This window comes from Nesterenkonia suensis (genome assembly GCF_054782935.1).
On sequence record NZ_BAAGRN010000001.1, the window covers coordinates 113,922 to 225,336 of the forward strand.

Here is a 111,415-nt window from a genome sequence, read left to right on the forward strand (position 1 = left end):
TGCGTTCGCGAGCCGCGGTGACTTCCAACAGCTGCTGGCTGCTCTCCCGCAGCTCGCGGCGCAGACGCATGCTCACCCCCAGGGCGATGGCAGCGGTCATCAGTGCCACATGCCCGGCGAGCTCATAGCCGACCACACGGCTGGGGTCCTGCCCGGCGATCACCAGCCGGTAGAAATAGCTGCCGCCCAGCAGCATCGCTGCGGCCGAGACAGCCCAGCCCGCGCGGCGGAACTCCGCGGCGGAGTACAGCGCACCGGCAGTCGGTACGCTCAGCCCGATCGCCGGGTAGCCGATCATGTAGTAGGCCCAGAACGCCACGAACGTCAGCCCCAGCACCCCCAACGGGAAGCGGCGACGGACCAGCATGAGCGCACCCAGTCCGAACGCCCAGAGATAAGCCAGCGAGTCGGGGGCGCGCTCGCCGGCGACGTCGGCGGTGATCGTCCCCGCGATCGCGCCGAAGACTGCCACTCCGAGCACCGCGTCCACCAGCCAGCGTTGGACCTTCGTGGACGGGTCGGACGGGTCGGAGGCGGAGGAGGCGGCGGGCTCGGGGGCGGGCATGGGCCCAGTGTAGGAAACGCTCCGGCCCCCGGCAGTCGCCTCCTGGCGACAGGACCATGCGCCGCGAGGCGACTCTGGCGGCGACTCCGCGCGGATGTGGGGCCGGCGAGAGCTCCGTAGCGTCGAGAGCATGAACACCACCGAGGAACCATACGTCCGCAGAGTCCCCGGCGCAGACTCCACCGCGAGAGTGTCGTGGCGGCTCATCCTTCTGCTCGGCGCGGTCGCGCTGATCCGACCCCTGATGCACATCACCGGTGTCACCGGTGAGGAGGGTGGCCTGATGAAAGGCCTCCTCGCGATCGGCGCCACCGTCGTCATCTCCGCGGTCTGGATCGCCGTCGTCGTGATCGCCCGCGCACCTCGCCCCTTCCTCACGCTCGTGCTTGCCGGGCTGACCTACGCTGTGCTGAGCATGGGCCTCTCCGCGGTGCTCTCACCGATCCTCACCGGGGAGCTGCAAGGCCCCTTCGCCCACCCGATCGCGATCCCGACGGTCCTGCTCGTCAACGCGCTCTGGGGCGCGGTCACCGGTGGCATCGCCCTGGGGGTCCGCGCGATGCTCGCCACGCGGCACCAGTGACCTGTCGGCGAGGATCCTGGATCGTCCTGAGGCGCCGCGAAGGAAAGCTGACGAGGCCCTGACGAGGCCCTGACGTGGCCCTGGCGCAGCCCGGACGCAGGCTCATCGTGCCCGTGCGTCCACGGCATCCAGCTGCCCCAGCGCTGGCAGCGCGGGGACCGTCCGGCCGCTGAGCCGCAGGCCCTCCCAGACGGTGACCTGGTTCGCCGTCAGCACCGGCTTGTCCAGGGCGTCCTCCAGGTGTCGGATCCAGCCCAGCGAGTGCATCGCGGTGTCCGGGATCAGCATCGCCTCAGCCTGCGGAACATCCACGGCGCGGGCCATCGCGACGACGTCCTCGCGGCCCATCAGCCCCACCTCCGCGGCGGTGAAGATCCCGTGGGCCGCGAAGGTGACGACGTCGACCCCGGACCGGGCGAGCAGCGCCTCGAAGTGTGCGGCCAGATCCGACGGGTACGAGGCGGCCACCGCCACCTGACCGACGCCGAGGGCCTGGAGCGCATGCAGGAAGGCCAGTGAGGTGGAGGACGCCGGCACGTCGGCGACCTCCTGCAGCGCGCGGGCCTGTGCGAGGGCGCCGTCGTACCCATAGACGAAGCTGCCGGAGGTGCAGGCCCACATCACGGAGTCCACCGGATGCTCGGCGATCAGGCGCCGGGCTCCGTCAGCGAGTCTCCGGGCAGATCCGGTCTCCAGCAGAGACTCCGGGGTGTGCTCGTCGACGCCGATGGTGGTGTGCACCAGCGGCAGGTGCACCGCGCCGTCGGCGGTCTCCTCGAAGGTTGGGTAGTCGTCCTCGGCGGCGTGGCCTGGGTAGAGGATGCCCACGGCGGGGGTCGCCCGTGCAGGGTGCTGTGCAGGGAGAGTCATGGATGCTCCTTCGTCAGGCGTCAGGCGTCAGGCGTCAGGCGGTCGCGCGGGAGGGGGCGAGCTGGGCCAGAGCCTGCCCGGGGCCGTGGTAGGGGAGTCCGAAGTGTTGCAGGACTGCCCAGACCGAGGCCTGGTTGGCGGAGATCACCGGTTTGCCGAGGTCCTGCTCCAGCTGGGTGAGCACCTCGTAGGTGGGCAGGTTCGTGCAGGAGACCACTACGACCTCGGCGCGGTCGGAGTCGGCCTCGCGCACCAGGTCGTAGGTGCGCTGGGGCGGGACCTCCCAGATGCGGCCGGCCAGCCCGAGGTTCGAATTGCTCATCAGGTGGATGCCGGCCTCGGCGAAGAAGGCCGCGAATTGGGCGGTGATGGCGTCGTCGTAGGGTGTCGCCGTCGCGATCGTCTGAGCACCCAGGGCCTGGACGGTGGCGAGCAGAGCTCCTGAGGTGGTGAAGCAGGGCGCTCCGCCGGCGCCGGCCATCGCCCGCAGCAGGTTCTGCTCGCCGGTGATCCCCCGCACGAAGCTGCCGGAGGTGCAGGCGTACACGTAGCCGGAGGGGGTGACTGCTGAGACGGAGCGGACGCATTCGCCGACCGCCTTCGGTCGGGAGATCGCCCGCGCCTGCTTGACCGTCACGGCCAGGGGCTCGTGCCGGGTCCGGGTGAACAGTAGGTCCAGCTGGTCGAGCCCGGAGTCGTCGCGGGTGAAGGCGCGCAGCTCTCGGTCCAGCGCCATGTCATAGGGGACGACGACGCCGACCGCCGGCACCTGGCGACGGTGCGTGGGGAAGGGGGTGAGGGCCATGGGCCGCTCCAATCAGAGGCGGTGCGATCAGCTCCTGCAAGATTGTTGACAATCTTCGTGAGGTCTTCATAGCATAGCGGCACGGTCCCGGCCTCGGAAAGACCTTCCGGGGAGGGGAAACCGCGGTCTCCGGGAGACATCGCTCACCGGGTTCATCCGGCGCACCAGGGATCCAGTCCCTCCCGGTCGGCCGCGACGACCCTGCACCGTGCTCAGCACGCCCCACTTCTGGAAGCGAGGTGACGGATGGCGGACTCCCTGCCGGTCATCACCGTCCTGTGCCCCGACGACGACGGACCCTACGCCGAGCCTCCCGGCCTGGACGAGCTCGAGGACCGGGCCGAGATCCGCTGCACCGCCGCCGACGGCCTCGCCGACGCGTTGCAGGGCGCCGACGCGCTGTTCCTCTGGGACTTCTTCTCCAGCGCCGTCTCCGACGCCTGGCACGCCGCCGACAGCCTCGACTGGATCCACGTCGCCGCCGCAGGGGTGGACAAGCTCCTCTTCGACGAGCTCGCCGACTCCGACGTCCTGGTCACCAACGCCCAGGGCATCTTCGACCGACCCATCGCCGAGTACGTGCTCGGCGCGGTGCTGGCCCGCGCCAAGGACATGCCCGGCAGCCTGCGCCGTCAGCAGACGCGCACCTGGGAGCACCGCGAGACCCAGCGGGTGGAGGGCACCACGGCCCTGGTCATCGGCACCGGTGCCATCGGACGGGAGATCGCCGCCCTGCTGCGTGCCGTCGACGTCGAGGTCTTCGCCGCCGGACGCACCGCCCGGCAGGAGGACCCCGACTTCGGCACCGTGATCGCCAGCGGTGACCTCGTCGGCCACATCGGCACCGCCGACGTCATCATCAACGCCGCCCCGCTGACCCCGCAGACCACCGGGCTGCTCGGCGCCGAGGCGCTCACCGCCGTCGCCGAGGGAGCGCACCTGATCAACATCGGCCGTGGCGAGACGGTGGACGAGGCCGCCCTGGTGGACGCCCTGGAGGAGGGTCCGTTGGGCTTCGCCACGCTCGACGTCTTCGACCAGGAGCCGCTCCCGCAGGACTCCCCGCTCTGGGAGCGCGAGGATGTGCTGATCTCCGCCCACATGTCCGGCGACGTCATCGGCTGGCGCGACGCGCTCGCCGAGCAGTTCCTGGGCAATGCCCGGCGCTGGCTCGCCGGAGAGACCCTGCACAACGTCGTCGACAAACAGAAGGGCTACGTGCCCCGCCAGCAGCCCTGACTCCGCCCGAGACCACACCGGGGCACGGAGTCGCCCCATCACCGGCACACAGGAGGTCACCCATGGACCGTCGGACCACCAGCAGCCTCGCGGAGCTGACCGCGACCGAGCTCATCGCGGGCTACCGGGCCGGGGAGTTCACCCCGGTGGACGCCACCGACGCTGTGCTGGACCAGATATCCCGGCATGACGGGGCGCTGAACGCCTTCGTGCTGGTGGACCCCGAGTCCGCCCGGGCCTCTGCCGAGGCCTCCGCCCGCCGCTGGCAGTCCGGTGAGACCCTCGGCCCCGGTGACGGGGTGCCGACCTCCATCAAAGACATGTTCCTCACCAAGGGCTGGCCCACGTACAAAGGGTCCACCCTCATCGGTGAGGAGGGCCCCTGGGACGTCGACGCCCCCTGCGTGGCGCGGCTGAAGGAGACCGGGGCGGTGCTGGTCGGGAAGACCTCCACCCCGGAGTTCGCCTGGAAGGGCACGACGGACAGCATCCGGTGCGGCGCGACCGGAAACCCCTGGGACCCGGCCACGACCGCCGGCGGCTCCTCCGGAGGGGCCTCGGCCGCCGTCGGCGCCGGTATGGCCCCCTGGGCCGTGGGCACCGATGCCGGCGGCTCGGTGCGGATCCCTGCCTCCTTCACCGGCACTGTCGCGCTGAAAGGCACCTACGGGCAGGTGCCGATGTTCCCCGCCTCGCCCTTCGGGACCCTCGCCCACGCCGGACCGATGACGCGCACCGTCACCGACGCGGCCCTGCTGATGGACATCATCACCGGCTTCGACTCCCGCGACTGGGCCGCCCTGCCGACGCCTTCGGCCTCCTACCTGGACGGCCTTGAGGGTGGCGTGGACGGGCTGCGCATCGCCTACTCACGGACTCTCGGCTTCGTCGAGAACGATCCGGAGGTGGAGCGTCTCGTGACCGAGGCGGTCGCGGTGCTGGAGCGCGCCGGAGCGGTGGTGGAAGAGGTGGACCCCGGTTTCGAAGACCCGGTGGAGGCCTTCCATGTGCTGTGGTTCACCGGCGCGGCGAAAGTGCTGGAGGCGTTCGGGCCGGGCGCGGTGGAGCACGTCGATCCCGGACTGCGCGCCGGCATCGAGCAGTACGGAGACGCCACCGCGCTGGACTACCTGGGCGCGACGGCGACTCGGATGGACCTCGGCGTGCGCATGGGTGCCTTCCACGAGCGTTACGACCTGTTGGTCACTCCGACCATGCCGATCACCGCCTTCGACAAGACCCGCCAGGCCCCTGAGGGTTGGCACTCGGACCTGTGGACCTCCTGGACCCCCTTCACCTACCCGTTCAACATGACCCAGCAGCCGGCCGCCTCCGTGCCCTGCGGAGTCGCCTCCGATGGGCTTCCGGTGGGGCTGCAGATCGTCGGGGCCCGCACTCAGGACCGCCTGGTCCTGCGCGCGGCCCGGGCCTTCGAACAGGCCTCCGGGGAGAGGTTCGTCCGTCCGGTGGAGCCCGCCGCGCGCACGTCGGCCATCTGAGGCTGTGCACTGAGGCTGTGCACTGAGGCTGTGCACTGAGGCCCGGACCGCTCGAGGAGGACCATGGCCCGCTACATCAGCATCACCCTGGCCCGGCGCGGGGTCAGCTGCACCGCACGGCTGCTCGACGATCTCGCGCCACGGACCTGCACGGCCGTCTGGGACGCGCTCCCGCAGGCGGGGCAGGTCTACCACGGAAAGTACGCTCGCAATGAGATCTACAACCTGCTGCCGGGCTTCGCCGCGTACGATCCCGGCAAGGAGAACACCACCGTCACCCCGATCCCTGGGGACGTGTGCTGGTTCCGCTTCGATCCGGACGACCTCGGCAACCCCGGCTACGGGTACGAGGAGGCCGCAGGGGTGCGGGAGCGGCCGGAGATCATTGATCTGGCGCTGTTCTACGGCCGGAACAATCTGCTGATCAACGGCGACCAGGGGTGGATCCCGGGCAATGTGTTCGCCACAGTGGTGGACGGGTTGGAGGGCATGGCAGAAGCCTGCCAGTCGATCTGGATGGACGGCGCCCGGGGTGAGACCCTGGCCTTCGACCGCGCCGGAGAGGACTGAGCTGCCGCCCGCCCCTCAGACACGTTGAGAGGGTGAGATTCCGCCCCAATGGACCGTCAGATCGCCGAGTTCAGGCTGGAACTCACCATCTCAGCCCTGTGGGTGGGGCTGACCGTCCGGTAAGTTCGGACTCACTCGGTGAAAGGAGACGACGACGTGACCTCGACCGTTCCCCCCGCCACCGGTGAGCGCTCCGCCCAGGAGGCCGGACGGGAGATCGCTCAGCAGCTGCGCCGTGCCCGCGTCTCCCGGGTGGACGACTCCGCCCTGGCCCGCGGCATGTACTCCTCCGACGCCAGCCTCTACCGGGTGGTCCCTCAGGTGGTCGCCCGTCCCCAGCATGTCGATGAGCTCCACGCGGTCCATGAGGTCTCCCGCTCCACCGGGGTGCCGGTCACCCTGCGTGGGGCAGGGACCTCCATCGCCGGCAACGCGGTGGGCGCGGGGATCGTCGTCGACACCCGAGACCTCGACCGCATCCTGGAGATCGACCCGGAGGCCCGCACTGCCCGGGTGGAGCCCGGGGTCGTCCACGCGGTGCTGCAGCGGGCCGCTGCCGGCCACGGGCTGCGCTTCGGCCCCGACCCCTCCACGCACACGCGCTGCACGATCGGCGGCATGATGGGCAACAACGCCTGCGGGTCCCGCGCCCTCGGGTATGGACGTACCGCGGACAACGTGGAGGCGGCCACTGTGCTGTTCGGCAACGGGGAGGTCGGCAGCTTCGGCGCCGGGCCTGCCTCGGGGTCCACCGCTGAGCGGCTGCTCGGCCTGGCTGAGACGAACCTGGGCCATGTGCGCACCCACTTCGGTCGTTTCGACCGGCAGGTCAGCGGCTACTCCCTGGAGCACCTGCTGCCCGAGAACAGGGGACGGGTCGACCGGTTCCTGGTGGGCACCGAGGGGACCTTGGGCCTGGTGCTGGAGGCCACGGTCAACCTGGTGGCCGACCACCCTCGCCGACTGCTGACAGTGCTGGGCTATCACTCGGTGGCCGAGGCCGCCGATGCCGTGCCGCAGCTGCTGGCCGCGGCTCCGGGCCGACTCATCGCCTGTGAGGGCATGGACTCCCGGCTGGTGGCGCTCGTCCGCGGCGCCGGCAAGCAGGTGCCGCCGCTGCCGGACGGGGAGAGCTGGCTGTTCGTGGAGGCCGCCGGGGACGACGCCGACGACGTCATCGCCACCGTGCGGGCCGCCTCGGGCTGCGTGGACTCCCGACTGGTGGATGACGCCGCGCAGGCGGCCGCGCTGTGGCGCATCCGCGAGGACGGAGCCGGTCTGGCCGGCATCAGTCTGGACACCCCGGCCCATTCCGGCTGGGAGGACGCCGCCGTCCCGCCCGAGCATCTGGGCGTCTGGATGCGTGAGTTCGAGGAGCTCATGGTCGACTTCGGGCTGCAGGGCTACCCCTACGGGCACTTCGGGGACGGGTGCATCCACTGCCGCATCGACTTCCCCTTCACCCACGGCGACCCCGGCAGCACCGGGGTCTTCGCCGAGTTCATGCGCACCTGCGCGGAGCGGCTGGCCGTCTACGGGGGATCGCTCTCCGGCGAGCACGGAGACGGCCGGGTGCGCTCCGAGCTGCTGCCGTTCATGTATGACCAGACCTCCCTGGACCTCTTCGCCCGGGCCAAGCGGATCTGCGACCCGGAGAACCTGCTCAACCCGGGCATCATCACCGACCCGGCCCCGCACACCGCGGACCTGCGCCCCACCCAGCCCACCCGCGGACTTCCCTGGCCGGGGATGCGGCACACCCACGACGGCGGCGACTTCGGCGCGGCCGTGCATCGCTGCTCCGGGGTGGGGAAGTGTGTTGCCCCGTCGACGCCGTCGGTGATGTGTCCCTCCTACTTGGCCACCAAGGAGGAGAAGGACTCCACCCGGGGCCGGGGGCGGATCCTGCAGGAGGCCATGGACGGGACGCTGGTGAAGGGGCTGAGCGATCCGGCCGTCCACGAGGCGCTGGACCTGTGTCTCTCCTGCAAGGGCTGCGCCTCGGACTGCCCCGCCGGAGTGGACATGGCCGCCTACAAGTCCGAGGCGCTCTATCAGACCTACGACGTCGGCGAGGCCGCCCAGGAGGGCGGCACTCGAGGGCTGCGCCGTCGTCGTCGACTGCGACCGCGGTCCCATTACCTGCTGGGCCGGATGCCGTTCTGGGCGCGGCTCGCTGCGCCGATGGCGCCCCTGGTGAACACGATGATGCGGGTGCCTCCGCTGGCGGCGGCCGCGAAGTGGACGGCCGGGATCGATCCGCGACGCTCCGTGCCGGCCTTCGCCCGGCAGACTCTGCGGCGGGCAGTCCGTCGGCAGGACCGCGCCGAGCGTGGAGCCCTGCGAGGGGCCGCAGACGGCAGTCGGGTCGAGCTCGGGTCGTCCCCCGGGCGGTCGGTCGAGGCCGGGTGCCAGCCAGATGTCTGGGTGTGGGCCGATTCCTTCACGGATCATTTCTTCCCCCAGTCCGGGCTGGCGGCGATCGAGTTTCTCCGCGGACAGGGCCTGGAGGTCCGGCTGCTGCAGCGCAGGGCCTGCTGCGCGCTGCCCTGGATCACCACCGGCCAGCTGGACCAGGCCCGGCGGCTGCTCGACGGTGCCGTGGATGCGCTGCGCGGGCCGGTGGAGTCGGGAGTGCCGGTGATCGGACTGGAGCCCTCCTGCACAGCCACGCTCCGCAGCGACCTGGTGCAGCTCTCGGACCGACCCGAGGCACAGAGCGTCGCGGACGGCGTGCTGACCTTCGCTGAGCTGGTGCACCGGCTGGTGGATGAAGGACGGGTCGAGCTGCCCGATCTGAGCGGGCTGCAGGTGCTCGCACAGCCGCACTGCCACCAGCGCTCGATCATCGGGTGGCGGGCCGACCAGGCCCTGCTGGAGCAGGCCGGCGCCGAGGTCACCGTGGTGCCCGGGTGCTGCGGACTGGCCGGGAACTTCGGTGTGGAGGCCGGCCATTATGAGGTCAGTGTCGCAGTGGCGGAGACGCACCTGCTGCCGGCCGTGCGGAAGGCTGCGGTGGCCTCGGCCGGGGCGGGCTCCGCCGGTGGGACGGCGGCTTCCGGCGGGACCGTGATCCTGGCCGACGGCATGTCCTGCCGCATCCAGCTCGACGACCTCGCCGACGTCGACGCCCTCCATCTGGCGGAGCTGCTGGCGGAGCGCGGCTGAGGCACGCGGCTCCCCTGAGATCTGCGGTTCCCTGAGATTCAGGCTTCCCTGAGGTCTGCGGCTCAATGATGCCGCACGCTGCGGCTCTCGGCCGGGTCCGGGACCTTGAAGAGTGTGCGCAGCTCAGCGCGGCTGGAGACGGTGAGCTTGCGGAACGCCGCGTTCAGCTGATTGGTGACCGTGTGCGGTGAGACGTCCAGCCGGTCGGCGATCTCGCGGGTCGAGAGCCGGTGCGCCGCCAGGCGGGCGACCTCGAGTTCGCGGCCGCTGAGCAGAGGCGAGGCCGGGCGCGGAGGAGACCAGCAGGCGCCTCCGGCGGGAAGGTGCGCGCGGAGCAGGTCGGCCCGCCGGCTCCAGCGGCGGCGGCAGAGCTCGTCGACATCACCGGGACCGCCCCGTTCGGCGAGGGCGGAGAATGTGTCGGCCGCTGATCCCAGCATGCCCAGCTCAGCCATGTCCTCGGCCGTCTGCGCCAGGGCCTCGGCATCACCGTGATGCGCCGCATCAGCGTGGTCGTTCAGCAGCTGGAGCAGCCCGCCGCCGGCCAGCTCGGTGCAGGAGCGCAGAATCTCCCGGGCCTCCGGGATCCGGTGGCCAGCCCGCACGGCACAGTGGGCCAGGGCCCCGGCCAGGTAGGTGTGGCGGCTCTCCAACAGGCGGCCGGCTGTGTCGATCAGCCTCCCGGCGGCCTGCTCCTGGCGTCGCTCACAGGCCATCTGCCAGGCACAGGCCCAGTCGAGGAAGAGCTGCACCTTCGGATCGCGCAGGGCCGGAGGCGGAATCCTCTCCCGGCTCTCCTGGGCGCTGAGGCTGTCTCCGGTGACCAGGGCGGCGGCGGACTGCAGAGCCAGGGCCGCCGGCAGCAGGCCGACCGGGTCCCTCCAGCGCAGATGGCGCACTGCTGAGCCGGACTGGTCCCGGGCTGCGACGGGGTCCCCGCTGAGCAGCTCAGTGACGGCGCCAGCATATTCGAGGGCGCCCAGTGCCTCCGGGCTGCGGTGGCGCAGGGCGGAGATCTCCTGCTGGACCAGGGAGCGAGTGGCCAGCACATCCCCGGTGTAGGAGCAGGCCATCACCCGGGCGAGCTCCAACAGGCCCTGCGTCTCCGGAGTGGAGGAGGCGGAGGCCTGCTGGAGTCGGCGCAGCCGGGGCAGCAGCGTCTCTGTCAGTGTCAGGGGACCGGTGACCACCCCGGACATCGCCATCAGCAGCATGTCGGTGGTGTCGACGGGCTCTTGGGGTGCGGCGTCCGCGGAACGCACTGCGGAGGACATGCCCGCCGCCGTGCCCCAGCGGACCAGCTCCCACTGCAACGATCTGTGCACATCAGGGTCCTGGACCCTGGTCAGGGCCTCCTGGAGCGCGTGGCAGGCCTGGGCCGCGTCATGGTCCCCCAGCCCCGCCCGACGCGCCCGGCTGCGGGCCACCAGCAGCAGGTCGGCATCACCCTGGGCGGAGTTCGCGGCGGCCTCCAGGTGCGGCTGAGCCTGCTCCGGATCCCCGCGCAGGGTGTGCGCATCGGCCAGCAGGCAGCGTGAGGCGACGTCGTCCGGGTCCTCGGAGACGGCGGCGGCCGCTGCGGCCACCGCCAGGTCGTCCTGTCCGGCGGCCAGCGCCCGTCGGGCGGCGGCGCGGGCTGAGGAGGCCGGCACAGGGTCTCCCAGCCGCAGCAGCAGAGTGGTGGCTCGATGGCTGGTCGCCGTGGTGTCGCCGTCGGGATCTGCGCCCTGGCTGAGCAGCAGGTGCGCCGTCCGGCGCATCAGGCTGCGACGATGGCCGTCGCTGAGCATCGCCATGACGCATTCCGCGTGCAGCGGGTGGTGCATCCGCAGCTGGTCCTCGGCCGTGAGGTCGACGATGCCCTCCCGCAGGAGGTCGTCCCGCCGGGCGGACGGAACCAGCGAGGCGGGCAGCTCCCCGGCGAGCGCCACGGTCGCCACCGTGTCCATCGTCTCCTCGTCGAAGGGGGCGAATCGGGCACGGATGGTCTCGACGAGTCGGTCGGTGGGGGTGGGATCGGTCGGGAGGTCTGCTGACTCTCCGTACAGCTGCAGCTGGCCGGCCCTGCGGGATCCGACGAGCAGCTCCCGCAGGTACAGGGGGTTTCCCCCGGCCCGGTCGATGATGCGTATCTCTGCCCGGGGAGTGAGCTCCAGATCGGACATCGCGCGCAGAGCCTGGCGCGCCTGCGCCCCGCTGAGCGCCGTCAGCTGCAGTGGGAGCACGGCGCCGGCGTCGTAGAGGGACTGCACCGTCGGTGGAGCCGAGGACACCTGGCGCAGCGTCAGCGCCGTCGGGACTCCGGTGGTGGTGATGAGCTGATGGATGACGAACAGCGAGGTCTCGTCGAGGTGTTCGACGTCGTCGACCAGCAGCACCGTGCTGGAGCGTCGGGTGGCGAACCGGCTGAGGATCTCGGCGACGGGGCCGGTCGAGGCGGTGAGGGAGCCCGGGGGCATCGGAGGGGTCAGGTGGCCGGCGAAGACACCCAGCGGTATGCCCTGCCCCAGCGGGTCGGCGGTGAGCCGGATGCAGTGGGGGCGGAGGGGCCGCAGGGCCGTCTCGGCCTGACCGAGCAGGTGAGTCTTCCCGATTCCGGCGGGTCCGGTGAGCAGCACAGACTGCCCGGAGGTGAGGGATTCCACCACGGAGTCCGTGTGGAAGGACGTCACTGCCGTGCCGCTCACGTGAGGGGGAAGACTCATAGGGCCTCTCCGTTGGTGGGCTTCGTCGCCGTCAGTTTCTGCGTCGATGGCAGATCTCTTGCTATTGCTCTCCTGGTCTCAGGGATATTGCATGGATAAGTCAACCACATGGGCGGCTGAATCAGATCGAGCTGGAGAGGATAACCTGGAATGAATTCGTTTCATAATGAACAATCTTCCGGTGCGCAGGGCGGTCATCAGGGTGGGGGCGCTGCGTCGGGGCTGGCCCCCGAGGTCGGTGGTCTCCTGGCGTACGTGACCTGGATCGGCGGGCTCATCATGTTCCTGACCCAGCGGCATCCCGAGGTTCGCTTTCATGCGGCCCAGTCGATCCTCTATAACATCGCCCTCGTCATCGTGTACATCGTGCTCACGGTGGCTGAGCTCATCCTGACCTCGATCCTGGGGATCCTCGGTCTCATCACCACGATGCTGTTCGTCATCGTGGGCATCGGCTCGGTGGTGCTGTGGGTGATCCTGGCGGTCAAGGGGTACCGGCTTGAACACTTCCGCCTGCCGATCATCGGAGGCATCGCCGAGGGATGGGTCCGGTGAGGGTCCCGGCGGGCGCCACCGGTGGCCTGTGCGGGCCTGCTCGGTAGGGCACGCGACCAGGGCGGACGACGCGGAGAACACCATCGACCGATCGGCGACGGCGCCGATCGCTGAGGAGGAGGCATGGAGAGCATGAGCGGGACACCATCACCGGCCCTTCACCGTTGGCCCGGCCGACGACGGGCCGTCGGACCCGGCCTCGGCGCGGCGCTGCTGCTGATGCTCAGCAGCTGCGGAGTCCTTGGCGAGGCCCAGGACGCGGCCGATGAGGCGGAGGAGGCGCTCGGCGAACTGGAGGAGGCCCTCGAAGACCAGACGGATCAGGGCGGCGGCGCCGACTCTGAGGACGATGCGGCAGGGCAGGAGACTGCCGACGATCCGGACGAAGAGCCGGACGAGACTCCGGGAGAGCCTGGGGCGATCCCCATCGACGAGCAGGACCTTGAGGAGACGGTCTTCCACAGCGGACTGGAGTATTCCCTGCAGGCACTCACCGTGGAGGACCTCGATGAGGATCCTGCTGACCGCGTCCTCGGAGTGGAGGTCGTCGTCGACGTCGAAGCTTTCAACCCGGGTCAGGAGACGGCGGCGGCCAACCCGCCCACTGGGCTGCGCTGGCACGAGGGCGGCGCCGAGACGGTGGTGGAGATCGGCGGCTCCAGCGAGTTCCGACAGGTCCCGGGCGGCGCGTCGGCCTCCGGGGAGCTGCGCTTCCGGATCTCACCGACGGATCTGGAGACCTACGACGCCGACTCCGCGGTCATCCTGCTGGGCACCGGCGGTCAGAGCGCGGCTCAGGTGCCACTGGGGTCCCAGGAGGAGCTGATCGACCGGATGCCGGTGCCACAGACCGATCTGGTGGGAGAAGTGTTCGACCACGGAGAGGTGGAGATCACCGTCAGGGAGGCCGACCTCCGCTACGACTACGGAAGCTCCCATGTCAGCGACGGCCAGGTGCTGCTCGAGATCCAGGTGGAGACGGCCAACGAGACCGGTGGCCAGGTGTGCTGGAGCCGGGGCACCGGCAACAACTTCTCCGTCGTCACCGCCTCCGGGGCGGGATACGTGGATGAGGGCATGAGTGATCGAGGCTGCGTCTCCAGCGGCGGTTCCGACCTGTCCTGGACCGGGTTCCTCCTCGATGAGGACGAGCTCGACGAGGGCGAGCTGACGGTGACCAACACGTTCTCCTCCCTCGATTCGGACCAGGACATCAGCTTCCAGCCGGAGCTCGGTCCTGGAGTGCCGCCCTCGGAGCGGGACGCGGACTGACCCACCGGAGAGTCCGCCAGCCTTCGCCCGCAGGTGCTGGTGGCATGCGCGCCTGCTGGTTCGCCGCGGCGGGCTCTGGCAGGGTGGAGATCCCGGCGGAGGTGCCACCGCGGAGGTGCCACCGCGCTGTGGACAGACCCTGGAAGGATTCGATGAACGGCACCAACGGCACCAGCGGCCCCCCGGATTCCGGCGCGATCGTCCTCACCGACGAATTCTCCGAGGCCCTGGCCCGCCTGGAGGCTGGGGAGTCGCTGTTCCTCACCGGCAAGGCGGGCACCGGAAAGTCCACGCTGATCCGGGAGTTCCTGCGTCGCTGCGCCGACAGCGCCAGCTGGGACGTCCCGTCAGACGGCGCCGACCCCGACTGGGATCGTGCTGCGGAGCCGGGTCGCACCGTCGTCGTGGCCGCCCCCACCGGCATCGCCGCGCTGAACGTGGACGGCTACACGATCCACCGGCTCTTCGGCCTTCACCCGCAGATCACCCTGGAGGAGATCCGCCACGGCCGCTACTACCCGGGGCGGTTCGCCGGGACGTTGAAGGCCCTGGACACGCTGATCATCGACGAAGCATCCATGGTCCGCGCGGACCTGTTCGACCAGCTCGTCGCCGCCCTGGAGCGGTTCGGGCCGCAGCCGGGCCGACGTCTCGGCGGGGTGCAGCTGGTGCTGGTGGGCGACCTGTTGCAGCTGCCCCCGGTGGTCACCGAGGCCGAGCGGCGGCACTTCGAGACCCGCTACGAGACTCCGTACTTCTTCTCCGCGGACAGCTATCGGGCTGATGACTTCCCCACCGTCTCGCTGACGACGGTGTTCCGGCAGCTCGGCGACGATCGGCTCACCGCTGTGCTGAACTCCATCCGCGAAGGCGCGCTGCTCGGTTCCGCCCGCGAAGATCTCAACCGCCACGTGGACCCGGACTTCGAGCCGCCCGAGGGTGAGTTCTGGCTGACCCTGGCCACCACCAACCGGATCGCCGCCGCGCGCAACCGCCGACGCCTGGAACGACTGCCCGGGGAGGAGCACGTCTGCCGTGCGATCACCCGCGGGGAGCAGGACGGCTTCGACCGGCCGGTGGAGGAGCGGCTGGCCTTCAAGGTCGGGGCGCAGATCATGTTCCTCACCAATAACCCGTCCGGCCGCTGGGTCAACGGCACCCTGGGGCATGTGCTCGGCGTTCAGGTCGACGACGACGGCGAACCCCGGGTCAGCGTCGTGCTGCGCGGCGGCGAGGTGGTCGACGTCGGCCCCCACACCTGGGACATCACCCGCCCCGAGGTCCACGACGGCACAGTGGCCCACCTGGTGGTGGGCACCTACCGTCAGCTGCCGTTCAAACTGGCCTGGGCGATCACGGTGCACAAGAGCCAGGGGCAGACGGCCGAGCGGCTCATCGTGGACCTCTCGGGCGGCACGTTCTCCTTCGGCCAGCTCTATGTGGCGCTGAGCCGCGTCACGTCCCTGTCCGGGCTGGTGCTCACCCGTCCGGTGCTCCCGAAGGACATGAAGACCGACCGGCGGATCCTGCGCTTCCTGCGCGACGCCTCCGGGGAGGCCGCTGCCCGACGGCACTGTGCGCTGGCGATCCTCACCGTGGGCGACGAGGGGCGGATGTCCCGGCCGCGGCCGGTGGAGATCGCCGTGGCCTTTGAGGACGGCACCGGGCTGAGCACGCTGGTGAACCCGCAGCGGGATCTCGCCGACGCCAGGACCGTCTACGGGATCAGCGCCGAGGACATCCTCATCGCTCCTACGCTGGCCGAGGCCTGGGCGGTGCTCTCCCCGGTGATCGCCGGGCACGTTCCGGTGGCCGAGGAGGCCGACCGCACCCTGGGGCTGATCGACTTCGAGCTCAAGCGGCTCGGGCAGGTGGAGCTGATGCCCTTCGGCATCGATGGTCGCTGGATCGGGCCGACCCCGCGGCGCGCGATGGACGCCGCCCGCCAGGTCATGCGTACTGTGCTCACCGCGCCGGCGGAGGACCCCGAGGGGCCGCTCGGCTCTGCGACGTCACGATCCGCGACTGCGTTCGAACCCTCCGAGGAGACGGTCCAGGCCACCGGACATCTGCTCACCCGAGACCCGGAGACGCCGTCACCGACCTTCGAGGAGATGCCCGGCCTGGCCGCACTGCTGGAGGTCGGCCGGGAGGTCGGGGCGATCCTGCTCGACGGCGGGGAGGCGGTGCCCGGCCGGGCAGGCGCGATGGCGGGGGAACCGGGGGACTCCTGGCGTGCCGCGGCCCGGCAGACGGTCGGGGAGCAGGTCGCCCGAGCCGCGGCGCGGGTGTCGCTGACCCCGCAGCTGGGCGAACGACTCGTCGCCGTCGGCGGGCTGCTCGGCCGTGAGGTCGTCACTGAGGAACAGCTGCAGGCTGGTGCCGGTGAGGAGCTGCACGGGCTGCTGGCCCCCGGGGCACGGATCTGCTTCACCGGTGAGGCGGTCTCCGCCGACGGCCGGAGCTGGGATCGGGACCAGATGACACAGCTGGCCGCCTCCTGTGGGCTCACGCCGGTGAAGACGGTGACCAAGACCCGCTGCGATGTACTGGTGGTCGCCGAGCTGGGCACGCAGTCCGGCAAGGCCCGCAAGGCTCAGGAGTACGGGAAGCCGGTGCTGCCCGCGGAGCATTTCTTCGCCTGGGCCGGAGTGGACTGAGCCGGCACCGGACGGCGCGGCCCGGCGGGGCGGTCTTGTCCCAGGGGCCGACGGTGCGTATCCCGAGGGTGGAGCTCAGTGGCGCCCGACCTGAGTGATCCCGACGCCGGCCAGGCACAGTGCGCCGCCGATGAGGGCCAGCGGGGTGGGCACTTCGCTCAGGGCCATCGCAGAGATCACCACCGCCACAGCGGGCACCGCCAGCGAGCAGGCGGCCAGCCGGCCGGTGGGCATCCGCGTCTGGGCGTAGGCCCACAGCCAGAAGCCCAGGGCCGTGGCACCTACGCCCATGAACACGGCGCCGGCGATGGCCGCCGCCGGTGCGTTCTGCAGCTCCTCCCAGGCCTGGCCGGCCCAGGGGAGCGCAGCCAGAGTGCCGGCGGCGCAGCCGAGCCACACCACGATCAGTGGGTCCATGCCGGGCAGCACGGCGCGCTGCAGCAGCATGGCGATGGAGTAGGTGACGGCGGCGGCGATCGCCAACAGCACCCCCACCATGGAGATCTGTCCGCCACCGGCGGCGAGGGTGATCAGCCCGATGCCGGCCAGGGCCACCGCCATCCCGGCGAACAGGGAGCGCGGCCACCCTTCGCGGAACAGCAGTCCGGCGGAGGCGGCCACCAGGATCGGGGAGAGGTTGACGACCATCGCGGTGGTGCCGGCGTCGAGATGGTGCCCGGTGTGGTTCAGGATCACCGTGTAGGCGGCGAACCACAGCACTCCGTAGACGACGATGATCAGCAGGACGCGGAGTCGGGGCAGCCGTGGCATGTGGCGTCGGAGCAGGAGCACCATCAGGGTCAGCATCGCCACCCCGGCCAGCAGTCGGATCAGCGCCAGCGGCCCCGGGGAGAAGACCGGGGCGGCCCAGCGCACGATCACGAAGGAGGAGGCCCACAGCACCACTGTCGTCGCGACGGCGGCAGGCGCGGCCAGGTGCGCCCAGCGGTGGGGAGGTCGGGGGACGGCAGTGACGGCAGTGTTGGCGGGTGCCGTGGTGCCGGTGGGGTGGGAGGCGGGGAGGGAGCTCATGGTGATGATCCTCCTGCCCAAGAATAGACAGCACAAGCGAACATCTATGGATTATCGTTCAGTAAAGATTTATGATGCGACCATGATCGATCTGACCAGGTTGCGGACCTTTCGTGCGGTGCTGGCCACCGGCTCCGTCCATGCGGCGGCCGGCGCCCTGGGCTACACCCCCTCGGCGGTGAGTCAGCAGCTTCAGGCGCTTCAGCGGGACACCGGGCTCGAGCTCTTCGTCCGTAGCGGTCGGGGCCTGGTGCCCACCGGCATCGGTCGACGGTTCGCCGAGGAGGCCGATCGGCTGCTCGGCCAGGCCGCACGCCTGGAGGCACTGGCCAGGGATCTGCGGGAGGGTCGGACCGGTTCTCTGGTGATCTCGCATATCGCCTCGGTCGGGGTGACCTGGATGCCCGCCGTCGTCGCCGCCGTCTCCTCCGAGTTCCGGGACCTCCGCCTGGATCTGCGCCTCTGGGAGGCCGCGCAGGGGCGAGACGATGACGTCGACGTCGAGATCTGTGTGGCTCACCGGGACCTGCCGGGCCGACCGGGCTTCGATGTGGAGCCGCTGCTCAGCGAGCCGTACGTCGCCGTGGTTCCCGCCGCCCATCCGCTCGCAGGGCGGCAGGACGTCTCTCTGGAGGAGCTGCGGGGTGAGCGCTGGGTGGACAACGACCTCACGCGCGGCACCTGTCGGCAGATCCTGCTGGAGGCCTGCGCCGCAGCAGGCTTCACGCCTGGCTTCCAGTATGAGACGCAGGACTACGGCTCCGCGGTGGCGTTGGTCGCTGCCGGAGTCGGAGTCAGCGTGATGCCGCGGCTGAGCTTCTCCTCCGTGCGCGCCGACCCGTCCCAGGTCGCCGCGGTGGAGGTGACCCAGCCGGTGCTGGGTCGCACCATCGTGGTGCGGTCCCGAGGCAGCCTCGGGGCGTCCCCGGCAGTGAGCCGGGTGTGCCATCTGCTGCGCGAACTGGCGGGAGCCGTCGGCCCGGCGTAGCGTGCGGATCGGGTCGAGAACAGGGGTGATCTCAGCAGTCTGCGATGTTACTCTTGAGTCACAATCGTTTGAGAGGGAGATCACATCATGGCTGAAGCCGTCATCGTATCCGTGGCCCGGTCGCCGATCGGAAGGGCGCGCAAGGGGTCCCTGGTGGACCTGCGTGCCGACGACATGACCACCCAGATGGTCCAGGCCGCGCTGGAGCAGGTGCCGCAGCTGGACCCCCGCGAGATCGACGACCTCATGCTCGGGTGCGGCCTGCCCGGCGGCGAGCAGGGATTTAACATGGCCCGCATCGTCGCGGTCCTCGCCGGGATGGACCACCTGCCCGGCACCACTGTGAACCGGTACTGCTCCTCCTCCCTGCAGACCACCCGGATGGCGTTCCACGCCATCAAGGCCGGCGAAGGCGATGTATTCCTCTCCGCCGGCGTGGAGGCGGTCAGCCGGTACGCCAAGGGGACCTCGGACTGGATCCCCGGCGCCGAGCTGGAGAATCCGCGCTTCGCCGAGGCGATGGCCCGCACGGCGACGAGTGCCGAAGGAGGGGCGTCCTGGCATGACCCGCGTGAGGACGACGAGCTGCCTGACGTCTACATCACCATGGGGCAGACCGCCGAGAACGTCACCCAGTACTCCGGTGTGACCCGCGCCGAGCAGGACGAATTCGCCCAGCTCAGTCAGAATCGCGCGGAGAAGGCCGTCGCCGACGGATTCTTCGCCCGTGAGATCACCCCGCTGCGCCTGCCCGACGGCTCCATCGTCGACGCCGATGACAGCCCCCGCCCCGGGGTGACCGCCGAGGCTCTGGCCGGGCTGGACCCGGTCTTCCGCCCCGACGGCACCGTCACCGCCGGCAACGCCTGCCCGCTCAACGACGGAGCGGCCGCGCTGGTCATCATGAGCGACGCCAAGGCGCGCGAGCTGGGGCTCAAGCCGTTGGCGCGGATCGTCTCCACCGGTGTCACCGGCCTGTCTCCGGAGATCATGGGGCTGGGTCCGGTGGGCGCCAGCCGGCAGGCCCTGCAGCGTGCGGGTCTGACCATCGACGACGTCGACCTGGTGGAGATCAACGAGGCCTTCGCGGCGCAGGTCATCCCCTCCGCCAAGGAGCTCGGCGTGCCGTGGGAGAAGCTCAACGTCCACGGCGGCGCGATCGCCCTCGGCCATCCCTTCGGCATGACCGGGGCCCGAATCACCGCGACCCTGCTCAACGGTCTGCGCGCCACTGGCGGCCGCTACGGTCTGGAGACCATGTGCGTCGGCGGCGGTCAGGGCATGGCGATGGTCGTCGAGCGCCTGAGCTGAGGTCTGCTGGGAACGGAGCGTCAGGGGCGGGTCGTCGTCGACGGCGGCCCCTGGCGCTCCGCTTTGCCGTTCGCGCGCTGTCGGGCTAGTATTGACAGTCGCAAGCCGTGCTGTGCTGTGCCTGAAGCATGCCCGGTGGGTGAGGAATCTGAGATGCTCCGATCTTCGTCCGCAGGGGAGGCGGAGGTTCGGCGCCGGAAAGCAGCCCGGTGAATTGTGAAGCCTGGATTCCAGCGCACCACAAGTCAAGCACCACCGTCTTTCGTCCACGATGAGAAGGCACTTCGGTTGGATCTCACCCAGCCTGGTCCGTCCTCGTAAGTAACGGTGTCACAACTGGTGGCGGGACTCGGCTCAACGACTGCATGGCCCCTGGGTCTGACCTGGGGATCCGTGTGTTCGCGGGCACCGCCCGGAGATATATTCGTACTTATGTTGGAGGAGTGATCATGGCAGCACGTTGCCAGGTAACCGGAGTGGGGCCGCAGTTCGGCCACAGCATCTCCCACTCGCACCGCCGCACCAAGCGTCGGTTCGACCCGAACATCCAGAAGAAGCGTTACTGGGTGCCCTCGCTGGGGCGTCACGTCACGCTGACCCTGTCCGTGAAGGGCATCAAGACCATCGATGTCCGCGGCATCGACAACGTCGTCGCCGAGCTGATTGAGAAGGGTGAGAAGCTCTAATGGCCAAGGACAAGGACGTACGTCCCATCATCAAGCTGAAGTCGACGGCCGGCACCGGGTTCACCTACGTGACCCGCAAGAACCGCCGCAACAACCCCGACCGCATCGTGCTGAAGAAGTACGACCCGGTCGTCCGCAAGCACGTCGACTTCCGAGAGGAGCGCTGATCATGGCCAAGAAGTCCAAGATCGCAAAGAACGAGCAGCGCAAGGTCATCGTCGAGCGCTACGCTGAGAAGCGCGCTCAGCTGAAGAAGACGCTGGTCGACCCGAACGCCTCCGACGAGGAGCGCGAGGCCGCTCGCGTGGGTCTGCAGAAGCTGCCCCGCGACGCCAGCCCGATCCGTGTCCGCAACCGCGACTCCATCGACGGTCGTCCGCGTGGCACCTTCCAGAAATTCGGCATCTCGCGCATCCGTTTCCGCAACATGGCGCACAACGGCGAGCTGCCCGGCATCATCAAGTCGTCCTGGTGACGATGTGTCGGTGATCAGCTCCGGCTGACCCAGACCGCTGACAGGGGCGGGACCACCCGAAGGTGCTCCCGCCCCTGTCGCGTCTCGGGGCGGGGTGAGCGCCTCAGGCCGTCCCGAGTTCGGTGAGCACCACCTGCAGGCGAGTGTCGAACTCCGGGGCGACGTCGGCCGGCAGGTGATCCACCGGCCACCAGCGGACGTCCTCGCTCTCCTCGCTGACTACGATCGGCGCCTCCTGGTGGGCGATCGCCGCGTAGCCGATGTCCCAGTGCGCCGTGCAGTGGGAGAAGCCGGAGCTCAACGGGTGCACATTGAGGTCTACCGGGGTTCGGCGCAGGGGTCGCAGGGCCGTCAGCCCGCTCTCCTCGGCGGCCTCCCGGAAGGCGGCCTCCGGCACGGAGTCGTCACCGTCCTCGATGTGGCCGCCCAGCTGCACCCAGAATCTGCCCTTGCCGTGGAAGCACAGCAGCACCCGGGTGAGCGTCTCGTCGAAGATGAAGCAGCTGGCAGTGAAGTGCTCAGGCCGGGGCCGACGGCGGAAGGGCTCGTCGCCCTGCGCCGCCAGGTCCTCGAAGTCCTGCTGGAGACGGCGCTGTGCGGGCGCGACCGGTGTCCAGCCGCGCAGGTCCTCCAGGAACCCCGCGGCGATGGGGGAGAGGCAGCGGGCGGACGTCGGGGTGGGACTGACTCCGGTCAGCATACCTGCCAGAGTATCCTCACGCCTCGGCATCGGACCAGACGACCTCGAAACGCTCCAGGAGCACCTCCATCTCGGGGGTGAAGCTGTGTCCGGCGGACGTGCAGACACGCTCCCAGAAGCGTCGGTGTTCGGTGCGCCAGTGCGCCAGGCTGCGGTCGCCCTCTCCTTCGGCCCACGCGTGGTCGGCGTCGACGCCATCGAATCGGGCCAGCGCCAGGCCGGTGGTCCGCACGATCACCCGAGGGGCGCCGCCGCCGTCGCAGAACACGGTGTGCGACCCGATCCCGGGTGTCCCCTCGCCCTCCCAGACGTACTCGGCCAGCAGGCTGGCGGTGGCGGTCTTGCGCCCGGCGAGCACCAGGCCCAGCAGCTCGTCGGCCAATCCGGCGTGGTCGCCGAACTGATCCACCAAGAACGCTGGGCTCGCGGAAACGGCCGCGGGGTGGGCCTGTGCGTACTGCTCCCAGAGAGCGTGAGCGGCCTCGTGGTCAGGCGGAGCCAGGGTACGGCGATTCTGAGCTGGGGGCATGGGTGCCATTCAACACCATCGCCTGGGGGATTCCTCGAGGTCGGCCGTCGGGATCCGACCGGTGACCTCGAGGAATCCCCCACTCGATGCGAAGGGTCGCCCTCAGGCGGGCTCGACCACTACCAACAGGTCGCCGCCGTCGACCTGCTGGACCCCGTTGAGCACGGTCCGGGCCACGGTCCCGCCCACCGGGGTGGTGATCGCGGCCTCCATCTTCATCGCCTCGATGGTGGCGATGTTCGCCCCCGGCTCCACGATCTGACCTTCTTCGACCAGCAGGGAGACGGCGCCGGCGAAGGGCGCGGCCACCTGGCCGGGGACGGCGGCGTCGGCCTTCTCCGCGGCGCGGACTGTGGCCTCCACGGACTCGTCGCGCACCACCAGGGGCCGAGGCTGTCCGTTGAGCGTGCACACCACGGTGCGCATGCCCTTCTCGTCCGGTTCGGAGATGGACTTCAGGGTCACCAGCAGCCGCACTCCCTTGCCCAGGGAGATGGTGTGCTCATGATCCTTGCGCAGCCCGTAGAGGAAGTCCCGGGTGTGCAGCACCATCACGTCACCGTAGGCGTCACGCGCAGCCTCGTAATCCCGCGTGGGCCCGGGGAACAGCAGCCGGTTCAGCGTGGCCTGCCGGGTGGCAGAGTCTGCGGCCAGCCCGGCGCGGTCCTCCTCGGTGAGGTCCTCGTCCAGCGGGCGGACGGTCCGGCCCTCCAGCGCCTTGGTGCGGAACGGCTCCGGCCAGCCGCCGGGCGGGTCGCCGAGCTGTCCGGCCAGGAACTGGATCACCGAGTCCGGCAGGTCGAAGTTCTGCGGCTCGGCCTCGAACTCGGCCGGGTCCACGCCCATGCCCACCAGCTGCAGGGCCAGGTCGCCGACCACCTTCGACGACGGCGTGACCTTCACCAGGCGGCCGAGCATCTGATCGGCCGCGTGGTACATGTCCTCGATGTCTTCGAACCTCTCACCCAGGCCCAGCGCGATCGCCTGCTGCCGCAGATTGGAGAGCTGACCGCCGGGGATCTCGTGCCGGTACACCCGCCCGGTCGGGCTGGGCAGTCCGGACTCGAAGGGCCGGTAGATCCCACGCACGGCCTCCCAGTACGGCTCCAGAGAGGCGACGGCCTCCAGGCCCAGCCCGGTGTCACGCTCGGTGTGCTCCAACGCGGCAACCAGTGCGGAGGCCGGCGGCTGGGAGGTCGTGGCGGCCACTGAGGCAGTGGCGACGTCGACGGCGTCGACCCCGGCCTCGGAGGCGGCCAGCAGGGTGGCCAGCTGCCCGCCTGCGGTGTCATGGGTGTGCAGGTGCACCGGCAGGTCGAAGCGCTCACGCAGGGCGGTGACGAGGGTGCGGGCGGCGGCGGGGCGCAGCAGTCCGGCCATGTCCTTGATCGCCAGGATGTGGGCGCCGGCATCGACCATCTGCTGGGCCAGGCCCAGGTAGTAGTCCAGCGTGTAGAGGTCCTCGTCCGGGTCGGAGAGATCGCCGGTGTAGCACAGGGCCGCCTCCGCCACTGCGGTGCCGGTCTTGCGCACTGCCGCGATGGCCGGGGTGATCTGGTCGACGTCGTTGAGCGCGTCGAAGATACGGAAGATGTCGACCCCGGTCTCGGCGGCCTCGGCGACGAACGCGTCGGTCACCTCCAACGGGTAGGGGGTGTACCCGACTGTGTTGCGTCCCCGCAGCAGCATCTGGATGGGAATGTTCGGCATCTCCGCCCGCAGCAGCGCCAACCGCCTCCAGGGGTCCTCGGAGAGGAAGCGCAGGGCGACGTCGTAGGTCGCTCCGCCCCAGGCCTCCACCGAGAACAGTCCGGGCACCACATGGGCCAGTGCGGGCGCGGCGGCCAGCAGGTCTCGGGTGCGCACCCGAGTGGCCAGCAGCGACTGGTGGGCGTCACGGAAGGTGGTGTCGGTGACCGCCAGAGCGGTCTGCTCGCGCAGCGCCTGGGCGAATCCCTCCGGGCCCTTCTGCTGCAGCACGTCCCGCCAGCCGGTGGGCTTCGGGTGCGACGACGGCCCGTCGAAGGGACTGCGGTCGGGTTCGTCCTGCTTGTCCCCAGGGAAGCGGGGGAGCTTGTCCCGCGGGTCGATGCCCTCCACCCGCCGCCCGTGGGGCTGGTTGACGGTGGTGTCGGCCAGGTACTGCAGCACCTTGGTGCCACGGTCCTTGGACCTGTTGACCTTGGCCAGCTCGGGACGCTTATCGATGAAGTCGGTGGCCAGATCCCCGGAGAGGAACTGCTCGTCGTCAAGGACGTTCATCAGGAAGGGGATGTTGGTCGCCACCCCGCGGATGCGGAACTCGGCCAGGGCGCGCCGGGCACGGCGGATGGCGGTGATCCGGTCTCGGCCGCGGCTGGTCAGCTTGACCAGCATGGAGTCGAAGTGCGGGCTGATCTCCGCCCCGGTGTACACGGTGCCGCCGTCGAGTCGGATCCCCGAACCTCCTGCGGAGCGGTAGACGGTCACGGTGCCGACGTCGGGGCGGAAGTCCGCGGCCGGGTCCTCGGTGGTGATGCGGCACTGCATCGCCGAGCCGCGCACCCGCAGCTCCTCCTGGCGGATCCCCAGGTCCTCCAGGGTTTCTCCGGAGGCGATGCGCAGCTGGGCGGTGACCAGGTCGACGTCGGTGATCTCCTCGGTCACGGTGTGTTCCACCTGGATGCGCGGGTTCATCTCGATGAACACGTGCTGGCCGGCGCGCTCGCCGGCGGTGTCCACCAGGAACTCCACGGTGCCGGCGTTGCGGTAGCCCATGGTCTTCGCGAAGGCGACGGCGTCACGGAACAGCGCCTGGCGGATCTCGTCGTCGAGCTGCGGTGCGGGGGCGATCTCCACCACCTTCTGGTGGCGGCGCTGGATGGAGCAGTCCCGTTCGAAGAGGTGGACCACATTGCCCTCACCGTCGGCGAGGATCTGGACCTCCACGTGGCGGGGGCGGACCACGGCCTGCTCGAGGAACACCGTCGCGTTGCCGAAGGCCGTCTCGGCCTCGCGCATGGCGGCCCGCAGGGCATCGGGGAGCTGCTCGCGGGTCTCCACCCGGCGCATGCCGCGACCGCCGCCGCCGGCGACGGCTTTGACGAAGATGGGGAAGCCGATCTCCTCGGCCTCGGCGATCAGCTTCTCCGGGTCGTCGGAGGGGTCTGAGCTCTCCAGCACGGGGACGCCGGCCTCGCGGGCGGCCCGCAGGGCGCGGATCTTGTCTCCGGTGGACTCCAACACGTCGGCCGGCGGGCCGACGAAGGTGATGCCGGCCTCCTCAGCGGTGCGGGCGAGGTGGGGGTTCTCGGAGAGGAACCCGTAGCCCGGGTAGATGGCGTCGGTGCCGGACTCACGGGCCACCCGGACGATCTCGTCGACGTCGAGGTAGGCGCGGACGGGGTGTCCCTCCTCGCCGATGCGGTAGGCCTCGTCGGCTTTCTGTCGATGGAAGGAGTTGCGGTCCTCATGGGGGTAGACGGCGACTGTGCTCGCGCCGAGCTCATTGGCGGCGCGCAGTGCGCGGATGGCGATCTCACCGCGGTTGGCCACCAGAATCTTGGAGAACATCCGTTGTCGCTTTCCTCTCGGGGACGGCCGCACGTCGTCGTGCGGTCGGGCAGGAGCTTCTGCGCACGGTGCTGCCGCGGGGCGTCTCCTGGTGCCATGCGGCGGGCGCCATTGCCCGTGGCAGGTCGTCAGCACCTGGTTCAGCCCCCGGCAGTCCGGGCATTGTGCACAGAATACCGGCCATGGTGGCGCACGCCATGTGTCCTGCGTCACACGGCGGCATGATCCTGAGCATGATGCGGGGCATGATCGTCGACCAGCACATGCGGCGCCGAGGGGCGTGTTGGGGGCGTGCGGGGGTGCGAAAGGGCCCCCTGGTGGTCCCGAGGTGCTGCAGAGGGGCTCCACGGACAGGCCTCCCGACTGGAAAATCCCTGTGAATCGCCCGGAATCATGCGGTTCTGGGCGTGACGCCGTGGTAGGTTGCCGTTCTGAAAGCCCCGGATACGGGGACTGATGCCGAACCAGTCCAGGAGGACACACTATGGCTATGAACCGCAGCGAGCTCGTCGCCGCCGTCGCAGAGAAGTCGGGCAACTCCCAGGCCGCCGTGAACGGCGTGCTGGACGCCGTCTTCGAGGTCTTCACCTCCCAGGTCTCCGAGGGCGAGAAGGTCACCATCCCGGGCTGGTTGGCCGTGGAGCGCACCAAGCGTGCCGCTCGCACCGGTCGTAACCCGCAGACCGGCGAGACCATCGAGATCCCCGAGGGCTTCTCGGTGAAGCTGACCGCCGGTTCCAAGCTGAAGGCCGCAGCATCCGGCAAGTGATCGGCTTCAGCCGTTCCGGCTTCTGACGTCGGCCCCTGACCCCGCATCCGGTGGTCAGGGGCCGACGTCGTCTCCAGCAGATCGCGACGACGGCGGGGCGGACTGCTGCGTGCCTCGCGCTGCGGCGTGCCTCGCGGGACGGCGCGGAGTCACACCCTCGCCACTGAATTCTACGAGGCGTAGAATCGCAGGCGGGGTCCGGACAGCACCGGCGGATCTGTGAGCAGGGAGGTGGACCATGGCGACAGCTGCGCATGTCAGCGGCGCCCAGCGTCTGACCCGTGGCTGTCTCGCCTCCTCCGCCGCGGTCGGCTCCGCCGTCGCGGCCCATGCCGCCGCCGGTCACCACGCCCCCCATCTGCTGGTGGTCGTCCTCGCCCTGGTGATCAGTCTCCCGCTGTGCACCGCGCTGGCAGCCCTGCGGTTCAGCCGACTCCGGCTGGCCGGCTCCGTGCTGAGCTCCCAGGCGGTGCTCCACGGGCTCTTCTCGTTCCTTCCCGCCTCCGCCGCGGCACCGATCCCCGGCGCTGCGGCGCCAGACACCCACGCCGGGCATGCGGCCGGGCAGACCGCTGGGCAGACGGCGGCTCCGCTCAGCACCGCAGTGCCTGGAGGCCCGGCGGAGACGGTCGCAGGCGCACCGGAGTCCGCTGTGCTGGGGATCTCTGTGTTCGGCGGTGTCTTCGACCTCGGCATGACACTGTCCCATCTGGCGGCGGCAGCGCTCACCGTGGTGGTGCTGCGCCGCGGCGAGCTGCTCCTGCAGGCGGTGGCCGACCTGCTCTCGCTGCGGCCGGCGCGCCTGCTGCTGGCTCCGCGGGAGGCGCTGTTCGGCGCCCGCGCCGCTCGTCCGGTCGCTGCCCGGTTCGTCCCGGTGGTGGACGATCTCTGGGTCGGGCACGGTCCCCGCACGGTGCGGGGGCCGCCGGTGTTCGCCTGACGCCGCTGCGGCGTCCCCGCGCGGCCGCAGGATCCTGCGGCCTGACTGCACCCGAAGCGTGCACAGGGTTCGGCATGAGGCCGACCGCACGTCTTCCCGCGAACCACTGAAGGACATCATGAACACTGCCACCATCACTGCAGACCCCTCCGCCACCGGCGGAGTCACCACAGACCCGCGTCGTCGATTCGTCCGGCTCGCCGCGGCGGCCGGAGGTGCCGCCCTCGGGCTCACCGCGCTGACCCCGGCCCCGGCCTGGGCGCACGACGAGCTGCTCTCCGCCACGCCGGAGGCGGGGGAGGTGCTCACCGAGAGTCCGGAGGAGATCACCCTTCAGTTCACCGGTGACGGCCTCACCGTGGGCGAGACCATCACCAATGAGATCCAGGTGACGGATGAGGACGGGCAGAGCTGGGAGACCGAGACCGTGGTCGACGGCGCCTCCTTGTCCACGGGGCTGGATGGAGAGCTGCCCGACGGCGAGTACGAGGTTGTCTACCGGGTGGTCTACTCCGACGGACATGACGAGGAGGACAGCTACTCCTTCGAGGTGGACCTGCCCCAGGAGGCGGCCGTCGAGGACGACGCCGAGAATCAGGCGGACGCCGCCGACGACGACGCTGCCGCCGACGCCGCCGACGCCGCCGACGCCGCCGAGGCAGAGGCGGCCGGAGGCGCCGAGGCCGAGAACACTGAGGCCGACCCTGCCGCTGAGACGGACCTCGCCACGGCGGAGGGCCAGTTCCCCGCCTGGGCCGCCGTCCTGTTCGGGCTCGGCGGGCTGCTGATCGTCATCCTCGCCGTGATGCTCATGCGGAAGAAGATGACCCAGGTCGAGGAGTGGAAGCAGGCCCCGCGCCAGCCGCGCGACACCGCTGGCGAGACCGGCACCGACGGGTCCGGCACCGACGGATCTGGCCCGGACCGCCCCCGCGACCACGAGTGAGGATCATCTCCATGACGCCTGCCGCAGGCGGCCGTGACGCCGCCCGTGACGCCGCCCGTGCGACGGCGGACGCTCCCGTGCGCGCCGTGACGCTGCCTGCGGTGGGCGCCGCCCTCTGTCTCGGCCTGGTGGCCGTGGTGGTGGCCGGCCTGCTCACCGGCATCGGCCGGCCCACGCAGATCGCGGACCCGGGCGCGGTCACTCGCTGGGGCCTGCCCGTGGCCCGATTCATCCATCATCTGGCCATGGCCACGGCGGTCAGCGGCGCCATCCTGGCCGTGGTGGCCGTGCCTTCCCGCGTCGGCCCGCGCAGCCGGCAGCGCCGTGCCGAGCGCGCGGAGCAGGAGCGCGCCGAACGGGCCGACCGGACCCAGCATCAGCGGGCGGCGACCGCCGGGGGGTCCGGCCCCTCCGAGCACCCGCTCTACACCCGCACCCTGCAGATCGCCGGAGTCGCCGCTGTCGTTTGGACCGTGGCCGCCGTCGCCGTGCTGGTGCTGACCTACTCGGCGTTGGCCGGGCAGCCGTTGTCCTCGGACGAGGCGTTCTCCACCGGCTTCCTCGGCTATGTGCAGTCGATCCCGACCGGCCAGGCCTGGATGGTGGTGGTGCTCATCGCCTCAGTGTTCGCCACGCTGATCTTCGCTGTGCGGACCCCGGGCGGACTCTTCTTCGTGGCGGCCCTCGGACTGACGGGCATCATCCCCATGGCTCTGGTGGGACACTCCGCCTCCGGCGACGACCACACCGCTGCGGTGAACTCGCTGGCCCTGCATCTGCTGGGCGTGGTGATCTGGGTCGGTGGGCTCGTGGTCCTGGCGCTGCTCTCCCCGGAGATCCGCCGGCAGGCCACGGCGCTGACCGCCCGGGAACAGGGTGGGCCGGAGATCGTGGGCACCCTGCTGCGGCGATACTCGGTGCTGGCCGGCCTGGCCATCGCCACGGTGGCGGTCTCCGGGGCCATCAACGCGGATCTGCGCATCGCCACGCTGGAGCAGCTGCTGACCACCCCCTACGGGGTCATGCTCGCGCTGAAGATCGGTGCCACCGTCGGGCTGGGGATCATCGGCTGGATGCACCGCAGCTGGATCATCCCGCGCCTGGCCGGGGCCCACGAAGGTGCCGGTGCACCGTCGTCGACCGCCCCCGGCTCGGGCGACCCCGTCCGGGGTCGGGCCGTCACCGGGCTGCTGTGGCAGCTGATCCTGGTGGAGGTCGCCGTGATGTCTGCGGTGGTCGGCGTCAGTGCGGTCCTGGGCAGGACCTCGCCGCCGGTCTCCGAGGAGCTGCCCCCGGACGCCACCCCGGCCCGCATCCTCACCGGCTACGACCTCCCGCCGGAACCGACCCTGGGACTGTGGTTCACCCAATGGCGGTTCGACTGGCTGTGGGTCGCCGTCGTCGTCTTCCTGGCGGCCTGGTACCTGTCCTCGATGGTGAGACTGCGGCGCCGTGGGGACGGCTGGCCGATCATGCGCGGGGTGAGCTTCCTGTTCGGCCTGACGGTGCTGCTGTGGGTGACCTCCGGCGGGCCGGCGATCTACGGGATGGTGCTGTTCTCCGGGCACATGATCCAGCACATGACGCTGACCATGGTCGCGCCCATGTTCCTGGTGCTCGGCTCTCCGGTGACGCTGGCGATGCGCTCGCTGTCGCCACGCACCGACGGCACCCGCGGAGCCCGTGAATGGATCCTGTGGCTGGTGCACTCACCGTTCTCCCGGGTGGTCACCCACCCGATCGTCGCCGCGGTGAACTTCGCCGGCTCGCTGGTGCTGTTCTATTACACCCCGCTGTTCGGCCTCGCGCTGGAGTATCACCTGGGCCACGAGCTGATGAACGTCCACTTCCTGCTGACCGGTTACATCTTCGCGTTGGTGATGGTCGGTCATGACCCGCTGCCGAAACGCCCGCCGCATGCGATCCGGCTGGTGATCCTGCTGGCCACCATGGCCTTCCACGCGTTCATCGCAGTGGCGCTCTCCGGGGCGGAGTCGCTGATCCAGGCGAGCTGGTTCGGCAACATGGGTCACGACTGGGGCTTCACCGCCCTGGAGGACCAGCAGCGCGGTGGCGAGCTGATGTGGGGACTCGGAGAGATCCCGACCATGCTGCTGGCGGTGATCGCCGCCGTGCAGTGGTCCTGGGCGGACCGGCGAGAGATGGTCCGTGAGGACCGCGAAGCCGACCGCACCGGCGACGCCGAGCTGCATGACTACAACGAGATGTTCGCCCGCATGGCAGAGAGGGACACCCCGCGATGATCCGCCCCCACCCCCATCTCCCGTCGGCGCTGCTGCTGACCGCAGCGCTGACCCTGACGGCCTGCGGCGCCGACGACGGCGGTGCCGCAGAGGGCGAACAGAGCCAGCGGGCCGGCTCGGAGCGACTCATCGCCGCTGCCGGGGCGGGTATGGAGCGGGCCTCCAGCTTCGGCTTCGACTCCGCCGGGTTCTACACCGAGGCCGCCGTGGAGGAGTTCCGCGACCAAATGGTGGGATCCCTGGCTGACGGGGAGGTCGACGTCGACGTCGCACCAGCCTCCTGTGCCGAGCCGCTGGCCGCAGTCGACTGGGCTCCGCTGCTGCTCGGCTCGGATGCCGCACGGGTGGACTTCGGCTCGGAGACCTTCACCGGCACCGGGTCCATCGAGATCGCGGAGCTCGACGGCGAGGACTCCGCCGCCCGTGTCCAGGAGCACATGGACCACGTCCGTCACCTGGTGGAGTCCTGCCCCGAGGTGCAGCTGACCCAGCTCGACGCCGACTACGTGCTCGTCATGGATGACGTGGACCTCGAGGATCTGCCGCCCGCTGACGGGGCCGGGGACGGCACCGTCGGCTACTCGCGCACACGGGCGCTGGCCGATGCGCAGGACGATGGAATGATCGCGGCCCAGATCCTGTTCACTCGTCAAGGTGACGACGTCGTGATGGTCTCCTTCATCGGGGAAGCTGCGGCGGCCTCGCAGGAGTTCACGGCCATGGCTGAGGCGATCACCGCCTCGACGCTGGAGGGTCTCGAGGACTGAGCCTCTGCGGTCGGCCGCGGCGGGTCGCCGGGCGACATCGGGCAGGAACAGGACGTAAAGGAGCACACGCATGACGCAGACGATCCGCCGCACCGCACGGGTGCGGGCCTCCGAGCTGGTCGGCCGCGGATGGCTGAACACCGGAGGCCAGGAGATCACCCTGGAGGATCTGCGCGGCAAGATCGTCATCCTGGACTTCTGGACCTTCTGCTGCATCAACTGCCTGCATGTCCTCGATGAGATGCGTCCGCTCGAGGAGCAGTTCTCCGACGTGCTGGTCACCGTGGGCGTGCATTCCCCGAAGTTCGAACATGAGGCCGATCCGGACGCCCTGGCCGCCGCCGTCGAGCGCTACGAGATCGCCCACCCGGTGCTGGACGACCCGAACCTGATCACCTGGCAGGCCTACTCGGCCCGCGCGTGGCCGACTCTCGTCGTCATCGACCCGGAGGGCTACATCGCCGCGAACCTGGCCGGGGAGGGCCATGTGGCAGGGCTGGAGTCCCTGGTGGAGGAGCTGATCGCCGAGCACGAGGCCAAGGGCACCCTGCACCGGGGCGACGGCCCCTATGTGCCGCCGGAGCCGGTGTCCCGCACGCTGCGCTTCCCGGGCAAAGCCGTGCCGGTCACCCGTCCGCTGGGCGGGGACGAGTCCTCGGTGGGCCGCTTCCTGGTCGCCGACACCGGCCATCACCGGATCGTGGAGGTGGAGTCCGACCTGCAGACCGTGGTCCGCAGCTGGGGCGGCGGAACCACTGACGACGACGGCGGGATCGCCTCCCCGGAGAAGGGCCACCGGGACGGCGACGCCGAGACGGCGCGCTTCACCGAGCCGCAGGGCCTGACGGTCCTGCCGGCAGAGGTGGCCGAGCAGGTCGGCTGCGACGTGGTCGTGGCCGACACCGTGAACCACCGGCTGCGCGGCATCGACGTCGCCACCGGTCAGGTCACCACGCTGGCCGGCAACGGGGTGCAGCGGCTCATCGACTCCGAACGGGTCACCCAGGCTGAGGGCCCCGCGGTGGGCAGTCTGAGGGCCGCCCCGCTGGAGGTCTCGCTGTCCTCCCCGTGGGACGTGCTGTGGTCCCCGGTGACCGGCTCAGTGATCGTCGCGATGGCCGGGACACACCAGATCTTCTCCTTCGACCCGGTCACCGGCGATCTGAGAGTGCTGGCCGGCACCGGGCTGGAAGGACTGACCGATGGTGCGGCCGATGAGTCCTGGTTCGCTCAGACCTCCGGGCTCGCCGCCGACGCCGGCGGGGATGTGTGGATCGCCGACTCGGAGACCTCCTCGCTGCGTGTGCTGCGGATCAGCCAGGACCCTGAGGCGCCCGCAGTGGAGACCATCATCGGAGAGGGGCTGTTCGACTTCGGCTTCCGCGACGGCGATCCGGCCGAGGCGCGCCTGCAGCACCCGCTGGGCGTGACCGTGCTGCCGGACTCCTCGGTGCTGGTGGCCGACACCTACAACGGGGCGATCCGTCGCTACCGCGGAGAGCACCGGGCCGCGGACGGCACCACGGTGGCCGCAGCCGTCTCCACGGTGGCCCGCGGACTGAAGGAACCCTCCGACGTGCTGCTGGACTCCGACGGCGCCACCCTGCTGGTGGTGGAGACCAACGCCCACGAGTTGGTGCGCGTGGCCATCCCGGAAGAGTTCTTCACCGTGGACGAGGGAGCCCAAGAGACCCAGCGGCCCACCACCCCGGTGGCCCCCGGCGAGTTCAGCCTGAGCATCGGCTTCGAAGCGCCCACCGGGCAGAAGCTCGACGACCGCTGGGGCGATCCCACTCAGTTGAAGATCTCCTCCTCCCCGGAGGAGCTGATCGTCGAGGGGGCGGGCAGCGGCGAGGGGCTGAGCCGCACCCTGCGGCTGAACCCGTCGGTGCCCGAGGGCGTCCTGCACATCACCGCTCGGGCGGCCGCCTGCGACGGCGCCCCGGGCCAGGAGATCCCGATGCACGCCGCCTGTCACCTCTACCAGCAGGACTGGGGCATCCCGGTGACCCTCGAGGAGGGCGGGGACTCCGCCCTGAGGCTGGACCTGCGCGGCATCTCGTGAGCTGACGGGGACCTGCGCGCCCCACCGGCCGAGTCTCCGTGTCCCTCCACGTCAGCCATGTCACACTGAATCCTGCACAGTCGTCGAGGGGGTCGGATCCGCACAGGTCCGCCCGGCAGGAGTGAGATGACCATGGCTGGATCGTCACCGTCCCGCACCGGCGCAGGGGACCCGACGGCGTCGCGCCGTTCCCTGTGGCGGTGGTACCTGGACGTCCCCCTGATCTGGAAGCTCGCCGTCGCCCTGGTGCTCGGCGTCGTCGCGGGCCTGGTGGTGGGCCCGCCCATCGCGGTGGTGCAGCCGCTCGGTGACATCTTCCTGCGCCTGCTGACCATGCTGGTGATGCCGCTGATCCTGCTGACCCTGATGGCCGGCGTCGCCTCGGTGTCCCCGAAGACGCTGGGCCGCATCGGCGGCAAGGCCTTCCTCTACTACCTGGTGACCACCGCCTTCGCGATGACCATCGGCATCGGCGTCGCCCTGCTGGTCTCCCCAGGGGCCAGGCTGAGCCTCCCGGGCGACGCCGAGGTGGACGAGCAGACCGCCCCGCCGCTGGCGGAGGTCCTCACCGGCATCGTCCCGGACAACATCTTCTCCGCCCTGGCCGAGGGGGAGGTGCTGGCCGTGATGTTCTTCGCCCTGGCCGCCGGCATCGCGCTGGCCTTCATGCAGGACAGCCCCGATGACCATATCGCCGGGCTCGCCATGCACCTGCGGCGCTTCGTCGACGGCGGCGTGGAACTGGTCTTCCTGATCATCCGCGGCGTGCTGCAGTACTCGCCCATCGGTGTCTTCGCGCTGATCGCCGTGGTGGTGGGGGAGACCGGAGCCGAAGCGCTGCTGCCGCTTGCCTCCCTGACCGGGGTGATCTACGGCGGGATCGTCCTGCAGATCGTGATCTACGCGGTGATCCTGCTGCTCTTCCGCGCCCCGGTCGGCCGGTTCTTCCGCGAGGCCAAGGAGCCCATGCTCACCGGTTTCGTCACCCGCTCCTCGTCCGGCACCCTGCCGGTGACCACCCAGGCGGCCGAGCGGCTCGGCGTGCGTCGCGGCGTCTACTCCTTCACGCTGCCGCTGGGCGCGACCATCAACATGGACGGCACCGCCATCTACGTGGGCGCGGCCACCGTGTTCATCGCCAACGTCACCGGGGCGGAGCTGACCCTGACCCAGCTGGCCACTGTGGCTGCCGTCGGGGTGCTGGCCTCCATCGGCACCGCCGGTGTGCCGGGCGCCGGGCTCATCATGCTCACCATGGCCGTCACCGCCGCGGGGCTGCCCATGGCGCCGGTGGCGCTGGTGGCGGGCATCGACGCGATCCTGGACATGGCCCGCACCCTGTGCAACGTCACCGGGGACCTCACGGGTACGCGCATCATCGCCAAGACCGAGCCCGGGATGCTGGTGGACCCGGATGACCCGCCGGAGGATGAGGAGAGGGCGTGCGACAGTGCCGGTGACCCCGGCGTCGAACAGGACCCGGGCGCGCGCCGTGAGCCCGGGGATTCGGTAGGCTCATAGGCGAGCAGACACGTCCCCGGTGAAAGGTGGATGACCCTATGACCACGTTGGTCGTCACGGCGAGCAAGCACGGCTCCACAGCGGAGATCGGTGAGCGGATCGCCACCACGTTGAGCGCCCGAGGCGTCTCCACCCATGTGAAGGACGTCTCCGAGGCGGGGCCGTGGCTGTACGAGGCGGATCACGTCGTCGTCGGGCTGCCCGTGTACCGGCAGGCGCTCTACGGGCCGGGGAAGCTCTTCCTCGACAGCAACCGCACCGAGCTCAGCGGCAAGCCGCTGTTCCTCTACGCCGTCGGCGGCGGTCCGCGACTGGAGGAACCGCTGTACGCCACCCTGCGGCAGTACCCGCACCGGGAGATCGCCTACTTCCGGGGAGCGGTGGACGCGGAGAAGATCAGCTTCTTCGAGAAGCTGCAGCTGACCGTCGCGAAGGCACCGAAGGACGCGGACTTCCGTGACTGGCCCGCCATCGAGGACTGGGCCAGCTCGCTGCTGGCCTACGGGATCAGCTGAGGGGATCCAGACACAGGTGCCCCCCGGAGGAAGGGACGCTGCACGCCGGGCGGACGCCGCCCCTCCTCCGGAACCATCGGAACAAGGTCCTAGCATAGGGACATGACCATCCCGGGCACCCCGCAGCGCGACGACGGCACCGCCGATCGCCGCCCCACCACCCCTGTCGCCGACCTGACCACTGACGACGGCGCTCGCCCCCTCTACACGGCGTCCGTGGTCAACGACGGCGGCACCTCTGGGCACGTCCGCGCCGAGGGCGGGCCCTCGCTGCCGACCGCCTCGCCGTTCGACGCCGCCCCGGCCGACGGCGCCCGGCCCGGCGCCGATCCGGAGCAGCTGCTCGGCATGGCCTGGAGCACCTGCCTCAACGCCACGCTGGAGGTCGTGCTCGCCGAGGCCGGGATCACCGCACGCAGCAGGGTCCGCGCGGAGGTGGAGCTGCATCGGGACCGCACCGGAGTGGGGTATCGATTCGTACCTCGGGCGGCGGCCGCCGTCGAGGGGATGCGGCCTGCGCAGGCGCGGATCCATGTGGCGGCCGCCCACGCGCGGTGTCCGGTCTCGAAGCTGCTCACCGGGACTCCGGGCATCTCCGACGGCCACCCTGTGCCGCAGGTGGAGGCGGTGGAATTCTCCGACGTCGCGGCGCGTTGAGACGGGTCGTGGACGCACCAGCACCGACCCTGACGAGCAGGCCCCTATGATCGAGCTGCAACAGGTCACCAAGACGTACCGGCGGCCCGGTGCCGGACGCCGTGGTGCCCACCTCCACGCCCTGCGGGGCGTCGACCTCGCCATCCGGGAGGAGGAGATGTTCGGCGTCGTGGGCGAATCGGGCTCAGGGAAGTCGTCCCTGCTGCGACTGATCAACCATCTCGAGGCCCCCAGCTCGGGACGGGTGCTGGTCGACGGCGTCGACCTCGCCGAGCTCAGACCGCGAGCCCGCCGGGCGCAGCGCCGCCGCATCGGCATGGTGTTCCAGCAGTTCAACCTGCTGGCCAACAAGACCGTCTTCGACAACGCCGCCCTGCCGCTGCGTCTGCAGCACCGCCGCGACCGTGAGCCGGTGATGCAGATGCTGGACTTCGTGAACATGGCCGACCACGCCCACAAGCACCCCAGCCTGCTCAGCGGCGGGGAGAAGCAGCGGGTCGCGATCGCCCGCGCGCTGGTCACCGACCCGCGGATCCTGCTCTGCGACGAGCCCACCTCCGCCCTGGACGACCACCACACCGAGGAGGTCATGGACATCCTCGGCCAGATCCGACGGGAGCTGCGCACCACGATCGTGCTGGTCAGCCACGAGCTCGATGTCATCAAGGCCTCCTGCGATCGGGCCGCCGTGCTGGAGCGTGGCCGACTCACCGCCGTCGCCGACGTCGTGGCTCCACCTCCGCGGGCAGTCTTCACCAGCTATGCCGAGCGGGCTCAGAGGTACCTGGGATGAGCGCGGCCACGCCCGCGGGCCAGGTCGTCTCGGGTCGTGGGCCTGCCGTGGAGGGGATCGCGGCCCGGGTCGACGAGCTCACCGCCAGCCTCGCGGTGTATCGCGGGGAGATGCTCCAGGCCATCGTCGAGACCGGGGTGATGTTGGGCAACTCGTTGCTCGCGGCGGTGCTGCTGGGCCTGCCGATCGGCACGTGGATGTACCTCAGCCGGAAGAACGGGCCCCAGCCGCGCTCGAGCCTCTATGCGGTGCTCAACGGGTATGTCAACGTGGTGCGTTCTGTGCCGTTCCTGCTGTTCGTGGTCGCGCTGATCCCGTTCACCCGATGGCTGGTCGGGACCTCCTTCGGCACCACGGCGGCCTCGGTGCCCCTGGCCTTCGTCGCGGTGGCGCTCTACGCCCGGTGGGTGGAGCAGACTCTGCTCGACGTGCCCCGCCAGACCGTGGAGCTCGCCGACGCCCTGGGCGCGAACACCCTGCAGCTGATCACCCGGTTCCTCTACCCGGAGGCGCGTTCCGGGCTGGTGCTCAGCCTGACCACGGTGACCATCTCGATGGTCTCCTACTCCACCATCATGGGGGTGGTCGGCGGCGGAGGGGTCGGAGACTTCGCCATCCGATACGGGTACCAGACCTATGAGTACGAGATCATGTACGCGACCATCCTGATCATGATCGTGGTGGTGATGCTCCTCCAGGCCACCGGGACCTGGATCTCTCGGCGCATCGACCGCCGCATCCCCTGACCTGCGGTGAACCCGTTGAACCGTCCGTACGTACTGCCCGTCCTCGAACCGAAGAAGGAGACCATGTCCTCTCGACCCGATCCCCGTCCCGCCGCCGGACCCGTCCGCCGCCCCGCCGGAGCCTGTTCCCGGTTCCCCGCGCTGACCGGGCCGCTCGCTGTCGTCGCTGCCGGTGCTCTGCTGCTGACCGGCTGCGCCTCGGACGCCGGCGGGTCCGCCGAGGAGCCCGGCGAGGACACCACCATCCGGGTGGCCTCCCATATGACGCCGATGACCGACGTCGTGGAGGTGGCCGCCGACGTCGCCGCCGAGGACGGCTGGACCGTGGAGCTGGTCCAGGTCAATGACAACGTCCAGTACAACCGTCTGCTGGCCGACGGCGAGGTGGACGCCAACTTCGCCCAGCACGAGCCCTACATGGAGGCGTTCAACGCCGAGCACGATGCCGAGCTGACCGCACTGACCCCCATCTACGACGCCAAGGTGGGCTTCTACTCCCGGGACTACGACGACGTCGCGGAGGTCCCCGACGGCGCGAAGGTCGCGATCCCCAACGACGCCTCCAACGAGGGGCGCGCCCTGGCGATCCTGGACGAGCACGGGCTGATCAGCCTCGCCGACGGGGTGGGCTTCGAGGGTCGGATCGCCGATGTCGAGGAGAACCCTCATGACCTGGAGTGGGTCCAGGTGGACCTGCTCAACCTCTCCTCGGCCTATGAGGAGGACGACGTCGCGCTGGTCTACAACTACCCAACCTACATCGCCCGGGTGGGGCTGACGCCCGAGGACGCGGTCCTGCTGGAGGAGACCGTGGACCAGCGGTTCGCCATCCAGCTGGTCTCCCGCGCCGAGGACGCCGCCAGCGAGAAGATCCAGACGCTTCAGCAGGCCATGACCTCCGATGAGGTGCGCGAGTTCCTGATGGAGGAACACAGCGAGACGCTGCTGCCCTCGTTCTGAGGGCTGAGGGCTGAGGGCTGAGGAGCCCGCCTCGGTGGGGTCAGGGCATCGTCGCCAGGATGCGCTCCAGGGTCCGCCAGGTGCGGGTGGTGATGTCCTGGCCCAGGCGGCGCTCCAGCCAGGCCATCACATCCGGGGACTTCGTGGCGGTGGTATCGGTGACGGTCAGCACCGCCGCCGCTGGCACGTGGACGCCCACCACCTGGATCGCCGATGACGGCGGCTCGCCCAGGGCGTCGACGACGGCGGCGCCCGCAGGATCTGCGAACGCTCCGGGATCCTTGAGGAACGTCACCGTCAGATAGCTGGACCTGGCATGCTCGCGGTCCCCGAAGGGTGCCGAGGCGACCAGGGCCGCCAGCTCCTCCCGGCTGCGGAGGATGGTGCCGCCGGCGATGCCGAGCCGGTCCTGCAGCGCAGCCTGGATGCGCGCCTCCGCCGCGGCACGGGCCGCCGAGCCGGGCGCGCCGCCGTCGTGCGTTGTGGAGCTGGGCTGTGTGGCGCCGGACTGTGTGGAGCCGGACTCAGAGTGCTCGGACGCTGCGCGGAAGACGAGGTTTCCGCTGGAGATCACCGAGGCGACCTCGGTGAAACCGAGGCCCTCCACGACGCCGCGCAGCTTCTCATTGCGCATGTTCGGGTTCCCGGGGCCGATGCCGCGCAGCAGCGCACACCACCACGGATCAGTGGCGGGATCTCCGGCGCGCGGTGGAGCATCGGCTGCCATGGGCACAGACTACCGGGGCCCGGCGGGGAAGCAGAGCTTCCCCGCCGGGCCCCGGGTGGGATTCGGGCGAGATCAGGCGGGGACGGTGACCGCCGCGCGCAGCGCCTGCGCGGCCGCGCCGATGTCCTCGGCCGAGTAGATGGCCCCGCCGGCGACCGCGATCTGCGCGCCGGCGGCCTGCACGTCGGCGACAGTGGAGGCGCTGACACCACCGGCCACGGAGAACGGCACACCGGAGGCCCGCCCCGCAGTGAGGAGGTCGTCCAGCGAGTAGCCCTCCTGAGCCTGCTCGTCCAGGCCCGCGTGCATCTCGACGAGCTCAGCTCCGAGCTCTACGACCTCCTGGGCCCGGTGCGCCTTGTCCTTGACCCCGATCAGGTCCACGACGACGCCCTTGCCATGGCGGCGGGCGGCCTCGACGGCGCCGGCGATGGTGCTGTCATCTGCGGTGCCCAGCACGGTGACGAGGTCGGCGCCGGCGGCGAAGGCGATCTCAGCCTCCAGGGCGCCGGCGTCCATGGTCTTCAGGTCGGCGAAGACGACCTTGTCCGGGTGCGCCTCCTTCACAGCGGTGACTGCGCGGAGCCCCTCGCTCTTGATGAGCGGGGTGCCCAGTTCGAGGATGTCGACGTGGGGCGCCGCCGCGGCGGCCCACTCCAGGGCCTGCTCGGTGGTGAGGGTGTCCATGGCGAACTGGATCTTCATGACAGATCTCCTTCGGAGTCAGTGGGGGTCAGTGGTGAGTTCAATGGGTTGGGGGGGGGAATGTCATCGGATGTCATTCGAGATTGGCGTGGCGCGGCCAGATGTCGTCGCCGGTGAGGCCGCTGCGCTGCCACAGGGCGTGGAAGAGCGCATCGCCGAGGACGACCAGACCCTGTTCGAAGAGGCTTCCGGCGTACTGCACCGAGATGCTCCCGCTGCGGTCGAGCTTCGCGGCTGCGGGCACCTCCACTGTCACCTCGGCCAGCTGTGCCAGCGGCGACCCTGGTGTGGCGGTGAGAGCGGCGACCGTCGCGCCGACCGACTGCGCCTTCTCGGCGGCCTGGACGATGCCCGCCGTGGTCCCGGAGCCGCTGGCGACCAGCAGCACGTCCCCGGCGCGGATCGCTGGTGCGGTGATCTCGCCGACGACGTGGGTGGACAGGCCCAGGTGCATCAGACGCATCGCGGTCATCTTCAGAGCCAGGCCTGAGCGGCCGGAGCCCAGGACGAAGACGCGTTCAGCCCCGGAGAGGGTATCGGCCAGGTCCTCCAGGGTGCGGCCGGCCAGCGTCAGGGTGTCCGAGCTCCGGGCGAGCTCAGAGCTGATCTCCTGCAGTGCACTGCCGACGGTGGTGTTCCCGACCACTGTGCTGTTCAGCGTGATGTTCGCGTTCATGGAGACGATCCTGCCCACCAGCGGGGCTCGGCACTATCCCTCGAAGGTCCAGTGAGACTGCCCGTTCGGCGAGGACTGCCCGGACGGGCAGGTCGGCTAGCCTGTGGGGTATGACGCAGGACCCCGCAGAGATCGAGGGCTCCCCGGAGACCCGGCACCCCCAGGAGCTGCCCGTGCCCGCGGATCGGCGCCATGCTTCGCAGCACGGCCGTTCCGTCTCGGAGCTGGCGGACCGTCACGCGGTCACGCTCGAGACCCTCCTGGCCGCGCTGCGTTCGACGCGGCTGGGGGATCGGGAGGCGCGGGAGACCGCGATCGGCATCGCCGCCGCGGCGTTGGTGGAGGCGCGCTCGTCCGCGCGCCAAGGGGCTGACCTGTTGGAGCCGGTCACTGGGGCCTTCGGGCGTCTGAAAGCCGAGCTGCGCCCGCTGGTGCGTCATGGCCGCGTGGACGTGGAGTTCGTGGAGCCGCCGCCCAACGGTCGGGCGCTGCCCGGCGATGTGGCCCAGGCGGCACGAGCGATCGTGCGCAGCGCCGTGCTGACCGTCGTCGATTCCTCCGAGGCCCGCCGGGTCCGCATCCACTGGGACTGTGACGGCCTGCACCTGCTGATCCATCTGCGTGACGACGGCAACGGGGAACTCAGTGCGCACGATGACGCGCTGCGGCCGATCACTGAGCATCTCAGCGCGTTCAGCGGGCGGATGGACGTGGACTCGACGCCGGGGTGGGGCACGGAGGTCACGATCGCCATCCCGTTGGACCCCGCGCCGACGCCTCTGCCCGTGGAGGACCTCGGAGAGCTGAGTCCCCGCGAGGCCGAGGTGCTGCAGCATCTCGCCCGAGGGTCCCGCAACGCCGAGATCGCCGCGGAGCTGGGCATCAGCGACCACACTGTGAAGTTCCACATCTCGAAGCTGCTGCGCAAGACCGGCACCCGGAACCGGGCGGAGCTGATCGCGCTGCTGCGCTGAGAGCCCGTGGGAGCGAGATCGAAGACCAGGAGAGATCGATGACCAGGAGCCGGAGCAGAGATCCGGGGAGGCCTGTGAGCCACCAGATCATCCCGGCCCGGCAGCTGACCCGGGCCCCGTGGAAGAACGGCCTCGGCACCACGCGGGTGATCGCCACTGAGGAACCCCACCCAGAGGAGTCCCGCCGCGCGGGACCGGCGGCTGACGGAGGGAGTCCAGGTCCGGGGTTCCTCTGGCGGCTGAGCCTCGCCGACCTGGTGGACGACAGCGTCTTCTCCGCGCTGCCCGGGGTTGACCGGGTCTTCACTCTCGTCACGGCAGGGCCGGTCGACCTCCATGTCGGCACCCGGGGGCACACGCTGAGCGCCGGGCGCCAGGTGGTCTTCGCCGGGGAGGAGGACGTCCGGGCCGAACTCGGGGAGGTGGGGCCGCAGCAGGCGCTGAACCTCATGGTGGACCGGTCTCGGGCCCAGGGCGAGGTGCAGGTGGAACAGCTGGAATCCGGCTGGACAGAGCTCACGGCCACCGAGACTGCTGTCGTCGTACTCTCCGGGGAGGTGTCCCTCCCCGGTGGAGGAGAGCTCACCGTTGGGGATGCGCTCCGTCCTGTGGGGGATCTGGCGATCCACATCGGCGGGTCAGCCGTGGTGGCCCGGGTGAGTGTGACCCCGCACCGGGACGGGCGCTGACGGGAATCACCGTGCCCTGCACGGGGTTGGGGAGGCAGGGGCTCGTCGTCTTCCGTCATCTGCGGCGGGCCTGCGCCTGCGAGCGTGCTACGTTCACTAGCCGTCCGGTCTGCCAGACCGCCCATCCATGCCCACAGACTCGGGGGAACATCATGAACCACCGCCGCCTCCTGCCCACTGCCGCGATCGCCGCCCTGCTGGTCTCCACGGCCGCGTGCACCGCTGACGACGCTGCCGACGCCGGCGCGGACCCTGACGAGGAGCCCGCACCGGGGCTCACTCTGGAGGACGTCCAGGACGAGGGTGTGCTGACGGTCGGCACTGAGGGCACCTACCGGCCGTTCTCCTACCACGAGGGCGGCTCTGGCGAGCTGACCGGGTACGACGTCGACGTCGTCACTGCTGTGGCGGAGAAGCTGGGCGTGGACGTCCAGTTCGAGGAGACCCAGTGGGACGCCATGTTCGCCGGGTTGGAGTCCGCTCGCTTCGACGTCGTCGCCAACCAGGTCTCTATCACGGAGGACCGTCAGGAGACCTACCTGTTCTCCGAGCCGTACACCGTCAGCAATGGCGTGATCGTCACGCTGGCGGACAACGAGGAGATCAGCAGCTTCGAGGACCTCGAGGGCAGGACCACCGCCCAGTCGCTGACCAGCAACTGGTACGAGCTGGCGACCGAGTCCGGGGCCGAGGTCGAGGCCGTGGAGGGCTGGGCCCAGTCGGTGACCCTGCTGGAGCAGGGCCGGGTGGACGCCACCATCAACGACAAGCTCACCTACCTGGACTATCAGGCCACCGAGGACAACGAGAACATCACGATCGCTGCCGAGACCGAGGACCAGTCCCAGGCGGCACTGACCTTCCGGCAGGGCAGCGAGTCCCTGGTGGAGGCTGTGGACGAGGCACTCGCCGAACTGGCCGCAGAGGGCACGCTGACCGAGATCAGCGAAGAGTACTTCGACGCCGACGTCTCGCAGTGATCGGGGTCGGCGTCCATGGAGTGGTTGTCTGACCTCGACTGGGAGCTGGTGGCCGACTCGTTCTGGCCCATGCTCAAAGGCGGGCTGACCGGGACCATCCCGCTGACCCTGGCGAGCTTCTCGCTGGGGCTGGTGCTGGCGCTGGTGGTCGCGCTGATGAGGATCAGCAGCATCCGGCCCGTCTCCTGGCTCGCGCGCGCCTACATCTCGATCATCCGCGGCACCCCGCTGCTGGTGCAGCTGTTCGTGATCTTCTTCGGGCTGCCGTCCATCGGGGTGACCCTGGACCCGTGGCCCAGTGCGGTCATCGCGTTCTCACTGAATGTGGGCGGCTATGCGGCGGAGGTGATCCGCGCGGCGATTCTGTCGGTGTCGACAGCTCAGTGGGAGGCCGGCTACACCATCGGCATGTCCCGGGTGCAGACCCTGCGTCGGGTGATCCTGCCCCAGGCGGCCCGGGTCTCGGTGCCGCCGCTGTCCAACACGTTCATCTCCCTGGTGAAGGACTCCTCCTTGGCCTCGCTGATCCTGGTGACCGAGATGTTCCGGGTCGCTCAGCAGATCGCCGCGTTCAGCCAGCAGTTCATGGTGCTCTACGTGGAGGCAGCGGTGATCTACTGGATGTTCTGCCTGGTCCTCTCCTCGGCTCAGGTGCGCTTGGAGAGGAGGCTTGATCGTTTTGTCGTCCGCTGAGAATCCTGCCGGCCAGGCGTCGGGGAGTGTGCGACCCGGTGCGGCGTTGCTGCGTGTGTCCGGGCTGAACAAGTCCTTCGGGGACCATGAAGTGCTGCGCCACATCGATCTGCAGGTCGACGCCGGCAAGGTGCTGGCGCTGATCGGACCCTCCGGGTCCGGGAAGACCACTGTGCTGCGCTGCCTGAACGGTCTGGAGCGTCCCGACGCCGGCACCATCACGTTCGACGGCGGCCCGGAGGTGACCTTCACCCCGCGGACCAGTCGGCGGCAGAAGGAGTCTCTGCGGTTCCGCAGTGCGATGGTCTTCCAGAGCTACAACCTTTTTCCCCACAAGACCGTGCTGCAGAACGTCATCGAGGGTCCGGTGCAGGTGCAGCGGCGGCCGAAGGCGGAGGCGATCGCTGACGCGGAGGCGCTGCTGGACCGGGTGGGGCTGGCCGACAAGCGGGACCAGTACCCGCACCAGCTTTCAGGTGGTCAGCAGCAGCGGGTCGGGATCGTCCGCGCTCTGGCGCTGAAGCCGGCCCTGCTGCTCTTCGACGAGCCCACCTCCGCCCTGGACCCGGAGCTGGTGGGTGATGTGCTCACCGTGATCAAGGAGCTGGCCGAGGAGGGGTGGACCATGGTGCTGGTGACCCATGAGCTCGCCTTCGCTCGGGAGGTGGCGGACCAGGTGGTCTTCATGGATGGCGGCGTCGTCGTGGAGGAGGGGCCCGCGAGCGAGGTCCTGCGTCAGCCGCGGCGGGAACGCACTCAGCGGTTCGTGCACCGGCTGCTGAACCCGTTCTGAGGGTCGTCCGGAGACTCTCCTCCTCTTCGATCTGCACACGCGAATCACGTCTGCACTACGAGATTTTGTGGTGCAGACGTGATGTGAGGGTGCAGAACGGTCTCAGCATGCGGTGATCAGCCCGTGGTCAACAGCGCACCGTGCGGCCGATGCCCCGACCAGTGTGCGTCTGGCCGTGCGCGATGACATGGCCTGTGGGAGAGTAGCCAACACTCAGAGTGAAGGCGACTTTCTGTACTCCGAGAGGGGTGGTCCGGATGGACCGCAGTGGGGCGGCGATCCTAGCTGCGATCGTGGCAGGAGCGTGCTTGTCTGTGGCTGCTTGTCAGGCATGGGGGAGTTCCATCGAGGAGATCGAGGCCCAGGAGTTCACATTCCTGACCATCGATATCAGCGGTGATGACGGGCATCCGGAAGCCCTCTTCGTCGGTGAGGTCGGCATCGACGAGGCCGGTTGCCTCTACGGTGCCGCCGATGGCACTGACTATGGGGTGATCTTTCCCGAGGGGACCGAGGAAGATCCTGGAGGTGGAATCAGCCTGCCGGATGGTGTGCCCCTGCCCATCGGTGAGGGTGTGGAACTGTCCGGGGGATACTTCGATCCACCGGTGAGCGATGACGTCGACTGTGCGGACTACCCGCAGATGTTCCTGGTGAATCCGGAGCAGCAGAACTCGTGAGGCGTGTGACTCCCAGAGTCGGGTGCGGCGAAAGGCTCCGACACGTGCCAATTCTGGTTATCAGCGGGTGGCGAGTAGCGCACCGTGCATCGGCTGCTGAAGCCTTTCTGAGGGGGCTCCGGACGCCCTCGTCCTCGACCTGCACACGTGAATCACGTCTGCACTACGAGATCTTGTGGTGCAGACGTGATTCGTGTGTGCAGAACGGTGCCAGCATGCGGTGATCATCGGGTGGCGAGGAGTGCGCCGTGCGGCCGATGCCCCGACCCGGTGCGCGTCGATGTGTGGGTCACCGTCAACCCTGCCGCTTCGACCTCGGCTGTGAAGGTGTCCATGGGCCAGTAGTAGGCGGTCGTGACGGCGTGGTCGAAGGGCTCCACTGTCGGGCCTGTGAAGAACCCCAGCGCGAGACCGCCTCCGGGGCGCAGGCATCGGGCGAACTCGGTCAGGGGTGCGCCGATGTGCTCAGGGGCGGTGTGGATGAGTGAGTACCAGGCCAGCACGCCGCCCAGAGTGCTGGAGTCCACGCTCAGGCACTCCGCTCGACCGACGCGATACCGTGCGTCGGGATAGGTGTCCCGCGCGCTCTCGATGAACTCCGGAACAGGATCGATTCCGCACACCTCGACCCCCATGCTCCGGAGGAGATCCGTCCACTGCCCGGGCCCACACCCGACGTCGACCACCGGCCCGTCAAGACTCTCGGCCCACTGGCGGATCTGCGACACATCGTCGGCGTGTGCCTGGGTGATGCTCCCGAGTGCGGTGATGTAGTCCGCGGCTCGGGTCCCGTAGGAGGTGCGGACAGATTCGAGGGAACGAGCGTCAGCCATCAGCAGCTGCCCGGAACGTCGGGCGGCGCCGCGTCACGCCGTGTGCTGCGCGAAGGCTTCGCGCATCTCGGTCGGCAGGCGGCACGGCCGCCCGGTCTCCCGGGCCACCGTGACGATCCGGGTGGTGGCCGTGACCCTCGGCTCGGTGTCGCCGTCGGCGAAGAGCCGGTAGGCGATGTCCAGGCTCGCCCCGGCGAGCTTGGCGATGCTCATCTCCACGATCACCGGCGCGGTCTGGTAATCGATCTGCCGCAGGTACCGCATCGACACCTCGGCGACCACGGACCAGACCGGCGACTCCGCGGTCAGCGGCGGGAAGCCGTCGTCGTCGTGATCCGAGGTGCGCCAGAACCCGCGGGTGCGCGCCTCCTCCAGGATCCGCATGACCGCGGCGTTGTTCACATGCCCGAAGGCGTCCTGGTCTCCCCAGCGCAGCTCGATCGGCACCCGCACGCTCATCCGTCGCCTCACTTCCTGCCGGACATCCGGACCGACGCTGGTCAGGGTAGCAAGCGGTGTACGGTGACCACATGACCGCGAGCCTTGGCATCACCCCGGCGACGGCGCTGGTCGTCGTCGACGTCCAGCAGGGCTTCCGCGACGCCGCGCACTGGGGGCGGCGCAACAACCTGGACAGCCAGCAGAACATCCAGCGCCTGCTGCAGGCCTGGCGGATCGCGGAGATGCCCGTCGTGGTGGTCCGGCACGCCTCCACAGACCCCGGCTCGCCGTTGCACCCCGCGCAGGAGGGCCACCAGCTGGAGGAGTTCGTGGGAGGGGCCGCCGCCCTGGAGGTGGTGAAGTCGGTCAACTCCTCCTTCCACGGGGAGCCGGATCTGGACGCCTGGCTGCGGGCGCAGGGGATCAGCACGATCGTGGTCTGCGGGATCACCACCAACCACTGCTGCGAGACCACGGCCCGCGTGGGCGGGAATCTGGGGCATCGGGTGCTCTTCGCCCTGGACGCCACCCACACCTTCGACCGCACCGGCCCTGACGGCCGAGTGCTCACCGCGGATGCGTTGGCGCAGGCCACGGCCACGAACCTGTACGGGGAGTTCGCCACGGTGGTCTCGACTCGGGATCTGCTGGAGGCGCTTCCGCAGCTCAGCTGAAGACAGCCGTCTCAGTCCCGCAGCGGGGACCCCACGGAGGTGAAATGCTGCTGGGTCATCTCCCCGGTCAGCAGAGGCATCGCCTCGGCGATGGCCTCCCGGGTGCTCTCCAGGTGCAGCGACTGCTCATGGGCCTCGGCGGAGTCCCAGATCTCGGCGACGAAGACGGCGTCCGGCTGGGCGTCGTCCACGCCGACCTCATAGCTGCGGCAGCCGGAGGCGGCCAGCTGCGGGGAATAGCGGGTCAGGATGGCGACGACGTCATCGCGCCGACCGGGCTGGGTCACGAAGGACCCCGTGTTCACATACATCATGGCCAGACGCTAGCCGTTCGCGCCGTGGAGCGGGATGCCTCCCGGCCGACGAGGATGCGGCCCGCCCCTCGGGGTGCCTACACTGCTGCGGTGCTGACCCCGCAGGACCCGATCACCTGGACGCCGCGACGCATCGCCGTGGCGGGGACCTCGGGTGCCGGAAAGTCCACCCTCGCGGATCGTCTGGCAGAGATGCTGGACTGCCCGCGAGTGGAGCTCGATTCCCTCTACCACGGGGAAGGCTGGGTGCCCCGGGAGAGCTTCACCGACGACGTCGATGCCTTCACCGCGGGTCAGCGGTGGGTGATCGAGCACCAGTACCGGGAGGTGCGCCCGCTGATCACCGCCCGGGCGGATACTCTGCTGTGGTTGGACTGGCCAGATTGGTTCACCCTCCAGCGCCTGGTGCGCCGGACCGTGCGCCGCCGGCTGACGGGGGAGGAGCTCTGGAACGGCAACCGTGAGGGGCCGCTGAGCGGGTTCTTCACCGACCAGAGCCACATCATCCGGTGGGGGATCCGGACCCGGAGACGGCTGCGGCCGGTCATCCCCGCGCTCGAGGAGCAGTATCCGCATCTGCAGGTGGTGCGCTTCCGCCGTCCCCGTGAGGTGGAGGAGTGGCTGGCGCGGCTGCGGTGAACGGAGGCTCAGGTGCGCTCCCCTCAGAGGCTTGCCCACCGTCACCGCCGCTCCACCAGCACGGCCGCGCCCATCCCGCCGGCCACCGCGCAGGCCGCCACCCCGAGCGCACCGGGCGGGGATTCCATGAGCCGGTGCAGCAGCCGGACCAGCGCCACCGCCCCTGAGGCACCCCACGGGTGCCCCAGCGCCAGTGCCCCGCCGGCCGCATTGCCCCGAGGGTCCACCTCCTGGGCGCCGTCAGTGAGGCCCAGGTCATCGAGGGAGGCCAGCGCCTGGGAGGCGTAGGCCTCCACCACCTCCACTGCGGCAAGATCGGCGACGACGGCGCCAGCCTGCGCCAGCACGGCCCGCACCGCCGGCGCGGCCGCCACGCCCGGCAGTGCCGGATCCCCGCCGACCAGCGCCTGGCCGCGGATGACCAGATGTGGCCCCGATGCCTGATCCGCGGGCACGAGCATCACGGCTGCCGCGCCGTCGGCGATCCGCGCCGCCGTCGCGGGGGTGACCGTTGCGCTCGGTGAGTCCACCAGCGGGCGGAACCGGGCCAGCATGCCGGGGGAGAGGCGGCGCGGGCCGTCGTCGAGCAGAGGTGAGCCCTCCGTCCCCGGCCAGGGCAGGGTCTCACGACGCCGCAGATCGGAGTGCTCCCGTGCCAGCCGATGGCTCCGCAGCGCGAAGGCCTCCTGCCGGACCCGAGCGATGCCGCGGACGGCGGCGAGGTCATCGGCCGCCGTCGTCATGTCCGGGTCCGCGAAGCCCTCCGGGGCGAACCGTGCCTGACGGATCGGCGTGCCGTCGAGGAGCCGGACCGGCGCGGTGGACGGGCTCTCCGCCCCGCCGGCGGCCACGGGCGCTCCGGTGCGTCGCACGTGGTCGGCGGCCTGGATGACCGCCACCAGGCCGGAGCCGCATTGGGCGTCCACACCCCACCCCACACAGTTCTCCCCGAACCCGGCGTCCAGTGCCGCCACCCGACCGAGATTGCCGCCCTCTCCGGTGCAGTTGCCCAGCACCACCGCCTGCGGGGCGCGGCCCGCGGACTCGGCGACGGCGGCCAGCAGCTGGCCCGCCAGGTGATGCGCCGGGAACTCGCCCAGCGCGCGGGAGCGTCCCGTGATCGGGGTGCGCAGGCCGGCGACCACAGCGACCTCCGCTGCACCGGACCCCGCTGCACCGGACCCCGCTGCACCGGACCCCGCTGCACCGGACCCCGCTGCACTGGACCCCGCTGCACCAGCGTCAGTCACCCTGCTCACCGCGCTCACCGCGAGGCCTCCGTGACGGCCTCTGTGACGGCCGCCGGAGCGGCCAGCGGCAGGGTGAACGCCTCCGCAGGGCCCAGGCGACGGACCTTTCCGCTGGCGGTGCGTGGCAGCTCGGCTACCAGCCGCCACTTCCGGGGCCGCTGGGCCGGACTCAGGCCAGTGCGTGCAGCCTCGCTCAGTGCGCGGGCGTCGAGGGCCGTCTCCTGCGTGGGCTCCACGCAGGCGGTGACCAGCTGGCCGAGCCGGGGATGCGGTTCGCCCAGCACCAGGGCCGCTCGCACCCCAGGCTGGCTCTCCAGCCAGGCCTCGACGTCGGCCGGGACCACCGTGGCACCGCCGGTGAGGATCGCGTCGTCGGCCCGGCCCTGCAGGCTCAGCACCCTCTCGGAGCTCAGGACGGCCCGGTCCCCGACCGTGGCCCATGAACCGTCGCGCCGGAAGGAGCCTCCCTCGCCGAGCACCGCCAGGGCGTTCTGCTCGCTGCGCACCCACAGCGTGTCGGCACGGATGTCGACTTCCACCTCGGGGATCGGCCGCAGGCCGTCTCCGGTGTCCACAGCCACCAGGGAGAGCTCCGCGGCGCCGAAATACGTGACCACCTGCAGCCTCAGGGCGCGGGCGCGGGTGGCCAGGCCGATGTCGAGCCGAGCGCCACCGATGAAGGCTGCGCGCAGGGTGGTCGGTGCACCGGACTCCAGCAGCTCGACCGTCTCCTGCAGGTGCACCGGGGTGCCGTGGAGGATCGTGGGTCCGTCCAGGTCGGCGGCGCGCAGTCGGGCCCCGACGGGCGTCGACCAGGCCAGGCCGCGGTGGTGCGCATGGGCGACGGCGTAGGTGGCCATGGAGGAGGCGGGGTGGACGGGGGTGAGCACGGCGTCGTCGTCCTGGATGCCCAGGGAGACGTCCACCGTGGGGAAGGAGACCTCCCAGGACCGGGCGCTGCGCACGATGGCCCGTGGGCGACTGGTGCTGCCGGAGGTGAACGAGGCCCACGCGGCCTCCTCCGGCAGGGGACTGCCCTGCACCGAGCGGAGCAGAGTCTGCCAGTGCTCCTGGGGCCAGCGTTCGTCACCGATCAGCGGCACCTCCCCGGCCGCCCGGGCGGCCAGCGCATCAGCGAGCACACGCCGGTGGTCGGGGCTGCGCAGCGGGCGAAGCGTGGGGGACTCACCGGCCGGGCTCACCGGGCGAACACCTGGGGGTAGGCCCGGCGCAGCGTCATGGTCACCAGGACGGCCAGGACCACCTTCAGCAGATCCCCGGGCAGGAACGCCGTGGCGAGCAGGGCGGTCTCGCCCAGCCCCAGGCCGGTCACCCAGGCCTGTACGGGAATGCCGAAGGCGTAGATCACCGGGATGCCGCCGATCAGGCAGCCCAGCGTCGTGCGCGGCCAGGTGGGCCGGACCGGGCCCGTGCGCCGCACCCCGTGGACGATCAGCCCGATGACGGCGGCTCCGGCCACCATGCCCGCCAGGTAGCCGGCGCTGGGCCCGAAGAATACTCCCAGGCCGCCGCGACCACCGGCCAGCAGTGGCAGGCCCAGTGCCACGAGCACCTCGAAGGCGAGCACCGCACCGGCGCCGCGCCACGGGCCGAGCACCGTCCCGGCGAGCATCACGCCCAGCGTCTGAGCGGTCACCGGGACCGCCATGCCCATCACGGGGATCGCCCCGGGCAGTCCCAGGGCGGCGATCAGCCCGGCGAAGACCGCGATCTGGGCCAGCGCGCGGGCGGTGGCGACTGAGGACGTCGTCGATCGGGCCACTGATGTCGAGGCTCCGGGTGTCGGGGATCCGGGCGGGGTGCTCTGGTGCAGTGTGGACATGATGAGGCTCTCCTGAGGGTAGGATTTGAACGCTGTTCAACACTGAGCAGTGTGCACTATCTCGGAGCCCCTCGGTCGGAGATGACACGATGCGACGCCGCCTCCAGGGCAGGTGGGAGAGCCGGTCACGCCGGCGTGACAGCCGCAGGGGAGCGGGTGGCAGGATGGGCACCGTGGCCCTTACGCCGACACTGCATCCCCGCCCGTCAGGAGGACTCTGAGACCATGACCGACCAGACCGACGTCCCCACCCGCACCCTGAACGACGGCACCACCCTCCCGGAGCTGGGTCTCGGGACCTACAAGCTGCGCGGATCTGCCGGTGCGGAGGCCATCGCGGCCGGAATCCGCTCCGGGTACCGCCTGCTGGACACTGCCTACAACTACGAGAACGAGGGAGCCGTGGGGGCGGGCATCGTCTCCTCCGGGATCTCACGGGACGAGCTGCGGGTGACCTCCAAGCTGCCCGGCCGCTACCACCGCTACGACCAGGCCGTCGAGGCGGTCGAGGAGTCGCTCTACCGGGCCGGCCTGGACCACTTCGACCTGTACCTCATCCACTGGCCGAACCCGAAGCAGGACGTCTACGTGGAAGCCTGGCAGGCGCTTATCGACCTGCGGGAGCGCGGTCTGCTGCGCTCCATCGGGGTCAGCAACTTCCTGCCCGAGCACCTGGACCGCCTCCACCGGGAGACCGGTGTGACCCCCAGCGTGAACCAGATCGAGATCCACCCCTGGTTCCCCCAGGAGGACCAGCTGGCCGCCAACACCGAGCGGGGCATCGCCGTCGAGGCCTGGAGCCCTGTGGGCCGGCACTCCCAGCTGCAGCAGGAGCCCGTCGTCGCCGAGATCGCCGAGGAGCTCGGCCGCAGCCCGGTGCAGACCATCCTGCGCTGGCACGTCCAGCGGGGCACCATCGCGCTGCCCAAGTCCGCCGACCCGGCGCGGCAGCGGGAGAACCTTGACATCTACGACATCGAGCTCACCGACGCACACATGGAGCGCATCGCCGGCCTGGCGAAGCCCGACGGTCGGCTCGCCGGCCAGGACCCCGCGGAGTACGAGGAGTTCTGATCCACTCGTCCTCAGACCTTCTCGCCCGGTGTCTGCGCGTCAGCAGCCGGTCGCGACACAGCAAGTCTGGTCGGCGGAGCGCCGCACGCCTATGCTCGGCGACGTGGGGTGGGTCGCCACGATGCTGGACGAGAGGAGTCAGAGATGACCGAGAACCGAGAAGAGAGCGCGTCACGTGACATCGCGGGAACCCGTCACGGGGTTGTCGTCGGAGTCGACGGGTCAGACCATGCCAAGACAGCGCTCCATACTGGCGCCAGGCTGGCGGCCTCCGCAGGACTGCCGCTGACCGCTGTGTTCGCCTACCCGATCTCCAACTACGCAGTCCAGGCGGCCTCCTACGGCCAGCCCGTCGTCGACGAAGCTGGGATCCGTGACGAGGGCGAGAACATGCTGCGCCGAGCACTGGCCGAGGCGGGGGCGGACCGCGCCGACGTCCGGGGGATGGTCACCCGCGGCCCCGCACCACAAGCCCTGGCGGAGCTCTCCAGCAACGCCGCGGCCATCGTCGTCGGCACACGGGGACGAGGTGGCTTCACCGGCATGTTGCTGGGATCCACGTCGGCCAGCCTGCCCTCACGCTCCCACTGTCCGGTGATCATCGTCCCTCCGGACGCTGAGGGCACACGGGACTTCTCTGCGGGAGCCGCTCTCGCCGTCGGCGTGGATGAGTCGGCGCACAGTCGCGCAGCCGCCGAAGAGGCCGCTCGCTGGGCCCAGGCACTTCGCCTCCCGGTGCGGCTGATCAGCGCGCTGGCGCCGGTGTCCCCGGATGTGGAGGCCTGGGTCTCGCTCGAAGAGCAGCGACGCTCGGCACGCGAGCAGCTCACCCGCACGGTGGAGGATCATGCCGCCGCCGTGCGAACTGCGTTCCCCGAGATGACCGTGGAGACCGAAGTCCGCGACGGCGCCGCGGCCGCGGTCATGGTTGACGAGACGCGGTCGGCGCCGCTGACGGTCGTCGGCACCCGAGGACACGGCGGGTTCACCGGCATGCTCCTGGGGTCCACGTCCTTGGCGATCATGCACCATGCGGGAGGACCGCTGATGATCGTCCCGCAGAGCTGACACGAGTGGCCACGAATCCCGGGATCTCCCCGATGACACGCCGTGTCGGGAGGGGAGAAGCCGGATCCGTGGCCACTCGATGCAGGGGTGTGAGGCTCAGACCTCTGAGCCGAAGCGGCTGGGGATCACCGCGCTCCACGCCTCGCGCAACTCGTCGAGCCCCAGGGTGAAGGAGCCGCCGTCGAACGGCCCGGTCACCTCGAGGGTGCCGGCCTGGGCGTCGACCACCCCGATCCGCAGGGCGGCGAATCCACGGGCCGTCGTCATGTCCGTGAACCGCACCTCCTCGGAGCGGGGCAGGGCGACTACGGCGCGGGCCTGGGACTCGCTGAACAGCGCGGTGAAGGCGTCCACACCGTCGCGCTCGCAGATTCCGTCCAGCGCCACCCGGGAGCCGACGCCGAAACGCAGGCTCATCTCCGCCAGTCCGGCTGCCAGGCCGCCCTCGGAGAGGTCGTGGGCGGCGTCGATCATGCCGTCCCGGGAGGCGTTGATGAGGATCTCGGCCAGCGTCTTCTCCGCGGCCAGGTCCACCCGCGGGGGCACGCCGCCCAGGTGGCCGCGCAGCCGGGCGAACTCCGAGCCGTCGAGCTCGTCGCGGGTCACGCCCAGCAGGTAGATCGCCTGGCCGTCGGCCCAGCGCTGGACGCCCGAGGGGGTGCGGCGGGCGACGTCGTCGAAGCGGCCCAGCACGCCCACCACCGGGGTCGGGTGGATGGCCCGACCCGCTGTCTGGTTGTACAGGGAGACATTGCCGCCGGTGACCGGGATGCCCAGCTCCTGGCAGCCGTCAGCCAGGCCGCGCACCGCCTCGGCGAACTGCCACATGATCTCCGGGTCCTCCGGGGACCCGAAGTTCAGACAGTCGGAGACGGCCTTCGGCACCGCACCCGAGGTGGCCACATTGCGGTAGGCCTCAGCCAGGGAGAGCTGTGCGCCGGTGTAGGGGTCCAGGTAGGCGTAGCGGGCGTTGCAGTCGGTGGAGAGCCCGACGCCGAGGCCGGTCGTCTCGTCCACACGGATCACACCGGCGTCGTCCGGCTGGGACAGCGCCGTGTTGCCGCCCACGAATCGGTCGTACTGGTCGGTGATCCAGGAGGTGTCGGCCATGTTCGGCGACGACATCAGCTCCCTCACCGCCTGCTCCAGCTGTTCGCCGGAGGCCGGCAGGTCCTGGCCTGCCGCGGAGGTGCGGAAGGTGTCGGCCTGCAGCTCGTCCTGCCAGGAGGGCCGCTGGTACGGGCGCTCGTAGACGGGGCCGTCGTGGGCCACGGTGCGTGGGTCGACGTCGACGATGGTCTCGCCGTCCCACTCGATGATCAGCCGACCGGTGTCGGTGACCTCGCCCAGCCAGGAGTACTCCACGCCCCACTTGGCCATGACCTGCTCGAAGGCCTCGGCGTTGGCCGGGGTGACCACGGCCATCATGCGTTCCTGGGACTCGGACATCAGGATTTCGCCCGGGGTCAGGGACGGGTCGCGCAGCAGCACGTCGGTCAGCTCCACGTGCATGCCGCCCTCCCCGTTGGACGCCAGCTCGCTGGTGGCGCACGAGATCCCCGCCGCACCCAGGTCCTGGATCCCCTCCACCAGCTCCGCGTGGAACAGTTCCAGGCAGCACTCGATGAGCACCTTCTCCGAGAACGGGTCGCCCACCTGCACGGCGGGCCGCTTCGAGGGCTTGGTGTCGTCGAAGGACTCCGAGGCCAGCACGGAGGCGCCGCCGATCCCGTCGCCGCCGGTGCGCGCTCCGAACAGCACCACCTTGTTGCCTACGCCCGAGGCGTTGGCCAGGCGGATGTCCTCATGGCGCATCACGCCCACGGCCAGGGCGTTGACCAGCGGGTTCTGCTGGTACACGGAGTCGAAGACGACCTCGCCGCCGATGTTCGGCAGGCCCAGGGAGTTCCCATAGCCGCCGATGCCGGAGACCACGCCCGGCAGTACGCGCTTGGTGTCCGGGTGGTCGATGTCGCCGAAGCGCAGCGGGTCCATCACCGCCACCGGGCGGGCGCCCATGGAGATGATGTCCCGCACGATGCCGCCGATCCCGGTGGCCGCACCCTGGTAGGGCTCCACATAGGAGGGGTGGTTGTGCGACTCGATCTTGAAGGTCACGGCCCAGCCGTCGCCGAGGTTCGTCACCCCGGCGTTCTCGCCGATGCCGACCATCAGGTCCTTCGTCATCTCCTCGGTGACCTTGTCGCCGAACTGGCGCAGGTGGACCTTGGAGGACTTGTAGGAGCAGTGCTCGGACCACATGACGGAGTACATGGCCAGCTCCGCCGCCGTCGGGCGCCGCCCGAGGATCTCGCGGATGCGGGCGTACTCGTCCTCCTTCAGGCCCAGCTCGGCCCAGGGGAGGTCGGTCTCCGGGGTCGCGGCGGCATGCTCGACGGTGTCGATGTTGAATTCGCTCACTTAGTGTCTCCTGCAGCGTCGGATCCGGCCAGGGACGAGAGGACGGAGGTGAACACGGTCAGTCCGTCGGTGCCGTTGCGCATGCCGGTGGAGTCCTCGGAGCCGTAGCCCGCCTCCACCGCGTGCTCCGGGTGCGGCATCAGACCCACCACGTTTCCTCCAGGGTTGGTGACGCCGGCGATGTCATGGCGGGAGCCGTTGGGGTTGGAGCCCACGTAGCGGAACGCCACCAGACCTTCTCCCTCGAGCCGGGCGAGGGTCTCCTCGTCGGCCACGTACTGGCCGTCCTGGTTCTTCAACGGCACCGTGATCAGCTCGTCGTCGGTGAACTGGCTGGTCCACGCGGTGGAGGTGTTCTCCACGCGCAGCACCTGGTCGGCGCAGCGGAACTTCAGGTGGTCGTTCTTGATCATCGAACCGGGCAGCAGGTGAGCTTCGGTGAGGATCTGGAACCCGTTGCAGATGCCCAGCACCGGCAGCGGGTTGCCGGTGGTCGCCGTGGCCGCCTCGGTGAGGCGGCTCATCAGCGGGGCGAAGCGGGAGATCGCCCCGGCGCGCAGATAGTCACCATAGGAGAAGCCGCCCGGGATGATGACGGCGTCGACGTCGGCGAGCGTATCGTCAGCATGCCACAGCGGCACGGCAGTGCCGCCGGCCAGGCGGACCGCCCGGGCCGCGTCGCGGTCGTCCAGGGTGCCGGGGAAGGTGACGACGCCGACGCGCGCGCCGCCCAACGGGGCGCCGTCGGGCGAGGCGCCGGAGCCGCCGATCAGGGGAGTCTCCGTCATCAGGCGTCCTCCACCCGCACGTCGACGACGTCCTCGATGACCGGGTTGGAGAGCATCTCCTCGGCGGCCTTCCGGGCCTGGGCCAGGGCCTCGTCGGTGACCGTACCGTCCACGGTCAGTTCGAAGCGCTTCCCCTGGCGGACCGCGGAGAAGTTCTGGAAGCCGAGGTGGGGGAGGGCCGAGGCGATTGCCTTGCCCTGCGGGTCGAGGATCTCAGGTTTGGGCATGACCTCGACGACGATGCGCGGCATGGAGTCTCCTGTGCTTGTGTGCGGGTGGAACGTGCCCGCGGACCAGCACTGGGCCCTGCCGGGCGCAGCGGTCAGATGCCGTCTCACGCCTGTCCGCCCACCACCGGGTCGGCGGCGGACTTCCAGGCGCTCCGCGAGCTTGCCGGCCCAGTCTACCGGCTGTCCCGCGGCCGCGAGGTCGGGGCAGCGGTCACCCCTGGTGCGCGCCGATGCTGACATGCCGGAGCCGGAACGCAGGGGGCATACTGGCACCCATGGAATGGAGCGCCTACGTGAGTTTCCTGCTGATCGCCGCCCTGGTGATCATCACTCCGGGCTCGGACACCGCCGTCGTGCTGAAGAACGCCCTGATGAGCGGGCGCCGCGGTGGGGTGGCCACCGCCCTGGGCGTCACCACCGCCGTGGCGATCCAAGGTGTGCTGACCGCCGCCGGGCTGGGCGTGCTGATCTCCCAGTCCCAGCCGGTGCTGCAGACCCTCCGATGGATCGGAGTGGCCTACCTGGCGTGGCTGGCGCTGCAGGCGCTGCGCTCAGCCTGGGAGGGGAAGTACACCGCCATGCTGGCTGACAGCGGCGTCGCGGCGCGCGGCTACCGGCAGGGCTTCCTGACCAACATCACCAATCCTGCGGTGCTGATGTTCTACCTGGCGCTGTTCCCGCAGTTTATGACCCCGGAGATGCCGATCTGGGCATTGGGGCTGATGGCCAGCACCATGCCGGTGCTGGGTCTGATCCAGCTGGTGGTGCTGACCCTGCTGATCGACAGCGCCTCCCGGTGGGTGCAGCGGCGCCGGGTCCGCCGCGTGCTGGACTCGGTCACCGGTCTGGCGCTGGGCGGGCTGAGCCTGCGGGTGGCGCTGCAGTGACCTGAGCCGGGCGGCAGGCCTCGCTGCGTGCGCCGGCGGTGGCCGAGAGTGGTCGGAGCAGGTCATCGCCGAGCGAAGGAGCCGAGGATGTCGCAGCGGATCGCCGTTCTGGGCGCCGGGGGAGTCCTGGGGAGCCTGGTACGCGCCAGACTCGAAGACGCCGGTCAGCAGGTGGTGCCGATCAGTCGTGCTGACGGCGTCGACGTCCTGGACGCGGAGACCCTGGAGCACGCTCTGAACGGGGTGGACGCCGTCGTCGACTGCCTGAACCGGCCCTCGCTCGCCGCGGGGCCTGCGGTGCGGTTCTTCCGGGCGGCGGCGGAGAACGTGGTCGCGGCGCTCGGCGAAGACACCACCCGCCGAGGTGGCCTGCCGCGGATCGTGTGTGTGTCCATCGTGAACTGCTGGGAGCCCCGGGTGAACCGCTGGCTGGGCTACTACCAGGCCAAGTCCATCCAGGAGCAGATCTACCGAGCAGCGCCGTCATCGGCCCGCCGGGTCTCGATCGTGCGCACGACCCAGTGGTACGAACTGCTGCCAGAGTTCCTGACACAGATCCGCCTGGGGCCGATCGCTGTGGTGCCGGCCGTGGTCACGCGACCTCTGGCGGCCGCTGAGGCCGCCGATGCGGTGGCCGAGCAGGCGCTGAGCAGATCGCCGGAGCCCACCCTGGAGGTCTGCGGTCCAGAAGAGCTGGACATGGCTCGGGCGGCGGCCCGGTACAACCTGCGCGCTCAGCAGGTGGGCCGAGTCATGCGCCTGCCCGTGGGCCGGGCCTCGCTCGGCGACGGCAGCCTGATCCCGGCCGCACCCGACGTCGTCGCGAGGACGACGTTCGAGCAGTGGCTGGCGGAGCAGCCAGCAATCTGAGGCGTCGGCTGGGCGGATCCCGGGTCTCTATCCCAGTGCCCGGTGGGAACAAATCCCACCGCCGCGCCGTTCTTTCAAATCGGAAGTACTTTCCGACCTGATCCTTCTCGACCCCTCAGGAGCAGCAGATGACCGCTCAGCCGCTGACCCTCGGCATCCTCGGCGCCGGCCGTGTGGGCACCGCCGTCGCGCGCCAGGCCGTCCGTGCAGGCCACACGGTGAACATCGCCACCGGACGCCCGGCGGAGGACATCCGGCTGCTCACTGAGGTGATCGTTCCCGGTGCGCGGGCCGTGGGCAGGCATGAGCTGCGCGGAGCAGACCTGATCATAGTGGCGGTGCCGCTGCACAAGTACCGCAGCATCGACACCTCCGTGCTGCAGGACCACGTGGTCATCGACACGATGAACTACTGGGCGCCGGTGGACGGGCTGATGGAGGAGTTCGACGGCAGCCGCTCCACCTCCGAGGTCATCGCCGAGTTCCTCGGCGACGTGCGACTGGTCAAGACGCTGAACCATATCGGCTATGGCGACCTGGAGGTCGACTCCCACCCTGCGGGTGCGCCGAACCGCCGCGCCCTGGGAGTGGCCTCGGACGACGCCGAGGCCAAGGAGCTGGTGGCCGGGTTCATCGACACACTCGGGTATGACGCCGTCGACGCCGGTCCGCTGGCCGCGGGCCGGGCCTTCGAGAACGGCACCGAGATCTTCGCCGGGCGGCACACTGCCGAGCAGATGCGGGCCCTGCTGGCCCAGGAGTGCGAGCGGGTCTTCGCCGAGGCCTGAGTCGGCGGCCTGCCACAGGACGCCGTTCGGCCCCGGGACCCGCGTCCCGGGGCCGAACAGTATCGGGGGTCCCCTGGTCCGCCGTCAGGCGGTGCGCACTACCATCTTGCCGATGTTGGCGCCGTCCATCATGCCCAGGAACGCGTCCACCGCGTTCTCGATGCCGTCGACGACCGTCTCGTCGTAGGCGATCTCACCGGTGGGGAACCATTCGGCCATCCGCTCCTGGAATGCCGCGGCGTGGTGGAGGTGGCCGCCCAGAGTGAAGCCCTGCATGCGCAGGCCCCGGGTGATCAGGTTCGCCAGGTTGTCCGGCCCCGGGACAGGTCGCTCGGCGTTGTAGCTGGAGATCGCGCCGCACAGGGCCAGGCGGCCGCCGTCGTTCATCACGTCCAGGGCGGCCTGCAGATGGTCGCCGCCGACGTTGTCGAAGAAGACGTCCACCCCGTCGGGAGCGTGCCGGGGGAGCTGCTCGCGGACCGGCGCATTCTTGTAGTCGAACGCGGCGTGATAGCCGTACTTCTCCTGCAGCAGCGCCACCTTCTCGGCAGAGCCGGCCGAGCCGATGACGCGGGGGGCGCCCAGCAGGCGGGCGATCTGCCCGGCTGCGGACCCCACGGCACCGGCCGCGCCGGAGATGAACACCGTGTCCCCCTCGCGCAGCTCGGCGATGGCCGTCAGTCCCACATAGGCGGTCAGTCCGGTCATGCCGAGGATCCCCAGGTGGAGGGACAGCGGTGCCCCCGGGATCTCCGGCACCGGGCGGAAGGACGCGGCGACGTCCTGGGTGACGTCGCGCCAGCCCAGCTGGTGCAGCACGGCGGTGCCCACGGGCAGGGACTCCGCCCGCGAGGCCACGACGCGTCCGACGGCCCCGCCGGTCATGGTCTCGCCGAGGGCGAAGGGTGGGATGTAGCTCTTCATATCGTTCATCCGGCCGCGCATGTAGGGGTCCACGGAGATGAACTCATTGGCCACCCGCACCTCGCCATCGGCCAGCGGGGGCAGCTCGAGGTGGACCGTGCGGAAGTCCTCAGGGGTCGGCGTGCCGGAGGGGCGGCGGATCAGCTGGATCTGGGTGCTGGTGGCAGCGGGGGAGTCTGGCATCGGTGGTCCTTTCCGAAGGGGTAAACCTGATGCGCTTCAGCGCTGGGTGGCGGGGCGGTATTCCACCGCCGGGCTGAGACGTCCGGTTCACAGGGGGAGGTGAGGGGCCCACGGCGACGGGTCAAGATCGCGCGTCAGCCAGGGCATCCATATCGTCCAGAACCCTCAGGATCCGTCCCCGCAGCGCCTGGGACTCCTCGGCGAAACCCTTCTGCGCCCGAGCGTAGTCGGCCCGCCCCTGCGGGGTCTCGATCCGCACCGGTTCGTAGCCCCAGTCGGCCAGATCGTACGGCGAAGCGCGCATGTCCAGCTCGCGGATGCGCCACGCGAGGTCGAAGCAGTCCAACAGCAGGTCACTGCCGACCGCCGGGATGAGCTTGTACGCCCACTTGTAGAGGTCCATGTTCGCGTGCAGACACCCCGGCTGCTCCATCTGTACCTGACTCTCCCGCGTGGGGGTCAGCGCATTCATCGGCCGTGCTGAGGGCGTATAGAACCGGTAGGCGTCGAAGTGGGTGCAGCGGATGTTCAGCGACTCCACCACCTCATCGGTGCCGTCGGCGCCCAGCCGCAGGGGCACCTGATCATGGCGCTGCCCGTGGTGGACCGACCGGTAGACCATCGCCCACTCATGCAGGCCGAAGCAGCCCAGCTGCGCCGGACGTGCCGCCGTCGCACTCAGCAGGCGGCGGGCGAAGCCGATCATCGAGTCCCGCTCCTGGCGGAACCGCACGACGTCGACCGTCACCCCTGAGGAGGCGGTGCCGTCGTCGACCGTGGTGTAGAACTTCCACTCGGCCTGCTCGGAGGCGCCGGCGCCCTCCAGCACGACGCCGACTCCCGGATGCCAGCGGGCCAGCTGCCCGGGGGAGTGGGAGTAGTAGGTGAACAGGAAGTCCTCCACCGGATGCTTCTGCCCAGCGTGCCGGCGGGCCAGGAAGTCCCGGGTATAGGTCTCCACGCGCCGGTGATGCTCTTCCGTGCGAGCACGCCGGGCCTCGGCGGGCACGATCCGGTGCCCGGCCGGCAGGGGCGGGAAGACGATCTGGCCCTGTGAGGGGGCGGAAGTACGGGGAATGCTCATGGGCGCGTGCCAGAATACCGGGTCCGGCTGGGAGGCAGGGCTCGGTTGAGACGGCGGAGTCAGGGGAGCCGGTGGAGTCGGCGTAGACGCCGGAGTCGACCGGGACTGCGGGGTCGACGACGGCGCCGCAGCGTTCGGCAAACTTCCAGCTGCGGGCACCCAGCCGGGGAATTGCTGACGCCCGACTGAGTCCTCGGTTAGAATCATGCGCGTCACTCGCACCGTACGCGCAGGCGGCAGGAGCACCCTGTGGCGCTCCTGCCGCCTGAGTGTCCTCCTCCAGACCCGGAGCGTGCGGTGCCTCATCCGGATCCTCCCCGGTGCCTCCCTCCGGAGTCCTTGTGAGAGCCTCGTCGTAGAGTCATCCCATGAGCACTGAACCCCATCCTGGGGGCCCCGCGGAGACCGCGGCCTCTGGTCTGCTGCTGGTACGCCCCGCCGAGGGGGACCTCGCCGAGCTCCACGCCATCTGCTCCGACCCGCGGGTGTGGACGCACTTCCCCACCCTGCGCCACACGGAGGAATCCCAGACCGCGGAGCTGATCCGCCGGTGGCAGCTCAGCTGGCAGGACCACGGGCTGGGCCAATGGATCGTCCGCGACCCCGCCTCCGGGCAGATGTTCGGCCATGGCGGCTGCGCGGTCCGCGGCGAGTTTTGCTGGAACATGGGATATCGGCTCGCTGCGGAGGCCCACGGGCGAGGCCTCGCCACGGAGGTGGCGCGCGCCGGTGCCACGGCAGCCCGCGCGGCACGGCCGGAACTGCCCATCATCGCCTACCTGCTGGAGCACAATCGCGCCTCCGCCCGTGTGGCGGAGAAGGCCGGGCTGATGCTGCGGCATCGCGGTCCCGACGCCGGCAACCCTGATCCGGATGCCGTGCGGCTCATCTACTCCGACCGGGAGCTCAGCGCAGTGCAGGTGGTGCGAGCTCTGGAATGACGCCGGTGCCACGGCTCCAGCCCCACGACGACGATGGCTCCGGCGTGCGGGCCCTGATCGGCGCTGTCAGCGCCTCAGAAGGGCCCGCACACCGGAGCCATCGCTCACGGATCCGGGTCGGTCAGTCTCAGCGGCCGGTGCCGGCGTAGACCGTGGCCTCCTCCTCGGAGTCGAGGCCGAAGGCGGTGTGGATCGCGCGAACGGCCTTCTCCAGGTCCGCCGCGGCGGTGATGACCGAGACGCGGATCTCCGAGGTGGAGATCAGCCCGATGTTGATGTCGGCCTCGCGCAGGGCGGTGAAGAACCGGGCGGAGACGCCGGGGTGGTGGCGCATGCCGCCGCCGATCAGCGAGACCTTGCCGACCTGCTCGTCATAGGCCAGCGACTCGAAGCCGATCCCCTCCTGGTGGGCCTGCAGGATCTCCGTGGACTTCGGGCCGTCGGCGGCCGGCAGGGTGAAGGAGATGTTCGTCGTCTTCGTCTCGTCCGAGACGTTCTGCACGATCATGTCGATGTTCGTGCCGGCCTCGGCGATCAGGTTGAAGATCTCAGCGGCCTTCCCGGGGACGTCGGGGACCCCGGTGATGGTCAGCTTGGCCTCTGAACTGTCGTGGGCGACACCGGAGATGATGGGCTGTTCCAAGGGTTCACCTTCCTGGATGGTGATGACGTCTGACGGGTCGGGGATGACCCAGGTTCCTTCGAGCTGGCTGAACGAGGAGCGCACGTGGAGCTTCACGCCGAAGCGCCGCGCGTACTCCACCGACCGCAGGTTCAGCACCTTGGAGCCGGCGGCGGCCATCTCCAGCATGTCCTCGCTGGAGATCTCGTCGATCTTGCGGGCGCTCTTGACCACACGCGGGTCGGCGGTGAAGACGCCGTCGACGTCGGTGTAGATCTCGCAGGCGTCGGCGTGCAGCGCGGCGGCCAGGGCGACGGCTGTCGTGTCCGAGCCGCCGCGGCCCATCGTGGTGATGTCCTTCGACTCGCGGCTCATCCCCTGGAAGCCTGCGACGATGCCGACGTGGCCGGCGTCGAGCGACTCCTGCACGCGCTGCGGGCTGACCTCGATGATGCGGGCCTTGCCGTGGATCGCGTCGGTGATCATGCCGGCCTGGGAGCCGGTGAAGGACTGGGCCGATTCGCCCAGCTGATGGATCGCCATGGCCAGCAGGGCCATGGACATGCGCTCGCCGGAGGACAACAGGATGTCCATCTCTCGCGAGGGCGGGGCCTCGGTGATGTCGGCCGCCAGGTCGAGCAGCTCGTCGGTGGTGTCACCCATCGCGGAGACCACGACGACGACCTGGTGGCCGGCGCGCTTGGTCTCCACCACTCTCCGGGCGACCCGTTTGATGCTCTCCGCATCGGCAACGGACGACCCGCCGTATTTCTGGACGATCAAGCTCATGGGGTTGGTGTCTCACTCCCGTGGAGGGTTCCTTCGCGGACTTCGGACAATTCTATGAGCGTGCTCCGCGACTGGGCACGGCTCGGTGCCCGGTCTCACACTGTGGATGCTCGGGCCGTCGGGATCCGTGGGGACCCGCAGGGTCGGCATCCGGCAGCGCATGTTTCGGGCGCGAGGCCCGGGGCGAGGCCGGACAGACGTTCCTTCTCTCAGTTGTCCCGCAGCACGGCCCCCAGGAAGGCCTGGGTGCGCTCGTGATCGGGGTCGGTGAAGATCTTCTCCGGAGGCCCGGACTCCACCACATGGCCGCCGTCGAACATCATCACCTTGTGCGAGACGTCGCGGGCGAAGCCCATCTCATGGGTGACGATCAGCATCGTCACGTGGGTGGTCTCCGCCACACGGCGCAGGATGTTCAGCACCTCGCCGACGACCTCCGGGTCCAGGGCCGAGGTGACCTCGTCGAGCAGCAGGATCTCCGGATCCATGGCCAGGGCCCGGGCGATCGCCACCCGCTGCTGCTGTCCGCCGGAGAGCGAGGTCGGATGGGCGTCGGCCTTGTCGGACAGGCCCACCTGCTCCAGCAGATCGTGGGCCTTGGCGATCGCCTCCGCCTTGGGGCGGCCCAGCACATGGATCGGGGCCTCGATGATGTTCTCCAGCACCGTCATGTTCGGGAACAGGTTGAACTGCTGGAAGACCATGCCGATCCGGGTCCGCAGCTGCTTCTGCCGCTTCTTCGACACCGGCACCCTGCGGCCCCCACGCTCCTCGTGGGTCAGCGGCTCCCCATCGATGAAGATGTAGCCGCCGGTGAGCTCCTCCAGAGTCATCACCAGCCGCAGGATCGTCGTCTTGCCGGACCCGGAGGGGCCGATCAGTGTGACACGTTCACCCCGCTCGACGGTGAAGTTCAGGTCCTTGAGCACGACGTTGGAGCCGAAGCTCTTCTCCACGTCGCAGAACTCGATGACCGGGACGTCCGAGGACGACGTCGCCACCGCACCGGCAGGTGAGGGGTCAGTGGGCGTAGGCAAGACGCTTCTCCAATCGACTGATCAGAAGGGCAGTGGGGTAGCTGGCGGCCAGGAAGATCAGCCCGGCCAGCACGAAGACTTCGGTGTAGCGGAAGGTGGGGGCGCCGATCTGACCGGCGACGGTGACCATCTCGGCCACCGAGATGACGATCAGGAACGGGGTGTCCTTGAACATCGAGATCGCATAGTTGCCCAGTGAGGGCACGGTGGAGCGCAGCGCCTGGGGGATGACCACGCGCCGCCAGGTGCGCGCTGCAGACATCGACAGCGCCGTGGTCGCCTCCCACTGGCCCTTGGGCACTGACTCGATGCCGGCCCGGTACACCTCGGACATGTAGGTGGCGTAGTGGACGCCGAAGACGATGATGCCGATGGTCAGCCCGTCCAGCCACATGAACGTCCAGAACATGAAGATCAGCTGCACCACGATCGGCGTCATGCGGATGAAGTTCGCGGTCCACTTCACCAGCCAGGCCAGCGGGCGGGGCAGCACGCGCATCAGGATGGCGATGATCAGCCCCAACACGGCGGCGATGAGCGTACCGACCACAGTGACCACCAGGGTGACCTGGAGGAAGGCCATGAGCATCTCGGGCAACGCATTGAATGCGAACTCCCAGTCCCACAGCGGACTCTCCCGGACTTCGTCCTCATCGACCCGGGTGGGGTCGTCGATCTCGGCGGCGCGCAGGACGTTCTGGATCATCGGGCACCTCCCGAGGTCGGTCGCTGGGACGGCAGGTCATCGTCGGACTCACTGGCTGTCGAGGATGTCGAGGCTGTTGAGGCTGTTGAGGCGGTCGACGTCGAGCCGCGGGGGGCGAGGGCATCTGCCGGGGTGGCCTTCGGAGCAGGGGAGAGGATCTCCTTCAGCGAGGGTCCACGTCCGAGCTTGTGCTTGGCCCGAGCCTCGAGCGCCTGCATGAACACAGTGAGGATCAGCGCCAGGATGAAGTAGACCACCAGGCCGATGAAGGCATGGGAGAACCAGATGTCAGTGGGACGCCGCAGGTTGTTCAGCTCGGCGGTGAAGTCGTTGACGAAGGGGATGATGTAGGCGATGGCGCTGCCCTTGAGCAGGTGGATCCACAGGTTGGCCAGCGACGGCAGCATCAGCGCCCAGGCCTGCGGGAAGATGATCCGCCGCATCTTGTGCGGCCAGGACATGGACAGCGCCGTCGTCGCCTCCCACTGGCCCGTGGGCACGGTGGTCATCGAGGCGCGGACGGCCTCAGCCCCGTAGGCGCCGTAGTTGATCCCCAGCGCCAGGACCCCGAGCAGGAAGGTGTTTCTGATCAGCTCCTCGAAAGGCAGGTCCGGGTTGCGCATCCAGATCTGGGGGAGCACGTACAGCAGCAGGAACAGCAGCACGACCAGCGAGATGCCGCGGAAGAACTCGATGAGCACTCGCGCCGGAGCACGCAGCCACAGGCTGGGGCTGCCCGCCATCAGCCCCAGGGCCACAGCGATGACGAATGCCAGCAGTCCCCCATAGAGGGCGAGCTGCACAGTGGTCCACAGTCCCGCCAGGAGTCGGTCGGACCAGGCGACCACGACCTCGAAATAGCCGGCCCAATCTTCCAGGAAGTTCATCGGCCCCTCTCAATTCGATGCAGTGGCAGACGCTGCGGCCGGTCCCTGCTGGAACCGGCCGCAGCGTGCAGCGGACTGAGAGGCTCAGTCCTCGAGGTACTGCTCGGTCAGCTCAGCGGGGTCCTCCTCGCAGAGCTCCTGCGCCGTCAGCTCGCTGGGCGGCATCTCGTCCTCGGTGAAGCCGAACTCGCTGACGAGGTCCAGGTACTCGCCGGACTCCTTCAGGTCGGTGAGGTGCTCGTTGAACTCCTCCAGCAGGTCCGTGTCGTCCGGGCGGAAGGTGTGGCCACCGACCGAGAGCTCATGGGCGAAGGAGTCGGTGACCTGGACGCCGTCGACGTCGCCGGCCATGGCCTCGAGCGAGATCGCCGTCAGGGCGAAGACGTCGGCACGGCCGCCCTGGACGTAGTCGATGCCGTCATCGGCGCTGTCCACAGTGTTGTGGTCGACGCCGACCTCGTCCATGTAGCCCGACTCGACGGCGCCGCTGAGGGCGACGACATCGAGGTCGGCGTCAGCCAGGTCTTCGAAGTCGTGGACGTCGTGCGGGTTGCCCTCTTCGACCAGCAGGGCGGTGGTGTAGACGAGTTCAGGCTCGCCGAAGGCGGCCTCGGCGCAGCGCTCGCCGGTGATCGACATTCCGGCGGAGACCACGTCCCAGTGGCCGGCGTTGAGGCCCGGGATGAGGTTGCCCCAGTCGGGCTCCTCAGCGATGTCGATGTCGTAGCCCATGCGCTCGCCGAAGATCTCCTCGGCCACCGCGATGGTGGCACCGGTCGGCTCACCGCTGTCCTCATCGATCCACGAGTAGGGCTCCTCGCCGAACAGTGCGATGGTCAGCGTCTCCCCGGCGGCCTCGCCGTTGCCGTTCTCCTCGGCGGTGGTGTCGTCGTCGCCGTTGCCGCAGGCGGTCAGGGCGAGCAGTGCCGCGGCGCTGAAGGCTCCGGCCTTCACTGCCATGGACGTCTTGGCTGCCATGCTGTCTACCTCATCCTCTGGTGTACGTCATCGATGCGAGCGAGTGCGCAGTGCGCACTCGCTCTCACGCTAGTGACATCTAAAGGATTTGGAAACTGCTTTCCCCCCGAGATGATTACTCGGACGCCCGGGGTGGCGGGTGGAGAATGCTCCATGGAAAAGAATCACGATATGGCGTCGGAGTGGACGGACTCGCGCGACGGCGGGCGTCCGGGTGAGTGCCTATGGGCCAGGGAAAGGAGGTGTGATGTCTTCGATGGAATCGAGCATCACGCTTGGATAACGTTCTGGCGCGGGACCCTGGGGGACGGTGTGGCGCCCAGGTCAGGAGAGGGTGCGGCGTCCTTCGAAGGCTCGTCCCAGGGTGACGTCGTCGGCGTACTCGAGGTCCCCGCCCACCGGGAGACCGGAAGCCAGCCGGGTCAGCCGGATGCCGATGGAGCCGAGCATGCGCAGCAGGTAGGTGGCGGTGGCCTCGCCTTCGAGGTTCGGGTCGGTGGCGATGATGACCTCGTCGATCGCGTCATCGGAGAGTCGGCTGAGCAGCTCCCGGACATGGAGCTGTTCCGGGCCGACGCCGGCGATCGGATTGATCGAGCCTCCGAGCACGTGATACAAGCCACGGAAGGAGCGGGTCCGCTCGATGGCCATGACGTCCTTGGACTCCTCCACCACGCAGATGACGGAGCGGTCTCGACGCTCGTCCTGACAGATTCGGCAGGTCTCCTGCTCGGAGACGTTGAAGCAGATCTGACAGAACTTGACCTTCTCCTTGACGGAGACGATGGCCTCTGCCAGGCGTCGCATGTCCTCGGTGTCGGCCTCCAAGATGTGGAAGGCCACACGCTGGGCGGACTTCGGCCCGATGCCGGGAAGTCGACCCAGCTCGTCGATCAGGTCTTGGACTGCACCCTCATACACAGTGGGGACGCGCCTTTCTCAACGGGGACGGTGTGGACGGAGAGTTCGCGGCGCCACATGCTGGTCCCCGTGGTGCGTGTGCGCCGGGTGACCGCCAGTCTACTGGGGCCCCGAGCCCATGCGGCGCTCCTCGATCAGTGTTCCGCCGAGTATCCGTTCGATGGCCTTTCGGCCGAAGACCGAGGACTCCTCGACGGTGATGTCGTCATCGCTGGGGATGTCCTCGACCTCGGAGGTCTCCGTGCGGTCGTCGGCATCCCCAGGGCCCTGGTGCGGCGTCGCGGGAGGGGGCCCCTGGTCATCGAGGGGGTCCGGGGGCGGCGGCGCATCGTTCCATCCCGGCGGCTCGGCCCCGGAGCTCCGCTGGGAGATGCGCTGCTTGATGGCCGCGATCCTGCCGGAGGCCCCGGTGCGGCTGCCACCGCCGACGTCAGGGGGGCTCGCCGCCGTCGGCTCTCCCCGGGTCTGCGGCTGGGACGCAGACGGTGTCGGGCGGGCGGAGGGTCGGGCGAAGACCGGCACCGGCGGCTTCTCCGTCGAGAGCTGGTAGGAGTCGGGCCCTGGGGCCGGTCCCCCCTGGTGGTCTTGGCGAGGGGCCGGGACCTGGGGTGGGGCCTGGTCCTGGGGTGCAGGGCCTTCGAGGCTGGGGGTGCGCGCGGTGGTGGGACCGAAGGTGGGATCGGTCAGCTCGGCCGGATCGCGGGGGACATCCGCCTCGGAGGGCGAGTCGGCCGACAGGGCAGAGCCTGCCGGGTCGCCGCTGGGGTCACCGTTCCAGGCGGGATGCGGCGACGGCGGCGGCTGAGGAGATTCGGGTTCGGCGTCGTAGGGTTCGGGTGCCTCTTCGGCCAACCAGGCCGGTGCCGACTGGTCGTCCTCCGGGCCCACAGAGTTCGCGGGGGCAGACACAGGTGTCGATGATGCCGCCGTCTGGGCGGGTGCCGGCGCCGACGCGGCGGAAGCAGGTGGTGCGGCCGGGTCGGTGGGGGTGGCGGGAGCATAGGAGCTCCACGTGCCGGGCCGGGGTGGGTGCGCGGAACGGCCGTTGTGCGGCGGGGCACTGTCGAGTGGGGTCTCCGCAGGTGCTTCCGCAGGGCCCTCGGCTGGGGGCTGGACAGGGGGCTGCGCAGGTCGGTCGGCGGCAGGTGCCGGCGTGGGCCGGCTAGGGCCTTTTGGGCCCTGACCAGCTGCCGGCGGAGCACCTCCAGTGATCAGGTCGAAACTGACCTGCATGCCGAGGACCTGGTGGATGGCCGCGTTCAGCGCCTGGTCACCGCGCCGGTTGGAGAACGTGGCCCGGGCACCGTCATTGGTGAACGCCAGGGTGACGGTCTTTCCGTCGAAGCCGGCCACGGTCGCGTTGTCCTTGACCAGCATCCACAGCAGCCGTGACTGGGAGGCCAAGGACTGCACGATCTCCGGCCAGGCGCGCCGCAGCATCTCCACGCGCGTGCTGTCCGCGGCGCCGCCGGACTGCGGCGGCGGAGCCTCAGACGGCGTGGAGTCGGGCTGTGTGGAGTCGGGCTGTGCCGACGGGGCCGGCTGTGCGGAGGGGGACTCCTGCCCCGGCGCTGCCGCCTGCGTCGGCGGCACCGCCTCCGTGGGCGCGTCGGCGTCGTCCTCCTGCCTGCCTGCCTGACTGGGCGTGGGGGCATCCGCCGTGCCGACCGTGCCGGCCGTGCCGGCCGCATGGGCGGCCTCAGTGCGGGCTGGGGACTCCTCCAGGGGCGAGGGTTCAGCCCCGGGGCGTGGCACTCCGGGGGTGGCCCATCCGTCATCGGCCGGCGACGCGGTGTCCTGCGCCGGTGAAGAGCGCGGAGCCGGGGACGGCTCAGGACTCGGCGCCGGTCCCGATCCTGTCGTCTGTTGCGGCGTCTCCGCGGCGACAGGGGCCCCGGGGGTCGGATCGGAGGACGCGGCGCCAGCCGGTACGGTCTCGGTCGGTGAGGGTTCAGCTGGTGTGGCCTGCGGGCTGGGTGCGGCCGGTGCGCCGGAGGTGTCCGGCGCGCTCGGCGTGGTCCCGGCTCCGGCCACGAAGTCCACGCGCCGTTCCAGGCGCTCGAGCCGGGCCGCCAGACTGGAGGTGCCCTGATCTGCATGGGGCAGCAGCAGCCGCGCCATCAGCAGCTCCAGGTGCAGCCTCGGCGAGGTCGCGCCGACCATGTCCGTCAGTGCGTGGGCGGTGATGTCCGCGGCACGGGAGAGCTCGGCGGATCCCACCTTGGCCGCCTGATCCTGCATTCGTCGGATCTGATCGGCGGGGACGCCGCGGAGGATCGACCCGGGAGAGTCCGGCACCGACTTCACGATGATCAGGTCACGCAGCCGCTCCAGCAGGTCTTCCACGAATCGACGTGGATCCTGCCCCGACTGCACCACCCGGTCGACCACGCTGAAGGCGGTGGACCCGTCCAACGCGGCGACAGAGTCCACCACGTCGTCCAGCAGCGTGGCGTGGGTGAAGCCCAGCAGTGCCACCGCCCGGTCATAGTCCAGGCCGCTGTCGGTGGATCCGGCGATCAGCTGATCCAACACGGAGAGCGTGTCCCGGACGGAGCCGCCGCCGGCGCGGATCACCAGCGGCAGCACCCCGTGCGCCACCGGGACCTGCTCCTGGTCGCAGAGCTTCTGCAGGTACTGCAGCAGCGGCTCCGGCGGCACCAGCCGGAACGGGTAGTGGTGTGTGCGTGAGCGGATGGTGCCGATGACCTTGTCCGGCTCGGTCGTGGCGAAGATGAACTTGATGTGCTCGGGCGGCTCCTCGACGATCTTCAGCAGGGCGTTGAAGCCGGCCGCGGTGACCATATGGGCCTCATCGATGATGAAGATCTTGTAGCGGTCCCGCACCGGAGCGAAGGTGGCGCGCTCGCGCAGATCGCGGGCGTCGTCGACTCCGCCGTGGGAGGCGGCGTCGATCTCGATGACGTCCAGGGAACCGGACCCTCCGGTGGCCAGGTCGCGGCAGGACTCACAGTGTCCGCAGGGTTCGCCGGTGGGGCCCTCGGCGCAGTTGAGGCAGCGCGCGAGGATCCGCGCGGAGGTGGTCTTCCCGCAGCCGCGCGGGCCTGAGAAGAGGTAGGCGTGCGAGACGGAGTCCTTGCCCAATGCCGTGACCAGGGGTGCGGTCACGTGCTCCTGACCGATCACGTCGGCGAACGTGTCGGGGCGGTACCGGCGATACAGGGCTGTGCTCACAGTGAAGAACCTTACCGTCTGGGTGGAACACGTGCACTCGACCCGAGCGCCGTCAAGGGTGCCGACAGCTGGTCGCCAGCGGGCCGACAGTGCGTCGTGGGCGGGTTCTGTCAGCGGCCCCGCCCGTGGGGCCGACCGGTCCCGTCAGCCGGAGATCAGCGGGCGGCGTCGGAGGCGGACTGGCCGCTGCGCGGCCGACTTCCGGACGCCGGCTCGGCCCCACGCTGCTCAGCACGCGCTTTCAGCCGCTGGGCCACCTGCTTCTGGCGCGGATAGACGTACAACCAGGTCGTCCAGGGCCGCACCCACACCATCAGCAGGGTCAGCGCCAGCCCCAGCACTGTGGTGACTCCCACATGCCAGAGCGGAGACACCTCCATGCGGTCCAGTGTCCGGTGGATGAGCACCAGGATCGGGAAATGCGCCACATAGACCACGATTGAGCTGCGCCCGGCCCATTCGAAGAACCGCGACACCGTCCCGCGTGGAATGCGCGGCGCCAGCCACAGGATCACCGCCAGGCCCAGCAGGGAGATCCCTGCGGCCTGCCAGGTGCCCATCCGCAGAGCGTGGTCCTCCCGACCGAGATGGGAGAACGCCGCGGCGACGACGGCCATCGCCGCCACCACCGTCCAGGGCACGCGACCCCAGCGCTCGACCCACGGGCCCGCCCACGCGCCCAGGAAGAAGAACGCCCCGTAGTAGAGAGTCTTGTGCGGCAGCCCGGAGGGAACCTCCACCAGCACGACGACGGCCAGCATGGCCCCCGCCACCAGGAGAAACGGTGCTCTCCGCAGCACGACTGCCGCCGCATAGCAGAGACACAGGGCGAGCAGGAACCACAGATAATCCCCGGTGATCCAGTAGGAGAGGTGGAACGGCCCGTTGCGGTAGACGAACACCCCGTAGAGCACCATCCACACCGCCGCGGGCCAGACGATCGCGGAGTACTTGCCCCACAGGTACTGGGGCAGCGGCTTGGCCAGGGACTTCGGCAGCAGCATCCCCGAGAGGAACATCAGCAGCGGCATCCGGAAGGGCTCCAGGTACCGGTTGACCAGGATCCACTCGCGGCTCCCTGATCCGGTGGACATCGGGATGGAGGCGGCATGCAGGATCACCACCAGGATCACGGCGACGCCGCGCAGCAGGTCCATCCACTGCATGCGGCTGCTCGCGGCGGCGTGCGTCACCGTCGGGCTGCTGGGAGAGGGCATGGGTGTGCTCAGTTTCCTGGCTCGGGGAGGTCACAGACTGCACGAATTGTACCGACTCACCCCGGATGCTCCCTGGATGCTCCCCGGGCACCGCTGACCTGGAGCGGCAGGCGGTGCACCGGCCCTTTCCGCGGGTCGACGGTGGGCTCTAGGGTGGCGTCCATGGACCTCCCCGACGCCCAGCATCCCCCGCAAAAGTCCCCCGACGGCGCCCAGTCGGCCCAGTCCGACCAGTTCGCCCAGTCGTCCCTGGCCCGTCCCGGCCCCGACATCGGGGCCCCGGAGGCCGCCGCCGTCGACACCTATGTGGAGCACACCGTGGTGCGTCCCGGCCCGGAGTTCGCCGACGTGCAGCGCCGGGCCGAGGAGGGCGGGCTGCCGGCCATCGAGGTCTCCGCCGCCCAGGGCAAGCATCTGGAGCTGATGGTGCGGATCTCCGGAGCCCGCCACGTGTTGGAGGTCGGCACCCTGGCCGGGTTCTCCACGCTCTGGATGACCCGGGCCCTTCCCGCCGACGGGCAGCTGGTCACCTGTGAGGTCGAGCCCCACCACGCCGACGTCGCCCGGGCCAACCTGGACGGCGCCGGCGTGGGGGAGAGGGTGGACATCCGTGTGGGCCCCGCCGAGGAGACGCTGCTGGGCCTGGTGGAGGAGGTCGCCTCCGGGGCTCGGCCGCCGTTCGACCTGGCCTTCCTCGACGCCGACAAGGCCGGCAATCCTCGCTACTTGGAGCTTGTTCTGGAGATGGCGCGGCCCGGCACGGTGATCATCGGAGACAACGTGGTCCGCGACGGCGGGGTGCTGGAGGCCGGCTCGGAGGACCCGGACATCCAGGGAATCCGCCGGTTCCTCACGCGGCAGGGCGAGCATCCGCGGCTCGAAGCCACCGCCGTGCAGACCGTCGGGGCCAAAGGCTGGGACGGGTTCAGCCTGGCGGTGGTCACCGACGGCTGAAGCGGCTTCCGCCGTCATCGAGCGGTGCGCGGCTCAGGACTCCGTGGCGGCTTCTCCCGGCGGCCCCACCGGGATCTCCGGCGGCAGGTAGACGCTGCCTTCGGCGGCGGCGAACTCCCGGCTCTTGGCGGCCATGCCCTGCTCCACGATCCTGCGCTGGTCCTCGGCCGAGCCGAACTCGTCTCGGATGTCCTGAGAGATCCGCATGGAGCAGAACTTCGGACCGCACATGGAGCAGAAGTGCGCGGTCTTCGCCGGCTCGGTGGGCAGGGTCTCGTCGTGGAACGCCTGGGCGGTCTCCGGGTCCAGAGCCAGGGCGAACTGGTCCTTCCAGCGGAACTCGAACCGCGCCTTCGACAGCGCGTCGTCCCGCGCCTGAGCGGCCGGGTGACCCTTGGCCAGGTCGGCGGCGTGGGCGGCGATCTTGTAGGTGATCACCCCGGCCCGGACGTCGTCGCGGTTGGGCAGCCCCAGATGCTCTTTCGGGGTGACGTAGCACAGCATGGCGGTGCCGTAGCGAGCGATCTCGGTGGCGCCGATCGCGCTGGTGATGTGGTCATAGCCCGGAGCGATGTCCGTGACCAGCGGCCCCAAGGTGTAGAAGGGCGCCCCGTGACAGAGCTCCTGCTGGCGCTCCACGTTCTCCCGCACCAGGTGCAGCGGAATGTGGCCCGGGCCCTCGACCATGACCTGCACGTCGTGCTCCCAGGCCCGCCGGGTCAGCTCCGCCAAGGTGTCGAGCTCCGCGAACTGGGCCTCGTCATTGGCATCCGCGATCGATCCCGGCCGCAGCCCGTCGCCCAGAGAGAAGGCGACGTCGTAGGCGGCGAAGATCTCGCACAGCTCGTCATAGTGCGTGTACAGGAAGTTCTCCCGGTGATGCGCCAGGCACCAGCCGGCCAGGATCGACCCGCCACGGGAGACGATGCCGGTGACCCGCTCGGCGGTCAGCGGCACGTGCCGCAGCAGCACCCCGGCGTGGACGGTCATGTAGTCCACGCCCTGCTCGCACTGCTCGATCACCGTGTCCCGGAAGACCTCCCAGGTCAGGGCCGAGGCGTCGCCGTCGACCTTCTCCAGCGCCTGGTAGATCGGCACGGTGCCGATGGGCACCGGGGCGTTGCGCAGGATCCACTCCCGGGTGGTGTGGATGTCATCCCCGGTGGAGAGGTCCATGACGGTGTCTGCACCCCACCGGGTGGCCCAGCGCAGCTTGTCCACCTCCTCCGCGATGGAGCTGGTGACCGCCGAGTTGCCGATGTTGGCGTTGATCTTCACCAGGAACTCCCGTCCGATGACCATCGGCTCGGACTCCGGGTGGTTGATGTTGTTCGGGATGATGGCCCGCCCGGCGGCCACCTCGGCGCGCACCGTCTCCGGGTCGCAGCCCTCCCGCAGGGCCGCGTAGCGCATCTCCTCGGTGATGACGCCGCGCCGGGCGTAGTGCATCTGGGTGACCTTCCTCCCCGGCAGGGCGCGGCGCGGCACGGGACCTCTGCCGCGCCACTCGTCGCTGGCCGCCCCGCGGCGCACCGCCGAGCGGCCGTCGTCGTCGAGGCGACGGCCCCGGCCGGGGTACTTCTCGGTGTCCTCCCGAGAGAGGATCCACGGCTCGCGGAACGGCGGCAGCCCCTCCAGCGGGTCGCCGCCGGGGCCCGCGGTCCGGTAGGCCTCGAACCGCTCATTGGCGGAGCCGTCCGGTGAGTCGTGCAGGCGGATCCGGGTGACGGGGACCTCAAGGCCGGAGCCGTCGGTGATGCTGGCCCGTTCGTGGGCGGGGTGGGCCTCTTCCGTGGGGGAGGCGGTGGTGTTCGCCGAAGGGGTGGTGTGCACAGAGAAATCGCTCATGATGAGCCCTCACTTCCTACGCCGGCATGACCCGGTCAGGTTCGACGGTCCAGGCGTGCATCGCCTGATCTCAGCCCCTGCAGGGGCACCCGTGTGGACTCGTCGAGCGTAACCCACTGCCCGGCGGCGACGTCGTCATATGACGCGTGACCTGGGAGGACGGGAGCGCCTCGGGTCTGCGCGTCGGGTCTTGGTCGTGCATCGCGCCACGTGTGCCGGGAGCATCCAGTGGCCGCGAATCCCGGCATCTGAAGATGCTCGTCGGCGTGCTCCGGGCAGATGCCGTCAGGCGTGGCCACTCGAGAGGGGGGGGGGAGTGGAGAAGCGCTGACGCCGGGAGGAGAGACGGCGCCGCAGACACGACGAGGCCCCCGGTCAGATGACCGAGGGCCTCGTGCTTCGAGCGGAGGATGGGGGATTCGAACCCCCGAGGGCGTGAACCCAACACGCGTTCCAAGCGTGCGCCATAGGCCGCTAGGCGAATCCTCCTGGAGCACTCGGTCCGCAGGTGCGAACACCCGACGTCGCGAGAGCAGACTCCATCGTAGCGAAGAACAGCACGAAAATGCACATCGAGTCCGGATCGGCGCCATGACGGGCGTCAGCGCGCGACGCCGACCGTCAGACATGTGCCTGCACGAATGCCAGCGGGGCCACGGTCACGGGCGAGGCCGAGGGCAGGCGGCCCCGTGGACGGGCCAGTTGGCGCGGGCGCGGATCTCCGGGCTACGATGGTCCACGGCCCCACGTGTGGTGTCATCCTGCTGAACTCCCCCAGGACCGGAAGGTAGCAAGGGTAGGTGGGCTCTGGCAGGTGCACGTGGGGCCACTTCTCTGCCCGCCCGGCGATCTGCGCCACGGGTCGGGCCTGCGCTCCCTATCCCCGCGGCCTCCTTCTCGGGGATGACGACGACGCTTCGCCTCCTTCACTAGCGTGGGGCCCATGACTCATCCCGCGCACCGACGCACACCGTCCCCGCTGCTGCAGATCTGCCGAGGTCCCGTCGGCCAAGGATTCGCGATCAGCGCCGCCGCTCTCATCCCGGTCCGTCGCTATCCCCGTTGGCTGCGGGAGACGATCGTCTGGGTCCCGTCGGTCACGATGGCGGCAGTGTTCCTCTTTCCCGAGCAGGCGCAACGGATCGCTCGGCAGACGGGGCTCGAGATCGCTGAGTCCGTCGCCGAGCCCAGCACTGAGTCCGGTCCAGAGTCCGGTCCAGAGTCCGGTCCAGAGTCCGGTCCTGAGTCCGGCACTGAGGCTCCGCTGCCCGTCCGGCTGGCCGCCGCCGGATTCTTCGGGGCCGCCGTCTACGCAACGATGCGCACGAGCCTCTGGGCGGACACGGCACTGGAGAACGGGCTGCGGCGTCTCCGCGTCCCCGCCCCGCGGACGGTGCTGGCGGTGGCCGCGGGGACTGCAGCCTGGGGCAGCGCCGAACGTGAACGCCGCCGGGGTGCTTCACCCGGCGACTGAGATCGCTGCGTGGGGAAGTTCCCTCCCCGCTTCCTGGACAATGGAGAACAGCGCGTCCCGTGACCCGGGGCGAACTGACCACTTCATCCCGGCGGTCGCCCACAAGGCGACCCGCCACGACCGGAAGGCGAACCACGTGTCCGAGAACCCCACCGCCGAGGCTGCGATCACTCCTTCAGCCCCCAGCAGGCCTGGCTACACCATCGGTGACTATCTGCTCGACCGTCTGGCCGAACTGGGCCTCACCGAGCTCTTCGGAGTCCCCGGGGACTTCAACCTGCGATTCCTCGACCACGTGGTTGCCCATGACGACATCCGCTGGGTGGGATCGGCCAACGAGCTCAACGCCGGCTACACCGCCGACGGCTACGCCCGCATCCGCGGCATCGGCGCCTTCCTGACCACCTATGGCGTGGGAGAGCTCTCCGCCATCAACGCGCTGGCCGGCTCCTACGCGGAGTCCGTGCCGGTGGTGCAGATCGTCGGAGCCCCGCCGAAGGAGGCCCAGGCCTCCGGCCGGAAGATCCACCACTCGCTGGGCGACGGCGATTTCAAGCACTTCCTCCGCATGGCGGAGGAGGTCACCTGCGCGCACGCGGACCTCGACGCCGCCACCGCCACCTGGGAGATCGACCGTGTCCTGCGGGACGTCGTCTTCCGCCGCCGTCCCGGCTACCTGATGCTCGCCGCCGACGTCGCCGAGGTGCCGGCCTTCCCACCGTCGGCGCCGTTGATGACCGACCTGCCGGTGACCACCCCCGGAGCGGAGACCGCCTTCGAGGAGGCGCTGCGCCGCTTCCTGCCCGGCCGCCGCACCGCCGTGCTGGCCGACCTGCTGGTCCATCGCCTCGGGGCCACCGAGGAGCTCGCCTCCTTCCTCGCCGACTCGAACCTGCCCTTCGCGACCCTCGCCTGGGGAAAGACCCTGGTGGACGAATCCGACGAGAACTTCGTGGGCATCTACTCCGGGGCCGCCTCTCAGCAGCGGGTGCGCGATGTCATCGAAGGAGCCGATGCGCTGATTACGCTCGGCGTGGAGTACACCGACAACACCACCGCCGGGTTCTCCATGGATCTCGATCCTGCGCGACTCATCGACATCTCCCGCTTCGGAGCTCGGATCGGTGACGAGGTCTTCACCCCGATCTCCCTGGAGGCGGCGCTGTCCGTGCTGCACCGGGTGATCTCGGATCTCGGCGACGTCGCCCCCATGCCCTCCTCCGAGGCACCCGGACCGCAGACCCCGCGTGACCCCTCAGACGTCGCCCTGACACAGGACGGCCTGTGGGAGATCCTCGCCGCCCAGCTGGAACCGGGCAACATCGTCGCCGCCGACCAGGGCACCAGCTATTTCGGCATGGCCACCCACCGGTTCCCGGCGAAGTCCACGTTCATCGGTCAGCCCATGTGGGGCTCGATCGGGTACACGTTGCCCGCGATCCTCGGGGCCGGCCTGGCGGACCGCAGTCGTCGCCCCGTGCTGCTCATCGGTGACGGCTCCGCTCAGCTGACCATCCAGGAGATGGGCGTGATCATCCGCGAGAAGCTGCCCGCCGTCGTCGTGCTGGTCAACAACGATGGCTACACCGTGGAGCGCGCCATCCACGGCCCCGACGAGATCTACAACGACATCGCCCCCTGGCGGTGGGAGCTGGTGCCGCAGCTCTTCGGCGCCACGGAGGAGGGGCATCTGTTCCGCCGGGCCTCCACCGAGGCCGAGCTGCTGCAGGCCTGCCAGGACGCCATGGAGAACCGCGAGAAGCTGGTGTTCATCGAGGCCGTGACGCACCGTGACGACATCCCGCAGCTGCTGGAGGACGTGGCCAACGCGTTGAAGCGCTGACTCTGGCCTGCCATGATGCCCGGTCCGGGTGCAGTTTTCTGCACCAGGACCGGGCAGCTGCCTGGCTCGCCGTCCCCGCCCAGGCCGCTTAGGCTCGAAGATGATGACGACGACACCGCAGCCCCAAGCCAGCGCGGCGCCGGACGACGGCGTCCGGCTCAGTCTGCGGGCTCGACTGGAGCGGATGGTCACGGAGCTGATCTCCCTGACCACCGGGTGGCTGGTCTGGATGATGCCGATGACGGCGTTCTTCGCGTTGTGGCGGGTCCTGACGTTCAGCCCTGGAGATGCCGGCGGACCGCTCCTCACCTTCCTCGACTCCTGGTCGCTGAGCACCAGGCTCGTGACTGCGATGATCATCGCGCCGATCGTCGCGGTGGCCGTGCTCCCCGCCGTCGCGCGCGTGGCGGATCAGCTCCAGTTCTCCCGAGCCACCCACCTGCTGGGGGAGGCGCTGAACCCGCCGCCCACCCCAGACGGTCTGCCCTGGTGGCGCTGCCTGATCATCCGGAAGAATGACCGCACCAAGCCCGGCATGCTCGGGCGGAGCGTGAGCGGTGCCGTCGTCTCCAGTCTGCTGGCTGGAGGCGCGGTGCTCTCCACGGTGACGGCGATGGTGCTCCTGCTGTTGGTCGTCGCCGGGGACGCGCTGCTGTCGCGCTCCACCCTCTTCGATGACATCACCGGCCTGCTCCTGGGGCTGCTGGCAGCGGTCACGCTGCTCGCCTCTCCGTGGATCATCCATGGACTCAGTGAGCTGGACCGCCGCCTGCTGCGGAGCTTCTACGGCACAGATGAGACTGCGCGGCTGCAGGCCCGACTGGAGCAGGTGGACCAGGCCCGTTCCGACGCCGTCGACGTCGCCGACGCCGAACGGCGCCGCCTCGAACGCGACCTCCACGACGGCGCCCAGCAGCGGCTGACCGCACTCGCCGTGGATCTGGGCCTGTCCCGCCGGATGCACGCCCAGGACCCGGAACAGCTCCGCGAGACGCTGGTCCGTGCCCAGGGGGAGGTCACCTCCGCGCTGCAGGAGATCCGCGACCTGGTCCGCGGACTGCACCCCGCCGTGCTGGAGGACCGAGGACTCGACGCAGCGATCTCCGCGCTCGCCGACCGTGTCCCGTTCCCGGTGGAGATCCGCGTGGAGGTTGAGCCGCGTCCCCCGGTCCAGGTCGAGGCGGTCGCCTACTTCGTGGTCGCCGAGGCGCTCAACAACGCGATGCGTCACGCCCGGGCGGACCAGGCCAGCGTCCGGATCACCCGCCAGGACGATCAACTGATGGTGCGCATCGACGACGACGGCGCCGGCGGAGCCGACCCGGCCTCCGGCACCGGGCTGCAGGGCCTCCAGCGTCGCGTCAGCGCAGTGGAGGGGCGGCTCATGGTGGACAGTCCGGCAGGAGCCGGGACCCGAGTGGAGGCGGTGCTGCCGTGCGCGTGATCATCGCCGAGGACTCCGTGCTGCTGCGCGAGGGACTGGTGCGCCTGCTCGAGCATGCCGGGATCGACGTCGTCGCGGCCGTCGGAGACGCCCAGGCGCTACTGGAGGCGGTCGACGAGCAGGACCCGGCCCTCGTGATCGTGGACGTCCGGATGCCGCCGACCTTCACCGATGAGGGCATCCGCGCTGCACTCAGACTCCGTGCGGACCGACCCGAGCTGGCCGTGATCGTGCTCTCCCAGTACGTGGAGGAACGCTACGCAGTGGACCTGCTGACCGGGGAGACGCGCGGTGTGGCATACCTGCTCAAGGACAGGGTCGCCGAAGTGGACGACTTCCTCGACACGGTCCACGAGGTGGCCGCCGGCGGCACCGTCCTGGATCCGGAGGTGGTCTCCCAGCTGCTGAGCCGACAGGCCGGGCGCGACGGTCTCGACGCGCTCACCCCGCGTGAGCTCGAGGTGCTCCAGCTCATGGCGCAGGGGCGTTCCAACGGGGGGATCGCCGCCGCCCTGCACCTGAGCGACTCCGCGGTCTCCAAGCACATCAACGCCATCTTCACCACGCTGGACATCCCTCCGGCCAGCACCGACAACCGGCGGGTGCTGGCCGTGCTGGCCTACCTGTCCTCCGGGCGGGAGAGGGGAGTCGCATGAGTGCCACGCCGAGGACCAGCCGATGGCCCCGGAGGCTCTGGGGCGGGCTCGGTGCAGTGCTCACCGCCCTGGTGCTGGCAGCCTGTGTGCACCCGTCACTCGTGGGTATCCTCCAGCTGACCTGGTTGGCCGGCGGCCGCGAGCCGGAGCAGATCCAGCGCACTCTCGGTGATCCGCAGGAGGCGATCTGGTACTCCGGCGAGGCCCTGCAGATGACGTTCTCCGGGGAGGACCGCGACCGCATGGAGCTGACAGAGAACCTCCACCGGGTGCCGGGAGACCCCTTCACCGAGGTCACCCAGCTCGACGGCGCCACCGCCGTGACCACCCGCTGCGCCCCGGACTGCGGGACCCTGGTCGATCAGGAGCTGCTGATCCCGCGCGAACAGGACCTGAGTGTGGTCTCCGCCGAGGGCATGTACTACACCGTCCAGCACCTGGAAGGCGATCTCGACCTGTGGCTGACCGGAGGAGACCTCGGCGAGGTCACCGTGGTGGGGGAGCCCGACTACGTGGCCGGCCACGTCATGCTGTTCGGGATCCAGGGTGACGTCGATGTCCGGACTCTCCAGTCCGGGGTGTACGCCGAAGGGCTGAGCGGCCAGGTCGTCGCTGTGCAGACGGGGGTCGGATCATTGGACCTGACTCACACCGCGCTGCCCGCGTCCCTGGAGGTCAGCACCGGCCGCGGGGACATCAGCATCACCCTGCCGGCCCAGGAGGATCCGTGGCGGTGCACGGTGGAGACCGAGGCGTCGGGGGAGGTCGACGTCGACCTCGGAGAGGAGACTGTCAACAGGGAGGATGACGACGAGGTGACCTGCCGGATCGCCCTGCGTACCGGAGACGGCGACATCACGCTGACCAGCGCGCCGCCGAAGCCCTGGGAGCGGGACTGACCCAGGCTCGGAGCCACGGAGTCACGGAGCCACGGAGTCACGGAGTCTGGGCATGACGAGGGCGGGCCGGCCGCCGCAGAGCCGAGCTCCGCGGCTGCCGGCCCGCCGCCGTCGTGATCCTGACCTCACCGACGGAGCGTCATACTCCGGCCGGGACCCGCGCCAGCTCGGCGCGCACCACCGCGGTGGCGTTGACGAGATGGCGCAGCGAGGCCTCCGTCTCCTCCCAGCCGCGGGTCTTCAGGCCGCAGTCCGGGTTGGACCACACGATCTGCGGGTCCAGCACCTCGGCGGCCAGTCGCAGCCGTTCGATGAGCTCGTCCACGCCGGGCACCCGGGGGGAGTGGATGTCCCACACGCCCGGGCCGATGCCGCGGGAGAAGCCGTGCTCGGCCAGGGCGGTGACCACCTCGAAGCCGGAGCGGGATGCCTCCAGGGTGGTGACGTCGGCGTCGAGCGCGTCGATCGCGTCGATGACGGTCTCGAACTCCGAGTAGCACAGGTGGGTGTGCAGCTGGGTGTCCGGCTTCGCCGCGGAGGTCGCCAGGCGGAAGGACTCCACCGACCAGCGCAGATACTCGGGTCGCTGGGCCACCTGCAGCGGCAGCAGCTCCCGGAGCGCCGGCTCGTCCACCTGGATGATCCGGGTCCCGGCGGCCTGCAGATCCTCCACCTCGTCCCGCAGGGCCAGGGCGATCTGGTCGGCCGTGGCGGCCAGCGGCTGGTCGTCCCGCACGAAGGACCAGGCCAGGATCGTCACCGGGCCGGTCAGCATGCCCTTGACGGGCCGGCGGGTCAGTGAGGCGGCGTAGCGGGTCCACTCCACAGTGATCGGGTCCGGGCGGTGCACGTCGCCGAAGAGGATCGGCGGTCGCAGGCAGCGCGAGCCGTAGGACTGCACCCAGCCGTGGGCGGTGGTGATGAACCCCTCCAGGTTCTCCGCGAAGTACTGGACCATGTCATTGCGCTCCGCCTCGCCATGCACCAGCACGTCCAGACCCAGGTCCTCCTGGCGGCGGATGCAGTCGGCGATCTGCCCGCGGATGGCCTGCTCGTATCCCTGCTGGTGGAGGGCGCCGCGTCGGTGGGCGGCCCGCACTCGGCGGATCTCGGGGGTCTGCGGGAACGAGCCGATCGTGGTGGTCGGCAGCGGCGGCAGATCCAGAGCCGCCTCCTGCGCGGCCCGGCGGTGTTCGGCGTCGGCCCGCCGACGGTCCTGGGGCAGCACCTCGTCCAGACGACGGCGCACCGCCTCCACCCGGACCTGCGGGTGCTGCTCCCGGAGCCTGCGACGCGAGGCATCATCGGCGCGCAGCCCCTCCAGAGCGTCCGGGACTTCGGAGAGGTGACCGGCCAGTGCCAGCACCTCGCCGACCTTCTGGTCCGCGAAGGCGAGCCAGCCGGCCACCTGCGGGTCCAACTGCGTCTCGCGGGCGGCGTCATGGGGGACATGCAGCAACGACGTGGAGCTGCTGACCGTCAGCGGACCCTCGTGGCGCTCCCGCAGCTGGTCCAGCAGCCCGGCGGCCCGGGCCACACCGGTGCGCCACACGTTCAGCCCGCCGACGACGCCGGCGGCCACAGTCCGTCCGGTCAGCGGCTCCAGGGCCTGCTCCGGGGGGAGCACGCCACGTTCGAGGTCGAGGCCCACCGCCTCGACGCCGGCTGCGCCGAGGACTGCCAGGGCGTCGTCGCCGGCGGTGCCGTAGCTCACCGGCACGAACAGCGCCGGGCGCTCCGTGAGCCCCGCGAACGCCGTATAGGCGGTGCGCAGGCCGGTGACGATCTGCTCCCGCGGGAGGTCCCAGCCGTCGGAGGCGAGGGCGGGCTCCTCCAGCTGCACCCAGGCCGCGCCGGCGTCCTGGAGGGCGCCGAGCAGGGTGGAGTAGGCGGTCACCAGCTCATCGAGCCGGTCGAACCGAGACTCCTGGGCGAGGCTGCCGTCGGTGCCGTCGGCGGGGCTCTCGGCGGAGCTGACGGCCTTGGCCAGCAGCAGGAAGCTCACCGGGCCCAGCAGGGTGGGCCGGGGGAGGGCCGCACCGGCCGTCTCGGCGGCCAGATCGCGGAAGGTGCGGAAGCGCTCGGCGACGGCGTCCGGCTGAGGGGAGAAGGCGACGTCGGGCTCGATCTCCGGCACGTAGTAGTGATAGTTGGTGTCGAACCACTTGGTCAGCTCCAGCGGCTCCACCGTGGAGGTGCCGCGGGCCAGCGCGGAGACCAGTGCCAGACCCTCACCGGAGTCCGGGGAGGCGGCGGAGAACCCGGCCTCGCGGAAGCGCCGTGGCACCAGGCCGAGCAGCACCGAGGCGTCCAGGACCTGATCGATCACGGCGCCGTCGGCCGGGATCGCCGAGTCCGCCTCCAGGCCGAGGCCTGCCAGATGGCCCAGGGTGCGGGTGCGGTGGGCGCGGACCGCCTCGCGCAGCGCGGCGACGTCTCCGCCGCGCCAATGGGCCTCCAGCGCCTTCTTGATCTCCCGGTTCGGTCCGATACGCGGGTATCCGAGTACGGTGGCCGGCAGGGCGGGAACCTGAGCGGGCGGCTGGTCCTCGGGGCGGGCAGGGGCGGTGGTCATGATGTCTCCTCTGTCAGATGTGTCAGGTGTGTCTGGGGTCAGACGCAGGTGATGGACGGGTCGCATGGAGTGCCCGGGCGGTTCGTCCCGGGTGAGGCGGCAGGGCGCACCAGGACAGCCGACCGCGACGCGGTCCGCAGGCATGAAGGGGCCCTGTGAGGTGGGGAGCGGTGCGCTCCGGCGTCAGGACAGCTCGGGTAGGACCCGCTGCTGACGTGCGGCATCCCGGATCCTGAGGTGATCGAGGATCGCCAGAGCGGCCGGGTGTTGGTTGAACGTGAACAGGTGCAGCCCGGGACATCCGAGCTCGAGGACCGCGTCGATCAGGTTCAGCGTGGCGGCCACCCCGCGGCGTCGTCGTTCGGCCGGGTCTGCGACGTCGAGGTAGTCCAACAGGTGCTGCGGCACCGGAACTCCCGAGATCTCCTCCAGACGCCGCAGCCGCGTGGGGCTCGTCAGCGGGGCCAGCCCGGCGACCACGGGCAGGTGGATGCCCTGAGATCGGGCGTCGTCCACCAGACGGGCGTAGTCCTCGGGGTCATAGAACACCTGGGTGATCGCGTAGTCGGCGCCGGCCTCCTGCTTCTCCCACAGTGCGCACAGGTCCGCCGCGTGGTCCCTGTCCGTGCCGGAGGGAGGATAGGCGGCCACTGAGATGGACACCGGACGGGCGCCCGGCCCCTTGGGAGGGTCCAGCCGCTCGTCCTCCACCTCGCGGACCAGGCGCACCACCTCGGCGGCCCGATTCAGTCCGCCGGGCTGGTGGACCCACTGCCGGCCCCCGTCGGGAGAATCCCCTCGCAGGGCCAGGACGTCCCGGACGCCGAGGTCCAGCAGCTGCTCCACGGCGCGGCGCACCTGGGCAGGAGTGCTTCCTGCGCTGATGAGGTGTGCCATCACGGGGGCGGGGGTGCTCCGGAGCAGGTGCCGGATGACCTCCAGGTTGGCCCCCTCGGGTTGGTTGTGGCCGTGGGTGACGGAGAAGTAGTCCGGACCGGCCTCGGCCAGCAGCTCGATGCTGCGCCAGGGGTCGCGGCCAGCGGTGGCGGGACGCGGCGGGAAGACCTCGAAAGAGATCAGCGAGCGGCGTCGGGTGCGCTGCACCAAGTAGGAGGTGTGTGACGTGTGGTCGTCCGAATCCAGGGCGTGCTGAGGCAGAGTGCCGGCGGACGGCACAGATGGTGTCATGGAGGGTCCTCCGTGTGGGGCGTTCATCATCGTTCATGAGGCGCCACAGGGAGGCTTCCCCTGCGCCGTGCTTGCCGCTGAAGATAAATTCATCGCAGTGAATACGAGTTTCGCGGCCGGATCGTCATCTGGGGCACCCCGTCACGCGGGAAAGGGTTGCCGACCGGCCAAGCCAGAGCTTATGTGACCGGTTCTCGTGATCCTTCGGTGTTCTTCTCTGCCACGACGCTAGCACGGTCGGGCATGCGAGAGAAGGGTCGACGTCATGGATGACGATATATGAACATAATGAACACGGGGTGCTGGCGTGAGGTGTGCGGCAGGGCGTGAGGCGTGTCCACGCGTCTCGTGGAGCGGTGCATCGACTGTGTCACGCAGGAGGGTCGCCGAGCGTGGCGAGGAGCTCTCCGATGCTGTGATGGCGCTCGAGGGGATGCCGAAGGGGCCGGTCGCGATGGATTCGATATCGATTGCGGCGGCCTTCGCGCTCCCTGTCGACGTATCCGTCGGCGATCAGGTCCGCCAGGATCCGCTGGGCGGCGCGCTCGGTGATCCCGACCTTCCGAGCGATCTCCCGGACGAGCATGCCGGGCTCTCTGGCGACGCAGAGGATGACATGGGCGTGGTTGGTGAGGAAGGTCCACTCTGAATCCGGCACGGGGTCAGTATAGATCCAGGGTGACAGAATAAACATGAAACAAAAGTCGTGTATTGTGTGTCAGCAATGGGGCGGCCGCCCGGTGGCCCCGTCGTGCAGGACCCTCCCGGAAGGACCCGCTGCATGCTCGACCCGGTCATCCTCTTCTTCGTCCTCGGCATCGCGGCCGGACTGCTGCGTTCTGAGCTGCGGCTGCCTGCCGCCGTCTATGAGCTGGTGACCATCGTGCTGCTGCTGGCCATCGGGCTCAAAGGAGGCGTGGAGCTGGCGAAGCAGCCCCTGGGAGAGCTGCTGCCGCAGATGGTCGGAGTGGTGGCCATGGGGTTCCTCCTCGCCCTCGCCGCGTTCCCTGTGCTCCGACTCCTGGGACGGCTGGCTCGCGTGGATGCCGCGTCGATCGCCGCGCACTATGGCTCTGTGAGCGTCGGCACCTACGCTGTGGCCGTTGCCTATCTCGGCAGTCGCCGTGTGCCTTTCGAAGAACACATGCCGTTGCTGCTGGTCATTCTGGAGGTGCCGGCGATCCTCGTCGGGATCGTGCTAGCCAGGGGCGTCAGCCGGTCCACACGCTGGGGCTCGGTGATGCACGAGGTGTTCCTGGGCAAGGGCATCGTGCTCCTGCTGGGGGGTCTGCTCATCGGCTGGGCCTCCGGGCCTGAAGGCGTCGTTCCGCTCGAGCCTCTGTTCATGGACCTCTTCAAGGGGATTCTGGCATTGTTCCTCCTGGAGATGGGGCTCATCACGGCAGGCCAGGTAGCAGGGCTCCGGAGACATGGGGTGTTTCTGGCCGCATTCGCCATCGGTATGCCGCTGTTCTCCGCAGTGGTGGGCACGGGAACAGCCATGCTGCTGGGCCTCTCCCTCGGGGGTACGGTGGTGCTGGCGACGCTGGCTGCCAGCGCGTCCTACATCGCGGTCCCGGCCGCCATGCGCATCTCCGTGCCGGAGGCGAACCCGACGCTGTCCTTGGCCGCCGCCTTGGGCATCACCTTTCCGTTCAACGTCCTGATCGGCATACCCATCTACCACGCCATGGCCACCTGGGTGCATGGCTAGGAGCAGGCTCATGGATCCGCACGCGCGCAAACTGCTGACCATCGTCACCGAGGCGGCCCTGGAGGGAAAGATCCTGCGTGATCTGGAGCAGCTCGGCACTCGTGGGCATACGATCACCGACGCCCGGGGAAAGGGCCGCCGAGGAGTGCGCGATGCAGGCTGGGAGGCCAGCGCGAACATCCGGGTGGAGGTCGTCTGTGACGCGGGCACCGCTCAGGCGGTCTCTGCGTATCTGCAGGAGCACTACTACCGGGACTATGCGATGACCGTGTGGGTCATCGACGTCGAGGTGCTGCGTCCGGAGAAGTTCTGACCTCGGTTCCGCCTAGGCTGACATGCATGCCTGACCAGTACCTGAGGAACGAGATGCGCCGGAATGTGCGGAGATCGGTGCGCCGGTCGCTGCACACTGCTTCCAGGAGTGCCGGAGGCGGCAGGTGGCGCGGACGCCGTTGCGGTGGCAGTCAGGGACTGCTGTGGTGGTTGGTGGGACTGGTGTGCCTGATCGTGATCGGTGCGGTGATCAGCTGGATCCTGGGTCAGGACGAGGGCCCGTTCCCCGAACGCTCCGAAGGGGCGGAACGCGGCACGTTGGTGCGGGTCGTCGACGGGGACACGCTCGTCGTGGAGCTGGACGGGCGTGACGAGCGGGTCCGGCTCCTGAACATCGACACCCCCGAGTCGGTGCACCCTCACCAGCCCGTCGAATGTCTGGGTCCGGAGTCCTCAGCGCATATGGAGTCACTGGTTGCGCCGGGGGACCCTGTCATCCTCGAATTCGACCGGGAGCGCACCGACCGGTACGACCGCCTGCTCGCCGGAGTCTGGAGGGATGATGTGCTGCTGAACGTCCAGATGGCCCGGGACGGCTATGGTGTGCCGGTGCACTATCCTCCCAACGATCGCTTCCTCGACCCGGTGGAAGTGGCCTGGGCTCAGGCAGAGGAGGACGGCGTCGGGCTCTTCGCCGAGGACCTGGGCTGCGAGCCGGCGCTGCCCTGACTCGGGCCGAGGCGCGGTCGACATAGGATGGAGCCATGAGCAGCACCCCGGAGCCGGTGACCCGGCGGCAGAGGATCGCGGTCGCGGCCGGGACCATCGGCGTCCTCGGGGCGGTCACCGTCGGCAGCTGGCTCATGATCGACGGCACCATCGAGATGGACCTGGTCGGCGGCGCCTCCATCCCGGTCGGCGAAGACTGTCCTACCGCCACGCTTGCGCCGGTGGTGCCGGAACGGGTTCCGCTCACAGTGTTGAACACCACCAATGAGCCCGGCCTCGCCGGGGAGGTGGCCGGGAGCCTCGCGGATCGGGAGTTCCGCGTCGAGGCGGTGGACAACGACTACTTCGCCGACACCGGCTTCGAGGCCATCATCCGTGTCGGCGAGCGCGGGCTGCGGCAGGGATACACCGTGCAGCAGCATCTGCCCCAGGCGCTGATCGACGTCGACGACCGAGAGGGCTACGGCGTCGACCTCGTGCTGGGATCCGAGTTCACCGGGCTGCTGGACGAGGCGCAGGTCGATCCGGAACCGGGCCGGCTGGTCTGCGGCGGAGGATGAGACGACGATGGGCCGCCCCGAGAGTATCGGGGCGGCCCATCTTTCCTCGCCGCGCGTGCAGTGCGTCAGCGGAGAATCAGGCCTCGGCGTCCTTCCAACGACGAGCGCGGATGAAGGAGCGCACGCCGATGACGATGTAGACCACCAGCAGCACGAAGGTCACCGTGCTGACGATGACGGCGGCGGGCCGCTCGGCTTCTCCGGCGACCAGAGCGCCCAGCTGCATCACGTTCATCGAGGTGCCGATGACGCCGAGCAGGGCGACCACCAGGGCGATGTGGATGCCGATCTTCGCGCTCTTGAAGCCGATCAGGCCGCTGATCAGCAGCACCAGGCCGAGGAACGCCGGGATCAGGGCGGTCACGCTGGCGAACGAGGTGGCGGCGTAGGCGATGATGCCGAGCAGGATGAGGATCCCGCCCAGGCCGACGGTGATGCGGGGCATGGGGCTCCTTGGTGTCGGGGTGGGGAGGACGTCCTGTCCTCCATCGGTGCTGGACCGGACCTTCGGCCGGTCAGCCGAGAGGCTCGGCCCAGCGGTCTTCTACACAGTGTAGTAGACGGGTGTGGCGATGACGTCCCCGGTCAGGTCTGGTCTTGGGGCGTCTCCACGCAGGCCCGAGCGGCTCCGGAGGTTCCGGCCGCGTCCTCATGCGCGCGTGCCTGCCCCGCTCAGTCGACCTGAGTCCAGGTTCCGCAGGTCTCGGTGGTGAAGACCAGATGGTCGTCGACGTCGAGGGTGATGACCAGCGGCTCCCCGAAGCCGGGATCCTCTCGGGGGATGATCCCGGAGTCCCAGACCGTCCCCTCTCCGCGGAGGTCCGCGAAGATGTCCCACCAGCAGAACGGAGAGTCGACGTCCCAGGTCAGTTCATAGGTGCCGGGTTCGATGTGGCCGCCGATCACATACATCCCGGTGCCGAACTGCGTGGCCGGGCTCTCCGGGTAGGTGGCCTCCACGGGGAGCCACTCGCCGCAGTCGCGGGAGTCGACGACGTCGCCCTCCTCCAGGACGGCGATGCCACGGTCCTCCGCCCCGGTGCGCAGCACGGTCGACTCCGAAGCGTCGGCGTAGATGACGTAGAAACAGGTGGCGTCCTCGGGGCCGGAGTCCGGATCCTGGCGATAGGACCCGGGGACGATGTCTTCGCCGACGACCATGCTCTCACCGTCGGAGAACGCGGCCCCTCCGGGCGGCAGCAGGTCCTCGTCAGCCACTGCGTCGGGCCTGGCGTCGAGGTCGGGTCCTTCGGGGGAGGGGTCTCCTCCTCGGGCGTCCCCGGGGTCGGCGATGTGCTGCGGGGACCGGCTGACGGAGGTGCTGGTCAGCACCAGGGTCACGACGAGGGTCGCGAACAGCACGGTCAGTCCGGCGATCAGCGACAGCCCCCACCGGTGAGTGGTGATGAACCCCGGCGGCTGGGCGGCCTCAGCTGGGCCGTCCTCCGGAGACGCCGCACTCATCGCGGCTCGAGCCGCACCGCACCGTCGAGGCGGATGACCTCGCCGTTGAGCATCGGGTTCTCGATGATCTGGCGGACCATCAGCGCATAGTCTTCCGGGCGGCCGAGCCGCGCGGGGTGTGGAGTCTTGGAGGCCAGTGACTCCCGAGCGGCTTCCGGAAGACCCGCCATCATCGGCGTCTCGAACAGCCCTGGGGCGATCGTCACCGTGCGGATCTGCGACGACGCCAGCTCCCGAGCGACCGGCAGTGTCATCGACGCCACCGCCCCCTTGGACGCGGCGTAGGCCACCTGGCCGATCTGTCCGTCGAAGGCCGCCACGGAAGCGGTGTTGATCAGCACGCCGCGATCTTCCCCGTCGGGCTCGTTCTCCCGCATCGCGGCTGCGGCCTGGGCCATGAAGTTCATGGTGCCGCCCACATTGATCGACAGCACCGTCATGAAAGTCTCCACCGGCAGTGTGCCGCCGCGCCCCACCAGCCTGCCGGGGGTCGCGACGCCGGCGCAGTTGACCACCACCCGCAGGGGAGCCAGCTGCTGGGCGATCTGCACGGCGCGTGCCGCCGTCTGCGGGTCGGTGACGTCTCCGGGGCAGAATCGGGTGCGCTCGCCGATGCCGGCCACGGACTCTGCGCGTGTGCCGCTCTCCGGGTCGGCGCCCTCAGTGTCGGGAAGGTCCACGACGACGACGGCGGCGCCGGCCTCGTGCAGGGTCCGGGCGGTCGCATGGCCCAGACCTGAGGCTCCTCCGGTGACGATCGCGCTGGCGTGGGTCAGGTCCATGGGTCTGGTCCTCTCTTCGGCGTCGTGTCGTGCACATCACCAGCCTACGGGGGTCCCGGGGGATGGCTCAGCAGGCGAGAGGGCGGCTCGTCGTCGTGCTCTTCCTGGGGATCTTCGCATGGCTGAAGCGTGTTTGTCTTCTCCGGGGCGCCTGTCGCGACCGTAGGTAAGTTACTTCCGAGGAATCTTTCGATATCGCGAAGAAGTGAAGATCTTTTCTCAACTTTCTCTGGCTCCGGGGTGGAAGAGGGGCCAAAACTGGAGTTGTACCAATCACCGGTCACCGCACTGGTCACCGATTCGAAGGAGAACACCGTGACTGCCACCGTCAACGCATCCACCGACATCCGCGGAGACTTCGAGGAGCGTGTCGAGCGCATCCAGCAGGACTGGGCGACCAACCCTCGCTGGAAGAACGTCCGCCGCGACTACACCGCAGAAGAGGTGGCCAAGCTTCAGGGCTCGGTGCAGGAGGAGCACACGCTGGCCAAGCGCGGCTCGCAGAAGCTCTGGGAGCAGCTCACTTCCGAGCATGCCGAGGGCACCTACACCAACTCTCTGGGCGCGCTGACCGGCAACATGGCTGTTCAGCAGGTCAAGGCGGGCCTGCGGGCCATCTACCTCTCCGGCTGGCAGGTCGCCGGTGACGCCAACCTCTCCGGCAACACCTACCCGGACCAGTCGCTCTACCCGGCCAACTCCGTGCCGAACGTGGTGCGTCGCATCAACAGCGCTCTGCAGCGCGCCGACCAGATCGAGTACCTCGAGGGCATCCGGACCGTGGAGGACTGGCTGGTGCCGATCGTCGCCGACGCCGAGGCCGGCTTCGGCGGTCCGCTCAACGCCTACGAGCTGATGCGGTCGATGATCGCGTCGGGAGCCTCCGGCGTGCACTGGGAGGACCAGCTCGCCTCGGAGAAGAAGTGCGGCCACCTCGGCGGCAAGGTGCTGGTCCCCACCGGGCAGCACATCCGCACCCTGCAGGCAGCCCGTCTGGCCGCCGACGTCGCGAACACCCCGTCGGTGATCATCGCCCGCACCGACGCGGAGGCCGCCACCCTGATCACCTCCGACGTGGACGAGCGGGACGCCGAGTTCCTCACCGGGGAGCGTACGGCCGAAGGCTTCTACAAGGTTCGCAACGGCATCGAGCCCTGCATTGCCCGGGCCAAGGCCTACGCGCCGTACTCGGACCTGATCTGGATGGAGACCGGCACCCCGGACCTGGAGTACGCCAAGCAGTTCGCCGAGGCCGTGAAGTCCGAGTTCCCGGACCAGATGCTGGCCTACAACTGCTCACCGTCCTTCAACTGGAAGAAGCACCTCGACGACGACACGATCGCGAAGTTCCAGCGCGAGCTGGGTGCGATGGGCTTCACCTTCCAGTTCATCACCCTGGCCGGCTTCCACGCCCTGAACTACTCGATGTTCGAGCTGGCCAAGGGCTACAAGTCCGAGCAGATGAAGGCCTACGTGGAGCTGCAGGAGAAGGAGTTCGCCGCTGAGGACCAGGGCTACACCGCCACCCGCCACCAGCGGGAGGTCGGCACCGGCTACTTCGACGCCATCTCCACCACGCTCAACCCTGAGTCCTCCACCGTCGCGCTGAAGGGCTCCACCGAAGAAGGACAGTTCCACTGATCCGCGTGGGAGCTCGGTGACGGCCTCGACGACGAGGTCGGCACCGCCCCGCCGCAGAATTTCTTGAGGAGACAGTCATGAACACCCCCGAACGCTCGATCACGATCAACGGAATCGCCCTGTCGGCACCGCGCGTGCCGCGCCAGAAGGAGGTTCTCACCGGCGAGGCCCTCAGCTTCCTGGCCGCGCTCCACGAGGAGTTCGGCGCCCGCGCCGCGGCCCTGGGCGTGCAGGGAGGTGCTGGCGCCGACCTGATCATCGAAGCCTCGTGGAAGGCCCTGATCACCAAGCAGCTGGCTGAGCCGATCCGTTCCATCGTCCGGCCCCGCTGCCTGGGCCGCCGCGAGGGCCGGATGTTCTACCGGGGTGAGGCGCTCTCCGCAGGACTGGTGGACTTCGGGATCCACATCCACCACAACGCCCGGCGTCTCCTGGCCGAGGGACGTGCTCCGTTCGTCGAGCTGCCGTCCTTCGAGCGGGAGGAGGAGGTCGCGTTGTGGCAGGAGATCTTCAGCCGCACCGAGCAGCTGATGGGGATTCCCGCAGGCACGATCCGGGCCATCCACCTGAACCCGCGGGCCGCCGCCGAGGCGCGGTCCGCCCAGACAGCCGGCATCACTGGGAGCCGGCGGCTCGCCGGAGCGGCAGCCTAGGGACCTGCCAGAGACTCCGTCGAGCCGGCGCCGTCCGGGATCCGCACCCTGAGGTCTGGTGCGGTTCACGGATCGACGCACCCGACCGCCGTCTGAGCCTTTCGAGGTCGGCTCAGGCGGCGGTCGGTTATGTCAGGCAGGGGAGCTCGCCAGCGCGCCCCTCGTCCGTCCGCCCCCTCGTCCGTCCGCGCCTCTGAGGAGAGAACGTGTGCCAGAGCCACGCAGCGACCCCCGCTGCTCCGGATCCCGCGATGCTGCGCCCGCAGAGGCGCAGGTCAGCTCTGTAGAATGAGCGCCATGAGGCCCGTGCGCGACCAGGCCCGCTCAGCGCGGAGGACGACGTCGGCCGATCCGGGGGACAGGATCCCCGCCGGTCGGGCCCACCTGCGCCCCGTCGAGGGCGAGACCGAAGGGGACGCCTCCCTCGACCTCATCGCCCTGGGGCGCCGGGTGCGGCATCTGCGCAAACAGGCCGGCATGACCCTGGACGACCTCGCCTCCCAGCTCGGCACCGCCCCCAGTCAGCTCTCCCTGCTGGAGAACGGCAAACGGGAGCCGAAGATCTCCCAGCTCAATCAGTTGGCCGGGGCCTTCGGCGTCACCCTCGACGACCTCTTCGGCGCCGAGCCGCCGTCACGCCGTGCCGCCTTGGAGATCGAGCTGGAGAAGGCTCAGCGTGGACCCCTCTACGCCGCGCTGAACCTGCCCACCGTGCGGATCAGCAGCCGGCTGCCCATGGACGTGCTCGAATCGCTGGTGGGGCTGCAGCGCGAGCTGCGTCGGCGCCTCGAGGAGCAGGCGGCCACCCCCGAGGAGGCTCGCCGGGCCAACACCGAGCTGCGTGAGGAGATGCGCGCGAAGAACAACTACTATCCGGAGATCGAGGCCGCCGCACAGGAGCTGCTCGACGCCGTCGGACACGGCTCCGGACCGCTGTCCCACCACGTGGCCGCCGACATCGCCGAGCACCTGGGGTTCACTCTGCGCTTCGTGCCCAACCTTCCGGACTCCACCCGCTCGGTCACCGACCAGCGCAACCGGATCATCTACATGACCCAGGGGCGCTCCCGGGACTGGGACGCCCGCCCGGTGCTGCTGCAGGCGCTGGGTCACCATGTGCTGGGACACACCGAGCCGCAGGACTATTCGGACTTCCTGCGCCAGCGGGTCTACACCAACTACTTCGCCGCCTCGCTGCTGATGCCGGAGCGCTCCACTGTGGCGTTTCTGCAGGACGCCAAGGCGCGCAAGGAACTGGCCATCGAAGACCTGCGGGATGCCTTCGCGGTCTCCTACGAGTCCGCCGCCCACCGGTTCACCAACCTCGCGACCGAGCACCTGGGCATCACGTGCCACTTCCAGAAGGTCCATGAGTCGGGCATCATCCACAAGGCCTATGAGAATGACGGGGTGAACTTCCCCGCCGACCATTCCGGGGCCATCGAGGGGCAGACCGTCTGCCGCTACTGGACCTCGCGCATGGTCTTCGACGTCGAGGACAAGTTCCGGTCGTTCAACCAGTACACCGACACCTCCGTGGGCACCTTCTGGTGCACCGCCCGCACCGAAGGCCACTCCTCCGGGATGTACTCGCTGAGCATCGGTGTGCCTTTCGAGCATGTGAAATGGTTCCGCGGCCGGGACACCACCGAACGCTGCACCTCCCGCTGTCCGGAGGATCCGACGTGCTGTCGTCAGCCTCCGCCCGAGCTGGCAGAGGTGTGGGAGGGCAAGGCCTGGCCGGCGGCACGGGCTAACACGCACCTGCTGGCAGCGATGCCGCAGGGCGCGTTCCCCGGTGTGGACACCACTGAGGTCTATGAGTTCCTGGAGCGTCACCAGGGCCGCGGCTGAGGCGGACGGCGGATGACTGAGCGGCTGGGTCAGCGGCTGGGTCAGCGGCTGGGTCAGCGGCGGCGCGGCCTGCGGCTCACACCCTGCTTGACGCTGAATCGGCCGTGCAGCATCCAGTAGAGGACCAGCGTGCAGGCCACCAGGGTCGCGCAGGCGGCGAACATGATCCGGTAGCTGCCGAACTCCACCAGGGGTCCCAGGACGAGGGGGGAGAGGCCGAAACCGGTGTCGAGCAGGATGAAGAACGTGGAGATGCCGATGCTGGTGCGAGTCGTGGGCAGCATGGAGGCGATCGTGGCCTGGAAGGCAGGCAGCAGGGCACCGAAGCCGAGGCCGGCGAGCACCCCGGCCACCAGGATCACCGCCTGGTTCGGCGACCAGGCCAGGAGTCCCAGGGAGACCGCGTAGAGCACGATGGTCGGGTAGACCACCACGTTGTCCCCGTACCGGTCCTGGATCCTGCCGGCGAAGAGTCGGGTGACCAGGACGGCGGCCGCGTAGATGATGAAGAACAGGGACGCGGCGGTGACCATGCCCTCGCTGCGGGCGAAGCCGTTGAGGAATGTCATGATGGAGGCGAAGCCGAAGCCCAGCAGCATGGCGATCGCCGCCAGCGCGAAGGCACGGGGCTCGATGATGTCCGCCGGGCGCAGCCGCAGCCGGTCCCGCCAGCGGTCGGGGACGTGCTCGGCCTCCGGCATGCGGATCAGCATCGCGGCGACAAGCCCGAGCACCGAGACCACCGAGGTGCTGACGAACATGGCCCAGAACCCCAGGTGCTGGGTCAGCTGCAGAGTCAGCATGGGGCCGATCGCCGGCGGGAGAGCCACCGCCAGCATGTAGTAGCCGGCACCTTCTCCGCGCCGTGAGGTGGGGATCAGGGAGAACACTGCGGCGTTGAGGGCCGTCTGTCCGAAGCCGAAGGCGACACCGTGGACCACGCGCAGAGCAATGAGCGCCTCATAGCTGTCCACCCACAGATAGGCCAGCCCGGCAAGCACATAGACAGCCAGGCAGACGATCATGGTGCGGCGTCGACCCAGGAACTCCACATACTTGCCCGCCGCGAACCGGGAGACCAGCGCGCCGATGACGAATGCTGAGGCGGCGAACCCTGCGGCGGTCTGGCCGCTGCGGAACTCTTCCACCGCGAAGACGGCCATGCCGGTGACCAGCATGTAGAACACCAGGGCGAAGACGACATTGATGACGATCGCCAGCAGAAAGTCCTTGGTGAACAGGCGCGGTCGCTCCAGGCGGGGCGGCGGGGCGTCGTCGGCTTCGACGGGCGCCGTCTCGTGGGGCTGGGTCTCGTCGGCCTGAGGCTCCTCGGCGGGGTCAGGCTGCTGGGGTGTCCGGCGCTCCGTGGTGTCTCCTCGTGATCGTGTCGGATCGTCGTGCCGGGTCGTGATGCGGCACGGAATGCATTATTCCATGGCACAACAAACTGATCCTCCCGATCGACGCCGTTCAGGGCGGCACTCAGGGGTCCACGTGTCCGGGTGACGCCCAGCTTCCCGCGCGCATCGAAAGATTGTTGAACAATCCTGAGTTCTGCGGCATGCTGGAGATCACGCACGTGATCTCGGTGACAGTCCCGCAGCGGGCCGTCCCGGGCGCTCACCAGCGGCACGCCAGCAGGACATCAGCAGCCCGCCGCGGCGGGCAGGGGAGGAGCACCCATGGCAGCCACCACCGGCGCACCGCGCATCGACCTCAACTCCGACGTCGGAGAGTCCTTCGGCAACTGGCGCATCGGCGACGACGGCGCCATCCTGCAGATCGTCTCCAGCGCCAACATCGCCTGCGGCTTCCACGCCGGGGACCCGCTGACCATCCAGGGCACCGCCCGCATCGCCGCCGAGCACGACGTCGCCATCGGCGCCCACATCGGCTACCGCGACCTCGCCGGCTTCGGGCGCCGGCACCTGGAATGCTCCTACGACGAGCTCGCCGCCGATGTCCGCTACCAGCTCGGTGCCCTGCAGGCCATGGCCGGGGCCGCAGGAGCCCGGATCCGCTACGTGAAGCCCCACGGGGCCCTCTACCACTCGATGATCGCCCACGAGACCCACTCGCGAGCCGTCATCGACACACTCGCCGACTACGATCCGGAGCTCCCCGTCCTGCTGCTGCCGGGCTCGGTGGCCCTGCAGCACGCCGCGGAAGCGGGACTGCGCGGCGTCGCCGAGGCCTTCGCGGACCGGAACTACAACCCCGACGGCACCCTCGTCTCGCGCCGCGAGCCTGACGCCGTCCTGCATGACACCGCTCAGGTGGTGGAGAACATGCTGCGCCTGGCCCAGGACCGGGAGATCATCGCCCGTGACGGCACCCGCGTCCCCGCCGACGCCGAATCGATCTGCGTCCACGGCGACACCACCGGCGCGGTGGAGATGGCCCAGGCCGTCCGCGCCGCGCTGGAAGAGGCCGGCGTCGAGATCCGCAGCTTCGTGGCATGACGGCGGCACCATGAACGCGATCCTCGACATCCGCGACGCCGGGCCGCGCGCCCTGCTGCTGGAGTTCGCCGACCTCGACGACGTCCTGGCCCACCACCAGCACCTGAGGCAGCACCCCCTGGCCGGCCAGCGGGAGGCCGTGGCCGGCGCCCGCACTGTGCTGCTGCACTTCGATGCCCCCGAGGCGGCGCGGCAGGCCCGACACGCGCTGGACACGCTCACCGTCGGGGCCTTCTCCGCCCGGGACTCCCAGGTGGTGGAGCTCGAGGTCGTCTACGACGGTGAGGACCTCGCTGACGTGGCCGCCGGTGTGGGTATGAGCGTGGAGGCGCTCATCACCTGGCACACCGGCACCGAGCTCACCGGCGCCTTCGGCGGATTCGCCCCCGGCTTCACCTACTGTGTGCCCGTGGATCCCACCAGCGCCCTGGAGGTGCCGCGCCGGGACACGCCCCGCACGGCGGTGCCGGCCGGGTCGGTGGCGCTGGCCGGCGAGTTCTCCGCGGTCTATCCGCGGGTCTCGCCCGGCGGGTGGCAGCTGATCGGACGCACCCCGGCCCGCATGTGGGACCTGGACCGGGAGCAGCAGGGCGGCTCCCCGGCCCTGGTGCGCCCCGGCGACGTCGTGCGGCACTGTGCGGTACGCGAGACCGCCCGGGTGCGCGCCCCCGCCCCGGAGGCTGGACAGGACCCCACCGACACCCGTGACGGCGCCGGCGTCGCCTCCCCAGCCGACGACAGCGCCTGCGAGGAGGCCCTCGAGGTCCTTGACCCGGGCCTGCAGACCCTCCTCCAGGACCTCGGCCGCGAGGGGCTGAGCGACCTCGGCGTTTCCCGCGCCGGAGCGGCCGACGAGGCTGCCATGCGGCAGGGGAACCGACTGGTCGGCACCGCCGCCGAGGCTCCGGTGCTGGAGGTGCTGCACGGCGGGCTGCGGCTGCGGGCCGCACAGAGCCTGGTGCTCGCCGTGACCGGAGCGGAGGTGCCGGTGAGCGTCACCGATGCCGGCGGCGGCTCCCGCACCCCCGGGATGCGGGAGCCCTTCCTGCTCACCGCCGGAGACACCGTCCACCTGGGTGCCCCGCACCGGGGGCTGCGGGCCGTGGTCGCGGTCCGCGGCGGATTCGCCGCCGAGCCGGTGCTGGGCAGCGCCTCGGCCGACACGATGTCCGGCCTGGGCCCCGCGCCCCTGCAGGCCGGGGACCGGCTGGGGATCGCTGACGCTGTGGTCGCCCCGGTGGGAGAGCCCGAGCCCACCACCCTGCCGGAGGCCGAGCCCGACGGCGCGCTCGCTCTGCGGTTCACCCGAGGGCCGCGGGACGACTGGTTCGCCGAGGAGGAGATGCACCGTCTGCAGACCCAGCGCTGGACGGTCACCCCGGAGTCGAATCGCATCGGGATCCGGTTCGGACTGCCCGCCGCCGCGGAGGACGGCACGGAGGACGCTCTGGAACCCCAGCCGCTGGAGCGCGCGCGTGACGGCGAGCTGCCCAGCGAGGGCGTGCCGCGCGGGTCCCTGCAGATGCCCCCGGCCGGGCTGCCCGTACTCTTCCTCCACGACCACCCGGTGACCGGCGGCTACCCGGTGATCGGCGTCGTCATCGAGGAGGACCTGCCGGCCGCCGCCCAGCTGGCCCCCGGCGACGTCGTCGCCCTGCGTGCCGTCGACCCTGTGACGCTCCTGCCCGCCGGCACCGCACCCGCTGACACCAGACCCGCCCACCGGACACCCTTCACCTGCGAGGATCCCGCATGACCACCCTGCTCATCGCCAACCGCGGAGAGATCGCCGTCCGCATCATCCGCGCCGCCGCCGAGCTCGGCCACCGCACTGTGGCCGTCTATGCCGACCAAGACGCCGCCGCCCTGCATGTGGAGCTGGCCGACGTCGCCGTCGCCCTCCACGGCACCACGGCGGCCGAGACCTACCTGCATCAGGAGAAGATCCTCGCCGCCGCGGCCGAGACCGGAGCCCAGGCCGTGCACCCCGGCTACGGGTTCCTCTCCGAGAACGCCGACTTCGCGCGCGCCGTCGAGCGGGCCGGCATGATCTGGGTGGGGCCCGCTCCGGAGACCATCGAGCAGCTCGGCGACAAGGTCGCAGCCCGGGAGCTTGCGGTGTCCGTCGGGGCGCCGCTGGCCCCCGGCACCGATGGTCCCGTCGAGGGTGCTGCCGAGGTGCGCGCCTTCGCCGCCGAGCACGGACTGCCCGTGGTCATCAAGGCCGCCCACGGCGGCGGTGGGCGCGGCATGCGCGTGGTGCGGGAGACCGGGGAGATCGACGACGCCTACGCCTCGGCGGTCCGCGAGGCCGAGGGCGCCTTCGGCCGAGGGGAGTGCTTCGTGGAGCGGTTCCTGGACCGCCCCCGCCACGTGGAGGCCCAGGTGGTGGCCGACGCGTCCGGAGAGGTCGCCGTCGTCGGGATCCGCGACTGCTCCCTGCAGCGCCGGAACCAGAAGCTGGTGGAGGAGGCCCCCGCGCCGTTCCTGTCCGCCGAGCATCGGCTGGCTGTGCTGGACTCGGCCGCGGCGATCTGCACGGCCGCCGGCTACGTGGGCGCCGGGACCGTGGAGTACCTGCTCAGCCCGGACGGGGTGCTCAGCTTCCTGGAGGTCAACACCCGTCTGCAGGTGGAGCACCCGGTCACCGAGGAGACCTCCGGAGTGGACCTGGTGGCCGAGCAGCTGCGCATCGCCGCCGGCGAGCCGCTGAGCACCGCGGCCCGCGACGCCGCCGCCGTGCTGCGTACCACCGGCGTCCCGGCGGGCGGGCACGCCATCGAGTTCCGCCTCAACGCCGAGGAGCCCGCCCACGGCTTCCTGCCCACCCCCGGGCCCGTGGAGCTGCTGCAGCCGCCCACCGGGCCCGGCATCCGCCTGGACACCGGAATCCGCAGCGGTGACGAGGTCTCCGGGGCCTTCGACTCCCTGATCGCCAAGCTGATCGTCACCGGGCCGGACCGTCCCACCACGCTGCGGCGGGCCCGCACCGCGCTGGCCGAGATGCGGATCGAAGGCCTGCCCACCGTGCTGCCCTTCCACCGCGCGGTGCTGGAGGCGGACGACTTCCTCGCCGCCGACGGCGCCGAGAGCTTCCGGGTGCACACCCGGTGGATCGAGACCGAGTTCGAGGCCGAGCTGGCCGAATCCGAGCACCTGGCAGCCGCCGTGCGGCACCGGGAGCAGGGCATGCGCCGGACCACCGTGGAGATCGACGGACGCGCAGTGAGCCTGGGGCTGCCCGCCGCCCTGCTGGGCCTGTTCGGCTCCGTCGGTGCGGACCAGGCCGCTGAGTCTGCTGACGCCGCGGCCGACGACGGCGCGGTCACCTCACCGGTGGCCGGCACCCTGGTCAGCTGGGCGGCCGAGGACGGCGCTGCGGTCGAGGAGGGGGACGCCGTCGCCGTCGTGGAGGCCATGAAGATGGAGTCCACCGTGCGCGCCCCACGGGTCGGCACGCTGCGCCGCGAGGCGCTGGACGCCGGAGCCTCCCTGACGGCGGGCCAGATGCTGGCACGGCTGGACTGACGGTCATCGCCGGAGGACGGCCCGCCTCATGTCCGGCATGATCCTGAGGGCCCTCAGCGTGCACAGACCGATAGGTTGGTGTCATGCACGGCACACAGCAGGGGGTCCGGGAAGCGACCACAGACAGGAGGCCGCCCATGAGCGAGGCGGCGCTGGAGGAGCTGCTCACCGACGAGGCGGTGCGCCGGGGCCCGGGCGATCATGCGCATGTCCCGGACCGGGTGGCGGACATCCTGCGTCGGCTCATCGCCTCCGGGAGCATCCTGCCCGGGACGAAGGTGCCTGAGATCCGCACCACGCAGCTGCTCGGCGTCTCCCGGCACACCCTGCGCACCGCCTTCCAGACGCTTGCCGCCGAAGGGCTGGTGGAACGCCGGCCCAACCGCGGGGTCTTCGTCCACTCGCCCACGGTAGAGGACATCCGGGAGACCTACCGGGTCCGCCGCGTGGTCGAGATCGGCGCCGTGCGGCAGGGCACCTTCGACCAGCAGGCGCTCGAGGCGCTGGAGACGCTCCTCGCCGCAGCCCGGACCGCCGTCGCCGTCGAGGACCTGCCCGCCGTCGCGCAGGCCAACCAACAGTTCCACCGGCTGATCATCGCGCAGGTGGGCAGCGACCAGCTGAGCAGCTTCATGGAACAGATCCTGGCCCGCATGCGCCTGGTCTTCCACACGATGCGTGACGAACCGACGTTCCACGCGTTCTACCTGGAGCGCAACGCCCGGCTCACCGAGCTGCTGCACCGCGGAGACCGCGCCGCCGCCGAGACCTACCTGGCCGACTACTTCGACGCCGCGGAGCAGCAGCTGCTCGAGAGGATGGGCTGACTCGTCACCCTGTTGAGATGGTGCGTTTCCGCCGGAACGAGGCCCTCAGAGCGGGAGTTCGGGCGGAAACCCACCCTCTCAACCGTGCGGTCAGTGTCGGTGCCGGGCGAGGGCCAGCAGGGCGTACATGGCTCTGACACGTGAATTCCGATGAAGCATGCCGGGGCGGGATCGTCAGCCGATGCGTCAGGATGGGACGGATCAGGCGAAGCCGGGGCACGAGGCTCACAGGCCGCCCGTCCGATGACCGCAGGAGGCTCCATGCCAGCCCCAGAGAAGCCGTCACCACGTGTCTACACCCGTGACGCCGCCTACAGGTCCCCGCCCGGTGGCGCGCTCGACGTCGATCGCGGCCTCTACGACCGGATCGCTGCGGCCGAGCGGCGCCTGGTCCAGGATTTCGAGGTGCCGGTGCGCTCCGGAGTCGCCTGGGAGGTCCCGGCGGGGCATGTGGTGCGGCTGCGCCAGGTGGACGGGCCACAGGTGGGGGACCTGAACCTGTGGAACCGGCATGACCCGCGGGAACGGTTCTGGGCCGCGCGCACCCGGCAGCTGCAGCGATCCTCGATGACCACCTATGACCGGTTCTGGTCCACGCTGCCGCATCTGCGGCCGTTGGCGACCGTCGTCACCGACACCCTGGCCGACCACCCGGACGCCGCAGTGATCCATGACCTGCTGGGCACCCGCTGCGACCCGTACGTGAACCGGATGCTCACCGGGGAGGACTTCGACCGGCACTGCCACTCCAACCTCACCCGGGCAGTGCTGCCCTACGGGCTCACGGAGTACGACGTCCACGATGTGCTCAACGTCTTCCAGCTGGCCGGGCTGAACCACGAGCACCGCTACTTCATGGACGCCTGCCCGGCCCGTCCGGGAGACGTCTTCGAGTTCTTCGCCGAGGTGGACCTGCTCTGCGCGTTGTCCACCTGCCCGGGCGGGGACCTCTCGGTGCACATGTGGGGCCCGGAGGCGGCGTCCACGCAGGAGCAGCGGGAGCACTGTCACCCGCTGGGTGTGCAGGTCTTCGCCGTCGACGACGATGCGCTCGCCGGCTGGGAGCCACCGCAGCGGGCCGCCTACCACGGCGCGGACGGGCTGCACGGGCTGCACGGGCTGCGCTGACGTCACGGTTGACCCCGGATCGGTGGTCGCTGAACCTCGCTTCAGTGCGCGCTATCCGACCAACGCTCCGGGGACAACCGACGCCGAACAACGGCATGCCTCCGCGGTGTGGGCCCTTTTTGGCGCCTCAGAATGCGCGAAAAGGGCCCACACCGCGGAGGCGACAGGGTGAGCGGCGAGAGGCAACGGGGAGGGGCAGGTCTCAGGGCACCTGGAGCTCGGCGTCGGGCAGGTCGGTGATCAGCATGTATCCCGGAGCGTGGCTGATGGCCAGCTCGGGCTTCGACTCCATGACGGCGGCCTGCGGCGTCACCCCGCACGCCCAGAACACGGGGATCCAGCCCTCGGGAACGTCGACGGCGTCGCCGAAGTCCGGCTCCGACAGGTCCGCGATCCCCAGGGCCGCAGGGTCGCCCACGTGCACCGGCGCGCCGTGGACTCCCGGATAGCGGGAGGTGATGCGCACCGCGTCGGCCACCTGCTCGGCCGGGACCGGGCGCATGGAGACCACCAGTGGCCCGGACAGCGCCCCGGCGGGCTCGCAGCGCTGAGAGGTGCGGAACATGGGCACGTTCACCCCGAGGTCCATGTGGCGGACCGGGATCCCCGCGGCGCGCAGCGGGGCCTCGAAGGTGAAGCTGCAGCCGAGCAGGACGGTCACCAGATCCTCGCGCCAGTGCTCGACGGCATCGTCGGGCTCCGCCACCAGCTCGCCGTCGCGGTACACCCGGTAGGCCGGCACATCGGTGCGGATGTCTCCTCCGGCCAGCAGCGCGGAGGACACCTGCCCGGGCTCCAGCACGCCCAGCACGGGGCAGGCCTTCGGGTTCCGCTGAGCGAAGAGCAGCATGTCGAAGGCCAGCTCGCGCGGCAGCGCGAGCACATTGGCCTGCGCGAAGCCGGGTGAGAATCCGCTGGTGGGCACGCGCAGTCGAGCGCGGAAGGCCTGACGGGCCTGGGCGGGGGTCAGCGTCTCGGGTGCGGCGGTCATGGGGATCCTTCGTTCAGTGCTGAGGTCATGGTGGAGCCTTCGGCCACCGGCAGGCTCAGCCGGTCATCCACAGCTCGGCCAGACCGGTCAGGGAGTTCGCCCCCATGTAGAGCGTCAGCAGCCAGGCCAGCACGCCGATGATCAGCAGCCACCGGGGGTAACGGTAGCCCTGCAGGAGATCCCGACGGCGCCACGCCGCGTAGAGCACCACCGTGAAGCCCAGCGGGAGCACGACGCCGTTGAACGCCCCGGCCATGATCAGCAGGGTCTGCGGTGCCTGGCCGAGGGCGAGGAACACCGAGCAGGTCAGCACCAGGAAGCCGGCGAAGTACAGGTTCTTGGTCCGCTCCGAAGTCTTCGGCGTCGTCAGGAAGGAGACCGTGGTGAAGGTGGCGCCGAGGATCGAGGTGATCGCGGCGACCCAGAACACCAGGCCGAAGATGCGCAGTCCGATCTCGCCCAGGGCGGCGCCGAAGGCCTCGGCGGCCACGTTGTCCTCGGCCAGGCTCACTCCGGTGGTGACGACGCCGAAGATGGCCAGGAACAGCAGGAAGCGGATGATGCTGGCCACCACGATGCCCATCACGGAGGTGCGGGTGATGGCCCGGACGTTCTCCGGGCCGGTGTTGCCGGAGGCGATGAGCCGGTGGGCGCCCGCATAGGTGATGTATCCGCCGACGGTCCCGCCCACCAGCGTGGTGATGACGAAGAAGTCCACCTGCTCGGGCAGGACGGTCTGCTTCAGCGCTTCGCCCACCGGGGGCGCGGTGGTGATGGACATGGAGATCATCAGCAGGATCAGCAGCGCCCCGCAGGCGACGACGACACGGTCCAGGGCGATGCCGGCGCGCTTGGAGAGGAAGATCAGCAGGGCGATGGCCACGGAGAGGGCACCGCCGATGCGGGCGTCCAACCCAGCCAGCGCATTGAGTCCCATGCCGGCTCCGGCGATGTTGCCGATGTTGAACACCACACCGCCGAAGAAGATCAGCACCGCCAGCGCCCAGCCGATTCCGGGGAGGATCCTGTTGCCCAGGTGCTGGGCGTAGAGGCCGGAGACACCGATGACGCGCCACACGTTGAGCTGCACGGCGATGTCGATCAGCACGGAGACCAGGATGGCGAAGGCGAAGGCGGCGCCCAGCTGGTGGGTGAAGGTCGCCGTCTGGGTGATGAATCCGGGGCCGACGGCGCTGGTGGCCATGAGGAACATGGCGCCCAGCAGGGCTGTGCGTCGGGTGCGCCGACGCGTGGCGGCGGGTGCCGAGGTCTCGGCGGTGGTCTCAGCCATGGGATCGCTCTCCGGGTGGGGGCAGGTGGGTGGTCGGCGCGGCCTGCGCGTGAGTGGCCGCGAGGGGTCGGTCTCCGATGCCTCCGGTCTCTGTGACGCGCGTCTCCCACAGCGTAGTGGTTGTTCAACAATCCGGGCAATAGATTGTCCAACAATTTGGTTCAGCAGGGTGCGGTCCTCCTGCGGTCGGCGATGGCTGCCCGGTCCGGCAACCCTTGCCGTCGCCTGCGGCTCCGCCGAGGATGGCCGCATGTCAGAGGCACGCAGCTGCGTCATCGCCGGAGGCGGACCGGCCGGAATGATCGCTGGACTGCTGCTCGCCCGGGCCGGAGTCGACGTCGTCGTGCTGGAGAAGCACCAGGACTTCCTGCGCGACTTCCGGGGCGACACCATCCACCCCAGCACCCTGCAGCTCCTGGACGAGCTGGGGCTCATGCCGCGCTTCCAAGCGAGTGTGCCGCACCAGCGCGTCCAGGCGGCCCGTCTTCCTGCCTCCGACGGCGGCCGCGTCACCATGGTGGACTTCTCCCGCCTGTGTCATCCCTATCCCTACATCGCCATGGCCCCGCAGTGGGAGTTCCTGGACCTGCTGGCAGAGGCCGCCGCCGACGAGCCCAGCTTCGAGCTGCGACTGGGCACCGAGGTCACCGGGCTGCTCTGGGACGGCTCAGAGCCTGACGGGTCGCAGCACGACGACGACAGCGCCTCCAGCGCCTCCAGCGCCGCCCAGGTCACCGGCGTGACGGTGCGCGGACCGGCTGGAGACGAACAGATCCCCGCCCTGCTGACGCTGGCCGCCGACGGCAGGGCCTCGCGGGTGCGCGAGCTGGCCGGTCTGCGGGCGGTCTCGTTTCCGGTGTCGCTGGACGTCTGGTGGTTCCGGCTCGAGTCCAGCGGGACCCTCGACAGGTCTCTCGGCATGGCTGGGACGATACTGCCGAGCCTCACCAGCGCCCATCCGATCCTGCCCATCCCACGCGGGGGCTACGTCCAGGCGGCCATGCTCATCCCGAAGGGCGCAGATGCACGGCTGCGCGCCCGCGGGGTGGAAGCTCTGCGTGAGGAGGTCGCCTCCGCCGTGCCCGACTGTGCGGAGGCCGCCAGGCGGCTCCAGCTGGACGACGTGAAGCTCCTCGACGTGCGCATGGACCGGCTCACCCGGTGGTGGCGGCGCGGGATGCTGTGCCTCGGCGACGCCGCCCATGCGATGTCCCCGGCCGGGGGAGTGGGGGTCAACCTCGCCGTGCAGGACGGGGTCGCGGCCGCGACGCTGCTGGCGGAGCCGCTGCGCCGGGGTGTGATCACCGATGCCGACGTCGCCGCCGTGCAGCGCCGCCGCATGCCGCCGACCCGTCTCACCCAGGCGTTGCAGTCCCAGGTCCACCGGCAGCTGGAGGCCACCTTCGCCGCGGACGCCCCGCCGGAGGTTCCTGCGCCGGTGGCACGACTGGTGCGCAGGGTTCCCCGGCTCAGCGGACTGATGCCCTGGGTGATCGGCGTCGGTGTGCGCCCCGAGCACGCCCCGGCATGGGCGCGGCGCTGAGGCTGTCCGCCGTGTGAGCTCGGTGGCCGGGGCGTCAGTCCACCGTCGGCCCGTAGCGCTGGGCGCTGAAGTCCCGCAGTCGGGCCACCAGCCCTTCCAATGCCTCGGTGGCATGATGGCCCCGCCGCCAGGAGGCGTGCAGGCGGATGTGCAGCGGACAGCGGCCGTTCCCGCCGTCGGTGAGGATGCGCAGCGGCACCAGGGAGAAATGGGGGTCGTCGGTGACGACGGCGGCGCCGCGGCCGGCGGCGGCCAGCGCCTGGGCGACGCGGCCGTGCCGGACCTCCAGCAGGCTGCGCGGAGTGAGATCCGCCAGATCTAGGGCGGCGTCGAACAGGCGACGGGCCTTGAAGTCGGCGGCGGTGACCACCAGCTGCTCGTCGACCAGTTCCTCCAGCGGGATCTCCTCGCGGTCCGCCCAGCGGTGATCGGTGGGCACATAGGCCCACACCGGCAGCTGGGCGATCAGCCGGGAGGCGACATCGTCGCCCGGGGACTGCGGGGCGATGACCAGGTCATAGTCGGCCACCAGGCGGTGGGGGCGTTCGTCGCCGCCGATCTCCACCACTGAGGGCACCGGATCCTGGTGGGTGAAGGTCGCCACGAAGGGGGCGACGACGTCGATGAGCGTGGTCCGCGGCGAGGCCAGAGAGACCTTGCGCAGCTCCCCGGAAGCCAGCCGGTCCGCGAAGTCCCGGGCATGGGCGTGGGCCTGCAGCACCGTACGGGCGGTCTCTAGGAACTCACGGCCTTCGGGAGTCAGCCGCAGGCGTCCTTCGCCGCGGTCGAAGAGGGTGAGGCCCAGGTCAGCCTCCAGCCCGCGGATCTGCCGGGAGAGCGCGGGCTGGGTGATGTGCAGGGAGTCGGCGGCTGCGGAGACGCCGCCTTCTTCGACGACGGCCACGAAATAGCGGAGCAGACGGGAGTCCATGCCTCGAAAGCATACCCTGCATCAATCACAGGCATTAGACGGCATGAGCTGAATGGGGGACGATCACTGCAGGAGAACCATCGCCCGCAGCCGCGCCGACATCGGAGCCGGCCGGCCCGTCCCTCAAGGAGGACCCATGACTGCACTGCCCCAGTCCCGCCACCTGGCCACGGAGATCCCCGGCCCCCGGGCCAGTGAGCTGCTTGAGCGTCAGCGTGCCGCCGTGCCGGCAGGCGTGGCCTCCGTGATGCCCACCTTCGCGGTGCGCGCCGACGGCGGCATCATCGAGGACGTGGACGGCAACCGGCTGATCGACCTCGGCTCCGGCATCGCGGTGACCAACGTCGGCGCCTCCGCGGAGCGCGTGGTCGCCGGCGTCCAGGAGCAGGTCGCCCAGTTCACCCACACCTGCTTCATGGTCACCCCCTACGAGGGGTACGTGCGCGTGGCCGAGAAGCTCGCCGAGCTGACCCCCGTCGACGGCGAGGTGCGCACCGCCCTGTTCAACTCCGGCGCTGAGGCCGTGGAGAACGCCATCAAGGTCTCCCGCGCCTACACCGGCCGTCAGGCGGTGGCCGCGTTCGACCACGCGTACCACGGCCGCACGACTCTGACGATGGCGCTGACCGCGAAGAACATGCCCTATAAGCACAGCTTCGGCCCCTTCGCGCCCGAGGTGTACCGTGCCGCGGGCTCCTACCCGCTGCGTGACGGCCTCGACGGCGCCGCTGCGGCCGAGCGGGCCATCGACCAGCTGGAGAAGCAGGTAGGGGCGGAGAACCTCGCCGCCGTCATCATCGAGCCGATCCAGGGCGAAGGCGGATTCATCGCCCCGGCCCCGGGCTTCCTGCCGGCGATCGTCGAGTGGTGCCGCGCGAACGGCATCGTGTTCATCGCCGATGAGATCCAGACCGGCTTCGCCCGCACCGGCCAGTGGTTCGCCTGCGAGGACGAGGGCATCACCCCGGACATCATCACCACCGCCAAGGGCATCGCCGGTGGCCTGCCGCTGTCCGCGGTCACCGGCCGCGCCGAGATCATGGACGCCGCCCACCCGGGCGGCCTCGGCGGCACCTACGGCGGCAACCCGGTGGCCTGCGCGGCCGCCCTGGGCGCCATCGAGACCATCGAGGCCGAGGACCTGACCGCCACGGCACGTCGCATCGAGGAGATCGCCGCCGGCCGGCTGCGTGAGGCCCAGCAGAAGGACCCGCGCATCGGCGAAGTCCGCGGCCGCGGGGCGATGCTCGCCGTCGAGCTGGTGGACCCGGAGACCGGGGCCCCCGACGCCGCCCTGACCGGTGCTGTGGCGGCCGCCGCGCGTGCGGCCGGCGTCATCACCCTGACCTGCGGCACCTACGGCAACGTCATCCGCCTGCTGCCCCCGCTGACCATCGGCGAGGACCTGCTCACCGAGGGCCTGGACATCATCCTCGACGCGCTGGCCGCCGCCTGAGCCGGCGGCCCGCCCCACCCGCTTCACAACACCCTCTGGAGGACACCATGACTGAGTTCGAGGTCCGCAATCCCGCCACCGGTGCGGTGATCGACACCGTCCACGACCACACCGCCGAGGAGGCCGCCGCCCAGGTCGACGCCGCCCAGGCCGCCTTCGAGCAGTGGCGGACCGTGGCCCCGCGGAAGCGTGCGGAGATCCTGATGGCCGCCCACCGCGGCATGCTCGACGACGCCGAGCGGCTGCGCGACATCATCGTGGCCGAGAACGGCAAGTCGCAGGCCGACGCCGCCGCGGAGGTGGCCTACGCCGCCGAGTTCTTCCGCTGGTACGCCGAGGAGGCCGTCCGTGCCCCCGGCGAGTACGGGGTCGCCCCCGCCGGCGGTGTGCGCAATGTGGTCACCCGCCACCCGGTGGGTGTGGCGGTGCTCATCACCCCGTGGAACTTCCCGGCCGCCATGGCCACCCGGAAGATCGCCCCGGCGCTGGCCGCCGGCTGCACCGTGCTGCTCAAACCCGCCAGCGAGACCCCGCTGACCGCCCTGGCGATCGCTGAGATCCTGCAGCAGGCCGGCGTGCCCGAGGGGGCGGTCCAGGTGGCCGCCTCCTCCAGCGCCTCAACGGTGGTCTCCGCCTGGCTGGCCGACGACCGAGTCCGCAAGCTCTCCTTCACCGGCTCCACCGGGGTGGGGCGCCGACTGCTGGCCCAGTGCGCCGAGCGGGTGGTCAACACCTCCATGGAGCTGGGCGGCAACGCGCCGTTCATCGTGGCCGCGGACGCCGACGTCGAGGCCGCCGTCGAAGGCGCGATGGTCGCGAAGTTCCGCAACTCCGGCCAGGCCTGCACGGCGGCCAACCGGTTCTACGTCCACGCCGACGTCGCCGAGGAGTTCGTCGCGGCCTTCGGTCGGCGCATCGAGCAGCTGCAGCTGGGCGACCCCGCCGCCGGAGCGGGCATCGGCCCGGTCATCCATGCCCGGGCCGCCGCGGAGATCCGCGAGCTCATCGACGGTGCGGTGGCGCAGGGGGCGCGGATCGCCCACCAGGCTGCGCTGCCGGAGGGTGCGGGCCTGGACCACGAGGCGTTCGTGGCCCCGACCCTGCTGGCCGACGTGCCCGCCGACGCCGACATCCTGGGCCAGGAGATCTTCGGTCCGGTGGCGCCCGTGGTCATCTACACCGACGAGGAGGACATGCTCCGCCGCGCCAACGACGCCGAGGTGGGCCTGTCCTCCTATGTCTACGCCGGGAACCTTCAGCACGCGATGCAGATCGGTGAGAGGCTGGAGGCCGGGATGGTCGGCGTCAACCGTGGCATCGTCTCCGACCCGAGCGCACCCTTCGGCGGCGTCAAGCAGGCCGGCATCGGCCGTGAGGGCGGCAGCTTCGGGATCGAGGAGTTCACCGAGGTGCAGTACCTCAGCGTCGACTGGTCCGCCGTCTGATCCACGGCCCGACCCGCGGTCCGGCCATGGATCT

General features: G+C 70.0%; 101 protein-coding genes, 1 tRNA gene, 1 other RNA gene and 2 riboswitches (1 of these 105 running past the window's edge). Of the genes, 61 read left to right on the forward strand and 42 right to left on the reverse strand.

Annotated elements, in window-relative coordinates:
- Positions 1 to 565: the start of a sensor histidine kinase gene (locus ACYVKI_RS00470; RefSeq protein ID WP_460688386.1), read on the reverse strand. The gene continues 746 nt to the left of window position 1, outside the view; the window shows 565 of its 1,311 coding nt (coding positions 1-565); the start codon lies at positions 563 to 565; the stop codon falls past the left edge of the window.
- Positions 566 to 695: 130 nt separating this feature from the next.
- Here ACYVKI_RS00470 and ACYVKI_RS00475 point away from each other — a divergent pair, with 130 nt between their 5' ends.
- Positions 696 to 1,148 (forward strand): hypothetical protein, encoded by a 453-nt coding sequence (locus ACYVKI_RS00475; protein ID WP_460688387.1) that lies wholly within the window; start codon positions 696 to 698, stop codon positions 1,146 to 1,148.
- Positions 1,149 to 1,250: 102 nt separating this feature from the next.
- Here ACYVKI_RS00475 and ACYVKI_RS00480 read toward each other — a convergent pair whose 3' ends face one another.
- The gene (locus ACYVKI_RS00480; RefSeq protein WP_460688388.1) at positions 1,251 to 2,018 is read right to left on the reverse strand and encodes a maleate cis-trans isomerase family protein; all 768 of its coding nucleotides are present in this window, start codon (positions 2,016 to 2,018) and stop codon (positions 1,251 to 1,253) included.
- 34 nt (positions 2,019 to 2,052) lie between these two features.
- Positions 2,053 to 2,823: a maleate cis-trans isomerase family protein gene (locus ACYVKI_RS00485; protein WP_460688389.1), complete on the reverse strand. Its 771-nt coding sequence runs from the start codon at positions 2,821 to 2,823 to the stop codon at positions 2,053 to 2,055.
- A 246-nt stretch (positions 2,824 to 3,069) separates the two neighbouring features.
- On the opposite strand from ACYVKI_RS00485, the gene ACYVKI_RS00490 reads away from it, so the two are divergent.
- The 4 genes from ACYVKI_RS00490 to ACYVKI_RS00505 all read left to right on the forward strand — a co-directional run bounded on the left by ACYVKI_RS00490 (position 3,070) and on the right by ACYVKI_RS00505 (position 9,299).
- Complete coding sequence (locus tag ACYVKI_RS00490; RefSeq protein ID WP_460688390.1) at positions 3,070 to 4,062, forward strand: D-2-hydroxyacid dehydrogenase; 993 nt, start codon at positions 3,070 to 3,072, stop codon at positions 4,060 to 4,062.
- Positions 4,063 to 4,124: 62 nt separating this feature from the next.
- Entirely contained in the window at positions 4,125 to 5,561 is a 1,437-nt protein-coding gene (locus ACYVKI_RS00495) for an amidase (RefSeq protein WP_460688391.1), read from the forward strand.
- A 63-nt stretch (positions 5,562 to 5,624) separates the two neighbouring features.
- Positions 5,625 to 6,131, forward strand: coding sequence for a DUF3830 family protein (locus ACYVKI_RS00500; protein WP_460688392.1), 507 nt, complete (start codon positions 5,625 to 5,627; stop codon positions 6,129 to 6,131).
- A gap of 156 nt (positions 6,132 to 6,287) precedes the next feature.
- Positions 6,288 to 9,299, forward strand: a complete 3,012-nt coding sequence (locus ACYVKI_RS00505; RefSeq protein ID WP_460688393.1) for an FAD-binding and (Fe-S)-binding domain-containing protein — start codon at positions 6,288 to 6,290, stop codon at positions 9,297 to 9,299.
- Positions 9,300 to 9,361: 62 nt separating this feature from the next.
- Here ACYVKI_RS00505 and ACYVKI_RS00510 read toward each other — a convergent pair whose 3' ends face one another.
- Positions 9,362 to 12,004, reverse strand: coding sequence for a LuxR C-terminal-related transcriptional regulator (locus tag ACYVKI_RS00510; protein ID WP_460688394.1), 2,643 nt, complete (start codon positions 12,002 to 12,004; stop codon positions 9,362 to 9,364).
- 150 nt (positions 12,005 to 12,154) lie between these two features.
- Between ACYVKI_RS00510 and ACYVKI_RS00515 the strand changes: the two genes are divergently transcribed.
- From ACYVKI_RS00515 to ACYVKI_RS00525, 3 genes are all read left to right on the forward strand, one after another.
- Complete coding sequence (locus ACYVKI_RS00515; protein ID WP_460688395.1) at positions 12,155 to 12,559, forward strand: DUF4870 domain-containing protein; 405 nt, start codon at positions 12,155 to 12,157, stop codon at positions 12,557 to 12,559.
- A gap of 123 nt (positions 12,560 to 12,682) precedes the next feature.
- Complete coding sequence (locus tag ACYVKI_RS00520) at positions 12,683 to 13,831, forward strand: hypothetical protein (RefSeq protein WP_460688396.1); 1,149 nt, start codon at positions 12,683 to 12,685, stop codon at positions 13,829 to 13,831.
- Between the two features lie 152 nt (positions 13,832 to 13,983).
- Positions 13,984 to 16,491 (forward strand): AAA family ATPase, encoded by a 2,508-nt coding sequence (locus tag ACYVKI_RS00525; protein WP_460688397.1) that lies wholly within the window; start codon positions 13,984 to 13,986, stop codon positions 16,489 to 16,491.
- A gap of 75 nt (positions 16,492 to 16,566) precedes the next feature.
- On the opposite strand, the gene ACYVKI_RS00530 is transcribed toward ACYVKI_RS00525, so the two are convergent.
- Positions 16,567 to 17,523: a DMT family transporter gene (locus ACYVKI_RS00530; protein ID WP_460688398.1), complete on the reverse strand. Its 957-nt coding sequence runs from the start codon at positions 17,521 to 17,523 to the stop codon at positions 16,567 to 16,569.
- Positions 17,524 to 17,605: 82 nt separating this feature from the next.
- Between ACYVKI_RS00530 and ACYVKI_RS00535 the strand changes: the two genes are divergently transcribed.
- The 5 genes from ACYVKI_RS00535 to rpsN all read left to right on the forward strand — a co-directional run bounded on the left by ACYVKI_RS00535 (position 17,606) and on the right by rpsN (position 20,983).
- Positions 17,606 to 18,511 (forward strand): LysR family transcriptional regulator, encoded by a 906-nt coding sequence (locus tag ACYVKI_RS00535; RefSeq protein WP_460688399.1) that lies wholly within the window; start codon positions 17,606 to 17,608, stop codon positions 18,509 to 18,511.
- 87 nt (positions 18,512 to 18,598) lie between these two features.
- Positions 18,599 to 19,822, forward strand: a complete 1,224-nt coding sequence (locus ACYVKI_RS00540) for an acetyl-CoA C-acetyltransferase (RefSeq protein WP_460688400.1) — start codon at positions 18,599 to 18,601, stop codon at positions 19,820 to 19,822.
- Positions 19,823 to 20,271: 449 nt separating this feature from the next.
- Positions 20,272 to 20,508, forward strand: a complete 237-nt coding sequence (rpmB, locus tag ACYVKI_RS00545) for a 50S ribosomal protein L28 (RefSeq protein WP_460688401.1) — start codon at positions 20,272 to 20,274, stop codon at positions 20,506 to 20,508.
- The gene (gene rpmG, locus ACYVKI_RS00550) at positions 20,508 to 20,675 is read left to right on the forward strand and encodes a 50S ribosomal protein L33 (protein WP_022872124.1); all 168 of its coding nucleotides are present in this window, start codon (positions 20,508 to 20,510) and stop codon (positions 20,673 to 20,675) included. Before rpmB ends, rpmG begins: the two co-directional genes overlap by 1 nt.
- A gap of 2 nt (positions 20,676 to 20,677) precedes the next feature.
- Positions 20,678 to 20,983: a 30S ribosomal protein S14 gene (gene rpsN, locus ACYVKI_RS00555; RefSeq protein WP_460688402.1), complete on the forward strand. Its 306-nt coding sequence runs from the start codon at positions 20,678 to 20,680 to the stop codon at positions 20,981 to 20,983.
- A 103-nt stretch (positions 20,984 to 21,086) separates the two neighbouring features.
- Here the strand turns inward: rpsN and ACYVKI_RS00560 are convergent, their stop codons facing one another.
- From ACYVKI_RS00560 to ACYVKI_RS00570, 3 genes are all read right to left on the reverse strand, one after another.
- On the reverse strand, positions 21,087 to 21,683 hold the full coding sequence (locus tag ACYVKI_RS00560; protein ID WP_460688403.1) for an NUDIX domain-containing protein: 597 nt from the start codon (positions 21,681 to 21,683) through the stop codon (positions 21,087 to 21,089).
- 16 nt (positions 21,684 to 21,699) lie between these two features.
- Entirely contained in the window at positions 21,700 to 22,212 is a 513-nt protein-coding gene (locus ACYVKI_RS00565) for an ASCH domain-containing protein (protein ID WP_460688404.1), read from the reverse strand.
- 102 nt (positions 22,213 to 22,314) lie between these two features.
- Positions 22,315 to 25,764, reverse strand: coding sequence for a pyruvate carboxylase (locus tag ACYVKI_RS00570; RefSeq protein ID WP_460688405.1), 3,450 nt, complete (start codon positions 25,762 to 25,764; stop codon positions 22,315 to 22,317).
- A 484-nt stretch (positions 25,765 to 26,248) separates the two neighbouring features.
- Here ACYVKI_RS00570 and ACYVKI_RS00575 point away from each other — a divergent pair, with 484 nt between their 5' ends.
- The 12 genes from ACYVKI_RS00575 to ACYVKI_RS00630 all read left to right on the forward strand — a co-directional run bounded on the left by ACYVKI_RS00575 (position 26,249) and on the right by ACYVKI_RS00630 (position 38,707).
- Positions 26,249 to 26,533: an HU family DNA-binding protein gene (locus ACYVKI_RS00575; protein WP_460688406.1), complete on the forward strand. Its 285-nt coding sequence runs from the start codon at positions 26,249 to 26,251 to the stop codon at positions 26,531 to 26,533.
- A gap of 238 nt (positions 26,534 to 26,771) precedes the next feature.
- Positions 26,772 to 27,473, forward strand: a complete 702-nt coding sequence (locus tag ACYVKI_RS00580; RefSeq protein WP_460688407.1) for a hypothetical protein — start codon at positions 26,772 to 26,774, stop codon at positions 27,471 to 27,473.
- A gap of 118 nt (positions 27,474 to 27,591) precedes the next feature.
- Positions 27,592 to 28,419 carry a copper resistance CopC family protein gene (locus ACYVKI_RS00585; protein WP_460688408.1) on the forward strand — a complete coding sequence of 276 codons (828 nt, stop codon included), beginning with the start codon at positions 27,592 to 27,594 and terminating at the stop codon, positions 28,417 to 28,419.
- Positions 28,420 to 28,430: 11 nt separating this feature from the next.
- Positions 28,431 to 30,683 carry a cytochrome c oxidase assembly protein gene (locus tag ACYVKI_RS00590; RefSeq protein WP_460688409.1) on the forward strand — a complete coding sequence of 751 codons (2,253 nt, stop codon included), beginning with the start codon at positions 28,431 to 28,433 and terminating at the stop codon, positions 30,681 to 30,683.
- Entirely contained in the window at positions 30,680 to 31,450 is a 771-nt protein-coding gene (locus ACYVKI_RS00595; RefSeq protein ID WP_460688410.1) for a hypothetical protein, read from the forward strand. The genes ACYVKI_RS00590 and ACYVKI_RS00595 overlap by 4 nt, the downstream gene beginning before the upstream one ends.
- A 70-nt stretch (positions 31,451 to 31,520) precedes the next feature.
- Positions 31,521 to 33,515 (forward strand): NHL domain-containing thioredoxin family protein, encoded by a 1,995-nt coding sequence (locus tag ACYVKI_RS00600; protein WP_460688411.1) that lies wholly within the window; start codon positions 31,521 to 31,523, stop codon positions 33,513 to 33,515.
- Positions 33,516 to 33,647: 132 nt separating this feature from the next.
- The gene (locus ACYVKI_RS00605) at positions 33,648 to 35,036 is read left to right on the forward strand and encodes a dicarboxylate/amino acid:cation symporter (protein WP_460688412.1); all 1,389 of its coding nucleotides are present in this window, start codon (positions 33,648 to 33,650) and stop codon (positions 35,034 to 35,036) included.
- A gap of 38 nt (positions 35,037 to 35,074) precedes the next feature.
- Positions 35,075 to 35,551 (forward strand): flavodoxin domain-containing protein, encoded by a 477-nt coding sequence (locus ACYVKI_RS00610; RefSeq protein ID WP_460688413.1) that lies wholly within the window; start codon positions 35,075 to 35,077, stop codon positions 35,549 to 35,551.
- 102 nt (positions 35,552 to 35,653) lie between these two features.
- Positions 35,654 to 36,208 carry an OsmC family protein gene (locus ACYVKI_RS00615; protein WP_460688414.1) on the forward strand — a complete coding sequence of 185 codons (555 nt, stop codon included), beginning with the start codon at positions 35,654 to 35,656 and terminating at the stop codon, positions 36,206 to 36,208.
- A gap of 46 nt (positions 36,209 to 36,254) precedes the next feature.
- Positions 36,255 to 37,001, forward strand: a complete 747-nt coding sequence (locus ACYVKI_RS00620) for a methionine ABC transporter ATP-binding protein (protein WP_460688415.1) — start codon at positions 36,255 to 36,257, stop codon at positions 36,999 to 37,001.
- The gene (locus ACYVKI_RS00625; protein ID WP_460688416.1) at positions 36,998 to 37,747 is read left to right on the forward strand and encodes a methionine ABC transporter permease; all 750 of its coding nucleotides are present in this window, start codon (positions 36,998 to 37,000) and stop codon (positions 37,745 to 37,747) included. Before ACYVKI_RS00620 ends, ACYVKI_RS00625 begins: the two co-directional genes overlap by 4 nt.
- A gap of 63 nt (positions 37,748 to 37,810) precedes the next feature.
- Positions 37,811 to 38,707 carry a MetQ/NlpA family ABC transporter substrate-binding protein gene (locus ACYVKI_RS00630; RefSeq protein WP_460688417.1) on the forward strand — a complete coding sequence of 299 codons (897 nt, stop codon included), beginning with the start codon at positions 37,811 to 37,813 and terminating at the stop codon, positions 38,705 to 38,707.
- Positions 38,708 to 38,747: 40 nt separating this feature from the next.
- Here the strand turns inward: ACYVKI_RS00630 and ACYVKI_RS00635 are convergent, their stop codons facing one another.
- The 3 genes from ACYVKI_RS00635 to hxlB all read right to left on the reverse strand — a co-directional run bounded on the left by ACYVKI_RS00635 (position 38,748) and on the right by hxlB (position 40,815).
- Positions 38,748 to 39,434, reverse strand: coding sequence for a DUF1697 domain-containing protein (locus tag ACYVKI_RS00635; RefSeq protein WP_460688418.1), 687 nt, complete (start codon positions 39,432 to 39,434; stop codon positions 38,748 to 38,750).
- Positions 39,435 to 39,506: 72 nt separating this feature from the next.
- A complete protein-coding gene (gene hxlA / locus ACYVKI_RS00640; protein WP_460688419.1) occupies positions 39,507 to 40,139 on the reverse strand; it encodes a 3-hexulose-6-phosphate synthase in 633 nt (210 codons plus the stop codon).
- Positions 40,140 to 40,212: 73 nt separating this feature from the next.
- Positions 40,213 to 40,815: a 6-phospho-3-hexuloisomerase gene (gene hxlB, locus ACYVKI_RS00645; RefSeq protein WP_460688420.1), complete on the reverse strand. Its 603-nt coding sequence runs from the start codon at positions 40,813 to 40,815 to the stop codon at positions 40,213 to 40,215.
- 110 nt (positions 40,816 to 40,925) lie between these two features.
- On the opposite strand from hxlB, the gene ACYVKI_RS00650 reads away from it, so the two are divergent.
- The 6 genes from ACYVKI_RS00650 to ACYVKI_RS00675 all read left to right on the forward strand — a co-directional run bounded on the left by ACYVKI_RS00650 (position 40,926) and on the right by ACYVKI_RS00675 (position 45,624).
- Positions 40,926 to 41,789: a helix-turn-helix transcriptional regulator gene (locus ACYVKI_RS00650; protein WP_460688421.1), complete on the forward strand. Its 864-nt coding sequence runs from the start codon at positions 40,926 to 40,928 to the stop codon at positions 41,787 to 41,789.
- A 74-nt stretch (positions 41,790 to 41,863) separates the two neighbouring features.
- Complete coding sequence (locus ACYVKI_RS00655) at positions 41,864 to 42,478, forward strand: HutD/Ves family protein (RefSeq protein WP_460688422.1); 615 nt, start codon at positions 41,864 to 41,866, stop codon at positions 42,476 to 42,478.
- A gap of 152 nt (positions 42,479 to 42,630) precedes the next feature.
- On the forward strand, positions 42,631 to 43,458 hold the full coding sequence (locus tag ACYVKI_RS00660) for an amino acid ABC transporter substrate-binding protein (protein ID WP_460688423.1): 828 nt from the start codon (positions 42,631 to 42,633) through the stop codon (positions 43,456 to 43,458).
- Between the two features lie 15 nt (positions 43,459 to 43,473).
- Entirely contained in the window at positions 43,474 to 44,151 is a 678-nt protein-coding gene (locus ACYVKI_RS00665) for an amino acid ABC transporter permease (protein ID WP_460688424.1), read from the forward strand.
- Positions 44,152 to 44,179: 28 nt separating this feature from the next.
- Positions 44,180 to 44,944, forward strand: coding sequence for an amino acid ABC transporter ATP-binding protein (locus ACYVKI_RS00670; protein ID WP_460689369.1), 765 nt, complete (start codon positions 44,180 to 44,182; stop codon positions 44,942 to 44,944).
- Positions 44,945 to 45,258: 314 nt separating this feature from the next.
- Positions 45,259 to 45,624 carry a hypothetical protein gene (locus ACYVKI_RS00675; protein WP_344684251.1) on the forward strand — a complete coding sequence of 122 codons (366 nt, stop codon included), beginning with the start codon at positions 45,259 to 45,261 and terminating at the stop codon, positions 45,622 to 45,624.
- A 224-nt stretch (positions 45,625 to 45,848) separates the two neighbouring features.
- Here the strand turns inward: ACYVKI_RS00675 and ACYVKI_RS00680 are convergent, their stop codons facing one another.
- Both ACYVKI_RS00680 and ACYVKI_RS00685 read right to left on the reverse strand, forming a co-directional pair.
- Positions 45,849 to 46,457, reverse strand: coding sequence for a class I SAM-dependent methyltransferase (locus ACYVKI_RS00680; protein ID WP_460688425.1), 609 nt, complete (start codon positions 46,455 to 46,457; stop codon positions 45,849 to 45,851).
- Positions 46,458 to 46,490: 33 nt separating this feature from the next.
- On the reverse strand, positions 46,491 to 46,916 hold the full coding sequence (locus ACYVKI_RS00685; RefSeq protein WP_460688426.1) for an acyl-CoA thioesterase: 426 nt from the start codon (positions 46,914 to 46,916) through the stop codon (positions 46,491 to 46,493).
- A 71-nt stretch (positions 46,917 to 46,987) separates the two neighbouring features.
- Here ACYVKI_RS00685 and ACYVKI_RS00690 point away from each other — a divergent pair, with 71 nt between their 5' ends.
- Positions 46,988 to 47,572 (forward strand): isochorismatase family protein, encoded by a 585-nt coding sequence (locus ACYVKI_RS00690; protein WP_460688427.1) that lies wholly within the window; start codon positions 46,988 to 46,990, stop codon positions 47,570 to 47,572.
- 11 nt (positions 47,573 to 47,583) lie between these two features.
- On the opposite strand, the gene ACYVKI_RS00695 is transcribed toward ACYVKI_RS00690, so the two are convergent.
- Positions 47,584 to 47,886, reverse strand: a complete 303-nt coding sequence (locus ACYVKI_RS00695; RefSeq protein WP_460688428.1) for a putative quinol monooxygenase — start codon at positions 47,884 to 47,886, stop codon at positions 47,584 to 47,586.
- 90 nt (positions 47,887 to 47,976) lie between these two features.
- Between ACYVKI_RS00695 and ACYVKI_RS00700 the strand changes: the two genes are divergently transcribed.
- Positions 47,977 to 48,525 (forward strand): P-loop NTPase family protein, encoded by a 549-nt coding sequence (locus ACYVKI_RS00700; protein WP_460688429.1) that lies wholly within the window; start codon positions 47,977 to 47,979, stop codon positions 48,523 to 48,525.
- A 41-nt stretch (positions 48,526 to 48,566) separates the two neighbouring features.
- Here ACYVKI_RS00700 and ACYVKI_RS00705 read toward each other — a convergent pair whose 3' ends face one another.
- The 3 genes from ACYVKI_RS00705 to ACYVKI_RS00715 all read right to left on the reverse strand — a co-directional run bounded on the left by ACYVKI_RS00705 (position 48,567) and on the right by ACYVKI_RS00715 (position 51,618).
- On the reverse strand, positions 48,567 to 49,670 hold the full coding sequence (locus ACYVKI_RS00705; RefSeq protein ID WP_460688430.1) for a thiolase family protein: 1,104 nt from the start codon (positions 49,668 to 49,670) through the stop codon (positions 48,567 to 48,569).
- 119 nt (positions 49,671 to 49,789) lie between these two features.
- Positions 49,790 to 50,977 (reverse strand): ANL family adenylate-forming protein, encoded by a 1,188-nt coding sequence (locus ACYVKI_RS00710; protein ID WP_460688431.1) that lies wholly within the window; start codon positions 50,975 to 50,977, stop codon positions 49,790 to 49,792.
- A complete protein-coding gene (locus ACYVKI_RS00715) occupies positions 50,974 to 51,618 on the reverse strand; it encodes a biotin transporter BioY (protein WP_460688432.1) in 645 nt (214 codons plus the stop codon). The genes ACYVKI_RS00710 and ACYVKI_RS00715 overlap by 4 nt, the downstream gene beginning before the upstream one ends.
- 225 nt (positions 51,619 to 51,843) lie before the next feature.
- On the opposite strand from ACYVKI_RS00715, the gene ACYVKI_RS00720 reads away from it, so the two are divergent.
- Together ACYVKI_RS00720 and ACYVKI_RS00725 are read left to right on the forward strand one after the other, a co-directional pair.
- On the forward strand, positions 51,844 to 52,692 hold the full coding sequence (locus ACYVKI_RS00720; protein WP_460688433.1) for an aldo/keto reductase: 849 nt from the start codon (positions 51,844 to 51,846) through the stop codon (positions 52,690 to 52,692).
- A 144-nt stretch (positions 52,693 to 52,836) separates the two neighbouring features.
- The gene (locus ACYVKI_RS00725; protein ID WP_460688434.1) at positions 52,837 to 53,760 is read left to right on the forward strand and encodes a universal stress protein; all 924 of its coding nucleotides are present in this window, start codon (positions 52,837 to 52,839) and stop codon (positions 53,758 to 53,760) included.
- A 96-nt stretch (positions 53,761 to 53,856) separates the two neighbouring features.
- Here ACYVKI_RS00725 and purL read toward each other — a convergent pair whose 3' ends face one another.
- From purL to purS, 3 genes are read right to left on the reverse strand one after another with little or no spacing between them, the layout of a single operon-like run.
- Complete coding sequence (gene purL / locus ACYVKI_RS00730) at positions 53,857 to 56,181, reverse strand: phosphoribosylformylglycinamidine synthase subunit PurL (protein ID WP_460688435.1); 2,325 nt, start codon at positions 56,179 to 56,181, stop codon at positions 53,857 to 53,859.
- A complete protein-coding gene (gene purQ / locus ACYVKI_RS00735) occupies positions 56,178 to 56,969 on the reverse strand; it encodes a phosphoribosylformylglycinamidine synthase subunit PurQ (protein ID WP_460688436.1) in 792 nt (263 codons plus the stop codon). The genes purL and purQ overlap by 4 nt, the downstream gene beginning before the upstream one ends.
- Positions 56,969 to 57,220 (reverse strand): phosphoribosylformylglycinamidine synthase subunit PurS, encoded by a 252-nt coding sequence (gene purS, locus ACYVKI_RS00740; RefSeq protein WP_460688437.1) that lies wholly within the window; start codon positions 57,218 to 57,220, stop codon positions 56,969 to 56,971. Before purS ends, purQ begins: the two co-directional genes overlap by 1 nt.
- A gap of 254 nt (positions 57,221 to 57,474) precedes the next feature.
- On the opposite strand from purS, the gene ACYVKI_RS00745 reads away from it, so the two are divergent.
- The 3 genes from ACYVKI_RS00745 (at position 57,475) to ACYVKI_RS00755 (ending at position 59,744) form a co-directional block, all read left to right on the forward strand.
- Positions 57,475 to 58,086, forward strand: coding sequence for a LysE family translocator (locus tag ACYVKI_RS00745; RefSeq protein WP_460688438.1), 612 nt, complete (start codon positions 57,475 to 57,477; stop codon positions 58,084 to 58,086).
- An 87-nt stretch (positions 58,087 to 58,173) separates the two neighbouring features.
- Entirely contained in the window at positions 58,174 to 58,956 is a 783-nt protein-coding gene (locus tag ACYVKI_RS00750) for an SDR family oxidoreductase (protein ID WP_460688439.1), read from the forward strand.
- 128 nt (positions 58,957 to 59,084) lie between these two features.
- Positions 59,085 to 59,744 carry an NADPH-dependent F420 reductase gene (locus ACYVKI_RS00755; RefSeq protein ID WP_460688440.1) on the forward strand — a complete coding sequence of 220 codons (660 nt, stop codon included), beginning with the start codon at positions 59,085 to 59,087 and terminating at the stop codon, positions 59,742 to 59,744.
- Between the two features lie 84 nt (positions 59,745 to 59,828).
- Here the strand turns inward: ACYVKI_RS00755 and ACYVKI_RS00760 are convergent, their stop codons facing one another.
- Both ACYVKI_RS00760 and ACYVKI_RS00765 read right to left on the reverse strand, forming a co-directional pair.
- Positions 59,829 to 60,851 carry an NADP-dependent oxidoreductase gene (locus tag ACYVKI_RS00760; protein WP_460688441.1) on the reverse strand — a complete coding sequence of 341 codons (1,023 nt, stop codon included), beginning with the start codon at positions 60,849 to 60,851 and terminating at the stop codon, positions 59,829 to 59,831.
- Positions 60,852 to 60,972: 121 nt separating this feature from the next.
- Positions 60,973 to 61,935: a 3-methyladenine DNA glycosylase gene (locus ACYVKI_RS00765; RefSeq protein ID WP_460688442.1), complete on the reverse strand. Its 963-nt coding sequence runs from the start codon at positions 61,933 to 61,935 to the stop codon at positions 60,973 to 60,975.
- A gap of 368 nt (positions 61,936 to 62,303) precedes the next feature.
- On the opposite strand from ACYVKI_RS00765, the gene ACYVKI_RS00770 reads away from it, so the two are divergent.
- On the forward strand, positions 62,304 to 62,876 hold the full coding sequence (locus ACYVKI_RS00770) for a GNAT family N-acetyltransferase (RefSeq protein WP_460688443.1): 573 nt from the start codon (positions 62,304 to 62,306) through the stop codon (positions 62,874 to 62,876).
- Positions 62,877 to 63,003: 127 nt separating this feature from the next.
- Here the strand turns inward: ACYVKI_RS00770 and ACYVKI_RS00775 are convergent, their stop codons facing one another.
- The 8 genes from ACYVKI_RS00775 to ACYVKI_RS00810 form a co-directional block, all read right to left on the reverse strand.
- Positions 63,004 to 64,287, reverse strand: coding sequence for an aspartate kinase (locus ACYVKI_RS00775; RefSeq protein ID WP_460688444.1), 1,284 nt, complete (start codon positions 64,285 to 64,287; stop codon positions 63,004 to 63,006).
- A gap of 209 nt (positions 64,288 to 64,496) precedes the next feature.
- Positions 64,497 to 65,324, reverse strand: a complete 828-nt coding sequence (ehuA, locus tag ACYVKI_RS00780; RefSeq protein WP_460688445.1) for an ectoine/hydroxyectoine ABC transporter ATP-binding protein EhuA — start codon at positions 65,322 to 65,324, stop codon at positions 64,497 to 64,499.
- Positions 65,308 to 66,030: an ectoine/hydroxyectoine ABC transporter permease subunit EhuD gene (gene ehuD, locus ACYVKI_RS00785; RefSeq protein ID WP_460688446.1), complete on the reverse strand. Its 723-nt coding sequence runs from the start codon at positions 66,028 to 66,030 to the stop codon at positions 65,308 to 65,310. Before ehuD ends, ehuA begins: the two co-directional genes overlap by 17 nt.
- On the reverse strand, positions 66,027 to 66,917 hold the full coding sequence (locus tag ACYVKI_RS00790; RefSeq protein WP_460688447.1) for an amino acid ABC transporter permease: 891 nt from the start codon (positions 66,915 to 66,917) through the stop codon (positions 66,027 to 66,029). The genes ehuD and ACYVKI_RS00790 overlap by 4 nt, the downstream gene beginning before the upstream one ends.
- Positions 66,918 to 67,001: 84 nt before the next feature.
- Complete coding sequence (locus tag ACYVKI_RS00795; protein WP_460688448.1) at positions 67,002 to 67,895, reverse strand: transporter substrate-binding domain-containing protein; 894 nt, start codon at positions 67,893 to 67,895, stop codon at positions 67,002 to 67,004.
- A gap of 324 nt (positions 67,896 to 68,219) precedes the next feature.
- Entirely contained in the window at positions 68,220 to 68,816 is a 597-nt protein-coding gene (gene recR / locus ACYVKI_RS00800; RefSeq protein WP_460688449.1) for a recombination mediator RecR, read from the reverse strand.
- Positions 68,817 to 68,915: 99 nt separating this feature from the next.
- On the reverse strand, positions 68,916 to 72,011 hold the full coding sequence (locus ACYVKI_RS00805) for a DNA polymerase III subunit gamma and tau (RefSeq protein ID WP_460688450.1): 3,096 nt from the start codon (positions 72,009 to 72,011) through the stop codon (positions 68,916 to 68,918).
- A 155-nt stretch (positions 72,012 to 72,166) separates the two neighbouring features.
- The gene (locus ACYVKI_RS00810; RefSeq protein ID WP_460688451.1) at positions 72,167 to 73,228 is read right to left on the reverse strand and encodes an acyltransferase family protein; all 1,062 of its coding nucleotides are present in this window, start codon (positions 73,226 to 73,228) and stop codon (positions 72,167 to 72,169) included.
- A 162-nt stretch (positions 73,229 to 73,390) separates the two neighbouring features.
- Between ACYVKI_RS00810 and ACYVKI_RS00815 the strand changes: the two genes are divergently transcribed.
- The gene (locus tag ACYVKI_RS00815) at positions 73,391 to 74,182 is read left to right on the forward strand and encodes an O-methyltransferase (RefSeq protein ID WP_460688452.1); all 792 of its coding nucleotides are present in this window, start codon (positions 73,391 to 73,393) and stop codon (positions 74,180 to 74,182) included.
- A gap of 33 nt (positions 74,183 to 74,215) precedes the next feature.
- Here the strand turns inward: ACYVKI_RS00815 and thiC are convergent, their stop codons facing one another.
- Positions 74,216 to 76,030, reverse strand: coding sequence for a phosphomethylpyrimidine synthase ThiC (thiC, locus tag ACYVKI_RS00820; RefSeq protein ID WP_460688453.1), 1,815 nt, complete (start codon positions 76,028 to 76,030; stop codon positions 74,216 to 74,218).
- A riboswitch (TPP riboswitch) is annotated at positions 76,027 to 76,133 on the reverse strand. It overlaps the preceding gene by 4 nt.
- 301 nt (positions 76,134 to 76,434) lie before the next feature.
- A tRNA-Ser gene (locus ACYVKI_RS00825) sits at positions 76,435 to 76,519 on the reverse strand.
- Between the two features lie 248 nt (positions 76,520 to 76,767).
- Between ACYVKI_RS00825 and ffs the strand changes: the two genes are divergently transcribed.
- The 6 genes from ffs to ACYVKI_RS00855 all read left to right on the forward strand — a co-directional run bounded on the left by ffs (position 76,768) and on the right by ACYVKI_RS00855 (position 82,346).
- Positions 76,768 to 76,864: signal recognition particle sRNA small type (gene ffs / locus ACYVKI_RS00830), an RNA gene on the forward strand.
- Positions 76,865 to 76,973: 109 nt separating this feature from the next.
- On the forward strand, positions 76,974 to 77,504 hold the full coding sequence (locus tag ACYVKI_RS00835) for a hypothetical protein (protein ID WP_460688454.1): 531 nt from the start codon (positions 76,974 to 76,976) through the stop codon (positions 77,502 to 77,504).
- A 136-nt stretch (positions 77,505 to 77,640) separates the two neighbouring features.
- Positions 77,641 to 79,347 carry an alpha-keto acid decarboxylase family protein gene (locus ACYVKI_RS00840; protein WP_460688455.1) on the forward strand — a complete coding sequence of 569 codons (1,707 nt, stop codon included), beginning with the start codon at positions 77,641 to 77,643 and terminating at the stop codon, positions 79,345 to 79,347.
- 100 nt (positions 79,348 to 79,447) lie between these two features.
- Positions 79,448 to 80,791 (forward strand): sensor histidine kinase, encoded by a 1,344-nt coding sequence (locus tag ACYVKI_RS00845; protein WP_460688456.1) that lies wholly within the window; start codon positions 79,448 to 79,450, stop codon positions 80,789 to 80,791.
- Complete coding sequence (locus ACYVKI_RS00850; protein ID WP_460688457.1) at positions 80,782 to 81,447, forward strand: response regulator transcription factor; 666 nt, start codon at positions 80,782 to 80,784, stop codon at positions 81,445 to 81,447. Before ACYVKI_RS00845 ends, ACYVKI_RS00850 begins: the two co-directional genes overlap by 10 nt.
- A complete protein-coding gene (locus ACYVKI_RS00855) occupies positions 81,444 to 82,346 on the forward strand; it encodes a DUF4097 family beta strand repeat-containing protein (protein WP_460688458.1) in 903 nt (300 codons plus the stop codon). Before ACYVKI_RS00850 ends, ACYVKI_RS00855 begins: the two co-directional genes overlap by 4 nt.
- 139 nt (positions 82,347 to 82,485) lie before the next feature.
- Here ACYVKI_RS00855 and metE read toward each other — a convergent pair whose 3' ends face one another.
- The 3 genes from metE to ACYVKI_RS00870 form a co-directional block, all read right to left on the reverse strand.
- Positions 82,486 to 84,921: a 5-methyltetrahydropteroyltriglutamate--homocysteine S-methyltransferase gene (gene metE / locus ACYVKI_RS00860; protein ID WP_460688459.1), complete on the reverse strand. Its 2,436-nt coding sequence runs from the start codon at positions 84,919 to 84,921 to the stop codon at positions 82,486 to 82,488.
- 183 nt (positions 84,922 to 85,104) lie between these two features.
- On the reverse strand, positions 85,105 to 86,109 hold the full coding sequence (locus ACYVKI_RS00865; RefSeq protein WP_460688460.1) for a methylenetetrahydrofolate reductase: 1,005 nt from the start codon (positions 86,107 to 86,109) through the stop codon (positions 85,105 to 85,107).
- Positions 86,110 to 86,171: 62 nt separating this feature from the next.
- Positions 86,172 to 86,311, reverse strand: a riboswitch (SAM riboswitch).
- Between the two features lie 168 nt (positions 86,312 to 86,479).
- A complete protein-coding gene (locus ACYVKI_RS00870) occupies positions 86,480 to 86,767 on the reverse strand; it encodes a helix-turn-helix transcriptional regulator (protein WP_460688461.1) in 288 nt (95 codons plus the stop codon).
- Positions 86,768 to 86,890: 123 nt separating this feature from the next.
- On the opposite strand from ACYVKI_RS00870, the gene ACYVKI_RS00875 reads away from it, so the two are divergent.
- From ACYVKI_RS00875 to ACYVKI_RS00890, 4 genes are read left to right on the forward strand one after another with little or no spacing between them, the layout of a single operon-like run.
- Positions 86,891 to 87,823: a sodium-dependent bicarbonate transport family permease gene (locus tag ACYVKI_RS00875; protein WP_460688462.1), complete on the forward strand. Its 933-nt coding sequence runs from the start codon at positions 86,891 to 86,893 to the stop codon at positions 87,821 to 87,823.
- Positions 87,824 to 87,833: 10 nt separating this feature from the next.
- A complete protein-coding gene (locus ACYVKI_RS00880) occupies positions 87,834 to 88,136 on the forward strand; it encodes a P-II family nitrogen regulator (RefSeq protein ID WP_460688463.1) in 303 nt (100 codons plus the stop codon).
- Positions 88,137 to 88,162: 26 nt separating this feature from the next.
- On the forward strand, positions 88,163 to 88,825 hold the full coding sequence (locus ACYVKI_RS00885) for a thermonuclease family protein (RefSeq protein WP_460688464.1): 663 nt from the start codon (positions 88,163 to 88,165) through the stop codon (positions 88,823 to 88,825).
- Positions 88,826 to 88,860: 35 nt separating this feature from the next.
- Positions 88,861 to 89,385, forward strand: a complete 525-nt coding sequence (locus ACYVKI_RS00890; RefSeq protein WP_460688465.1) for a LytR C-terminal domain-containing protein — start codon at positions 88,861 to 88,863, stop codon at positions 89,383 to 89,385.
- Positions 89,386 to 89,461: 76 nt separating this feature from the next.
- On the opposite strand, the gene ACYVKI_RS00895 is transcribed toward ACYVKI_RS00890, so the two are convergent.
- The 3 genes from ACYVKI_RS00895 to ACYVKI_RS00905 all read right to left on the reverse strand — a co-directional run bounded on the left by ACYVKI_RS00895 (position 89,462) and on the right by ACYVKI_RS00905 (position 91,631).
- A complete protein-coding gene (locus ACYVKI_RS00895; RefSeq protein WP_460688466.1) occupies positions 89,462 to 89,830 on the reverse strand; it encodes a hypothetical protein in 369 nt (122 codons plus the stop codon).
- Between the two features lie 227 nt (positions 89,831 to 90,057).
- The gene (locus tag ACYVKI_RS00900) at positions 90,058 to 90,849 is read right to left on the reverse strand and encodes a hypothetical protein (protein ID WP_460688467.1); all 792 of its coding nucleotides are present in this window, start codon (positions 90,847 to 90,849) and stop codon (positions 90,058 to 90,060) included.
- Positions 90,846 to 91,631, reverse strand: a complete 786-nt coding sequence (locus tag ACYVKI_RS00905; protein ID WP_460688468.1) for an SDR family NAD(P)-dependent oxidoreductase — start codon at positions 91,629 to 91,631, stop codon at positions 90,846 to 90,848. Before ACYVKI_RS00905 ends, ACYVKI_RS00900 begins: the two co-directional genes overlap by 4 nt.
- Positions 91,632 to 91,976: 345 nt before the next feature.
- Here ACYVKI_RS00905 and aceA point away from each other — a divergent pair, with 345 nt between their 5' ends.
- The 3 genes from aceA (at position 91,977) to ACYVKI_RS00920 (ending at position 95,779) form a co-directional block, all read left to right on the forward strand.
- A complete protein-coding gene (gene aceA, locus ACYVKI_RS00910) occupies positions 91,977 to 93,272 on the forward strand; it encodes an isocitrate lyase (RefSeq protein ID WP_460689370.1) in 1,296 nt (431 codons plus the stop codon).
- 77 nt (positions 93,273 to 93,349) lie between these two features.
- Positions 93,350 to 93,925: a hypothetical protein gene (locus ACYVKI_RS00915; protein WP_460688469.1), complete on the forward strand. Its 576-nt coding sequence runs from the start codon at positions 93,350 to 93,352 to the stop codon at positions 93,923 to 93,925.
- A gap of 297 nt (positions 93,926 to 94,222) precedes the next feature.
- Positions 94,223 to 95,779, forward strand: a complete 1,557-nt coding sequence (locus ACYVKI_RS00920; RefSeq protein WP_460688470.1) for a helix-turn-helix domain-containing protein — start codon at positions 94,223 to 94,225, stop codon at positions 95,777 to 95,779.
- Between the two features lie 53 nt (positions 95,780 to 95,832).
- Here the strand turns inward: ACYVKI_RS00920 and ACYVKI_RS00925 are convergent, their stop codons facing one another.
- On the reverse strand, positions 95,833 to 97,203 hold the full coding sequence (locus ACYVKI_RS00925; protein ID WP_460689371.1) for an MFS transporter: 1,371 nt from the start codon (positions 97,201 to 97,203) through the stop codon (positions 95,833 to 95,835).
- A 258-nt stretch (positions 97,204 to 97,461) separates the two neighbouring features.
- Here ACYVKI_RS00925 and ACYVKI_RS00930 point away from each other — a divergent pair, with 258 nt between their 5' ends.
- The 5 genes from ACYVKI_RS00930 (at position 97,462) to ACYVKI_RS00950 (ending at position 103,724) form a co-directional block, all read left to right on the forward strand.
- Complete coding sequence (locus ACYVKI_RS00930) at positions 97,462 to 98,241, forward strand: LamB/YcsF family protein (RefSeq protein ID WP_460688471.1); 780 nt, start codon at positions 97,462 to 97,464, stop codon at positions 98,239 to 98,241.
- A gap of 10 nt (positions 98,242 to 98,251) precedes the next feature.
- Complete coding sequence (locus tag ACYVKI_RS00935) at positions 98,252 to 99,997, forward strand: 5-oxoprolinase subunit B/C family protein (protein ID WP_460688472.1); 1,746 nt, start codon at positions 98,252 to 98,254, stop codon at positions 99,995 to 99,997.
- Positions 99,994 to 101,769, forward strand: coding sequence for an acetyl/propionyl/methylcrotonyl-CoA carboxylase subunit alpha (locus tag ACYVKI_RS00940; protein WP_460688473.1), 1,776 nt, complete (start codon positions 99,994 to 99,996; stop codon positions 101,767 to 101,769). Before ACYVKI_RS00935 ends, ACYVKI_RS00940 begins: the two co-directional genes overlap by 4 nt.
- A gap of 137 nt (positions 101,770 to 101,906) precedes the next feature.
- Positions 101,907 to 102,596, forward strand: coding sequence for a GntR family transcriptional regulator (locus tag ACYVKI_RS00945; RefSeq protein WP_460688474.1), 690 nt, complete (start codon positions 101,907 to 101,909; stop codon positions 102,594 to 102,596).
- 261 nt (positions 102,597 to 102,857) lie between these two features.
- Positions 102,858 to 103,724, forward strand: a complete 867-nt coding sequence (locus ACYVKI_RS00950) for an urea carboxylase-associated family protein (protein ID WP_460688475.1) — start codon at positions 102,858 to 102,860, stop codon at positions 103,722 to 103,724.
- Between the two features lie 202 nt (positions 103,725 to 103,926).
- On the opposite strand, the gene ACYVKI_RS00955 is transcribed toward ACYVKI_RS00950, so the two are convergent.
- Complete coding sequence (locus ACYVKI_RS00955) at positions 103,927 to 104,715, reverse strand: putative hydro-lyase (protein WP_460688476.1); 789 nt, start codon at positions 104,713 to 104,715, stop codon at positions 103,927 to 103,929.
- A gap of 55 nt (positions 104,716 to 104,770) precedes the next feature.
- Positions 104,771 to 106,006: an NRAMP family divalent metal transporter gene (locus ACYVKI_RS00960; RefSeq protein WP_460688477.1), complete on the reverse strand. Its 1,236-nt coding sequence runs from the start codon at positions 106,004 to 106,006 to the stop codon at positions 104,771 to 104,773.
- 250 nt (positions 106,007 to 106,256) lie between these two features.
- On the opposite strand from ACYVKI_RS00960, the gene ACYVKI_RS00965 reads away from it, so the two are divergent.
- Complete coding sequence (locus tag ACYVKI_RS00965) at positions 106,257 to 107,549, forward strand: FAD-dependent oxidoreductase (protein WP_460688478.1); 1,293 nt, start codon at positions 106,257 to 106,259, stop codon at positions 107,547 to 107,549.
- A 34-nt stretch (positions 107,550 to 107,583) separates the two neighbouring features.
- Here ACYVKI_RS00965 and ACYVKI_RS00970 read toward each other — a convergent pair whose 3' ends face one another.
- Positions 107,584 to 108,480: a LysR family transcriptional regulator gene (locus ACYVKI_RS00970; RefSeq protein ID WP_460688479.1), complete on the reverse strand. Its 897-nt coding sequence runs from the start codon at positions 108,478 to 108,480 to the stop codon at positions 107,584 to 107,586.
- A gap of 136 nt (positions 108,481 to 108,616) precedes the next feature.
- Here ACYVKI_RS00970 and gabT point away from each other — a divergent pair, with 136 nt between their 5' ends.
- Positions 108,617 to 109,936, forward strand: coding sequence for a 4-aminobutyrate--2-oxoglutarate transaminase (gene gabT, locus ACYVKI_RS00975; RefSeq protein WP_460688480.1), 1,320 nt, complete (start codon positions 108,617 to 108,619; stop codon positions 109,934 to 109,936).
- 47 nt (positions 109,937 to 109,983) lie between these two features.
- The gene (locus ACYVKI_RS00980) at positions 109,984 to 111,381 is read left to right on the forward strand and encodes an aldehyde dehydrogenase family protein (RefSeq protein WP_460688481.1); all 1,398 of its coding nucleotides are present in this window, start codon (positions 109,984 to 109,986) and stop codon (positions 111,379 to 111,381) included.
- The last annotated feature ends 34 nt before the right edge of the window (positions 111,382 to 111,415 follow it).

Excerpts from the sequence above, each read along its gene's own strand:
- ACYVKI_RS00475 (WP_460688387.1), top strand. The coding sequence starts at position 696 with ATGAACACCACCGAGGAACCATACGTCCGCAGAGTCCCCGGCGCAGAC.
- ACYVKI_RS00480 (WP_460688388.1), bottom strand. The coding sequence starts at position 2,018 with ATGACTCTCCCTGCACAGCACCCTGCACGGGCGACCCCCGCCGTGGGC.
- ACYVKI_RS00485 (WP_460688389.1), bottom strand. The coding sequence starts at position 2,823 with ATGGCCCTCACCCCCTTCCCCACGCACCGTCGCCAGGTGCCGGCGGTC.
- ACYVKI_RS00490 (WP_460688390.1), top strand. The coding sequence starts at position 3,070 with ATGGCGGACTCCCTGCCGGTCATCACCGTCCTGTGCCCCGACGACGAC.
- ACYVKI_RS00495 (WP_460688391.1), top strand. The coding sequence starts at position 4,125 with ATGGACCGTCGGACCACCAGCAGCCTCGCGGAGCTGACCGCGACCGAG.
- ACYVKI_RS00500 (WP_460688392.1), top strand. The coding sequence starts at position 5,625 with ATGGCCCGCTACATCAGCATCACCCTGGCCCGGCGCGGGGTCAGCTGC.
- ACYVKI_RS00510 (WP_460688394.1), bottom strand. The coding sequence starts at position 12,004 with ATGAGTCTTCCCCCTCACGTGAGCGGCACGGCAGTGACGTCCTTCCAC.
- ACYVKI_RS00515 (WP_460688395.1), top strand. The coding sequence starts at position 12,155 with ATGAATTCGTTTCATAATGAACAATCTTCCGGTGCGCAGGGCGGTCAT.
- ACYVKI_RS00520 (WP_460688396.1), top strand. The coding sequence starts at position 12,683 with ATGGAGAGCATGAGCGGGACACCATCACCGGCCCTTCACCGTTGGCCC.
- ACYVKI_RS00525 (WP_460688397.1), top strand. The coding sequence starts at position 13,984 with ATGAACGGCACCAACGGCACCAGCGGCCCCCCGGATTCCGGCGCGATC.
- ACYVKI_RS00530 (WP_460688398.1), bottom strand. The coding sequence starts at position 17,523 with ATGAGCTCCCTCCCCGCCTCCCACCCCACCGGCACCACGGCACCCGCC.
- ACYVKI_RS00535 (WP_460688399.1), top strand. The coding sequence starts at position 17,606 with ATGATCGATCTGACCAGGTTGCGGACCTTTCGTGCGGTGCTGGCCACC.
- ACYVKI_RS00540 (WP_460688400.1), top strand. The coding sequence starts at position 18,599 with ATGGCTGAAGCCGTCATCGTATCCGTGGCCCGGTCGCCGATCGGAAGG.
- rpmB (WP_460688401.1), top strand. The coding sequence starts at position 20,272 with ATGGCAGCACGTTGCCAGGTAACCGGAGTGGGGCCGCAGTTCGGCCAC.
- rpmG (WP_022872124.1), top strand. The coding sequence starts at position 20,508 with ATGGCCAAGGACAAGGACGTACGTCCCATCATCAAGCTGAAGTCGACG.
- rpsN (WP_460688402.1), top strand. The coding sequence starts at position 20,678 with ATGGCCAAGAAGTCCAAGATCGCAAAGAACGAGCAGCGCAAGGTCATC.
- ACYVKI_RS00560 (WP_460688403.1), bottom strand. The coding sequence starts at position 21,683 with ATGCTGACCGGAGTCAGTCCCACCCCGACGTCCGCCCGCTGCCTCTCC.
- ACYVKI_RS00565 (WP_460688404.1), bottom strand. The coding sequence starts at position 22,212 with ATGCCCCCAGCTCAGAATCGCCGTACCCTGGCTCCGCCTGACCACGAG.
- ACYVKI_RS00570 (WP_460688405.1), bottom strand. The coding sequence starts at position 25,764 with ATGTTCTCCAAGATTCTGGTGGCCAACCGCGGTGAGATCGCCATCCGC.
- ACYVKI_RS00575 (WP_460688406.1), top strand. The coding sequence starts at position 26,249 with ATGGCTATGAACCGCAGCGAGCTCGTCGCCGCCGTCGCAGAGAAGTCG.
- ACYVKI_RS00580 (WP_460688407.1), top strand. The coding sequence starts at position 26,772 with ATGGCGACAGCTGCGCATGTCAGCGGCGCCCAGCGTCTGACCCGTGGC.
- ACYVKI_RS00585 (WP_460688408.1), top strand. The coding sequence starts at position 27,592 with ATGAACACTGCCACCATCACTGCAGACCCCTCCGCCACCGGCGGAGTC.
- ACYVKI_RS00590 (WP_460688409.1), top strand. The coding sequence starts at position 28,431 with ATGACGCCTGCCGCAGGCGGCCGTGACGCCGCCCGTGACGCCGCCCGT.
- ACYVKI_RS00595 (WP_460688410.1), top strand. The coding sequence starts at position 30,680 with ATGATCCGCCCCCACCCCCATCTCCCGTCGGCGCTGCTGCTGACCGCA.
- ACYVKI_RS00600 (WP_460688411.1), top strand. The coding sequence starts at position 31,521 with ATGACGCAGACGATCCGCCGCACCGCACGGGTGCGGGCCTCCGAGCTG.
- ACYVKI_RS00605 (WP_460688412.1), top strand. The coding sequence starts at position 33,648 with ATGGCTGGATCGTCACCGTCCCGCACCGGCGCAGGGGACCCGACGGCG.
- ACYVKI_RS00610 (WP_460688413.1), top strand. The coding sequence starts at position 35,075 with ATGACCACGTTGGTCGTCACGGCGAGCAAGCACGGCTCCACAGCGGAG.
- ACYVKI_RS00615 (WP_460688414.1), top strand. The coding sequence starts at position 35,654 with ATGACCATCCCGGGCACCCCGCAGCGCGACGACGGCACCGCCGATCGC.
- ACYVKI_RS00620 (WP_460688415.1), top strand. The coding sequence starts at position 36,255 with ATGATCGAGCTGCAACAGGTCACCAAGACGTACCGGCGGCCCGGTGCC.
- ACYVKI_RS00625 (WP_460688416.1), top strand. The coding sequence starts at position 36,998 with ATGAGCGCGGCCACGCCCGCGGGCCAGGTCGTCTCGGGTCGTGGGCCT.
- ACYVKI_RS00630 (WP_460688417.1), top strand. The coding sequence starts at position 37,811 with ATGTCCTCTCGACCCGATCCCCGTCCCGCCGCCGGACCCGTCCGCCGC.
- ACYVKI_RS00635 (WP_460688418.1), bottom strand. The coding sequence starts at position 39,434 with ATGGCAGCCGATGCTCCACCGCGCGCCGGAGATCCCGCCACTGATCCG.
- hxlA (WP_460688419.1), bottom strand. The coding sequence starts at position 40,139 with ATGAAGATCCAGTTCGCCATGGACACCCTCACCACCGAGCAGGCCCTG.
- hxlB (WP_460688420.1), bottom strand. The coding sequence starts at position 40,815 with ATGAACGCGAACATCACGCTGAACAGCACAGTGGTCGGGAACACCACC.
- ACYVKI_RS00650 (WP_460688421.1), top strand. The coding sequence starts at position 40,926 with ATGACGCAGGACCCCGCAGAGATCGAGGGCTCCCCGGAGACCCGGCAC.
- ACYVKI_RS00660 (WP_460688423.1), top strand. The coding sequence starts at position 42,631 with ATGAACCACCGCCGCCTCCTGCCCACTGCCGCGATCGCCGCCCTGCTG.
- ACYVKI_RS00665 (WP_460688424.1), top strand. The coding sequence starts at position 43,474 with ATGGAGTGGTTGTCTGACCTCGACTGGGAGCTGGTGGCCGACTCGTTC.
- ACYVKI_RS00680 (WP_460688425.1), bottom strand. The coding sequence starts at position 46,457 with ATGGCTGACGCTCGTTCCCTCGAATCTGTCCGCACCTCCTACGGGACC.
- ACYVKI_RS00685 (WP_460688426.1), bottom strand. The coding sequence starts at position 46,916 with ATGAGCGTGCGGGTGCCGATCGAGCTGCGCTGGGGAGACCAGGACGCC.
- ACYVKI_RS00690 (WP_460688427.1), top strand. The coding sequence starts at position 46,988 with ATGACCGCGAGCCTTGGCATCACCCCGGCGACGGCGCTGGTCGTCGTC.
- ACYVKI_RS00695 (WP_460688428.1), bottom strand. The coding sequence starts at position 47,886 with ATGATGTATGTGAACACGGGGTCCTTCGTGACCCAGCCCGGTCGGCGC.
- ACYVKI_RS00715 (WP_460688432.1), bottom strand. The coding sequence starts at position 51,618 with ATGTCCACACTGCACCAGAGCACCCCGCCCGGATCCCCGACACCCGGA.
- ACYVKI_RS00720 (WP_460688433.1), top strand. The coding sequence starts at position 51,844 with ATGACCGACCAGACCGACGTCCCCACCCGCACCCTGAACGACGGCACC.
- ACYVKI_RS00725 (WP_460688434.1), top strand. The coding sequence starts at position 52,837 with ATGACCGAGAACCGAGAAGAGAGCGCGTCACGTGACATCGCGGGAACC.
- purQ (WP_460688436.1), bottom strand. The coding sequence starts at position 56,969 with ATGACGGAGACTCCCCTGATCGGCGGCTCCGGCGCCTCGCCCGACGGC.
- purS (WP_460688437.1), bottom strand. The coding sequence starts at position 57,220 with ATGCCGCGCATCGTCGTCGAGGTCATGCCCAAACCTGAGATCCTCGAC.
- ACYVKI_RS00745 (WP_460688438.1), top strand. The coding sequence starts at position 57,475 with ATGGAATGGAGCGCCTACGTGAGTTTCCTGCTGATCGCCGCCCTGGTG.
- ACYVKI_RS00750 (WP_460688439.1), top strand. The coding sequence starts at position 58,174 with ATGTCGCAGCGGATCGCCGTTCTGGGCGCCGGGGGAGTCCTGGGGAGC.
- ACYVKI_RS00755 (WP_460688440.1), top strand. The coding sequence starts at position 59,085 with ATGACCGCTCAGCCGCTGACCCTCGGCATCCTCGGCGCCGGCCGTGTG.
- ACYVKI_RS00760 (WP_460688441.1), bottom strand. The coding sequence starts at position 60,851 with ATGCCAGACTCCCCCGCTGCCACCAGCACCCAGATCCAGCTGATCCGC.
- ACYVKI_RS00765 (WP_460688442.1), bottom strand. The coding sequence starts at position 61,935 with ATGAGCATTCCCCGTACTTCCGCCCCCTCACAGGGCCAGATCGTCTTC.
- ACYVKI_RS00770 (WP_460688443.1), top strand. The coding sequence starts at position 62,304 with ATGAGCACTGAACCCCATCCTGGGGGCCCCGCGGAGACCGCGGCCTCT.
- ACYVKI_RS00775 (WP_460688444.1), bottom strand. The coding sequence starts at position 64,287 with ATGAGCTTGATCGTCCAGAAATACGGCGGGTCGTCCGTTGCCGATGCG.
- ehuD (WP_460688446.1), bottom strand. The coding sequence starts at position 66,030 with ATGATCCAGAACGTCCTGCGCGCCGCCGAGATCGACGACCCCACCCGG.
- ACYVKI_RS00790 (WP_460688447.1), bottom strand. The coding sequence starts at position 66,917 with ATGAACTTCCTGGAAGATTGGGCCGGCTATTTCGAGGTCGTGGTCGCC.
- ACYVKI_RS00795 (WP_460688448.1), bottom strand. The coding sequence starts at position 67,895 with ATGGCAGCCAAGACGTCCATGGCAGTGAAGGCCGGAGCCTTCAGCGCC.
- ACYVKI_RS00810 (WP_460688451.1), bottom strand. The coding sequence starts at position 73,228 with ATGCCCTCTCCCAGCAGCCCGACGGTGACGCACGCCGCCGCGAGCAGC.
- ACYVKI_RS00815 (WP_460688452.1), top strand. The coding sequence starts at position 73,391 with ATGGACCTCCCCGACGCCCAGCATCCCCCGCAAAAGTCCCCCGACGGC.
- thiC (WP_460688453.1), bottom strand. The coding sequence starts at position 76,030 with ATGAGCGATTTCTCTGTGCACACCACCCCTTCGGCGAACACCACCGCC.
- ACYVKI_RS00835 (WP_460688454.1), top strand. The coding sequence starts at position 76,974 with ATGACTCATCCCGCGCACCGACGCACACCGTCCCCGCTGCTGCAGATC.
- ACYVKI_RS00845 (WP_460688456.1), top strand. The coding sequence starts at position 79,448 with ATGATGACGACGACACCGCAGCCCCAAGCCAGCGCGGCGCCGGACGAC.
- ACYVKI_RS00855 (WP_460688458.1), top strand. The coding sequence starts at position 81,444 with ATGAGTGCCACGCCGAGGACCAGCCGATGGCCCCGGAGGCTCTGGGGC.
- metE (WP_460688459.1), bottom strand. The coding sequence starts at position 84,921 with ATGACCACCGCCCCTGCCCGCCCCGAGGACCAGCCGCCCGCTCAGGTT.
- ACYVKI_RS00865 (WP_460688460.1), bottom strand. The coding sequence starts at position 86,109 with ATGACACCATCTGTGCCGTCCGCCGGCACTCTGCCTCAGCACGCCCTG.
- ACYVKI_RS00875 (WP_460688462.1), top strand. The coding sequence starts at position 86,891 with ATGCTCGACCCGGTCATCCTCTTCTTCGTCCTCGGCATCGCGGCCGGA.
- ACYVKI_RS00880 (WP_460688463.1), top strand. The coding sequence starts at position 87,834 with ATGGATCCGCACGCGCGCAAACTGCTGACCATCGTCACCGAGGCGGCC.
- ACYVKI_RS00885 (WP_460688464.1), top strand. The coding sequence starts at position 88,163 with ATGCCTGACCAGTACCTGAGGAACGAGATGCGCCGGAATGTGCGGAGA.
- ACYVKI_RS00890 (WP_460688465.1), top strand. The coding sequence starts at position 88,861 with ATGAGCAGCACCCCGGAGCCGGTGACCCGGCGGCAGAGGATCGCGGTC.
- ACYVKI_RS00895 (WP_460688466.1), bottom strand. The coding sequence starts at position 89,830 with ATGCCCCGCATCACCGTCGGCCTGGGCGGGATCCTCATCCTGCTCGGC.
- ACYVKI_RS00900 (WP_460688467.1), bottom strand. The coding sequence starts at position 90,849 with ATGAGTGCGGCGTCTCCGGAGGACGGCCCAGCTGAGGCCGCCCAGCCG.
- ACYVKI_RS00905 (WP_460688468.1), bottom strand. The coding sequence starts at position 91,631 with ATGGACCTGACCCACGCCAGCGCGATCGTCACCGGAGGAGCCTCAGGT.
- ACYVKI_RS00915 (WP_460688469.1), top strand. The coding sequence starts at position 93,350 with ATGAACACCCCCGAACGCTCGATCACGATCAACGGAATCGCCCTGTCG.
- ACYVKI_RS00920 (WP_460688470.1), top strand. The coding sequence starts at position 94,223 with ATGAGGCCCGTGCGCGACCAGGCCCGCTCAGCGCGGAGGACGACGTCG.
- ACYVKI_RS00930 (WP_460688471.1), top strand. The coding sequence starts at position 97,462 with ATGGCAGCCACCACCGGCGCACCGCGCATCGACCTCAACTCCGACGTC.
- ACYVKI_RS00935 (WP_460688472.1), top strand. The coding sequence starts at position 98,252 with ATGAACGCGATCCTCGACATCCGCGACGCCGGGCCGCGCGCCCTGCTG.
- ACYVKI_RS00940 (WP_460688473.1), top strand. The coding sequence starts at position 99,994 with ATGACCACCCTGCTCATCGCCAACCGCGGAGAGATCGCCGTCCGCATC.
- ACYVKI_RS00945 (WP_460688474.1), top strand. The coding sequence starts at position 101,907 with ATGAGCGAGGCGGCGCTGGAGGAGCTGCTCACCGACGAGGCGGTGCGC.
- ACYVKI_RS00950 (WP_460688475.1), top strand. The coding sequence starts at position 102,858 with ATGCCAGCCCCAGAGAAGCCGTCACCACGTGTCTACACCCGTGACGCC.
- ACYVKI_RS00955 (WP_460688476.1), bottom strand. The coding sequence starts at position 104,715 with ATGACCGCCGCACCCGAGACGCTGACCCCCGCCCAGGCCCGTCAGGCC.
- ACYVKI_RS00960 (WP_460688477.1), bottom strand. The coding sequence starts at position 106,006 with ATGGCTGAGACCACCGCCGAGACCTCGGCACCCGCCGCCACGCGTCGG.
- ACYVKI_RS00965 (WP_460688478.1), top strand. The coding sequence starts at position 106,257 with ATGTCAGAGGCACGCAGCTGCGTCATCGCCGGAGGCGGACCGGCCGGA.
- ACYVKI_RS00970 (WP_460688479.1), bottom strand. The coding sequence starts at position 108,480 with ATGGACTCCCGTCTGCTCCGCTATTTCGTGGCCGTCGTCGAAGAAGGC.
- gabT (WP_460688480.1), top strand. The coding sequence starts at position 108,617 with ATGACTGCACTGCCCCAGTCCCGCCACCTGGCCACGGAGATCCCCGGC.
- ACYVKI_RS00980 (WP_460688481.1), top strand. The coding sequence starts at position 109,984 with ATGACTGAGTTCGAGGTCCGCAATCCCGCCACCGGTGCGGTGATCGAC.